Genomic DNA, 114,769 nt, shown 5'->3' on the forward strand with positions numbered 1-114,769 from the left:
GGTGGCGCGGACTGGCGGCCGGCGCGCGGCGCGGCCGGCGCGAGCGCCTTCGCGGCCGCGTCGCGCACGAAGTAACCGGACTGCGGCCGCGTCTCGACGATGCCGCGGCTCTCCAGCAGCGCATACGCATGCAGCACCGTCTTGATGCTGACGCCGTGCTGCTGGCTCGCCTGACGCACCGAGGCAATCCGCTCGCCGGCCGCGAATACGCCGCGGCGCACGGCTTCGGTGATCTCGTCGGCGAGCTTTTCGTAGAGTTTCACGGGGCGGGTCGGCGTGGGGCGGTCTGCATGGAATGGGAATGGGCGGGAATCGCCGAAGCACCCGGCCAGGGGCAACGCCACGCAACTGTACTCCTCTTCTTTCCGTTTTTCTGTATCCAGCGCGCTTTTGGGAACACAGTACGCTTGCGGGCACCGTCTGGAAAAGCCTCTCGAGTCTCACCCCATCGTTACACCATGAAGAAGAACGAAGCTCGCGCCGAACCGCGCATCGAACCCTATAAGCACCCCGCCGCGGGCTGGGGCGCGTTGAAATACGTCGCCATCAACCTGTTGAAGGAAAAGGTCGCGGGCGGCAACTATCGCACGCTGCTCAAGCAGAACCAGCCCGACGGCTTCGACTGCCCCGGCTGCGCGTGGCCGGACCGCGAGCATGCGTCGACGTTCGAATTCTGCGAAAACGGCGTCAAGGCGGTGGCCGCGGAGGCGACCAGCAAGCGCGTGACACCCGCATTCTTCGAGCAGCACAGCGTCGCCGAACTGATGACGCAATCCGACTTCGAACTCGAGCAGCACGGCCGCCTGACCGATCCGCTCGTCTATGACGCAAAGCGCGACCGCTACGTGCCGATCGGCTGGGACGACGCGTTCGAACTGATCGCGCGTCACCTGAAGCGACTCGACGATCCGAACCGCGCCGCGTTCTATACGTCGGGCCGCGCGAGCAACGAAGCCGCGTTCCTGTATCAGTTGTTCGTGCGCATGTACGGCACCAACAATTTCCCCGACTGTTCGAATATGTGCCATGAGGCGACGAGTCGCGGCCTGCCGCACACGGTCGGCATCGGCAAAGGCACGGTCACGCTCGACGACTTCGAACACGCGGACACGCTGCTGATCTTCGGCCAGAATCCGGCCACCAACCACCCGCGCATGCTCGGCGAACTGCGTGAATGCGCGAAGCGCGGCGCGACGATCGTGTCGATCAATCCGCTGAAGGAACGCGGACTCGAACGCTTCGCGAGCCCGCAGCATCCGGTCGAAATGCTGACGATGGGCAGCACGCGCATCAGCTCGGTATTCATTCGCCCGAAAGTCGGCGGCGATTTCGCGCTGATCAAGGGCGTCGCCAAGCGCGTGCTCGAACTCGACGACGAAGCGCTCGCGTCGGGCCTCGATCGCGTGCTCGACGTCGATTTCATCGCCGAACACACGGTCGGCTTCGCCGCCTTCGCCGACGATCTGCGCGCCGAGCGCTGGGATACGATCGTCGCCGAAGCGGGCGTGCCGCTCGACGACGTGCTGAAACTCGCCGACATCTATGTGAAGGGCCGCGCGGTGATCTCGACGTGGGGCATGGGCCTCACGCAGCACAAGAACTCGGTCGCGACCGTGCAACTGCTGTCGAACCTGATGATGATGCGCGGCAATATCGGCCGGCGCGGCGCCGGGCTGTGTCCGGTGCGCGGCCACTCCAACGTGCAGGGCGACCGCACGGTCGGCATCGAGGAAAAACCGACCGACGCGTTTCTCGACAGGCTCGGCGCGGCCTACGATTTCGCGCCGCCGCGCGAGCACGGGCTCGACGTCGTCAATACGATTCAGGCGATGCTCGACGGCAAGGTGAAGGTGTTCATCGGCCTCGGCGGCAATTTCTCGATCGCGACGCCGGACACACCGCGCACGTGGAACGCGATGCGCGCGTGCGATCTGACCGTGCACGTGACGACGAAGCTGAACCGCAGCCACCTCGTGCACGGCCGCGACGCGCTGATCCTGCCGACGCTCGGACGCACCGAGATCGATCTGCAGAACGGCGTGCCGCAAGGCGTGAGCGTCGAGGACTCGATGAGCATGGTGCACATCTCGTACGGGATGAACAAGCCGGCGTCGGACAATCTGCTGTCGGAAATCGCGATCGTCGCGCGTATCGCACATGCAACGTTAGGCAGCGACAAGGTCGACTGGCTCGCGCATGCGGCGGACTATGCGCTGATTCGCGACGGCATCGCGAAGGTGATCGACGGTTTCGCGGACTACAACGAGCGCCTGAAGCAACCGGGCGGTTTCCATCTCGGCGTCGCGTCGCGCGAGCGCGTGTGGAAAACGCCGAGCGGCAAGGCGCAGTTCATCGCGCACGCGATCGCGCTCGACACGCCGATTCATCAGGCGCGCAAGCGATACGGCGAACGGCTGATGACGCTGATGACCACGCGTTCGCACGATCAATACAACACAACGATTTACGGACTCGACGATCGCTATCGCGGCGTGTACGGCCAGCGGCGCGTGCTGTTCGCCAATCCGGACGACCTCGCGATGCTCGGTTTCGCGGCCGGTCAGCGCGTCGATATCACGAGCGTGTGGGCCGATGGCATCGAGCGCCGCGTGGACGGGTTTCTGCTGGTCGAGTACGACATTCCGCGCGGCTGCCTGGGTGCGTACTATCCGGAGACGAATCCGCTCGTGCCGCTCTCGTCGGTCGCGGACGGCGCGGGCACGCCGACTTCGAAGTCGATTCCGGTGTTGTTGACGGCGTCGGCGGTGGAGGCCGTGGCGGCGTGAGGTTTGCCGCCTGAGGTTGAGACGCGCGCTACGCGTTTCAAGCGGTTTTCTTCGTCAGATCGCGCTGCGTCAAATAGAGGCGCAGATCGAATTCGATCTGGTGGTAGCCCGGCTGCATGAACTCGCACAGCCGATAAAACGCCTTGTTGTGATCGCTCTCTTTCAGATGAGCGAGTTCGTGCACGACGATCATCTTCAGAAACTCCGGCGCCGCGGACTTGAACAGCGACGCGACGCGGATTTCCTTTTTCGCCTTCAGCTTGCCGCCCTGCACGCGCGAAATGCTCGTGTGCAGGCCGAGCGCGTGACGCACGACGTCGAGCTTGCTGTCGTAAATGACCTTGTCGATCTGCTCCGCGCCGCGCAGATGTTCGCGCTTCAGCTCCGTGCAGTACTCGTATAGCGCGCGATCGGTTTGCACGTCGTGCGTGTTCGGGTATTTCCGCGCGAGGTAGGAACCGAGCTGGTCGCCGGCGATCAGGGTTCTCACCTTCTCCTGCAGCGGTGCGGGATAGCCGGTGAGGTATTTCAGCGAAGACATGAAAGATGGGGGGGTGGCTGGTTTTGAGGCCAGATATTACGCATAGTCCTGCGTATCGACAACCATGGTCATTGGACGGACAAAGATGAAAATCATCGAACAATACGAATCGTTTCACGACTGGTATCTGCTCGGCATAGCAGCAGACATGGACAGACAGGTAGTCGACCTTCGCCTGATGTTCGACAACAGGAAAGACCGGGTACGGCTGTCGTTTACCGGGGCTACCCGATGTTGGGTCAACGATTTTCTGATACAGAACATTATTTACTCAATCAAGGTACTGACCGATTTCAATTCGGACGAGTACCGGAAGGCACTCGCGTTGCTGGATAAATCCTATTCCTGGGGGGAAGGGAAGCCGTTGAAAAACATTGCATTTGTGCAGGCCACACTGGGCGCTGAATTGTTTATTGAGTTTGATTCCCTTGAGGTAGAACCGGAAATGCGAGTTTGCATGTCAGATTCAGGTCCATGAATGACTCCCTTTCAATGGATGGAGCAAATACGATGAAATCGAGTCTTGAACGCCGGACGCCGCCGGGAGGTTCACGTACGTGTAATCGATGCACCGCCATCGACCAGTGAGGCAGTGCCGGTCACGAACGACGAATCGTCCGACGCGAGATACAGCACCGAACGCGCCAGTTCTTCCGGCTTGGCGACGCGCTTGAGCGCATGCAGCCCGGTCACGAACGCCTGCGATTCATCGCTGTCGTTCATGCCGCGATACATCTCCGTGTCCACAGCGCCCGGCAACACCGCGTTGACGCGTATACCTTGCGCGCCGTACTCGGCGGCGAGTGCCTGCGTCAAGCCGATCAGCCCGGCCTTGCTTGCCGCGTAGGCCGCGGTACCGGGAAACGCGAACGAGTAACCGACGAACGTCGACGTGAAGATGATCGAACCACCGCCCTGCTTCAGCATTTCGGGAATCTGGTGCTTCGCGCCGAGGAAGGCACTGGTCAGATTGGTCGCCAGCGCGGCATTCCAGCCGGCCTCGGAAATACCCGTGGTCGGGCCCATTTCGCCCAGCGTACCGGCGTTGTTGTAAGCGATATCCAGACGACCGAAGCGGCTCACCGCGAGTGCGACCAACGCCTTCGCGAAGTCTTCCGATTGCACGTCACCCGCCAGATACGCGGCTTCGCCGCCTTCGCCGACGATCTCCGCGGCGAGCGCCTCAAGTTCCACCGCTCGGCGCGCCGCAATGACTACCCTGGCGCCTTCAGCGGCGAACAGTCTGGCAGTCGCTCGGCCGATGCCCGAGCTGGCGCCGGTGACGAGCGCTACCTTGCTGGTCAAACGTCCCATGATGGTTCTCCATTCAAAAGTAAATGCCGGCGGACGATCCGATCCCACGGCGGGATGCCTGGGACCAATGGGAATGCCGCAAGTATGGGCTTGCGCAATTCGCCGGAGTAGCCTTCAATTCCCACACCAGCATTTCGGAAAACCCGAACAATCATGAAGCTCGAGGGTATTGCCACCTTTGTGTCCGTGGTGGAGAGCGGCTCGCTCAGTGAGGCGGCACGTCGGCTGCGAGTGTCGCGCTCTGTGGTCAGCGAGCGGCTGGTGGAGCTGGAGAAGACGCTGGGCACGAGTCTGCTGCAGCGGACGACCCGCAAGCTGACCGTGACCGAAGACGGCAAGGCTTTCCTCGCGAGGGCGATCCGCATCACGCGGGAGGTGGAGGAGGCAACTGCCGATCTGGCCGAACGCAGAGGTTCGCTGAGCGGCCCATTGCGAATTTCCGCGCCCGTGACCTTTGGCCGTATGCATCTGGGGCCGGCGCTCTATTCGTTCCTGGCTCTGCATCCTGAGATACGGCTCACCCTGGACCTGAACGACCGTCGGGTGGACGCGAATGCGGACGGCTTCGATGCGGTCATCCGCCACGGTTCCATAGCCGATTCCTACCTCGTGGCCTGGCGACTGGCGACCAGCAGGCGCGTGCTGGTGGCGGCGCCGTCCTACGTCGCCCAATCTGGCCAGCCGACTTCTCCGGCTGAACTGGAAGGGCACCGGGGAATTTTCTACATGAACCGGGGACGAGCGGATTGGCGCTTTGTCCAGCAAGGTCAGACCACAGTAGTGCACGGTCGATCCGGCCTGGTGCTGAACAACGGCGATATGATGCGTGATTCCGCCATTGCCGGTTTGGGTATCGCATTGCTGCCCATGTTCATCGTAGGCGATGCGCTCAGGTCCGGCGTCCTTATAACCATCGATATCGGCATCGAGGCGGAAACGGAGTTCATCTACATCGCGCACCCGGATGGCCAGCGTCCTTCGGCGAAGCTTCGCGCGCTGGCGGTCTGGCTGCGGGAAGCGTTCGGAAGTCCGCCATATTGGGATGCGACCTGACGCTCCGGGTTGGCCACGGTAATGCAAAACTCTATAGCGCGAGGGTGTGCGGCCGACAAGGATGCGACGAGCCCTGCCACTGCATCATTCAATCGCGAGTTGCCGAACGCAGTGTTGCGCGCCGATCAGGCAGGTCAAACCACGTTTCCCGAGTTTCTGCTGGGCGCGCGAATTGCCAGCGTGCTTCGATACGACGTCGGCCTGATTCGCCGATGCGCCGGTTATTTCGGCTGCGACGGCGAATCCTGTGTCGAGAGCTATCCCGAAGTGACGGTGCAAAACCCGCGGATCTGAATGAACTATCCGGCCGGCCTCCGGAGACGCACACGGCCATCGGGGACCACATGTGCATCGTCCTGGCGAGGCCAACACTGACCCGGCGGCCACGTCACTACATCGTCGCGCGAAGTGTGAACAGCACCTTGGCGGGATCGCCGTAGTAGGTGCCGGGGCCGCCCGTCGTCAGCGACGAGATGTACTTCCGATTGAACAGATTCGTCACCAGCAGTGACGCACTCAGGTGTTTGTTGATCTGGTAGCCGATATTTGCGTCCACCGTCGCGTAACCACCTGCCGTCAACGTGCCGCCCGACGTCGTGTTATTCGACAGGAAGCCGTTCTTGTCCGTGTAGGAGGTGCTGCTCTGCACGTAAAGCGCGCCACCTATCGTCCAGCGGTAGAACTGGTCCGGCAGGTTGTAGCTGGTCCAGAACTTGAACAGGTGCTTCGGCGTCACCACGGAGAAGCCCTGGTGCGCGGTGAAGCTGTCGTCGTAATTGCGCCAGTTTGCATAGGTGTAGCCGGCCGCGACCTTCCAGTTCGACGTCAACTGACCAATCGCCCGCAGGTCCACGCCCTGGGACTGCGCCTGCCCTTGCGCGATGTCGAAGCCCGGGTTGAGCGGATCACCCATCGCGCGATTCTTCTCGCGGATATGGAACAACGCGACGTTCGTGCTGAGCAGGCCGCCCAGGTACTCGCCCTTCTCGCCGATTTCGACCTGATAGCCCTCGAGCGGCTTGATCACCTGGCCCGAGACCGTTTCATCGGTCGCCTGCGGCTGGAAGATCGACGCATAGCTCGCATAGAACGTGTGACGGTCGTTGAGATCGTAAAGCAGGCCCACCGTCGGGCTGAACTTTGCCGACAGGTGATCGTGCGTTGCCGTGTTGCCGAAGAAATTGTTGTTCGGATCCGAGCTCGGCACTGATTCGCCGTCCCACCACGTCACGCGTGCGCCCACCACCAGCGTAAGCGGGTCGGCAAGGCTGAAGCGCGCGTTGCCGTAGATGCCGTACTGCGTGGATGTCGCCGTCACGTCGTTTTGCGGGCCACTCGCGAACGCATTCGAATAAGCCGAATTGTCATAGAGCGGAGCGGTGATGTCCCCTTCGAAGTCCAGTCCGGTGTCGGGATTGATGAGGTACTGGTTGGTGACGTCGTTCGTATGCAGATAGCTCGCGCCGACCGTCAAATGGTGTGTACGCCCGAACAGGGTGAACGGTCCGCTCGCATAGAGGTCGATCGCGTTCTGCGTGTTGGTGTCGGCCGTGTTAACGCTATAGCGGTTACTCAGGTTGGTCACGGAATCGTTCGTGATGATCGCGCCCGTCAGCACGTCGGTGGTCGTACGCATGAAGTTGTACGAGAGCTTCGCCCTCCATCCCGCTCCCAGTTTCTGTTCAACTCCCGCAAATGCATTGGTGCGCTGGTTCGAGAACCAGTTCCAGTCCGGCCCGAGATAGGCGGACCGGGAAATGTTCAGGTTCGTATAATCGATGTTGTTCGGCAGCCCATACATGAGCTTGCCATAGATGTCGGTATAGCTCACACCGGCACGCACCAGGGTGGTCGGCGTCACGTCCGCTTCGAGCGTTCCGTAGAACTGCTGGTCACGCTTCCACGTGGAGTCCTGCATCTCGTGCTGGTATTGCTCGTCGACCACGAAACGGCCGCGCAGGGTTCCCGCCGCGTTAAGCGGACCGCCGACGTCCGCCTGTACGTCGCCGTTCGTATAAGTGCCCGCCGAGACCTGGGCCGAAGCCTCGAACTGGCTCGGCGCACGCTTGCGGACCAGATTCAGGATGCCGCCCTCACCGCCAAAACCGTTCAGGATACCGGACGGCCCATACAGTACCTCGACCCGGTCGTAAGCGGCCAACCCCTCGGTTGGACCCGAAATCCCACTGGTAGTGACCCCGGTCGGCACGCCATCGAACTGGATTGTGCTGATGGGAAAACCGCGGCTGTAGTAACTGGTGAATCCCGGCTGATTGACTTCGGTGGTCACACCAGGTGCGAAGCGCATCGCATCGTCGACCGTGCGCATGGAAAGCGCCCGGATCTGCTGCTGCGTGACCACGCTCACCGTCTGTGGAATTTCCCGTGCGCTCAACGCGTCCTTCGACCCGACCGTCGTCGGTGGATTGACGGCGTTTGCTGCTTGCGCCGCATACGCGCTGCCCGTCACGCTGATCGCGGGCAGCGTGCCGTCGTCCACGCTGTCGGACGTGGCTTCGAGCGACCAGCTTCCGTCGGCCTGCGGCACCGCCGCGAGGCTCGTTCCGGCGAGCAGCGCCTGCAATGCACCGCCCACCGAATACGCGCCGTGCAGACCGGGGCTCGTTTTGCCTTTGGCAAGATCCGTCGCCCCGACGACGTAGATGCCCGCCTGGGCGGAGAACGTGGTCAGGACCTGGCTGAGCGGGCCGGTGGCAATGTCATAACGCTGCCTGGCGGGAGCCGCCGCCGCGGTTTGCGCATGCGCGGCGGGCGCCCACGACGCGACGGCGAACGCCCCGCTGGCCATGAGCATGTGCACGGTGAGGGCGAGCGGCCGTCGCGCACGCGAGCGGCGCGCGCTGGCGGCGATGAATCGGGAATCCGGAGTAGCGGACCAGTTTGGCATGAAGGGCTCCTGTGGCGTGAAAGGCGAGATCGGCGGTGATCGCCAATACCGGTGCCCGTGGAGCTGCCTGTGATCCCGCAAAGGAGCGCGCGAATGCGGCGCGTGCCGGCGCCATGCGCACCGGCGATCATCGAGTGGCTGGAGCAACCTGGATCTCTCTCAATCTGTAAAACCATCGAGAGAACAAAATCCGGAACCACTTTCTGAAAATTTTTCTCGAGCGCGAGACGTGCGCGACGCTACTGATTGCCGACGATGGTGACCCACCACGGCAGGGTTTCATGCGCCCGCACGGGTAGCACTGTCGCGAGCATGGCGATCGCACGATCGGTGTCGCGCAGCGGAAAGCTGCCATACACCCGCAAGCCGGCCACCTCGCCGGCGACACCAAGGTGGCCGGAGCGGTAACGCTGGAGCTGCTCGACGAATTCGCCCAGCGTGATGTCGCGCGCGATCAGCACGCCGCGAGTCCAGGCTTCACGCGCCGGATCGGCTTCCTGCGCCCACCCGATGCGGTCCCGGGTGAAGCGGATCTGATGCCCGGCGGGGACCATCGTGCGCTGGTCACTGTCGCGCAGCGTGACTTCAACCGCGCCTTCGTAGACGCTCAGCAAGGTCGCGTCGTCGCCCTGGAGCACGTTGAAACGCGTTCCCAGCGCGTGCAGGCGGCCCTCCGACGTAGACACGACGAAGGGGCGCGTCGCATCGTGAGCGGTCTCGATGAAGACCTCGCCGCGTACCAGCTTCACCTCGCGTATTGCCCCATCGAATGCGAGATTGAAGGCCGTAGCCGTGTTGATCCAGACATGCGTGCCATCGGGCAGGAACACGTCGCGCTGTTCACCGGTGCCGGTCCGGTAGTCGGCGGCCCATGCCAGTAGCGTGCCGGGCGACTGGCGCCAGATCAGGCCCGTGAGACCGCCCACGCCCAGCAACCCGGCGATGCCGAGCAGCGCGCGGCGGCGGCGATGTACGCGCGCGTTCGCTTCGACGAGCGATTCGCTCGCCCGCATCGGGTCCGGCATGTCCTGCAAGGCGGCAAAAGACTTGCTGATCTGCTCGATGTAGCGCCACGCCGTGCGGTGCTCGCTCGACGCATCGAGCCAGGATTGCCAGTCCGCCTTTTCCCCGGGAGTGGCGTCGCCGCTGCGCAGCACCGCATACCATTCGGCGGCAGCTTGCAGGGTGGCGTGGGAAGGTCGTGGTGTCATTCTTGAATGGGAAAGCCAGGCATCGTTGAATGGGAAAGCCAGGCATCGGTCGCGGATGCGTTTTCGCGTCGCCGGCACGCGGTCCGCTACCCCTCGAGGTCTTCGCGCAATGCCTCGGCGGTGTCGCGCGCGTGCAATTGCAGGCAGCTGAACATCGCCTTCGCGACGTATTTGCGCACCATCCGCCCGGACACGCCAAGGCGCGCGCCCACTTCGTCGTCGGTCATCTGGAAAGCCACGGCCAGCAGGAACGCCTGCGCCGCCTTTTCGGGCAGCGCGTAAAGCATCGCGCTGACTTCCGCCAGCGCTTCCAGCACGATGGCCTGACGTTCGGCCGAGGGATAGGCCGGTTCCGGCCAGGCAGCAAGCGTCTCCAGCCAGGCGCGCTCGATTTCCTGGCGGTGCCAGAGATTGATGCACAGGTTCTGCGCCGAGGTGCGCAGATACGCGCGCGCCTCGGCGAAACTGTGCACTTCAGGCGCCGTGGCACGCACCATCAGACGAACAAAGGTGTCGTGCGCGAGATCGGCGGCGTCGGCCGCATTCCCCAGCCGGCGGCGAAGCCAGTCGAACAGCCAGCGATGATGATCGTGGTAGAGCGTGTGCAGCGTAGGCTGCACCGGATAGTCGGCGGCGGACATCGGATGGCCTTTCCAGCAGGGTCGCGCGGCGACGCAAATGAGAATAAGTATCGTTTATAACCTATTCCGCATCGATTGATCAACGAAATCAAGCGCCGTTCACAGGTTGCGCGTTTCTCTTGACAGTAAAGCCGTCATCGGATAGCCACTTGCGACTGTCCGAAGTAAATCCGGCAGCAGGTGTTGCCGGCGACTTGCGCCAAGGACTGAAACGGGTCGCGAAAGCTCATTCGACGACGGTGAGAGTTGCGATTGCCAGCAACGAACCCAACCCTCACATCAGATGATGCCCCGCTCACGATACGGCTCTTCACGCTGCACGCGCGCATAGCCGAAGCTGGTCAAATCGAGCGTCTCGTATCGCCCCTTGACGATCAGCTCCGCGACGGCAAGACCCGCCGCCGGCGCATGCATCAGCCCGTGTCCGGAGAAGCCCGCCGCGACGATGAAGTTCTCGCAACGACCGCTCCACCGGCCGATGATCGCGTTACCGTCGAAGTCGTTCTGCTCGTAGAGTCCCGCCCATGAGCGCGTGAGCCTCGGCCGCCCCAGTCCGGGAAAGCGCCATTCGACCGCGGGCCGCACCGCGCTGTCGAACCAGCTCTCGTCCAGTGTCTGCGAAAAGCCACGCGACACATGCGTTTTCACGAGCCCGCCGGAATAGGCGTTGCCGGCCGAACGAATCGCGAGACCCGCGAGGTCCTTGACGTAGGGCATCTGTGGATGAGCGGTGTCGGCGGTGAAGACATGTTCGAAGCGGCGCATCGGATTGACCGGCAACGGCATGTCGACCAGCGCACTCACGCTGCCCGCCCAAGGCCCGGCGCAATTGACGAAGTATTCGGCCCTCACCGCGTTACCCGAGCTCAGGCGCGCCGCGACGACGCGACCGCCCTGCCTATCGAATCCGCACACCGCGTCGGTGACGAAGCGCACGCCGGCCTGTTGCGCGAGATGCGTAATCACGCGCAGATACTTCCGCGGATCGAACCAGCCGTCTTCGGGCGACCAGGCGGCGGCGCCCAGATCATCTGTACGCAGCATCGGAAAGCGCCGCGCCGTTTCCCGTGGCGACAACAGTTCGACGTTCGCGCCCATCCGCCGCTGCGTCTTGTGGTTCGATTCGAGCAGTGCGATGCCCTCGGGCGGCACGATGAACAGATACCCGCGCTCGCACCAGTCGACGCGTTCAAGCTCGCTTTGCGCCGTCGCATCCAGTTGCTTGAAGAACCCGATGCTGTACGCCGACATCGCGATGTTCTCCGGGCAGCAGAACAAACGCCGCGCGCCGCCCGAGCCCGAGCGCGCGGTCGACGAAAAGTCGTCTGACGGAGCACGGTCGATCACCGTGACATCGAGCCCCGGATCGAGCCGCTTGCAGAATAGCGCGACGCTCGCGCCGATCGCGCCCGCGCCGACAATCACTACATCAGTCATCGCATGTTCCCCTGGTCGCGGACGGGCTTTGCGTCGTCAAATGATGCCCAGCTCGCGATAAGGCGCGTTCGCCTCCACGCGTTCGTAGCCGAGACGCGTGAGATCGATGGTCTGGAAGGCGCCATCGACGATCAGCTCCGCGATGCCGCGCCCCGCCGCCGGCGAATGCATCATGCCGTGCCCCGAAAAACCCGCGACGGTGTAGAGATTTTTCAACCGCGCATTCCACGCGCCGATCACCGGATTGCCGTCCAGCTCGTTCTGCTCGTAAAGCCCCGACCATGTCCGATGACACTTCGCCGCCTCCAGTGGCGGAAAGCGGTGCGCGACAGCCGGCCATACGACGTTCTCGAAATAGTCGTGATCGACCTCGAAATCGAAGCCGCTGCGCACGCTGCCGTCCACGAGACCGCCGGAAAAACCGTTGCCCTCGGAGCGGAACGCGAGCCGGCTCAGATCCTTCACGTACGGCAGAGGCTCGATCGGGTTGCCGCAGGTGAAGTAGTGCTCGAAGCGCTTCATCGGCACGATCGGCAGGTGCATGTCGAACAGTTTCGCGATTTCGCCGGCCCATGCGCCGCCGCAATTAACGAAGGCCTCCGCTTTCAGCGTCGCACCGCTTTTCAGCGTGACCGATCGCGCGCTCGTCGCCGACACCTGCGCGCCGACCACCCTGTCCTTCAGATACTCGGCGCCGAGCTCGATCGCCTTGCGACGGAAACCCCAGAGCAGTCCGTTCGGATCGCACCAGCCGTCCTCGGGCGTATGCGCGCCGGCGCCCAGATCGTCGACATGAATCGACGGGAAACGCGCTTTCAGTTCCGCGGGCGTCAGCAGATCGACGTGGGCGCCCTGCGCGCGCTGCGCTTCGACGTTTTTTTCCAGCAGAGCCGTTTTTTCCGGCGGCACGAGAAACAGATAGCCGCCCTGCACCCAATCAACATGCGCGTCGTGCATGGCCGTCGACATCGTTGCGCTGAAGTTCTTGATGAACGCGAGGCTGTACAGCGACATCTGGATATTCTCCGGATTCGAGAACTGCACCCGGCAGCCGCCCGAGGATCGCAACGCCGACGCGAACTCGTAAGTCGGATCCGGCTCGACCACGCATAGCCGCGCGTGCGGCGCCTTGGCCAGAATGTTGTAAGCGACGCTCGATCCGAGAATGCCTCCGCCGATCACTACCACATCGAAACCGCGCTCCACCGTGTCAGTCATTGCATGCGTCCAGGTTGGGTTGTCAGGCAGCGGGCGCGCCCGCGAAAATCCTGCTCGACAGTATACGATTTTATATGAGTGAATACTATAATTCGATGGGCGCATCGCCGGCCAACCGTTTTGCGTGGCGCCCCAAAGGATGATCGAACGATGGACTACGACTACATAGTTGTCGGCGCCGGCGCGGCCGGATGCGTGATGGCGGCGCGCCTGTCCGAAGACGCGGCGAGCCGCGTGCTGCTGATCGAAGCCGGCGGCTCGGACCGCGCGCTGATCGTCGACATGCCGGCCGCGCTGCCGTTCGCCTACGCGAGCCGGCGGCTTGGCTGGCAATACGAGGCCGGTCCCGAACCGCAACTGAACGGCCGCTCCATCGACGAAAAGCGCGGCAAGGCGCTCGGCGGCAGCACGACCATCAACGCGATGATCTACAACCGCGGCAACCCGCTCGACTACGAAGGCTGGGCCAACGACCTCGGCTTGCACGACTGGTCGTATGCGCATTGCCTGCCGTATTTCCAGCGCATGGAGACATTCGGCGGCGGCGCGGATCCGTGGCGCGGCGGCGACGGCCCGATGTTCATCAACCGCTGCGGCGCCGATCACAAGCTGCACGACTGCTTTTTCCGCTCAGGCGAACAGCTCGGTTTTCCGCTGACGAAAGATCACAACGGTTATCGCCAGGAAGGGCTGCATGTCGCGCAGGCCTATATTCATCGCGGACGCCGCTGGTCGGCGGCGCGCGGCTATCTCGACGAAGCGTCGCGGCGGCCGAATCTGCACGTGCGGCCGGATGCCCTCGTCGAGCGCGTGCTGCTGGACGGCGATCGCGCGGTCGGTGTCGAGTATTCGGCGCGCGGCGCGCGCGTGACGGTGCATGCGACACGCGAAGTGATCCTGTGCGCGGGTGCGTTCAATTCGCCCAAACTGCTGATGCTGTCGGGCATCGGCGACGCCGACGAGCTGCGCCCGCACGGCATCGACGTGCGGCAGCACCTGCCGCAGATCAGCCGCAATCTGGCGAACCATCCAGGCGTCAATCTGCAATATGCGACGTCGCGCGAGCACTCGCTCGTCTCGCAACTGGGTCCGCTCGGTCAGGCGAAGATGGGCCTCGAATGGATGCTGTTCAGAAAGGGGCTCGGCACCACCAATTTCTTCGAAAGCGGCGCGTTCCTGCGCAGCAGTGATCGCTACGACTATCCGAACCTGCAGTTCGAATTCCTGCCGCTCACACGCCTGCTGAAGAACGGCCGGCTGGTCGCGATTGCGGGTTTCCAGTTCTGGCTCGATCTGTCGAGACCGAAGAGCCGCGGGCGCGTGCGCCTGCGCTCGGCCGATCCCGTCGCCGCGCCCGACATCGTGTTCCATCATTTTGCCGACCCCAACGACATGCGCGACATGATCGACTCGATCCGCCTCGCGCGGCGCATCATCGCACAGCCGGCATGGGACGCGGTGCGCGGCGACGAGCTCGCGCCCGGCGCGCACGCGCAAACCGATGCCGAGCTGGAAGCCTTCGTGCGCGCCAACACCGGTACGTCGTACCACCCGAGCGGCACATGCCGGATGGGCGTGGATGCCGATGCCGTCGTCGATGCGCATGGCCGGGTGCGCGGCCTCGCGGGCCTGCGCGTCGCCGATGCGTCGGTGATGCCGCGCATCGTGACCGGCAACCTGAGCGCCTGCGTGCTGATGATGGCGGAGAAGATCGCCGATCACGTGCGCGGACGCCCCGCGCTCGCGCCGTCGAACGCACCGTGGTTCAACTCCGCGATCGCCACCGCGTCGGTCTGAAGTCCGTTGTCTTCCCTCCTTGATGGAATCCCCATGTACGCAGAAAACCTTCAATTGCTGATCGATGGTCAGTGGACGACCGGCTGCGCAGGCGCGAGCCTGCCGGTCTTCAACCCGGCGACCGGCGAGCAGATCGCCGCCGTGCCATGCGCCGGCGAGGCGGACCTCGAGCGCGCGCTCGACGCTGCGCAGTGCGGCTTCGAGCAATGGAAAGCGCGTCCGGCCATCGAGCGATACGACGTGCTCAACCGCGCCGCCGCTCTGATCGAGACACGCAAACAATCCATCGCGCACACGATGACGCAGGAAAACGGCAAGCCGCTGCCCGAAGCACTCGGTGAAGTGCAGTTCTGCGCGGACGCCGTGCGCTGGTACGCCGAAGAAGCGCGCCGCGCCTATGGCCGCGTAATCCCCGCGCGCGTGCCCGGCTTGCGCCAGTACACGGTCAAGGAACCGGTCGGGCCAGCGCTCGGGTTCGCCGCGTGGAATTTTCCCGCCGGCAACGTCGCGCTGAAGATCGGCGCGGCGCTCGCCGCCGGCTGCTCGATCATCGTCAAGCCGAGCGACGAGACACCGGGCACGGCGGTCGGCATCGTCCGCTGCTTCCAGGACGCGGGCGTGCCCGCGGGCGTCGTCAATCTCGTGTTCGGCGAACCCGCGCCGATCTCCGACTATCTGATCCGCTCGCCGATTCCGAAGAAAGTTTCGCTGACCGGCTCGACGGCAGTCGGCAAGCGGCTGGCGCGCCTCGCCGCCAATACGCTCAAACGTTGCACGATGGAACTCGGCGGCCACGCGCCGGTGCTCGTATTCGAAGACGCCGATCTCGACTACACGATCAACACGCTGATCGCCGCGAAGTTCAGGAACGCCGGCCAGGTGTGTACGTCGCCGACGCGCTTCTTCGTGCAGCGGCGTATCTACGAGACGTTCGTCGAGCGCTTCGCGGCCCGCGCGCGGCAGCTCGTCGTCGGCAACGGGCTCGACGACGGCGTGCAGGTCGGACCGATGATCACCGAGCGCAGGCTCGCCGCCGTCGACGAGCTGGTTCGCGATGCCCTGTCCCAGGGCGCGCGCATCGTCACCGGCGGTGAGCGTCTCTCGCGCGCGGGCTACTTCTATGCGCCGACCGTACTGCGCGACGTGCCGGACCGCGCGCGCGTCATGCAGGAGGAACCATTCGGTCCGCTCGCGCCGATCACGCCATTCGATACGTTCGCCGAGGTGATTGCGCGCGCGAACGCGCTGCCACTGGGTCTCGCCGCTTACGTGTTCTGCCGCGACGGTTCGCTCGCGGCACGCGCGAGCGCGGCGCTCGACGCCGGGCAGATCGGCGTGAACGGCACGTCCGTGCATGAAGTGGAGATTCCGTTCGGCGGCGTCAACGAATCGGGCTACGGCCACGAGAGCGGCATCGAAGGTCTCGACGCCTATCTGCGCACCAAGCTGATCGCCGACAGGCAACTGCCGCTGGTCGGGGAAGATGCCGGAAGATAGCGCGACCGATGTATGCAATACTAGCGTTTCGTATAACTTCTTGAGTGCTTTCATCGCCTCGTGCCAGGCCGGTGAACGGATCCTGCGCGGAAAGCGCCGAGGAAGCAGCAAGGAAGAATGGAAATGGCCCACACCAAGCCCGTCAAGAAGACGATGAGCGCCACGCAGGGCGCTTACGTCGAACTCAAACGCAGGATTCTCGAAGGCGAACTTGCGGAAGGCTCGCCGATCCGCCAGGACGATGTGGCGGCACAACTCGGCGTCAGCAAGATTCCCGTTCGCGAGGCGCTGATGCGGCTGCAATCCGAAGGGCTCGTGCGCTTCACGCCCAACGTGGGCGCCGTCGTCGCGACGCTCACCGTGATGGATTACATCGAGATGCTCGATATGCGGATCGGCCTCGAGTGCCGCGCGCTCGAGCTGGCGGTGCCGAACATGGCGTCCACCGATATCGCGCGTGCCCGCGAACTGCTCGCCGCCTATCACTCGGCGATGAACAATCGGGAGTGGAGCGATCTGAACGCCGAATTCCACGAGACGCTGTATGCAGCGGCCGAGCGTCCGCGCCTCATCGCGACGATCCGCTCGGTTCAGGAGCATATGGGCCGCCTGCTGCGTCTTCGCGTGACGATGGCAGCGCAGCACGATCGCTCGCACGACGAGCATCTGAAGATCCTCGATGCCTGTGAACGCGGTGACGCAAAAGAAGCGGTTCGCCTGCTGCGCAAGCATATCGAGCAGACCCAGCGCGAGGTACAGGGGTACTTCCGCAATAGTCAGCGCAACGCCAGGGCATCCTGATCGGCGAGCGCGTCGCGGCACGGATCAACGCCGTGCCGCGATGCATTGGCAGCCGTCACTTCGGCTGCGCGTAAAACTTCCCGGCGTGCGCCCAATCCGTCGGCGGGATTTCAACGAACATCACGTCCACCGATTCCACCGGGCAATTCAGCACTTGCGCCGTCAACCGCGTGACTTCTTCGACGTAGCGCGCTTTCTGCTCGTGCGTGCGTCCCGGCGACAGTTCGACTCGAACGATAGGCATCCCGACTCCTTTCACTTATTTTTCACTCGTTTATAGCAGGCGTCGCGCGATATCAGCGGCCGCCCAGCACCGTCACCGGCTGCCACTGCCCGTTGGTGGCCTTGTACACGGTGATCGTCGCTTCCTTCAGATCGCCGTACTGATCGAACGACAGGTGATCGCTCGTCACGCCCTTCAGATTCGTCTTCGCCATCACCGGCAGATATTTCGTCGGGTCCGACGAGCCGGCCTGCTTCATTGCCTGCATCAGGATCATCGCGCCGTCGTACGAGTAAGGCGCGTAGGTGGTCGGGTCATAGCCGAACTTTGCCTTGTAGCGTTGCGTGAAGCCCGCGCCGCCGGGCATCTGCTCCAGCGGCAAACCGGCGAGCGTGACGATCGCGCCGTCGGCACTGGCGCCGGCGATCTTCAGGAAGTCGCCCGTCTTCGACATTTCGCCGGAACCGAACGTTGCCGGAATCGCCAGCGTGCGCATCTGCTTGAGCATCGGCGCGGATTGCGCGTCGGTGCCCGCGTAGTAAACGAAGTCCGGATTGTGCGACTTGATGCTGGTCAGGATGGCCTTGAAATCCACCGCCTTGTCGGTCGTGAACTCACGATCGACGATATTGCCGCCCGCCGCTTTTGCCGCCTTCTCGAACTCGTCGGCGAGACCCTGGCCATAGGCGGTGCGGTCATCCACGATCGCGATGCGCTTTGCCTTCAGCGTCTGCACGACGTACTTGCCCATCACGCTCCCTTGCTGCGTGTCGGAGGTCATCGCGCGGAATACCGTCTTGTATCCCTGGCGCGTGTAGGCGGGCGCGGTCGCGGTCGAAATCTGCGGCAGCCCGGCTCGCGTATAGATGGCGGACGCGGGAATCGTCACGCCCGAATTGAAGTGGCCGACGATGCCCTTCACGCCATCGTCGACGAGCTTCTGCGCGACGACCGTTCCGGTCTTCGGATCGGCCTGATCGTCCATCACCTCGACCTGGAACCTCGCCGGCTTGCCGTCGATGACCGGATGCGTCGCGTTCATGTCGTCGACGGCGAGCGAGACGCCCGATTCGAAGTCCTTGCCGTACTGTGCCTGCGCACCGGTCATCGGTGCCGCGGACCCGAGCTTGATCACCTGATCGTCCGCGTGAGCCGGCGGACACACGGAGAACGCCAGCACGCACGCTGCTGCGATACCACACCTGATCGGTTTCATGGACATTCCTGACTATTGTTGTTTGAGAATTGATGCGCGGCCGTTGCCGATGCGCTCATGGCTGAAGGCGGCCGTCGGGCCTTCATGCATCCATGTCGCTATCGCAGGGGATCCCGCGCGGTCTCGCGCGACGTCAGGATCGTGAAGAACGAGATTACGGCGGCGACCAGCAGATAGCCCGTCGGCGCGAGCGGCGAGCCGGTCTTCTGGATCAGCAGCGTCGAAATGAACGGCGCGAAGCCACCGAAGATCGCCGTCGAGAAACCGTAGCCGATACCCATCAGCGTGGTTCGCGAACGCGTCGGGAACAGTTCGGAGACGGCCGCCGGCCCGGCGCCGCCGAACAGCGACACCAGCGTGACCAGCACGATCTGCACGGCGATCACGGCTGCGATGTTCTCGCCGTCGATAACGAGCTTGAGCAGCGGATACGGCAGCACGATCAGCCCGACACACGCGCACAGCAACACCGGCTTGCGGCCGAACCGGTCGGACAGATGACCGGCCAGCAGCGAGGCGGGCGCGAGATAGAGCAGCGTGACCGACGAAATCCACAGCGTGGTCACGCGATCGATATGCCCGAAGTTCTGCAGGAACGTCGGCATGAAAAGAATGCAGATGTAGTACGAGGTCGTCCAGGAGATCACCGTGCCGAACGCGCGCAACGCCTGCTTCACCGCGCCGGCGTGAAACACGCGCTGTTCCTTCGCCTGCTCGAACGTCGGCGCCTCGTGGCTGATGCGGCGTCGCATGAAAAAGCCGATCGGCGCGAGGATGCCGCCGCACAGGAACGGCACGCGCCAGCCCCACGAGGCCGCTGCATCGGCCGAGAGGTTCACCGTGACGGCCGTCGCCGTCAGCGCGCCGATCAGAATGCCGACCGCGACCGTCGCGGACTGGAAGCTGCCGTAAAAGCCGCGCCGGTTCTGCGGCGCCCACTCGACCATGAACGCCATCGAACCCGTGATTTCGCCGCCCGATGAGAAACCCTGGACGACGCGCGCGAGCGTGACGAGTATCGGCGCCGCGATGCCGATCGACGCGAACGGCGGCACGAGACCGATGGCGACCGTGCTGAACGCCATCAGGATGATCGTCATCACGAGCGCCGGCTTGCGCCCGTGTTTGTCCGCGTAGCGTCCGATCACGATGCTGCCGAGCGGCCGCGCCACATAACCGATGCCGAATACCACGAGCGACGTCAGCAGCGAAGCGATCGGCGACTCGCCCGGAAAAAACGTCTTGCCGATGACGCCCGCGAAGTACGCGTAGATCGCGAAGTCATACCATTCGAGAATGTTGCCGAATGCGCCGGACGCAAGCGCGAGCCGGCGGGAAGCGTCGAGACTGCCGGCCGCCGCGCCTCCGCCCGATTCCGCGGTTCGGATGGCGGCCATGTTGCGGCTGCTATCGTTCATGACATACCCTGCCGTGATAGGTGAAGTTGAATCGTTCGCGAAAAAACCGGCGCCTTCCGGACGAATCGGGAATGGCGGTCAGAGCGTATTCCTGAAGAAACACCCCGCCTTCATGATTGCGCGCAACCGCGTTCCCTCAGCGTCGAACAGGCTCAGGTCTTCGAGCGGATTGCCGTCCACCACGAGCAGGTCCGCATGCGCGCCGGGTATCAGTTCACCGAGCCTGCCCGCCTGCCTGACGATTTCGGCGTTGACGATCGTCGCCGAGCGGATCACATCGGCATTCGACTGCGCCTTGGCATGCAAACGCAGCCCGTCGCACTGGAAGTGCTGCGTGTGCATCGACAGGTCGGTGCCGAAGCCGATTTTCACGCCCGCCTCGACGCAGCGCCTGAGCGCTTCGAGGCCCGCTTCGTACACTTTCTCGTTCTTCGCGAGACTGCTTGCGCTTTTGCCCGATTCCTTGCCGAGCGTCCGGTTCACGTGATACACGATCAATGTCGGCACGAGGTACAGATGTTTCGCCGCCATGTCCCGCGCGGTCGCGGCGCAGATGAAGTTGCCGTGCTCAATCGTGCGCACGCCGAGCTCGATCGCGCGACGTACCGCGTCGTCCGAATACGCATGCGCGGCGACGTACGAACCCCAGCGATTCGCCTCGTCCACCGCCGCGGCAATCTCGTCGTCGCGAAACTGCAAGCTTTCCAGTGGATCGTTCGGCGACGCGACGCCGCCGCTCAGCATCAGCTTGATGTGATCCGCGCCGAGCCGCAGTTCCTCGCGCACCGCCTTCACGACGTCCGGCACGCCATCCGCAATGCGGCTGAATATGTCGAGTCCCGCACAGCACCCGCATGACCCGTCCTGCCAGGTTTTCGAGCGGAAGTCGCCGTGTCCGCCGGTCTGACTCACCGCGCGTCCGCCGACGAAAAGCCGCGGCGCATCGACGAAGCCCGCGTTCACCGCATCGCGCATCCCGTAGTCGCCGCCCGCGACGTCGCGCACCGTCGTGAAACCGCGCGCCAGCATGCCGCGCATGACGGCCGTCGCCTTGGCCGCCATATAGGTTTGCGGCACGTCGCGCAGCGCCGCGATGTTCCGTTCGTTCATGTAGATGTGAACGTGCGCGTCGATCAGCCCCGGCATCACGGTCAGACCGGCCGCGTCGACGACCAGGGCCGGGTCCGGCTGACCGACGCGCTCGCCGACGGATGCGATGACGCCATCCTCGATCAGCAATTCCAGCCCATCCAGCAGCGTCGACCGTCTCGGGTCGAGCAGCCGGAAGTTGCGCATCACGATCGCGTTGCCCATCGATCCACGTCCTCAGTGTTGGCCGAAGCCGGCCGGATATCCGCTTCCTACAGCTCGAATCATACAGCGATCGTATCGCACGTCAAAAACATCGTATACCATTACATCACGCCGAAATAATAAAAACGCGAGCCGGAAAAGCGTTACGGGCATCCGGTCGGGAAAACACCTGGTCCGTTGCGGACCGGCTTCAACCGGCCGTCTCCGAAGCCGGCGATTCATTCACCAGCGAGAAAATCGATGTCGATACTTTTCAGAAATGCACGCGTCGTCGACGCCACCCATCACGATCCCGATGCGCGCCTGGATGTGCGCGTCGAAGACGGACGCATCAGCGAGATCGGCGCCGATCTGCCGGTGCGAGGCGCCGAAGTCGTGGATGTCGCGGGCCGCGTGCTGATGCCGGGCCTGATCGATTGCCACGTTCACGTGATGGCCAGCATGGTGAACCTCGGCCTCAACGCGAAGCTCCCGAACGCGTTCGCGCTGTTCCGCGCGATGCCGATCCTGCGCGGCATGATCGAGCGAGGCTTCACGTCCGTGCGCGACGCCGGCGGCGCGGACTATGCGCTCGCGCAATGCGTCGCCGAAGGCCTGATCGTGGGGCCGCGGCTTTTTACGTCCGGCAAGGCGCTGTCGCAGACGGGGGGACACGGCGATTTCCGGGCCCGGATGGAATATGGATCGCCCGATAGCTGTCCGTGCGCGCAGTATGGAGCGATCGGGCGCATCGTCGACGGCGTCGACGAGTTGCGCCGCGCGATCCGCCAGGAAATCCGCCAGGGCGCGACGCAGATCAAGATCATGGCCTCCGGCGGGGTGTCGTCACCGACGGACCCGATCGGCAATCTGCAATTCTCGGAAGAGGAAATCAAGGCCGCCGTTGCCGAAGCGCGCTCGCATCAAACCTATGTGATGGCGCACGCCTACACGGCGCAGGCGATCAGCCGCGCCGTTTCGTTGGGCGTGCGCACGATCGAGCATGGCAACCTGGTCGACGACGACGCAGCCGCGTTGATGGCGAAGATGGGCGCGTTCGCCGTGCCGACCTTGATTACCTACGTGGCGATGAGAGACGAAGGCGCGGAACAGGGCTATCCGCTCGAGTCGCAGAAGAAGAATGTGACGGTGCTGGAACAGGGACTCGATTCGCTGCGGATTTACCAGAAGCATAACGTGAAGATGGCGTACGGCTCCGATCTGCTCGGTTCGATGCACCAGCGACAGAGCGAGGAGTTGCAACTGCGCGCCCAGGTTTACTCACCTTACGAAGTCATTCTCCAGGCGACCAGCATCGCCGCCGAGGTGTTGAACATGCAAGGCCAGCTAGGTGTGATCGCACCAGGCGCGATCGCGGATATCCTCATTGTGGAGGGGGACCCGACCATCGACCTTGCCGTGCTCGGGGAGCACGGCAGACATATTCCCGTCGTGATGAAAGACGGCAAGTTCGTCAAACGCAATGGGGAAATAACGGCCCCGGCTTGATTACGGATCGGCCTTCGCGGCTCGCTTTCTTCACGAGGCCCAAAAAATTCGTATTTTTTCAAAACTTTTCGTATACGATATTTTTGAAAAGCTACCATAGCTCGTCGGGTCTCCCGCCTTGCGAGGGCAGCAGGCGCATCGGCACGCCGGTTGCGGACCAACGCATAACGGTTCCGCTCGCCGTGGTGGTGGAGACTCTTTCCAAACCTTCCTACTTCGTGGTGGTTGCATGAAACTGAGAGATGTTCCCCTCCTGCTATGCGCGTGGGCGATCGCAACGTCGGCGGTTGCGCAAGACACCGGCACGCTCGCGAAGATCAGAAAAGACGGCGTCGTGACGCTGGGAGTACGGGAATCGTCGGTTCCCTTTTCCTACTATGACGATCAGCAGAAAGTCGTCGGCTACTCGGCGGACCTGTGCGGCATTGTCGTGAATGCGATCAAGGACAGATTGCATATGCCAAACCTGACGGTAAAGGAGATGCCGACCACTTCGCAGAACCGGCTGCCGCTGATCATCAACGGCACGGTGGATCTGGAGTGCGGATCCACGACGAACAACACCGACCGCGAAAAGCAGGTTGCATTCTCCGATACGACATTCGTCATCGGCACGCGTCTTCTGGTCGCCAGGAACTCAGGGATAAAGGACTTTCCCGATCTGGCCAGCAAGACCGTCGTGACGACAGCCGGCACGACCTCGGAGAAGATTCTTCGGGAGATGAACTACAAGAACAACATGCATATGAACGTGATCAGCGCGAAAGATCACGCCGAGTCTTTCCTGACGCTGCAAAGCGGCCGTGCGGCGGCGTTCATGATGGACGACGCGCTTCTCTACGGCCAGCTTGCGAAATCTTCGGACGCCTCGGCCTACGAAGTTGTCGGAAAACCGCAGTCTTATGAAGCGTACGGACTCGTCATGCGCAAGGACGATCCCGAGTTCAAGGCGCTCGTCGATCAGACGCTCGTAGCAACGATGAAATCAGGCGAGGCGGCAAAGTTGTACGACCGATGGTTCATGAAGCCCATTCCACCCAAGGGCATCAATCTGAATTTCCCGATGACGGCCGAAGTCAAGGATCACTTCGCCAATCCCAATGACAAGCCGTATCAATGAGCCAGACCGGCGGACGTGATCGGACGGCGGCCGCAGAGGAACCCTGGCGGTGGTAAGCGGCATGGTGGCATGCTGGTATCTGCCGATCGAGGCAGCGGAGATCCGGCCAGATACCAGCAAAAAAGCCGCGGAGCCGTATGGAACGGCGGCTTTACGGATTTCAGCGAAACGTGTCGGAATACGTCCTTGGTGCCGGGGACCGGACTTGAACCGGCAAGCCCGAAGGCGGCGGATTTTAAGTCCGCTATGTTTACCAATTTCATCACCCCGGCAGGAGCGCAATCACGCGTGGTCGCGAATTCTACCACCGCCTCGCAAGCGCACCCAACCCGGCATATCCGCCGATAGACAGACGGCCCATCGCGCTACTCCCCGCTCGCATCCGGCCCCCGCCCCACGGTCATCCGCCGGTCACAAACGTTCCCGATAATCCGCTCACCGAAAACGTTTACAGCGGAACGTAAAACCGATGACGCCGACGATCAAGGATGTCGCCGCCCACGCGGGTTTTTCCATCGCCACGGTATCGCGCGCGATCAACGCGCCGCATACCGTGAACCCCGTCACGCTCGACAAGGTGCGTCAGTCGATCGACGCGCTCAACTTCCGCCCCAGTCCGCTCGGCCGCCAATTGCGCGGCGAACGCTCGCGCCTGATCGGCGTGATCCTGCCGACGCTCGCCAATCCGGTGTTCGCCGAATGCCTGCAAGGCATCGACGACCTCGCGTCGGCGCAAGGCTACCGGCTGATGCTGATGACCACGCAGTACGACATCGAGCGCGAACGTCACGCGATCGAAACGCTGCGCGAACATCGCGTCGAAGGGCTGATCCTGACCGTCGCCGATGCCGACACGCATCCGCTGCTCGACGAACTCGACCGCACCGGGCTGCTCTACGTGCTGATGCACAACGACACGGTGCGGCGTCCGTCGGTGTCGGTCGACAACCGCCTCGCCGCCTACGACGGCGTGCGCCGGCTCATCGCGCACGGCCATCGCCGCATCCTGATGCTGGCCGGCTCGTTCGCCGCGTCGGACCGCGCGCGCCAGCGGCATCTCGGCTATACGCAGGCGATGCAGCAGGCCGGGCTCACGCCCGCGCCCGCGCTCGAAGTCGATTTCAACGCGGCAGAACTCGCGCCGTCCGTGCTCGCGCATCTGACCCACGGCACGACCCGCCCCACCGCCCTTTTCTGCAGCAACGATCTGCTCGCGATGGTCGTGATGCGGGGTCTGCGCCGCGCGCGGCTGACAATTCCACAGCAGATGTCGATTCTCGGCTTCGACGGGCTCGCGATGGGCGAGCTGCTGTCGCCGCCGCTCGCGAGCATCTGCGCGCCGAATCGCGAGATCGGCTGCGCGGCGTGGCGGCGCTTGCTCGCGCGCATCGGCGGCGATTACGACGCATGCGGCCAGACCTCGCTTGCGCTGACCCTGCCGCACAGCGTGCGCGAAGGCGCGACGATCGCGGCGCTCGCGGATCGCCTCGATATATCGCCGCCCAGCGTCGCGGCGTCGACCGAGGAAAAACCCTGCGCATGAAGCGATGCCGCGGCAGGCACGTCTGGATGAATGTAAGCGCCATGCGAACGGCGACGCGCTCCCGGTGAAAACAGGAGCCGCACGAAGCACGTAACGCCCACCCGCCCTTTTCCACCTGGAGACCCGCAGTGATCCGCTCAACCACACGCTTCGCTTCCTCGCTAAAACCGCTCTGGCGCAAACTTTCGCTCGCCGCCGCAACGGCGCTGCCCGCGAGCCTGCTCGTCGCGGGCGCGACCTTCGCGGCGCTCGCGACGCAAGCCGCTCACGCCGACGAGACCGCGATCTGCTACAACTGCCCGCCTGAATGGGCCGACTGGGCAAGCCAGATCAAGGCGATCCAGCAGAAGACCGGCATTCGCGTGCCGTTCGACAACAAGAACTCCGGCCAGGCGATCGCGCAACTGATGGCCGAGCAGAAGAGCCCGGTCGCGGACGTCGTCTATCTCGGCGTGTCGTCGGCGTTCCAGGCGAAGGACAAGGGCGTGATCCAGCCGTACCGGCCCGCGCACTGGGACAACATTCCCGCCGACCTGAAGGATCCGCAAGGCTACTGGTTCGCGATCCATTCGGGCACGCTCGGCTTCTTCGTCAACAAGGACGCGCTCGAAGGCAAGCCGGTGCCACGCTCGTGGGCCGATCTGCTCAAGCCTGAATACAAAGGGATGATCGGCTACCTCGATCCGTCGAGCGCGTTCGTCGGCTACGCGGGCGCGGTCGCGGTGAACCAGGCGCTCGGCGGCACGCTCGACAACTTCGAGCCGGGCCTCGACTGGTTCAGGAAGCTGAAGACCAATGCGCCGATCGTGCCGAAACAGACCGCGTACGCGCGCGTGCTGTCCGGCGAAATTCCGATCCTGCTCGACTACGATTTCGACGCGTATCGCGCGAAGTACAAGGATCATGCGAACGTCGAATTCGTGATTCCGAAGGAAGGCACGATTTCGGTGCCGTACGTGATGAGCCTCGTGAAGGGCGCGCCGCACGAAGCGAACGGCAAGAAGGTGCTCGACTTCGTGCTGTCCGACGAAGGCCAGAAGCTGTGGGCGCAGGCGTATCTGCGGCCGGTGCGCGCGAGTGCGATGAGCCCCGACATCGCGGCGAAATTCCTGCCCGCGAGCGACTACGCCCGCGCGAAAGCGGTCGACTTCGCGAAGATGGCCGACAAGCAGTCGAGCTTCGGCGAGCGCTATCTGCAGGTGATGCATTGAACGACGTCACGTTCCCGCTGCGCTGGCGCATCGCGTTGCTCGCGCCGGCGCTCGCGGTGTTCATCGCGTTCTGGCTGCTGCCGATGGGCGCGCTCGCGCAACTGTCCGGCGACGGCCACGCGTTCGCGACCTATCGCGCGCTGCTGACGAATCCGCGCTACATGTCGAGCCTCGGCGCGACCGTCGTGCTGTCGGCGGCGGTCACGGCGGCCACGCTCGTGCTGTCGGTGATCGCCGGTCTGCTGCTCGCGCGCCGCGAGTTTGCGCTCAAGCGCACGCTGCTTGCGCTGCTGACGTTTCCGCTCGCGTTTCCGGGCGTCGTGGTCGGCTTCATGGTCATCATGCTTGCCGGGCGTCAGGGGCTCGTCGGCGCGCTGTCGCTGAAACTCACCGGCGATCGCTGGGTGTTCGCGTATTCGATGAGCGGCCTTTTTCTCGGCTATCTGTACTTCTCGATTCCGCGCGTGATCGTCACCGTGATGGCCTCGGCGACCAAACTCGATGCGTCGCTCGAGGAAGCCGCGCGCTCGCTTGGCGCGTCGCCGTGGCGGATCATGCGCGACATCGTGCTGCCCGCGCTGTCGCCGGGTCTGATCGCGGCGGGCGCGGTGTGCTTCGCCACCGCAATGGGCGCGTTCGGCACCGCATTTACGCTCGCGACCGACATCGACGTGCTGCCGATGACCATCTACACCGAGTTCACGCTGAACGCGAACATGGTGACGGCCGCGGGTCTGTCGATCGTGCTCGGCGTCGTCACGTGGGCCGTGCTCGCGCGCAGCGCCAGCGGCTCGGGCGTGGCGGCAAGCGCATGAGCGGCACGGCGCCCGAAGCAGGCATGCGCGAACGGAACGACCCCACCCCCATGAGCTCGATCACCGCCCCTTCGTCTCCCTCTCCGTCGCAGCCGGCCGCGGGACCGCGCGCGCGGCGCGCGTGGCCGTCCACGCGAACGTGGCTCGCGGCCGGTCAATGGCTCGTCACGCTGCTGCTGTGCGCGTTCCTGATCGTGCCGGTCGTGATGTCGATCATGGCCGGCCTCACGGTCAACTACTTCAAGGGGATTTCGAGCGGCCTCACGCTGCGCTGGCTCATTGAGGTGTGGGCGCAGTATCACGACTCGGTATGGCTGTCGCTCGAAGTCGCGGCGGCGACGCTCGCGGTCACGCTGCTGACCGGCGTGCCCGCGGGCTACGTGCTCGCGCGCAGCAAGACGCGTTTCGCGCGCGTCGTCGAGGAATTTCTGGTGCTGCCGATCGCGCTGCCCGGCCTCGCGTCGGCGCTCGCGCTGCTCGTGATCTACGGCGGCTTCACCGCGTTTCGCATGAGCGCGGCGTTCATCGTCGTCGGCCATGTAGTGTTCACGCTGCCGTTCATGGTGCGCGCGGTCGCCGCGGTCTGCGCGAGCAGCGATCTGCGCACGCTCGAGGAAGGCGCGGCGAGCCTCGGCGCGCGCTTCTTCACGCGCTTCGTGACGATCGTGCTGCCGAACGCGCGGCCCGGCATCGTCGCGGGCGCGCTCGCGGTGCTGACGCTGTCGATCGGCGAATTCAACCTCACGTGGATGCTGCACACGCCCGATACGAAGACGCTGCCGGTCGGCCTCGCCGACACCTACGCGTCGATGCGCATCGAGATCGGCAGCGCGTACACGATCCTGTTCTTCATCATGACGATGCCGCTGCTCGTCGCGATGCAATGGCTCGGCGTCGATGCGACCGGCCAGCGCAGCGCGTCGAAACAGCGCGGCGCCTCTTCCGCGAAATCCGACGACACGCCATGAAACTGATCTCGGTTCCCATCACGCTCACGCAGTGCGCCAAAACGTTTCGCGGCACGCGCGTACTCGAACCGCTCGATCTCGCGATCGGCGCGGGCGAAACCCTCGTGCTGCTCGGACCGTCCGGCTGCGGCAAGACGACCACGCTGCGCATGATCGCGGGGCTCGAAACACCCGACGCGGGCGGGCGCATCGCGTTCGGCGACGACGACGTCACCGCGCTGCCGATCGAAAAACGCGCGGTCGGCATGGTGTTCCAGAGCTACGCGCTGTTTCCGAATCTGACGGTGCGCGGCAACATCGGCTACGGGCTGAAGATCCGGCGCGTGCCGGCCGCGCTCGCGCGGCAACGCGTCGACGAACTGCTCGGCATGATGCGGCTCACCGCGCATGCCGACAAACCGGTCGATCAGCTCTCCGGCGGCCAGCGCCAACGCGTGGCGCTCGCCCGCGCGCTCGCGGTGCAGCCGCGCGTGCTGCTGCTCGACGAGCCGCTGACCGCGCTCGACGCGCGTCTGCGCGATACGTTGCGCGGCGAGATGAACGCGCTGCTGCGCGAACTCGGCATCACGACCGTCTACGTGACGCACGATCAGGCCGAAGCAATGGAACTCGGCGATCGCATCGTCGTAATGAGCGCCGGGCGTATCGAGCAGACCGGTTCGCCGCGCGACATCTACTATCGCCCGGCGAATCGCACGGTCGCGCAGTTCGTCGGCACGATCAACCGGCTCGCGGGCGAGCGGCGCGACGGCATGCTGACGACGGCCGGCGGGGCCGTGCCGCTGCCCGCGCATGTCGTCACGCAAGCTGTCACACAGGTCTCCGCAAACACCGCGCCCGCAACCGGCGTGCACGAAATCTTCTTCCGCCCGGAGGACGCGCGGCTCGCCGACCCCGCGAGCGCGCAGTTGCGCGGCCATGTCGAAAGCACCGCGTTTCTCGGCGAACGCACGCGTCTGACGATTGGCGGCGCCGCGCCGGAGCCGCTCTTCGTCGACGTCGCGGGCCGCATCGAGCTCGCGCGCGGCACGCCGGTCGGCATCTCGATCGAGCAGGACGCGCTCATTGCACTATCTTAGAAAGAACAGCGCCGAACCCAGGCGTTTCGACACGCAAGACCCAAAGGACTCCCCCATGCTGCTGGCTCAAATTAGCGACCTGCATATCAAGCGGCCCGGCGTGCTCGCGTATCGCCGCGTCGATACCGCCGCCTATCTCGCGCGCTGCGTCGCCGCGCTCAATGCGCTCGTGCCGCGCCCGGACGCGGTGATCATGACCGGCGATCTCGTCGATCAGGGCGACCCGCAACAGTACGCGCACCTGAAGACGCTGCTCGCGCCGCTTCAGATCCCCTACTTCCTGATGGTCGGCAATCACGACGACCGCGACGCGTTGCGCGCGGCCTTTCCCGAGCGCGCGGAATTGCACGGCGGCGGCGAGTTCGTGCAATACGCGCTCGACGTCGGTCCGCTGCGCCTGATCGCGCTCGATTCGCTGATCCCCGGCGCAAGCGGCGGCATGCTGTGCGACGCGCGGCTCGCGTGGCTTGCGCGCCAGCTCGACGCGGCGCGCGGCAAGCCGGTGGTGGTTGCGCTGCATCATCCGCCGTTTGTCAGCGGTATCGGGCATATGGATGAAATACGGCTCGATCAGGCGGCGTCGGACCAGCTCGCGGCGTTGATCGGCGCGCATCCGAACGTCGAGCGCGTGATCTGCGGCCACGTGCACCGCTCGATGTTCGTGCGCTTCGGCGGCACGATCGCGAGCGCGATTCCGTCGCCCGCACACCAGGTCGCGCTCGATCTGCGCGACGATGCGCCATCGGAATTCGTGATGGAGCCGCCCGCGTATGCGCTGCACCGCTACGATCCGGCGACGGGTCTTGTCACGCATCTGGCGTACGTCGATGCGGCCGACGGGCCGTATCCGTTTTACGACGACGACGGGCTGATCGATTGACACGAACGACGCTGGCGGCCGGCCTTCGCGACCGCCAGCAGGAACCGCCCTGCTCCGGTATGATCGGCACGCTTGAGGACCGCGCATGGGCCGGTCCCTCGATCCGCCTCCGTCATGTCCACTTCCGACGCTTCCACTTCCGCTTCCTCCGCCCGCTCGTTGCGCAGCCTGTTGCTGCTGCTGGCGACGATCGCCGGGATCTCGGTCGCGAACATCTATTACAACCAGCCGCTGCTCGATAACTTCCGCCAATCGTTTCCGGGCAGCGCGTCGTGGGTCGGCGCGGTGCCGGCCGTCACGCAGCTCGGCTACGCTGCCGGCATGCTGCTGCTCGCGCCGCTCGGCGACCGCTTCGACCGGCGTCTGCTGATCCTGCTGCAGATCGCCGGGATCTGCGTCGCGCTCGTCGTCGCGGCTTCGGCGCCGACGCTCGCGGTGCTGATCGTCGCGAGCCTCGCGATCGGCGTGCTCGCGACGATCGCGCAGCAGGCGGTGCCGTTCGCGGCCGAACTCGCGCCGCCGTCCGGGCGCGGCCATGCGGTCGGCACCGTGATGAGCGGCCTGCTGCTCGGCATTCTGCTGGCGCGGACCGCGGCGGGCATCGTCGCCCAGTACTTCGGCTGGCGCGCGGTGTTCGGCGCGTCGGTGGTCGCGCTGCTCGCGCTGGCGGTCGTCATCATCCTGCGCTTGCCGAAAAGCCAGCCGACCTCGGCGCTGCCGTACGGCAAGCTGCTGGTGTCGATGTGGCATCTGGTCGTCGAGCATCGCGCGCTGCGCGAGGCGTCGCTGACCGGCGCGGCGCTCTTTGCGGCGTTCAGCATCTTCTGGTCGGTGCTCGCGCTGCTGCTCGCCGGCGCGCCGTTTCATCTCGGGCCGCAGGCAGCGGGACTGTTCGGGATCGTCGGCGCGGCGGGCGCGATGGCCGCGCCGCTCGCCGGCAAGTTCGCCGACCGGCGCGGACCGCGCGCGATCATTACCGTCTCGATCGTGTTCGTCGCGATCGCGTTCGTGATTTTCGGCGTGTCGGCGAAGAGCATCGCCGGGCTCGTGGCCGGCGTGATCATTCTCGACATCGGCGTGCAGGCCGCGCAGATTTCGAACCAGTCGCGCATCTATGCGCTCAAGCCCGATGCGCGCAGCCGCGTGAATACCGTGTACATGGTCACGTATTTCATCGGTGGCGCGCTCGGCTCGGGTGTCGGCGCGATCGTCTGGCCGGCGTTCGGCTGGATCGGCGTCAGTATCGCGGGCATCGTGTTCGCGGGGCTCGCCGCGTCGATTCATTTGCAGCGGCCGGCGCGCGCCGCGCATTGAGCCTTGCACATCGGGCGCGGTTTCAGGCGCCGTCGCCGCGCGCCTGCGCATACTCGTGCAGCGCATCGAGCACGCGGTCGAATTCGAACGATTTGTCGTAAAAGTGCCGCACGCCATACTGTTCGCAGCGCGCGCGATACGCGGGCAGCGCGTGGTTGGTCAGCACCGCCGCGAACATCGCGTCGATCAGCCCTTCGCGCTGCAGATACGCGAGCACGGGCACGCCCGAGCCCTGCTTGAGCTGCAGGTCGACGATCACCGCATCGAACGCTTCGTCGCCGAGCAGCGCGATCGCCTGATCGGCCGAATCGGCGTAAGCGGCCACCCGCAGCAGACCGGACGAATCGATCGCCTCCATCAGGCTGCGGCGGATCAGCGGCGAATCCTCGATCAGCAGCACGCGCAACGGCGCGCGGCTGGCTGACTCGGCAACAGGGTTCGGTTCGCTGTTCATCGGAATGTCTCGCTCGTCCATCATTCGATCAGGCCGTTCTTGATCGCGTAATAAGTGAGGTCCGCGTTGTTCGCGAGGCGCATTTTTTCGAGCACGCGCGTGCGATACGTGCTCACGGTCTTCACCGACAGATGCAGTTCCTCCGCGATCTCGGTGGGCAAGCGCCCGGCCGCGAGCTTGCAGAAGATCTGGAACTCGCGCTCCGACAGCGCTTCGTGCGGGCGTCCCGCCGCGGGCTTGTCAAGATTGTCGGCGAGCGTATCGGCGACCGCCTCCGACAGATAGCGATGCCCGCGCGCGACCGAGCGGATCGCGCGCACGATCTCCTCCGGCTCGCAGTCCTTGTTCAGATAACCGTTCGCGCCCGCGCGCAGCAGATTGATCGCGTACTGGCTTTCCGGGTAGCCGGACAGAATCAGCACGCCCTGCTCGGGGCGCACCTGCTTGATCACGCGCAACGTGTCGATGCCGTTCTTGTCCGGCATCGCGATGTCGAGCAGCACGACGTCGAACGCCTGCTCGCGCACGAGCCCAATGGCCTCCTCGCCGGTGGCCGCCTCGGCGGCGACGCACATGTCCGGCTCGTCGGCGACGAACTGTCTGAAACCGCCTCGGACGATCGCGTGATCGTCAGCTATCAGCACTCGAATCATCGGTTGGGTGTCCGTGCAAAAGGCGTAACGCCGAAGCAGACATTGTAATGATCCGGGCGCGGGGCCGGCGGGCAAGGCGACGGCGGGCTCGCGCGGCACTCCACTCATGCCGCGCGCGCGAGCCGCCCTCTCGCCGGTGCACCCGCGCTCTTTCCTTCAACGCTTCATCGCCGCCGCCCGCGCGTTATTCACGCCCGGCCAGCAGATCGGCCATATCGTCCGCATGCTCCTCCTCGACCGCGAGAATTTCCTCGAACAACCGGCGCGTGGTCACGTCCTTTTCGCCGAGATAGTGGATGATCTCGCGATACGTGTCGATCGCGATGCGCTCGGCGACCAGGTTCTCGCGAATCATGTCGGTCAAATTGGCGCCTTCCTTGTATTCCGAATGCGCGCGGGTGCCGAGTCCGTCCGGCGCGAAATCGGGTTCGCCGCCGAGCTGCACGATGCGCTCGGCGATGCGGTCCGCGTGTTCCTGTTCCTCGGTCGCATGCTCGTCGAACTCCGTCGCGACCGCTTCGGAATTGATGCCCTTGGCCATGAAGTAATGGCGTTTGTAGCGCAACGTGCAGACGATTTCGGTCGCGAGCGCGTCGTTGAGCAGCTTGAGCACCGTCTCGCGATTCGCGCCGTAGCTCGGCGTGACCGGACCGTCCGACATATGCTTGCGCGCGTCCGCGCGAATCTTCTTGATGTCCATCACGAACGTGTCGCCCGAGCGGGACGCCGTGCGTTGGGCGTCGGATTGCTTCGTCATCGAACTTCTCCTTTAACCTGTATTGGGGGAATGGCGCATCACGCATGAATCGCGCCTGCTGCGCCGGCAGAGTAATGACGGCGCGTATCGCGAACGCCGGAGATCGAGTGGCGCGGTACGTCAACCACGCAAGATCGCCCGCGTTCGCGCGCCTTGTTTATCGGGTACATCGCGCTGCGTACACCGTGTGACCCACGTTCGCACTCGCGTGGCTAGGTTCGGAACACGCCGAGCAGCAACGTGACCACGAACACGACCAGAAAGATATAGAACAGAATCTTCGCGATTTCGGCCGCTCCCGCCGCAATGCCGGTAAAACCGAACACGGCGGCGATGATCGCAATCACGAAGAAGACGATGGCATAGTGAAGCATGGCGATTCTCCCTTTTGTTGGTATCGGTTATCAGCAAGCCGCTCGCCTGCCACGCAGGCGCGGCTTGCCCACACTCGAACGAGCCGCGCTAATCGATCATCTTCTTCGTCACGACGAAGCCAAGAACGAGGAACACCACGCATAGCACGACGAATACGAAGAACAGGAACTTCGCGATCGCCGCCGCGCCGGCTGCGATGCCGGTAAAGCCGAGAAGACCGGCGATCACCGCCACGATGGCGAAGAACAGTGCCCACTTCAACATGATGGCTTCCTCCCGAAACATTGAATGAACGATCAGGTCCATCCTAGCGATGGGCACCGGCGCGCGCATTCCGACGCTCGCCGTTTTTCGTGTGAGAATCCGCTTACATTGGATTACGGCAGCGTTACGCGGGCGTCGTCGCGCGCGATGCGGCGAACATGACGCCGATGCCCGACCCGAGGAGCCGAACGTGTCGAACCTGCAGAACCCGCCGGAAATACCCGGCCCGCGCGCCGCGGCGCGGCTCGCCGAGTGGATGCGCAACCGTAGCTGGGCGATCGCGATGACGGTGGCGATCGTCATCACGGTGGGCGGCCTCGTGATTCTCGAGACCGCGCGCGAGCGCATTACCGCCGAATACGAAACCGCGCTCGAAGCGCGCGACGTCACCGTGCAACTGAGCACGCTCGCGAGCGAACTCTCGCGCCTCGGCGCGCGGCAAAACCAGTTTCTTCTGACAAAGGACGACGCATCCGCCCACGCGTTCTGCGCGAGCGCCGCGCGCATTCGTGAAAATACGCGGCAACTGGAGCGCTTCTATCACGGCGGCAGCGCGGACAGCGCCGAACTCGCGAGCTTCACGCAGATTCTCGCGCTGATCGACGCGCGCATCGGCGCGGGCGCCGCCGCATTGCAGCACGCGGCGCCACATCCGCTCGATCTCGGCGCGTGCGGCGGCACCGGCAGTGTCGATGCCGCCGACGCGTCGTTGATCGACAGCACGCTCACGCTGTTGCGCGACAACGAAGAACGCCGCGCGCAGCATGCGCTCGCCGCGAGCCGCGCCGATCAGCGGCTCTCCACGCTGTGCGCGGCGGGGCTGTCGGCGTTGAACATCGTGTTGTTCATCCTGCTGTTTCGCAATCTCGGCATTCAGATCGACCGGCAGGCGCGCGCGCAGCGTCAACTGATCACGCAGCAGGAAGAGCTCGACCAGCTCGTCAACGAGCGCACGCGTCAGCTCGAAGCGCTCGGCTGGCATCTGCAGGCGGTCAGCGAAAACGAAAAAACCCAGCTCGCCCGCGAGCTGCACGACGAACTCGGCGCGATCCTGACCGCCTGCCGGATGGACGTCGCGTGGGCGCGCCGCAAACTGAAGGACAGCGAGCCCGAACTCGCCGACAAGCTCAAGCGCGTGCTCGCGAATCTCGATCAGGGCATCGCGCTGAAGCGCCGCATCATCGAGGACATGCGGCCGACCGTGCTCGCCAATTTCGGGCTCGTGACCGCGCTGCGCACGCTCGCCGACGAAGCCGCGCAGCGCAACAACTGGACGCTCGAACTGCATCTGCCCGCCGACGATATCCAGCTCGACGAGCAAACCGAAATCGCGCTCTTTCGCGTCGCGCAGGAGTCGCTGACGAACGCGGCGAAGTACGCGCGGGCGTCGAAAGTCTCGATTGCGTTGCGGGTCGGCGATGGCGAGGTCGCGCTGCATATCGCCGATAACGGCGTCGGCATCATGCCCGCCGATCTGACGCGCACGCACACGCACGGTCTGCTCGGCATGCGCCAGCGCGTGGCCGCGCATGGCGGGCGCTTCGAGATCCGGCGCGGCGCGCACAACGGCACCGACATCGACGTCGTGATGCCGGGCGCGAGCACCGCGACGCCGTCGGTCGACCTGCCGCCGCCCGCACCGTCTGTGCAGACTGCCGCGGCTGCCCCTCCGTCCCCCTCGACCCCATCGCAAAGCCCCGTGTAGCAAGACCTCGCGACAGCGCGCGCGCAACGTTGTAGGAGTGCGCCGACGCAAACACCGGAGCACGCCTACAACAAAATCGCCACGCGGCCGACAGCGCCGCCCCCGCCCTTTTTTTACCATGCAATCAGGCCGGTTCGAGAACGGATCGAGACCTGATCGACTGGCATGGCCCCGGTCGGACGACATCAACCGATGCATTCTCGACAAGGAGAACTCTCATGACTCGACTGATCGCTTTGCTTCTGCTTGCAGGAACGGCAATGCTGGCCACCGGCTGCAACACGATGGCGGGAGCCGGCGAAGACATCTCGAAGGGCGGCAATGCCCTCACGAATTCAGCGGAAAAGGCTAAATAAGCTGCACGCACATGGCATGTCGACCAGCCCGTCGCGAGACCTCCGCGACGGGTTTTTTTTGCTCCGCGATGTTTTGAACCTTCAGCGTTTGAACCTTCAGCGCGCCTCATCCGCGCATAAAAAACAGCGCGGCGATCCACCCGCGTGGATCGCCGCGCTGCCCGAGCTCGCTAGCGGGTCACGTCATTGCCCCGTCAACGTATTCGTCAGCTCGATGCTCGGCGTGCTCGTGTTGCCGTTCTGCGCGATCAGCAGATGGATCTGCCCCGGCTCGAGCTGGGTGATCGCACCGCCGACCGGCACCGACGTGATCAGCCAGTCGGCATTGTTCGACAGTGAGAACGCCTGCGACTGGAAGATCGGTGTCTTGCTGCCGGCCACGGTCGCGATCAGCACGTACTGGCCGCCCGATACGTAGATCGAATCCTGGCCGCTCGGCGGCACCGCGTTCTTGAACGACACACCGGCGATCGTCGGCGACACCGTCGCGATGCTGGTCGAGCTCGCCTGCACGAGGTACAGGTCGAGATTGGTCGCGTTCGCCGATGCATTGAAGCCCCGCACGCGCGCGCTATTGGACAGCAGCCCCTTGTCGAACGGATCGTCGATCAGGCCGATATCGGGCGCGGCCAGACCCGGCAACGCGAGCACGGTGTACTCGTGGCCCTTCGCGACATCGGGGAACGTGCCGCTCGCGAGCGCGGTCTTGGTGCCGGTCGCCGCATACGCGACGGTCGTCGAACCGGTGTTGATGTTGGTGAGGTTGGTGACGCCCTTATAGGAGATGTTGGTTTGCCCGGAAGGCGCGCTGCCGTTGACGAGGAAGTCCACCGCGGGCCCGCTCGGAATCGCATGGATGAAATGGATCTCGGGATTGGTCAGCCCGAGCTCCTTGCCGGCGTCGTCGGAGCCGCCGCCGCATGCGCTGAGAATCGATGCGGCGGCAACGACCGCCGCCATGGTTCGGATCATTTTCATTGTGTTCACCTGTCTTGATGTCGGGCTGTCAACCCGTCGCCCATTGATATGTGGCTTCCGCGGCAAACCCGCGGACACCCCCTCCCATCCATGCGGCACCGTGCGCCGGCGCTTCGCGCGACGCGGTCCGTGCCGATGTGGACGCTCGCAATGAGCAATGCGTGTGCCGCAAGGGTCGCAACGGCATCGGACTTCCGATAAAGGTCCTGAGCGACAACGGCTTGCGCGGATTTAGAATTTTTCCTCGGCGGTCCGGGCCGCCGCGCGGTGTATCGTTCCGGCGGCTCCCATACTTACACGGCCCCCTGCATGTCTTACCAACACTTACTCGCCGGGCTCGACCTGGGCTTCACGCGGCTGCGCAACCGCGTCGTGATGGGTTCGATGCATACCGGCATGGAAGACCGCTTCTGGCATTACCCGCAACTGGCCGCATACTTCCGCGAGCGCGCGAAAGGCGGCGTCGGGCTGATCATCACCGGCGGCATTTCGCCGAACCGTCAGGGCTGGCTGCTGCCGTTCGGCGGCACGCTGAACTCGGTGTTCGACCTGCGCAATCACCGGCTGCTGACCGAAGCCGTGCACGCCGAGGGCGGCAAGATCGCGTTGCAGATCCTGCATGCGGGCCGTTACGGATATCAGCCGTTCGTCGTGTCGGCCTCCGCAATCAGGTCGCCGATCTCGAAGTTCAAGCCGCGCGCGCTCAGTCTCGCCGGCATCGGCAAGACCGTGCGCGATTACGCGCGCTGCGCGCGGCTCGCGCAACGCGCGGGTTATGACGGCATCGAGATCATGGGCAGCGAAGGCTATCTGCTGAACCAGTTCCTGTGCCCGCGCACGAATCGGCGCACCGACCGCTACGGCGGCAGTATCGGCAACCGCATGCGGCTCGCGCGCGAGATCGTCGAGCAGGTGCGCGCGGTGTGCGGCGAACGCTTTATCGTCGTGTACCGGCTGTCGCTGATCGATCTCGTCGAAGGCGGCAATACGTGGGATGAGACCGTGCAGGTCGCGCAGGCACTCGAAGCGACCGGCGTGACGATGTTCAACACCGGCATCGGCTGGCACGAGGCGCGCGTGCCGACCATCGTGACCTCGGTGCCGCGCGCGGCGTTCGCGGCGCTCACCGCGCGCCTGAAGGCCGCGGTCGACGTGCCGGTGATCGCGTCGAACCGTATCAACACACCGGAGATCGGCGACGCATTGATCGCCGACGGCGCGGCCGATCTCGTTTCGATGGCCCGGCCGCTGCTCGCCGATCCCGAGTTCGTGCTGAAGAGCGCCGAGGGCCGCGCGCACGAGATCAACACCTGCATCGCGTGCAACCAGGCCTGCCTCGATCACACGTTCCGCAATCAGCGCGCGAGTTGTCTCGTGAATCCGCGCGCGGGACGCGAGACCGAGCTGATCTATCGGCCGCTCGCGGACCCGCGGGCCGCGCGTTCGATCGCGGTGGTCGGCGCGGGCCCGGCGGGTTTGTCGGCGGCGACGGTGGCGGCGTCGCGCGGGCATCGCGTGACGCTGTTCGAGGCGAGCGACACGCTCGGCGGCCAGTTCAATCTGGCGATGCGGGTGCCGGGCAAGGAAGAGTTCAGCGAGACGATCCGCTATTTCCAGAGTCAGTTGCGGCGCCATCGCGTCGACGTGCGGCTCGGCACGCGGGTCGATGCGGCGCTGCTCGCCGCGGGCGCCTACGACGACGTGATCGTCGCGACCGGCATCGTGCCGCGGCGCCCGGCGATTGCCGGCATCGACGGGCCTAACGTGCTGTCGTACGTGGACGTGCTGCGCGGCTCGCCGGTCGGCGCGCGGGTCGCGGTGATCGGCGCGGGCGGCATCGGCTTCGACGTCAGCGAGTTTCTGCTGCATCGCGCGGGCGAACCGCTGCCGGTGCCACGCGACACGTGGCTCGACGAATGGGGCGTCGATCTCGCGGTGCGCGAGCGCGGCGGCCTGAAGCCGCCCGCGCCCGCGCAACCCGCGCGGCAGATCTGGCTGTTGCAGCGCAAGGCCGGCAAACCCGGCGCCGGACTCGGCAAGACCTCGGGTTGGGTGCATCGCGCGACGCTCGCGAGGAACGGCGTGAAGATGCTGGGCGGCGTCGAGTATCGCGAGATCAGCGCACGCGGTTTGAGAATCGCGCGTGACGGTGCCGACGAATGGCTCGACGTGGATACGATCGTCGTGTGCGCGGGGCAGGAGTCGTTGCGCGATCTGTTGCCTTCGGTTGAGGGTAAAAGCGAAGGCGGTCCGCGTTTTCATGTGATCGGCGGCGCGAAGCACGCAGCCGAACTCGATGCGAAGCGCGCGATTCGCGAGGGCGCGGAGCTGGCGGCGGCGCTTTGAAGGCCGCCCTTTTGAAGACCGCCCCCTACGCGCCGCGCTTTTTGCGGTAATCGAACCAGAAAGACAGCCCCACGCTCACCAGAATCACAATCGTCGCGACCACCGTGTAACGCGTGACCGGCTCGCCGAGCAGCAGCGCGCCGAGCACGACCGCGACCACCGGATTCACATACATGCAGCTACTCGCGATGATCGGGCTCGTGTGACGGATCAGATAGCCGTACGCGACATACGCGGCCATCGTGCCGATCAGCATCAGATAGACGAACGCGAGCATCGGCAACACATGCAGCTCGAACATCCGCTCGCCCGACACCCACGCGACCAGCGTCGAGACCGCGCCGCCGAGGCCGATCTGCAGCGCGGTCGACAGAAACAGATCCGACGGCAGCTTCAGTTGTCCGGCCAGATGCGCGCCGCCGGCCCAGAACAGCGCGCCGCACAGAATCGCGAGACTGCCGCCCGCCGAGCCGGGCGTGTTGTCGCCGTGACTCAGAATCGCGATGCCGACGAGTCCGAGGCCAATCGCAAACCATTCGCCGCGGCCGATCTTGCGTCCCGCGACAGCCGCGATCACGCTCGCGAAGAGCGGCACGGTCGCAACCATCACCGCCGCGGTGCCGGTGCCGACCGTGCGCATCCCGTAGGCGAGCATGCCGCTCGACAGGCCGACGAGCATCGTGCCGACGAGCCCCGCGTTGCGGATTTCGGCGAAGCTCGGCGGGATCGGCTTGCGGCGCACCGCGAACACGAAGAGACCGACGCCGGCGAACAGGTTGCGCAGACCGGAGAGCAGGAGCGGCGGAAACGAGCCGAGCGCGACGTGCACGGCGAGATACGTCGAGCCCCACACCAGATAGACGACGGCAAGCGCGAGCGCGATCTGGCCGTTGCGCGACCGCGGCAGACGGAGCGGCCAATCGCGCAAGGAAAAACCTGAGCGTTGCGGCGACATGCGTTCAACCCGCCCATGCCATGCAAGGCGCCGCGCCTGCGCGGAAAACCCGGCGGCGGAATGGCGAGCGCCGCGGCGGCGAGGCGGTCTGACTGGCGGGACTGACGGACATGTCGGGGGAACGGAAAGACGATGGACGGCCGCGGAAAACCAACGCGGCTAAAGCAGCCAGATCAGCTGAAGGGGCGGACAGTACGGTGGTGGAGAACAAGGCGGTGCGAAGCAAAGGGACCCACAAGCGCGGCGCTTGTGGGCCGCGCCAACGACAGCCGGCGCCGCCGGCGGTCACGCGCCAACACGGCGCGCACCGCATTATGCAGTAAGCGCCGCGCGCCCCGTTCGGGAGAATCGTAACTTTTGGCGTACTTGCAACAGAAAAGCCGGGGACGCCGCCCCGGCTTTTCACTCACGTCGAATTGCGCGACGAACTGCGCCGCTCCGCTGGGGGCCTCAGTTAGCCATCGCGCCCGACGCCTCGTGCTTCATGCCCATCGCGCCGCCCTTCTTCATCGAATCGTGCTTCATCGCGTCCTTCGACATGCCGTCCTTCGACATGCTGCCTTTGGACATCGAATCTTTCGACATGACGTTCTTCGACATCGCGTCGTTGGACATCGCGCCGCTCGCCTGCGCGAACGCGGCGCCGGCGCTCGTCAGCAGCGCGAGAGTCAGGGTGGCGATTGCAATCTTTTTCATGGGAAAACTCCGTTGTGGATGGATGAATCGAAACCGGCAAGAACCGGCGTATTTCCGAGGCCGCTGCCGCGCGCGTCAGGAGCCTCCGAACCAGTTGTAGCCCTGGTCGACCCAATAGCCGCCGGGGTAGGTGTTGGTGACGAATATCTCGACGATGTGCTTCGGATTCTTGTAGCCGAGCTTGGTCGGCATGCGCAGCTTCATCGGGTAGCCGTATTTCGCGGGCAGAAGCTCGCCGTCGTACGAGAACGTCAGCAGCGTTTGCGGATGCAGCGCGGTCGGCATGTCGATGCTTTCGTAGTAGTCGTCCGCGCATTGGAAGCCGACGTACCTCGCCGTCGTGTCCGCGCCGACGCGCCGCAGAAAAGCGCCGAACGGCGTGCCGCCCCAGCGGCCGATCGCGCTCCACCCTTCCACGCAGATATGCCGCGTGATCTGTTCGGCATGCGGCAGCGCATACAGCTCGGGCAGCGTCCATACGCGCGGGCCGGTCACGAGGCCGCTCACCTTCAGACGGTAGCCGGAGCCATCGACGCGCGGCACGTCCTCGATCCCGTAGTACGCGTTGAACGGGAACGGCCGCGTGATCTGTGCCTCGGTGTAGGTCGGCGCGAGCTGCGTCGGATCGAACAGCGCGGCCTGCGCGCGGTCGTTCAGCCGCGATACGGCGGTAAGGAAGCGGTTCACGGAATCGTCGTCGGTCAGCGAGCAGCCGGTCAGCATCGATAGGCCGCCGAGCGTCAGCAGTTGCCTGCCGAACAGGCGCCGCGACGGCATCGCGAGTTCACGCTTCGCGTCGCTCAGGATCGATTCGCGGTCGAGCTTCTGAATCGCGCTTCGCGCGGATCTGCCGGCGGGTTTATCCGTTTGTTCGGCCAGGTATTGATCGGGCGGCTTGTGCATGATTCGATGTCCGTTTTCAATGTCCGCTTTCGACGTCCGCTTTCGACGTCGGTTACGTTGGCGTTCTGCGTCGGTCTCGCGGCTTGCGCGCGGCCATTTACGCGCATGCCGCTCATCGCCCGCGCAGCATCGCGAGCAGCGAGCGCGGCACCAACGCCACCAGCGCCAAATGCACGGCGAGAAACGCGGCGAGCAGCGACATCGCGGTGAAGTGGACGACGCGCGCGTTGTCGTAGCCGCCCATCAGCTCGCGCAGCAGCGGAAACTGCACCGACTTCCAGATCGCGAGCCCCGACAGCACGAGCACGATCAGATCGGCGATCGCGAACAGGTAGGCGAACTTCTGCACCGCGTTGTAGACGCGCAGGTCGTCGTGCGCGAGCTTGCCGCGCAGCGCGGCGATGAAGTCGCGCAGCACCGCGCGTGGCGTGAGCGGCAGGAACTTGCGCGCGAAGCGCCCGCTCGCGAGGTTGAGCGCGACATATACGAGGCCGTTGAACACCAGCAGCCACATCGCCGCGAAGTGCCATTGCAGCGCGCCGCCGAGCCAGCCGCCGAGCGTGAGCGCGGCCGGAAAGCTGAATGCCGGGAAGATCGGCGAAGCGTCGTAGATGCGCCAGCCCGACAGCATCATCACGATGGCCGCGAACGCGTTGAGCCAATGCGTGATGCGCACCCACGGCGGATGAATGACGCCACGCCGCTGCGGCGCGGCCGGCGCGCGGTTGCGCCGTGCATGAGGGGTTGCCATGTGACTCTCGCTGAAACGGGGAAAAAAACGGGGATAAAGAATGCGGCGCGCCGGATCCCGGTCAATGGCACGCGGGAAGGTCGGCGGCTTGCAGCACGTCGCCGGTCGCGTCGTTTTCGACGAAGGCGACCACGCCGAAGCGGTCGGCGGGCGCGTTCGCATTGGTGTCGGCATTGGTGCCGGCTTGCGCGTCCTCGACACGGACGTCCTGACGGATCCGCGCATGACCCGCAACCAGCGGCATCGGGCCGATCCACTGCCGCACGACGCGCTCGTGATGCAGCGTCGCGCCGCGGTTTTCGCCCGCGCCCACCTGCGAAACAAGCGAGTTCTCGTAGACCGCGAGATAGGCGCTCAACGGCCCGGCGGCAGACGCGGCTTTACTGTCGAACCGCGCGTCGACGCTGAACCCGCCCGGCAGACCCGGAGTGGGCGGCGTCAGCGCGAGCGCGATGCTCGCCTGCGCGGGCTCGGCGACGAGTTCGTCGATGCGGCGCGCGAAGCTGTCGCGTTGCGACCAGTCGCGCAGTTCGCGGCCGGCGACGAACACTTCCGGCGTGTAGATCGTGTGAGCGCCCGCGAGATGAGTCAGTCTCTGCTGACGTTCGGTGAAGCGATGCTGTGAAAAGCGGTCGGTCCAGCCGAGGCTGTTCCAGTAGTCGACATGCAGCGCGAGCGGCACGATGCCGTGCGCGGCACCATCGCTTTTCCATTGACCCAGCCAGCGGTCGGCGGGTGGGCAGCTATCGCAGCCTTCGCTGCTGTAAAGCTCGACGAGCGCCATCCGATGCGCGGGGCTCCGGGCGGTGCAGATGGGGTCGGCCGCGCCGGCGGCAACGTTGATGAAGAGAAGCAGCGCCGGCGCGACGGCTAATGCGGGAAACAGGCTGAAACGCTGCAGGGTCGAGCGATTGCGCGCGGTTGACATGACGTGCTCCGATCAGGATCTGCACGTTTGTCGAACCGCGCGGCGAGTTATGACAGGCGGGTTCTGATTTTTTTCGTACGTCGATTTTGCACGTCGAGCGAGCCGCCCGAATTTCACCCGCTGTTCACCCGACGTTCATTCACCGTCACCGCGCGCCACCCGTCACTCATTGGTAGCTGACGACCACCGCCACGCGCGTGTCCGCGCTTGACGCATTGCGTACAATCGTTTCCTTCCTGTTGCGCCGCGCGAGACGCTCCGGCGGCGACGCACGGCGTCGCAAACGGAAGCGCGGCCGGCCGCGTGCTAACATTTCCCTTACGTTTCGCGTCTACCCCGTTCCTTCAATTTTTTCCACGCTTTTTCAATCCACCTGGCCGCTTTCCCATGATTCCGATGCGCCGTCCGACTTTCCACGCTCTCGCCCGCTTGCGCCGCTGCCGCGCGAGCGGGTGCGCGCGTGGTGCGAACGGCACGCCGCGCACCCCTGGCGAAACGGCCCCGACGCTCCCGCTTCCCGCTGCCCGGCGCCCGCTCTGACGTTGCCCCCTGATGACCTGGGCCGCGCCAGCGGGCTCCGGGCTCATCTGATGCATGTGTCACCGGCACATCTCTCATTTGCACACTGTTGCGCGCTTGCGCGCGCCGCATCCGATGCACACCGATACGGAGCACTCACCATGAAAAAGACCCGCACCTGCTACCTGACCGAACTCGACGTGACCCGGCTCGAAAAGCACGCCGCCGGGGATGCGAAGCTGCAGGACATGCTCGACGACGTCCTCGAGCGCGCGGTGATCGTCGGCTCGCGCGAAATCCCCGCCGACGTCGTCACGATGAATTCGCAGGCGACGCTCGTCGACGAAGCGAGCGGCGAGCAGATGACGTGGACCGTCGTCTATCCGCCCGACGCCGATTTCGCGCACGGCCGGCTGAACGTGTTCTCGCCGGCCGGCCTCGCGCTGCTTGGCGCGAAGCGTGGCGAACGCATCTGTTTCACGCCGCCGAGCGGCACGCAGAAGGAACTCAAGCTCGCCCGGATCCTGTATCAGCCGGAAGCCGCCGACGATTTTTCGCTGTAAGCCGCGTGTCTGGCCGGCGTAATGCAGCGATGTTCCATACGGTGCCGGAACAGGAACAGGACATGTCGAACGGCAACCCGATGGATCGCCCGATCCGGTCCGGGAGGTTGCCAAACGACGGGCGGCCGGTGTATCGTGTGCGCTGCTAACGCGGGGGTCCTGCGTTGCACGGAGCCGGAGGTCCGTGCCGCGTGGGTGAGAAATACCCTTTGAACCTGATCTGGATAATGCCAGCGCAGGGAAGCGTACGGATTTCGCACTCCAGCTCCACTGCCTCATCCCTTCCGCGATTTCCGACTACTTCCATCTCGTCTCCTGCTTAGCGGCCCCCCACAAGGGACCAGCGAAGTGCCTTGCATTGGACCGGCGTCAGTGCTTCGCACCTACTGGTCGAGCGCAACACGTTGCATGGAGATACCGCATGAACGCCAATCCGAAGTTCCTTTCCGCCGAAGCCCACGTGGACGAAGCGGCCGTCGCGCCGTTGCCGAATTCGCGCAAGATCTACGTGAGCGGCTCGCGTCCCGACATCCGCGTGCCGATGCGCGAAATCTCGCAGGCCGATACGCCCGACAGCTTCGGCGGTGAAAAGAATCCGCCGATCTACGTGTACGACACGTCGGGGCCCTACTCCGATCCGGACGCGAAGATCGACATCCGCGCGGGTCTGCCGGCGCTGCGTCAGGCGTGGATCGAGGAGCGCGGCGACACCGAGCCGCTGACCGGTCTGTCGAGCAGCTTCAGCCGCGAGCGCGCCGCCGACCCGGCCACCGCGCAACTGCGCTTCCCCGGTCTGCACCGCACGCCGCGCCGCGCGATCGCCGGCAGGAACGTCACGCAGATGCACTACGCGAAGCAGGGCATCGTCACGCCGGAAATGGAATACATCGCGATTCGCGAGAACCAGCGCCGCGCCGAGTATCTGGAGAGCCTGAAGGCAAGCGGCCCGAACGGCGCGAAGCTCGCCGCGATGATGGGCCGTCAGCATCCCGGCCAGGCGTTCGGCGCGAGCGCGTTCGGCCCGAACGGTCTGACGATGATCACGCCGGAGTTCGTGCGTGAAGAAGTCGCGCGCGGCCGCGCGATCATCCCGAACAACATCAATCACCCGGAAAGCGAGCCGATGATCATCGGCCGCAACTTCCTCGTAAAGGTCAACGCGAACATCGGCAACTCGGCCGTCACCTCCTCGATCGGCGAGGAAGTCGACAAGATGACATGGGCGATCCGCTGGGGCGGCGACACGGTGATGGATCTGTCGACCGGCAAGCACATCCACGAAACGCGCGAATGGATCATCCGCAACAGCCCGGTGCCGATCGGCACGGTACCGATCTATCAGGCGCTCGAAAAGGTCAACGGCAAGGCCGAAGACCTGACGTGGGAAATCTTCCGCGACACCCTCATCGAACAGGCCGAACAGGGGGTCGACTACTTCACGATCCACGCGGGCGTGCGTCTGCAATACGTGCCGCTCACCGCGAACCGGATGACCGGCATCGTGTCGCGCGGCGGCTCGATCATGGCGAAGTGGTGTCTCGCGCATCACAAGGAAAGCTTCCTGTACGAGCATTTCGAAGATATCTGCGAAATCATGAAAGCGTACGACGTGGCCTTCTCGCTCGGCGACGGTCTGCGTCCCGGCTCCATCTACGACGCGAACGACGAAGCGCAGCTCGGCGAGCTGAAGACGCTCGGCGAGCTCACGCAGATCGCGTGGAAGCACGACGTGCAGGTGATGATCGAAGGTCCGGGCCATGTGCCGATGCAGCTCATCAAGGAGAACATGGACCTGCAGCTCGACTGGTGCGACGAGGCGCCGTTCTACACGCTCGGGCCGCTGACGACCGACATCGCGCCGGGCTACGACCACATCACGTCGGGTATCGGCGCGGCGATGATCGGCTGGTTCGGCACCGCGATGCTCTGCTACGTGACGCCGAAGGAGCACCTCGGTCTGCCGAACAAGGACGACGTGAAGACCGGCATCATCACGTACAAGCTCGCCGCGCATGCGGCCGACCTCGCGAAGGGTCATCCGGGCGCGCAGGTGCGCGACAACGCATTGAGCAAGGCGCGCTTCGAGTTCCGCTGGGAAGACCAGTTCAACCTCGGTCTCGATCCGGACAAGGCACGCGAATTCCACGACGAAACGCTGCCGAAGGATTCGGCCAAGGTCGCGCACTTCTGCTCGATGTGCGGCCCGCACTTCTGCTCGATGAAGATTACCCAGGACGTGCGCGAGTTCGCCGCGCAACAGGGCGTGACCGACGACGAAGCGCTGAAGAAAGGCATGGAAGTGAAGTCGATCGAGTTCATGAAGCAGGGCGCGGAGATTTATCAGCGGCAGTAGGCAGTAAGCAGCCTCGCGCGTCATCGCATCGAAGCCCGCCGCAATGGCGGGCTTTTTTTTATTCCGCCGCGCAGGCACGCGACGTGCTGGAAAAGGATAAAGCAGGGACAAAGCAGACAAAACATGTGATTACGAAGCCGGCGCTTCGCTAACAAGCCCATACAACCGGATACGGGCCGCGCGGCTAGCATCGAATACAGGGAAGGACGTCTGTCCCGCTCCCATGACTACTTCCAACTACAAACGGAGTCAGCATCATGAAAACGATCCGTCAAATCGGTACGCTCGCGGCCGTCGCTACGCTCATCGCGAGTCTTGCGGCGTGCGGCGGCATGTCCACGCGCACCCGTGATACCGCGATCGGCGCGGGCGTCGGCGGCGCCGCGGGCGCGGCGATCGGCGGCTCCGGACTGTCGACGCTGGGCGGCGCGGCGGTGGGCGGCGTGATCGGTAATCAGGTCGGCAAATAGCGTCGGCAGATAAGGACTGCGGGACTGCGCGACGCTTGCAATGCATTGAAATACGCGGTTACGGTTTTGCGATAGTGTTCGCGCCGCAACGGCGTAAGCTCATGACAGTGACGCCGCCGCTGCCGGCGTCGGTTCATCGAGGAGCGCGCCATGAAGCCCCGCGTCGTCAATTCCCTTCGCGCGAGGGGCCCGTGGCTGCCGCGCGGCTTTTCGTGTTCCATCTTGCGCATTTCCAGCCGCGCTCCGGCGCGTCCTCCCGCCCGCGCGTATGCTCGCATCCTCGCGATGCTCGGCGGCGGTGCCGCCTCGCTCGCGTTATCCGGCTGCTATTACCCCGCCGGCTACTATCCGTCCGGGTACTACACGTCGTATTACGCGACCCCTCCCGCCACCACGGCCCAGCAAAACGCGCCGGTCGATCCGTCCGACCCATCGGGCGCGCAGCAACAGCAGCAACAACTGACGCAGGCGCAACCGCAAACCGCGCCGCCGGACACGCCGCCCGCGTATGTCGCGCCCTATCCCGCGTACTATCCTCCGCCCGTCTATCCGTACCCGGCGTATTACGGCTATCCGGCCTACTACGGGCCCTCGATCGCGGTCGGAATCGGCTTCGGCGGCTATTGGGGCGGCGGCGGGTGGGGACACCACCACTGGCATTGAACCGCGCATTGAATCGCGCGGGCCCGACCACCCGTCACCCACCCACTCCCGCCCGTAGTTTCCCGGCTTGACGCGCCCGCACGGCGCTCTATCCTTGGGGAAGCCACATCCAGCACCCGCTTAAATCAGGCGGCGTCCGCTCCGTCGAGGTCACCGGCGCGCATCCGTCCTGCCGCAGCGACGCGCCCGTCATGCGCAGTCTCTCCGCGTCGATCCGAACAACAACGAAGGAGACGTGATGTTTCACCAACTACTCACTCCGGTCGGCAATTCTCTATTCCCCTCGTTTCTGGTCGCCGCGCTGCCGATCATCGTCGTGCTCGCGCTGCTCGGCTGGGCCCGCAGGCCGGCCTGGCAGGCCTCGCTCGCGGGACTCGTCGTCGGTCTGATCGTCGCGATTCTCGTCTGGCAGTTTCCGGTCGGGCTCGCGTTCAACTCGGTGGCGGCCGGCGCGGTGTTCGCGTGCTGGCCGGTGATGTGGATCGTGTTCACCGCGATCCTGCTGTACAACATCGCGCAACGCTCGGGACGCTTCGCGGCCTTTCGCCTGTGGATGATCGACAACCTGCCGAACGACCGGCGCATCGTGCTGGTGGTGGTCGGCTTTTCGTTCGGCGCGCTGCTCGAGGGGATTTCGGGCTTCGGCACGCCGGTCGCGATCACGAGCTCGCTTCTGATCATGCTCGGCTTTCCGACGCTCGAAGCGCTGACCTTCACGCTGATCTTCAACACCGCGCCGGTCGCGTTCGGCGCGCTCGGTGTGCCGATCACCGTGCTCGGCGCGGTCACGCACCTGCCCTCGGACATGCTCGCGAAGATGGTCGGCCGGCAATTGCCGCTCTTCGCGGTCCTGCTGCCGTTCTACGTGATCAGCGTGTATGCGGGCTTTCGCAACATGCTGCGGATCTGGCCGGTGCTGCTGGTGTCGGGCGTGAGCTTCGCGCTCACGCAGTTCATCGTGTCGAACTTCGTGAACTACAGCCTGACCGACGTGCTGTCTTCGCTGGTTTCGCTGATTCTCACCGTCGCGTTCCTGCGCATCTGGAGGCCCGCCGTCGATCCGAAATTCGCGGTCAACGTCGATCGCATCGGCGAGGTGCGCGGCAAGATCGGCGGCGCGCAGGGCTGGTATCCGTGGATCATCGTGTCGATCGTGGTGATCGTCTGGACGATCGCGAAGATCTTCACGATCGGCGACGTCAAGATCTCGTGGCCGGGGCTCGACAAGGCCGTCTTCATCACGCTGTACAACACGCCGTACGGCGCGATCTGGGACTTCCAGCCGCTCGCGACCGGCACCGCGATTCTGGTGGCGGCGATCATCACCGCGTTCATCGTGCGCCTTTCCGTCGCCGAATTCGGCAAGGCGATCGCCGACACGTGGGTGCAGACGCGCATCGCGATTCTGACCGTGGCGACGATCGTCGGCCTCGCGTATCTGATGAACTACTCGGGGCTCACCTATACGCTCGGTCTCGGCGTCGCGTCGGTCGGACCGTTCTTCCCGCTCGTGTCGGCGTTCCTCGGCTGGGTCGCGGTGTTCCTGTCCGGCAGCGACACGTCGGGCAACGCGCTGTTCGGCAACCTGCAGGTGGTGGCGGCTAATCAGCTCAATCTGAACCCGGTGCTGATGGCGGCGACGAACTCGTCGGGCGGCGTGATGGGCAAGATGATCTCGCCGCAGAATATTTCGACCGGCGTCGCGACCACCGAATTGAAGGGCAAGGAAGGCGTGGTGTTCGCGAAGACCTTCAAGCATTCGATCCTGCTGACGGTGCTGCTCGGCGTGCTCGTGTGGGCGCAGCAGAATTTCCTGCAGTGGATGATTCCGCATTGACGGGACGCGGGGGCAACGCCCTCCGTCATCCGCGGCGGCCCCGCAAAATAACTCACGCGTGTCACGCGCCCGCCCGCTCACGGCGGGCGCCGTCTAGAATCCCGCCTCGTCCGGTCGCAATTTTTCTCACCTATGCGTGAGAATTGCTCGTTTTGCGCGTGCCCCGGCAGCGCCTACGATCGACATCACCGGACGCCGCCGTCTCCCGGATTTTGCCGTTTCATTCCACGCTGAAACGTTTTGCGCGATCGCGCTGCTACGATGCGCAGGCGTCCCGACTCAACCGCGCGCGGCGCTCTTCCCATGAAAGCCAAAAACCTGCTGCAGTTGCTGATTCTCGCCGCCCTGTGGGGCGCATCGTTCCTGTTCATCCGCGTCGGCGTGACCGACTTCGGCGTCGCGCCGCTGATGGCGCTGCGCGTCGGCATCGGCGCGGTCTTTCTCGCGATCGTGCTGATCGCGCGACGGCCGCTGCGGCAATCGGCGAGCGTGCTGCGTACGCGCGCGCTGCCGCTGCTGATGGTCGGCATCCTGAATTCGGCGGCACCGTTCTGCCTGTTCGCGTATGCCGAGCTGACGCTGCCGGCGGGCGTCACGTCGGTGATCAATGCGAGCGCGCCGCTGTGGGGCGCGCTGGTCGGCTTCCTGTGGCTGCGCGACCGGCTGAGCGCGCTGCGCACGCTCGGACTTGCCGTCGGTTTTCTCGGCGTGCTGATGCTCGTGTGGAATCAGATCGCGGCGCCGGACGGCTCGTCCGCGGCGCCGCTGACCATCGCGCTCGCGGCCGCCGCCGCGCTCGGCGCGACGCTGCTGTACGGCGTCGCCGCCAACTACACGAAGCGCTACCTCACTGGCGTCGATGCGCTGAGCGTCGCGACCGGCACGATGATCGGCGCGACGATCGTGCTGCTGCCGCTGGCGGTGATCTACTGGCCCGCCGCGCCGATCTCGCCGCGCGCATGGGGCGCGGTGCTTGCGCTCGGCGTCTTCTGCACCGGCGTCGCGTACATGCTGTTCTTCCACCTGATCGCGGTGGCGGGGCCGGCGCGCGCGATTGCCGTCACGTTCGTCATTCCGATTTTCGGCATTCTGTGGGGCGCGCTGTTTCTCGGCGAAACGGTGTCGCCCGGCATGCTCGAAGGTTGCGTGGTGATTCTGGTCGGGACGGCGCTCGCGACGGGGGTCATCAAGCGTTTGCCGTGGATGGGTACGCGGCGGCGCGCGGATACCTGAGCGGGAGTGCCGCTTTCCCGCTGTCGGCGAGAAAGCGCAACACACCCGCGCCGTGTAACTCGACGCACAAAGAGCGCGGATAAAAAAACGCCCGGGATTTCCCGGGCGTTTTCTCGGTCGGCGGCGTTGACTGCCAGCGCCTTGCGTCAGTGCAACTGGTCGACCATGAGACTCATGATCTGCCTCGCCTGCGGGCTGTCATCGATCTGCCCCTTGTCGTCGACGACAGCCACGCGCGTCTGGTCGGGCGTTACCGCGCGCACGTTCACGCGATACTCTTTCGCGACCTTTTCCTTCTTGCCGTGGAAGATCTGGCTCCAGAAGCCCTGTTCGGCCGACGTCATGTCCTTCGGATCGACATAGCGCACGAAGTACAGGCCGCGGCTCGCATCGCGATCGTTGACGGTGAAGTTGCTGCGGTCGAGCGCGAGGCCCACGCGCAGCCATGCGCGGTCATACGGCTCGCCGAGCGTGAGTTCCGTCGACGAAAACTGCGCGGGCGTACCCGACGTATCCGAATCCGGCATCGGCGGCTGGGCCGAGAGCGCGACGTTCTGCGCCGCGGTCGCGGCCGCCGCCGACTGCGCGCCCGCCGTCGCCGCGTTCGGCGCGACCTGCGCGCCGGCAGGCGACAATTCCGCGTTCTGCGTGCCGGCCGCCGTGCCGCGCGAATCGGCCAGCGCGAGCGCAGCCATCAGGCGCTTCAGATACTCCTGCTCGAGCGCCGGGTCGTTCGGCTTCGGCTGCCACTGGCTCGAGTCGTTGTTCGTGCCGGTGATCGCTTCGCGCATGCCCTTCTGGCTCACGAACACGTAGGTGCCGCCGTTCGGCGCCGCCTCGAGACGCGTGCGGAACTTGTTGCGCTCCGAGGTCACGTAGCTGTTGCCCATCGCCTTCGACAACGTATTGCGGATAAAGCCGTCGTTGATCTGCGCGTGGGTCTCGTTCCAGTCGGTTTCCATCACGCCCTTGTCGCGCTGGTCGACGACGAGCAGGAAGCCCTGCTCCTGCCAGAAGCGGCGGATCTGCGGCCAGGCCTGATCGGGCGTCTTGTTGTCGATCACGAGCCAGCTTTCGGTGCCGTCGCGCTGGATGTGCATGCCCTGCACGGGCGGCACGACCACCACCGAGTTACCCGACGGCGCCTGCGCCTGCACCTGCTTCAGGGTGGACAACGAGGTTTCGCCGCCCTGTGGCGGCAGCGAACGCTGATCGGCCGTCTCGTCGATCATGTTCGGCGGTACGGCAAGCGATACCTGCTTCGATCTGGAGTCGCTCTTGTAGTCGATTTTGTTCGGCGACGAGGTGCCACAGCCGGCGACCAGCCCGCCCGCCATCAGCACTACTGCAAACCGCTTGGTAAGACGAAGATCAGTCATGTTCGGGGAATCCTTCCGCTACGCCACGGCGAGTTTCCGTGGATCAACCCAACATTTTACCGGTCCCGGCGCAGCGTGTGCAAAAACTGGGGTTTGCCCGCCGCGGGCGGCAAACCACCGTAGCCGTTTCGGCGTCAGAACCACGGTAAAAAAGTTCCCCCACCCTCTCCCGTTCAGCTTCTTATAAGGTAAATTTCACACTCGATAACATTTCCCGGTTGACCTCGGGACGGTCCCTATCGCGACGCCAGAGGCCTGTCCTGAAAGGACTTTCAGCATGCATGCAGCTTTATTTTGAGATTGCGCGCGGCCGCGCCTGACTCGGGTCGCGAGCCATGGAAAAACCGGGTGTTACCTTTCATTCACTTATCTCAATAAAACCCGCAACGCCATGCAAGGCAGACCACCCATGTCCAGGTCCTGTTTCTGTCGGTCCGTGATCGCGTCGGCGATCGCTGTCGTTGCAGGCTACGTCAGTGCCGGCGCGCATGCCGAACTAGGCGGCGTGATGCCGAACCAGGCGGGTTCGGGCGCGAGCGCGCCGCTCAACGGCGCGCTGCGCGTGCGCACGTGGACCGACGCCGGCAATACGACCATCAACGAATACGCGACGAGCACCGGCCAGATCATCGCCTACACGTGGCAAGGCCCGACCATGCCGGACCTGCACGCGCTGCTCGGCAAATACGCCGATTCGTACAAGGCCGGCGCGGCCGCCGCGAACAACGGCAACCTGCATTCGTCGCGGGTCGCGCGCTCCGACGTGATCGTCGAATCCGGCGGCCCGATGCGCGGCTACGTCGGGCGCGCGTGGCTGCCGGCGGCATTGCCGCCCGGCGTCACGTCGGACGATCTCCAGTAACGCGCACGCGCCCTTCAGTCGCCCCCAGTCGCTCAGTCGCCCTTCAGCCCCACCCGACGGCCGCCCGCCATGACATCCGCCTTCCGCTTCCATGCCCTGCTCCTTGTCGTCTGCGCGGTCCTTGCCGGCTGCGGCGGCGGAGGCGGCGGATCTTCCACGTCCGGAACCGGCTCGACGCCGTCGGCCGGCACGCCATCGTCCACCACGACCGGTTCCACGACCCCGTCCAACACGGCTCCGGGCGCAAGCGTGCCGCAATCGAACATCGCGAACGTGCAGCCGGTCACGGTCGGCGTGTCGCCCGGCATGACGCGCAACATGCTGACGACGAGCGTCACGATCTGCATGGCCGGCACGAGCAACTGCACGACGATCGACGACATCCAGGTCGACACCGGCTCGAACGGCCTGCGCATTCTCGCGTCCGCGCTGCCGTCGAGCCTTTCGCTGCCGTCGGTGGCCTCCGGCGCCGGTGTGTCGGGCGAATGCGCGGTGTTCGGCAGCGGTTACGCGTGGGGCTCGGTGCGCACCGCGGACGTGCACATGGCCGGCCAGCTTGCGTCATCGATTCCTGTCCAGTTGATCGCCGATCCGGCGCTGCCCGCCGCGCCCACCGACTGCGCGAACGCCGGCCCGGCGATGCTGACCGTCGCGAGTCTGCACTCGAACGGGATTCTCGGCGTCGGACTGTTCCCGGTCGACTGCGGCAACGGCTGCGCCAATTCCGCGCTGCCACGCTGGTACTACAGTTGCACCACGAGCGGCTGCACGGCGAGCACGCAACCCGTCGCGCAGCAGTTGACCAACCCGGTGAGCAGCTTCGCGCTCGACAACAACGGCGTGGTGATCGACCTGCCGGCCGTCGCCGACACCGGCGCGGCCAGCGTGTCGGGCTCGCTGATCTTCGGCATCGGCACCCAGGCGAACAACACGCTGAGCGGCGCGAGCGTCCTCAAGGCGAGTTCGGCGACGGGCTACGTGACGACGACTTCCGGCGCTCAAACCTATGCGGTGAGCTATCTCGACAGCGGCTCGAACGGGCTCTTCTTCCACTCGTCGCAGTTCCCGCTGTGCGGCTTCTGGTATTGCCCGGGCTCGACGCAGACGGCGAGCGCGTCGATCACCGGCATCGATGGCGGATCGACCACGGTGTCGTTCGACGTCGGCAATTCGAGCACGCTGTTCGGCTCGTCGAACAACGCATTCGACAACCTCGCCGGCAACGCGAGCCAGGGCTTCGGCTGGGGCTTGCCGTTCTTCTACGGGAAACGCGTGTATACCGCGATTGCGGCGCGCAATACGTCGGCTGGTCCGGGGCCGTATTACGCGTTCTGAGCGCGCGATGTCTGGATCAACCCGCGTCGCTGGCAGCCTGCGCGACCGGCGTGACCAGCTTCGCCGGCGCGAGCCAGCGGAATACATCCAGTTCTTCGCCGTGGAACGTGCACTCGGCGGCCGCCGGGGTGCTGACCTTCTTCGGCGCGGCGGGTTTCGACGCCACCTTGACCTCCGAAGCAGCGTGCGGCGCCGATGTCGCCCGCGGCGCGGACGCCACCAACGGTGCCGACGCAGCCGCCTCGGACGCCGTCACCAGATGCTCGATCGATCCCTCCACCACTACCCGCGAACCGCGAATCGCGGCGCCCCGATGCGTGACCCGCAGCGTATCCGACGTCGTTTCGGCCAGCTTGCTTCGCATCAACTGCTCGCATGCGCCCGAGTTGCGAGTAGTGATCGTGCAGGCCGTCAGCAGAGCGGCAGCGGTCGCGAAGCAGGCAAGAGAGAGAATCCGAATCTTCATTGATGGTCCGTTGTTCTAGCCGTCGGCCATTGTAGCTTACGGTCCTGTCGACCGGCACCGCCGCCGCGCCGTCAGCCGCGCGTCGTGCGCCGGCAGTCGGCGCCAGCGATACCGCGCGCCGCCCCCATCGCTCCCCTTGACGCCGTCCCAATAATATGGTCCCATTGCGCACTATGTACCGCGTCCAGACCACCCTATCCCTACTACTAGCCCGCTCTACCGGGCTAGGTCTGCTGCTGCGCGCTTCCGCTTCTCTCTGATACACCGAAGCATCGCTTGAATCCCCAGTAACTGACCCAGCCCCGGTTTCCGACCGGCGGCCCAGTATCGCTTTTTCGTCGTCCGGTCGACACCCGTTCCATGATCCCACACCCCCGGATGATGAAAATGTTGAAAAACCCTGCTACCAAGTACCGCTCGTTCAAGCCCATCAATTTGACGGACCGCCAGTGGCCGTCGCGCACCATCACGCGCGCGCCGATCTGGATGAGCACCGACCTGCGCGACGGCAACCAGGCCCTGTTCGAGCCGATGAACGCCGAGCGCAAGATGCGCATGTTCAAGACGCTCGTGCAGATCGGCTTCAAGGAAATCGAAGTCGCGTTTCCGGCGGCGTCGCAGACCGACTTCAACTTCGTGCGCGAACTGATCGAAGGCGGCCATATTCCCGACGACGTCACGATCGAAGTGCTCACGCAGGCACGCGACGATCTGATCGAGCGCACCTTCGAATCGTTGCGCGGCGCGCCGCGCGCGATCGTCCATCTGTACAACGCGACCGCGCCGGAATTCCGCAAGATCGTGTTCGGCCTCGAGAAGAGCGGCGTGATCGAACTCGCGCAAAAGGCCGCGCGCACGATGAAGCGCCTTGCCGACGCGCAGCCGGAAACGCACTTCACGCTGCAATACAGCCCCGAAGTATTCAGCGGCACCGAACTCGAATTCGCGAAGGAGGTCTGCGACGCCGTGTTCGACATCTGGCAGCCGACGCCGGAACACAAGGCGATCGTCAATCTGCCGGCCACCGTCGAAATGGCCACGCCGAACGTCTACGCGGACCAGATCGAATGGATGCACCGCAATCTCGCGCGCCGCGATTCGCTGATCGTCTCCGTCCATCCGCATAACGATCGCGGCACCGCGGTCGCCGCCGCCGAACTCGCGGTGATGGCGGGCGCCGACCGCATCGAAGGGTGTCTGTTCGGCAACGGCGAGCGCACCGGCAACGTCGACCTCGTCACGCTCGCGTTGAACCTCTACACGCAAGGCGTCGACCCCGAACTCGATTTCTCGAACATCAACGAAGTCGCGCGCACGGCCGAGGAATGCACGCAGTTGCCGGTGCATCCGCGTCATCCGTATGTCGGCGATCTGGTGTTTACCGCGTTCTCGGGCTCGCATCAGGACGCGATCAAGAAGGGCCTCGCCGCGCAGAAGGCGGACGCGATCTGGGAAGTGCCGTACATGCCGATCGATCCGAGCGACCTCGGCCGCACCTACGATTCGGTGATCCGCGTGAACAGCCAGTCGGGCAAGGGCGGTATCGCGTATCTGCTCGAGCAGAGCTACGGCGTCGTGTTGCCGCGCCGCCTGCAGGTCGACTTCAGCTCGGCCGTGCAGCGCTACACCGACGACAGCGGCCAGGAAGTCACGCCCGCGCAGATCTGGGAACTGTTCCAGCAGGAATACGTGCGCACCGCCGAGCCGGTCCACTATATCGGCCACAGCTTGTCCGAGCACGACGGCCGCGAGCACATCAGGCTCAACGTCGAAATCAACGGCACGCCGCGCGTGCTGAGCGGCGCCGGTAACGGCCCGCTCGACGCGCTGATGCACGCGTTCGACGTGCCGGTGCGGATCCAGCACTACGAAGAACGCGCGCTCACGCAAGGCGCCGATGCCCGCGCGATCGCGATCGCCGAAATGGCCGGCGCGGACGTGGCCGGCAGCGCGTTCGGCGTCGGCGTCGACGCGAACCTGATCACGGCGTCGATCCGCGCGGTGATCAGCGGCGTCAACCGCGCCTATGCGCGCGCGAATGCGGATGCGAAGGAGCGTTTCTTCGAAGCCGCGTTGAGTGGCGAAACGGTGTGAGGCTTTGACGATGTGAGATGAATGTCCGGCGCACAGTGCCGTGGTGCGCTGACAGCAAGAAGGGGGCGTTTTCAACGCCCCCTTCTTTTATTGCCGGTTCATCCGCAGCCGTGGTGGCGGCATCCACGCGCGTTCAACGAAACACGTCCCGGCCGAAATACTTCTGCGAAATCCGCTGATACGTGCCGTCTTTCCTCATGCCCGCGAGCGCGTCGTCGAGCGCCATGCGCAGCTTCGGGTTGCCCTTGCGGATCAGCACCGCGGACCGGCTGCTGTCGTCGGACGACGTATCGACCGCGACGATCCTGATCTTCGCGTCGGGCTCGCGCTTCCTGTAGTCGAGAAACGACAGCGAGTCGTTGACGGTCGCATCGACGCGGCCCGCCACGATCAGATCGACCGATTCGTCGAAGCCTGGTGCGGGGATCAATTCCGCGCCGTGCGCGGCCGCGATCCGGCCGAGGTAGCTGGTCGGCGTATTGGCCGATTTGCGGCCCTTCAGGTCGTCGAAGGATTGGATCTGCGTGTTGTCCGACGCGACGATCAGCACCGCGTGCGACGTGATGTACGGATCCGAGTAATCGTATTTGAGCTTGCGCTCGTCGGTCACGCCCACTTCGTTGATGACCGCGTCGTAGCGGTTCACGTCCAGACCGGCGATCAGGCCTTCCCATTTGCCTTCGATGAATTGCGGCTCGACGCCCAGACGCTGCGCGATCGCGGTGCCGAGTTCGACGTCGAAGCCGGTCAACCGGCCTGCGTCGTCGTGATAGGTGAACGGCGCGTAGGTGCCTTCGGTGCCGATCCGGAACACGCCGGATGCCCTGATCCGCGTGAGATCGTCGGCGCTCGCCGGATGCGCGAGCGCCGCGTGCAACAATGCGATCATCGCCAGCGAACGAATCGGCTTCATCGTCATGAGCATTGGCGGAGCCTTCACTGCGCCTCGAGCTGCTTCATCCCGCTCAGTACGTCTCCAGATGCAGCCGCCCTTCCCGCTTCAACTTCGCCCACAGCACCTCCCAATCGAGCTGATGCTGCTCGACGATATCCCTGAGCGCCTGCAGCACGCCGTCTTCCATGCCTTTCAGGCCGCACACGTAGATATACGTGTTGTCGTCCTTCAGCAGATTCGCGACGTCCGACCCGCGCTCGCGCATCGCGTCCTGCACGTAGCGCTTCGCGTGGCCCGGCGTACGGGAAAACGCCAGCGTGGAGTCGATGAAATCCTTCGGCAGATTCGTCAGCGGCCCGAAATACGGCAGTTCTTCCTTGGTGCGCGCGCCGAAAAACAGCATCAGCCTGCCGGTCGCGCCTTTGAGACGCTTGCGCCGGCGGTACTCGGTCATCGCGCGCATCGGCGCCGAGCCGGTGCCGGTGCAGATCATCAGCAGATGCGAGTTCGGATGATTCGGCATCAGGAACGTGCTGCCGAATGGGCCGATCACGTTGACCACGTCGCCCTTCTTCAGATCGCACAGATAGTTCGAGCAGACGCCGTCGATCGCGTCGCCATGCTGCCGCGATACGCGCCTGACCGTCAGCGACACGTTGTTGTAGCCGGGCCGCTCGCCGTCGCGCGGACTCGCCACCGAGTACTGCCGCGCGTGATGCGCGCGTCCGTCGGCGCTTGCGCCGGGCGGCAGAATGCCGATCGACTGCCCCTCGAGCACCGGAAACGGCATCGCGCCGAAATCGAGCACGATATGGTGGATGTCGCTGGACGTCGCGGCGTCGGTCAGCCGGTAGTTGCCGACCACGGTCGCGGTGGTCGGCGTCTTGTGCGTGTAGAGATTCACATACGGTTTCGCGGCCGACCACGGCGGCACGACCGCGCCGCGCACCGTGTCGACTTCGATGCCGTCCGCGCCCTCGGCCGCGTCATCCGACGCGGCCGGCGCTTCGTCCGCCGGCGGCACCGCCATCGTGTTCTGTTCGGGCAGCACGTCCCACGTGAACTGCTCGTCGATCGAGTACGCGTCGGCCTTCAGCACCGTGCGCCAGTTGTCGATCGCGCCGGTCGGGCACGGCGGCACGCACGCCATGCAGCCGTTGCAGACATCCGCCTTGACCACGTAGTTGTCGTCGTCGTGCGTGATCGCGTCGATCGGACAGGTCTCTTCGCAGGTATTGCAGCGAATGCAGATTTCCGGATCGATCAGATGCTGCCGGAGAACTTCGATCGATACTGGGCCGTTCATGACTCCCTCCACTTCTTCACCTGCCTTTCCGCACGTCGGTCGTGCTTCAGTTGAAGCGCACGTATTCGAAATCGACCGGCTGACGGTTCACACCCATCGCGGGCGGCGCGATCCAGTTCGCGAACTTGCCGGGCTCGGCGACGCGCCCCATCAGCGACGCGACGAACGCGCGATCTTCCGGCGTGGCGAGCCACTTCGCTTCGTTCGCGGCCCATTCGGCCTCGCTGACGACGCGGCCGTCGGGTGACACACGCACCCCGGCGAACGTGCCGATCTGCCGGTTGAACGCCTTGTGCGGCACCGTCATGCGAAAGTCGATGCCGGCTTTCTCGAGCACCTTGTTCCAGCGCCCGACGCCCGCCACGGAATCCTTGATGTAATCGTCGCGCAGCACTTCGTTCATCGCGTTGAGCATCGGCACCTCGCGTTCGACGAGCTTGCCGTCCTGCACGTCGAGCAGCTTGTAGCCATGCTCGTTCAGACGATGATCGTCGTCGCGCTTGCCTTCCTCGTAGCGGCCCTTCAAACCGGAGCTGTAGAACGTCGCCGCATTCGACGAATGATCGGCGCCGAACAGGTCGATCGTGACCGAGTAGTGGAAGTTCAGATAGCGCTGAATCGTCGGCAGATCGATCACGCCGGCCGCGCGGATCTTCGCGACGTCGTCGGTGCCGAGTTCGTTCATCACCTGCGCGGTGCGCTGGATCACGCGCGACACGCCCGATTCGCCGACGAACATATGATGAGCTTCCTCGGTCAGCATGAACTTCGTGGTGCGCGCGAGCGGATCGAAACCCGACTCGGCGAGCGCCGACAACTGGAACTTGCCGTCGCGGTCGGTGAAGTACGTGAACATGTAGAACGCGAGCCAGTCCGGCGTTTTCTCGTTGAACGCGCCGAGAATGCGCGGATTGTCGTCGTCGCCCGAACGGCGGCCGAGCAGCGCTTCGGCTTCCTCGCGGCCGTCGCGGCCGAAGTAGCGATGCAGCAGATACACCATCGCCCACAGGTGACGGCCCTCCTCGACGTTGACCTGGAACAGGTTGCGCAGATCGTACAGCGACGGCGCGGTCAGCCCGAGATGACGCTGCTGCTCGACCGACGCCGGTTCGGTATCGCCCTGCGTGACGATGATGCGGCGCAGATTCGCGCGATGCTCGCCGGGCACGTCCTGCCACGCGGCTTCGCCCTTGTGCTCGCCGAAATGAATCTTGCGGTCCTGGTCGCCCGGCGTGAGGAAAATGCCCCAGCGGTACTCGGGCATCTTCACGTAATCGAAGTGCGCCCAGCCTCCCGCGTCGACGCTCACCGCGGTGCGCAGATACACGTCGTAGCCGTGCGAGCCCTCCGGGCCCATATCGCCCCACCACGACAGAAAATTCGGCTGCCACTGTTCGAGCGCGCGCTGCAGCGCCCGGTCGTCGGCGAGGTTGACGTTGTTCGGAATCTTTTCGCTGTAGTTGATCGTAGACATGGTCGGTTCCCTGTTCGAAAGCCGCGGTGGCGAGAGAGGCACGTATCGGCAGGCGGCGCTGGGTTATCGGTCGGATGCGGGTGAGATGCCGGGTGCGCGTGAGACGTGGCTCAAGCGTCGCTCAGGCGTTGCTCAGACCCGCGACACGTCGAATTGCGCCTTGCTGCCCTTGCCGTACACCTTGAGCGCGCCCTTCTCGCCCACTGCGTTCGGCCGGTTGAAGATCCAGTTCTGCCACGCGGTGAGACGGCCGAAGATGCGCGTCTCCATCGTTTCCGGGCCGTTGAAGCGCAGATTCGCTTCGAGGCCGGTCAATGCATCCGGCGACATCGCCGCGCGCTCTTCGAGCGCGATGCGGATTTCGTCGGCCCAATCGATATCGTCAGGCGACGCGGTCACGAGCCCCAGGCGCTCGGCGTCGACCGCCTTGACCGGCTGGCCGATCAGCGCGCGCACCGCGTCGAGCGGCTCGGCCTCCTCGTAGAAGCGCCGCGCGAGCCGCGACTGATGCGTGACGAGCGGATACAGGCCGAAGTTGACTTCCGACAGCGTGAGCGCCGGTTCCTCCTCTTCGTTGCCCGGCAGCGCGGCCATGTAGGTGCGATCGGCGGCGAACGCGAATTCGGCGAACGTGCCGGCAAAGCACGAGCCCGGCTCGATCAGCGTGAACAGCGAACGCGACGACACGTCGATGCGCGCGAGCGTGCGGCGCAGCATCCCGATCGTTTCGCGCACGAACCAGTGGTCCTTGTGCCGCAGCAGCGTCGCGTCGACCGCGAGCAGGTTGCGCGCGTCGCCTTCGGTCTTGAACACCCACGTGCCGATGTCGAGTTCGTTGGTGCGCATCGACAGGATCGCGTCGTCGAGTTCGCGCGCGAATTGCAGCGGCCACCAGTTCGCGCCGGCGGCGACGATCGCGTCGATATCGGCCGGTTGCGCGGTGCGCGGCGCGCGCGCGGTGAAGGTCGCGACGCGTTTCGCGCGATCGATCGTCACGTCGACCGTTTGATAGCCGATGCCGTCTTCGCGATCGGTGCGTTCGATGCGGGTCAGCGCGATGCCCTTCGCATCGGCGGGACGATCACTCCGTTCGGCGAGTTCGAGCGCGCGCGCCTGGATGGCCTGCTCGAACTGGTTCGGCTTCACGACTTCGTCGACCAGACGCCATGCCTTCGCGCGTTCGCCGCGCACGCCTTCGACCACCGTGCAGAAAATGTCGGCCCGGTCGTGACGGACGCGGCGCTTGTCGGTCACCCGCGTGAGGCCGCCCGTGCCCGGCAGCACGCCGAGCAGCGGCACTTCCGGCAGCGACACCGACGACGAGCGGTCGTCGACCAGATAGATTTCGTCGCAGGCGAGCGCGAGTTCATAACCGCCGCCCGCGCAGGAGCCGTTCACCGCGGCGAGAAACTTCAGGCCCGAATGACGCGACGAATCCTCGAGCCCGTTGCGCGTTTCGTTCGTGAACTTGCAGAAGTTGACCTTCCACGCGTGCGTGGACAAACCCAGCATGAAGATATTCGCGCCCGAGCAAAACACGCGGTCTTTCAGGCTCGTCACCACCACCGTCCGGACTTCCGGATGCTCGAAGCGGATGCGCTGGATCGCGTCGTGCAGCTCGATGTCGACGCCGAGATCATACGAATTGAGCTTCAGCTTGTAGCCGTCGCGAATGCCGCCGTCCTCGGCGATGTCGAGGCCGAGCGTCGCGACCGGACCGTTGAAACTCAGCTTCCAGTGCCGGTACTGCGACGGATCGGTGCGGTAATCGACCGGCGCAACCTCGGCAACGGCGGTATGTACTGTGGACATGGGGCGTCTCCTGACTGGACGATGCGGGATCTGTTTTTTGAACAATAGTGCATCGTCATACCCATGTAAAGCATTTTAGTGCATATTTAGGTGGAAACCCTGTATCTCGCGCTGCCGCTCAGCTCACCTGAGCGTCGTCCGGCGACTCCGCCGCGAGCCGCGCGGCGAGGCGGTCGCGCAGTTGCAGGTACGCGTCGGCGAGCGTTTTCTCGCTCGTGTCGAAGCTCATGTCGGCGCGCCCATACAGCTCGGCGCGCCCGGCGAGGATGCGCTTCAGGTCGTCCATCGCCTCCTTGTTGCCCGACATGGGCCGCAGATCGCCTTGCGCGATGACGCGGCGCATATGCTCCTCGGGCGTCGCCTGCAGCCACACGGTAAAGCAGTGCGACAGCAGCGCGTTGAACGTGCCCGACTCCGACACCAGCCCGCCCGGCGACGCGATCACCGCGCGTTCGTGCTCGTGAATCACCGCCTCGAGCGCGCGATGCTCGTAGCGCCGATACGCGCTCGCGCCATACAGCGAATGGATCTCCGCTGGTGGACAGCCCGCGAGCTGTTCGATCACGCGCGTGAGCTCGATGAACGGCACTTTGCGCTCCTGAGCGAGCATCCGCCCAAACGTCGATTTGCCCGCGCCGCGCAGGCCGATCAGCGCAATGCGGTCCTTGCGGTGCGGGTCGCGCGGCGCCTGCGCGAACATCTCGGCGAGCGCCACGCGCGCACGCTGCAACGCGGCCTGGTCGCGCCCCCGCAGCAGTTCGCGGATCAACAGCCACTCGGCCGACGAGGTGGTTTCGTCGCCGATCACTTCGGCGAGCGAGCAGTTCAAGGTAACCGCGATCTGCCGCAGCACCAGCACCGACGCATTGCCGACGCCCGATTCCAGATTCGCCAGATGCCGCTCCGACAGACCGGTCTCGGCCGCGAGCGTCTTGCGCGTCATGCCGCGGCGCGCGCGCAGCAGCCGCACGCGCTCGCCCATCGCGGTGAGAAACGGGTCGCGCTCTTCACGCTCAGCGCCACGCCCGGTGCGTTCGGCGCGGGCCGCTTCATCGTCGGCGGCGGCGTCGGCTTCGTCCAACGGTACGGGAGAGTACTTTTGATTCATGTTTTGCGACCTCTCGACTTCGATACATGTACTATAGTGCTTGACACGCACAAGGTGAACGGTTTAATTTTCGCCAAAAGCTGATCCTAATCACAAACACAGTCACGCGCCGCCGAACTTTTACCGGCGGCGTCTCGAAGACAGCGCGGCAACACGCATGCACCAAAGTTCCGGTGCCGGCCATCCGGCCCGCGTGAGCACGCGCTTCTGGAGGCTCGCATGTCCCCACAGGATTTCCAGCGTCTGATCGCAGGCGTCACCGGGCAACTCGCCGGGCGCCCGCTCGACGATTCGCTCGCGGCATGGCTGAACCACACCTGGCCCGCCGACAGCCCTACCTTCAGGGAGCTGGCGAACGCCTGCCGCGGCGGCGTCGCCGCAGGGTGGCTGTGCAACCGCGAGGCCGGCGGCATCCGCTACGGCCGCATCTTCAAGGCGTTGCCCGACACGCACGGCTTTTCCGTCGACGTCGTCGACATGCGGGACATCGCCGGTCCGCACCACGTTCATCCGCACGGCGAGATCGACCTGATCATGCCGCTCACAGAAGGCGCGACGTTCGACGGCCATCCGGCCGGCTGGTGCGTGTACGGCCCCGGCTCCGCGCATCGTCCGACGGTCGCGAACGGCCAGGCGCTCGTGCTGTATCTGCTGCCGCAAGGCGCGATCGAATTCACCCGCGCCTGAGCACGATCACGAGGACGAGGACGAGCATGAGCGAGCTTCTGAAAAACTACGTGGCCGGCCGGTGGATCGCCGGTCAGGGCGCGGGCACGACGCTGACCGATCCCATAACCGGTGACGCGCTCGTGCGCATATCGAGCGCGGGCCTCGACCTCGCGCGGGCCTTTGGCTTCGCGCGTGATCAGGGCGGCGGCGCCTTGCGCGCTCTCACCTACGCGCAGCGCGCCGCGCATCTCGCCGACATCGTCAAGCTGTTGCAGTCGAAGCGCGACGACTACTACGCGATCGCCACCGCGAACTCGGGCACGACACGCAACGATTCGGCGGTCGATATCGACGGCGGCATCTTCACGCTTTCGTACTACGCGAAACTGGGCGCATCGCTCGGCGACGCGCACGCGCTGCGCGACGGCACTGCGACCGCGCTGGGCAAGGATCAGTCGTTCAGCGTGCAGCACGTGCTGACGCCGACGCGCGGCGTCGCGCTCCTTATCAACGCGTTCAACTTTCCGTCGTGGGGACTGTGGGAGAAAGCCGGACCCGCGCTGCTGTCCGGCGTGCCGGTCATCGTCAAGCCCGCGAGCGCCACCGCATGGCTCACGCAGCGCATGGTCGCCGACGTCGTCGACGCAGGCATCCTGCCGGAAGGCGCGCTCTCGGTGATCTGCGGCGGCTCGGCGGGCCTGCTCGAGCAGGTCCGGGCATTCGACGTCGTGTCGTTCACCGGTTCCGCCGACACCGCCGCGACGTTGCGCGCGCATCCGGCCTTCGTGCGGCGTAGCGCGCGTCTGAACGTCGAGGCCGACAGCCTGAACAGCGCGATCCTGGGCGCGGACGCAACGCCCGATACGCCCGCGTTCGATCTGTTCATCAAGGAAGTCGTGCGCGAAATGACGGTGAAGTCCGGGCAGAAATGCACGGCGATCCGTCGCGCGTTCGTGCCGCGGGACTCGCTCGAAGCGGTGCTCGACGCGCTGAAAACGAAGCTCGCGAAAATCACCGTCGGCAATCCGCGCAACGAAAGCGTGCGCATGGGCTCGCTCGTCAGCCGCGCGCACTACGACAACGTGCTCGCCGGCATCGCCACGCTGCGCGAAGAAGCGGTGCTCGCCCATGACGGGTCCGCCGCGCCGCTGATCGACGCGGACCCGGCGGTGGCCGCCTGCGTCGCGCCGCATCTGTTCGTCGTCGACGATCCGGACCACGCGACGTTGCTGCACGACGTCGAAGTGTTCGGCCCGGTCGCGAGCGTCGCGCCCTATCGTGCCGCATCGAATGGCGAAGATCTGCCGGAAGCGCACGCGGTGGCCCTCGCGCGACGCGGTCAGGGCTCGCTCGTCGCGTCGATCTATTCGAACGACGACGCGCATCTCGGCCGCCTCGCGCTCGAACTCGCCGATACGCACGGACGCGTGCATACGATCTCGCCATCGGTGCAGCAAAGCCAGACCGGCCACGGCAACGTGATGCCGATGTCGCTGCACGGCGGCCCCGGCCGCGCGGGCGGCGGCGAAGAGCTCGGCTGCCTGCGCGCGCTCGGTTTCTATCATCGGCGCGCGGCGGTGCAGGCATCGGGCGTCGCGCTCGACACGCTCGCGCAAACCACGCATTTGCCGCCGGCCTAGCGGAAGCAAGCATCGAGCGGATCACGAGCACAGAACAGCCGGACCGCCCCCCACGGATGGAGGAGACATATGGAAGCCCTGCTGGAAACGACCGCGCGTCAGCCGGTCGCGCCGCCGCCCCCGTTATTCAACTTCGCGACGCATCTGTTCCAGTTGAATGAGGCCCGCGCGCACAAGATCGCCTACGTCGACGACAACGGCGCGACGACCTATGGCGAACTCGAAGCACGCGCGCGACGCTGCGCAAGCGCGCTGCGCGCGCTCGGCGTGCATCCCGAGGAACGCGTGCTGCTCGTGATGCTCGACACGGTGTCGCTGCCTGTCGCGTTTCTCGGCGCGCTGTATGCGGGCATCGTGCCGGTGGTCGCGAACACGCTGCTGAGCGCCGCCGACTACACGTACATGCTCACGCATAGTCATGCGCGCGCGGTGATCGTGTCGGAGCCGTTGCTGGCTCAGGTCACGCAAGCACTGAACGGTATCGACGACGACTGTCAGTTGATCGTCTCGCAGCCGCGGGCAACCACCGGCGCGACGCTTGCCGCGCCACGCTTCGAAACGCTGGTCGACGCCGCGCTGCCCGCGGCGAAGGACTGCGCGAGCAGCGGCGACGACATCGCGTTCTGGCTGTATTCGTCGGGCTCGACCGGCAAGCCGAAAGGCACGGTCCATACGCACGCGAATCTGTACTGGACCGCCGAGTTGTATGCGAAGCCGGTGCTCGGCATCGTCGAGAGCGACGTGGTGTTTTCGGCGGCCAAGCTGTTCTTCGCGTATGGGCTCGGCAATGCGCTGACCTTTCCGCTATCGGTCGGCGCGACCGCGATCCTGATGGCCGAACGCCCCACCGCGGATGCGATCTTCGCGCGCCTCGTGCAACATCGCCCGACCGTGTTCTACGGGGTGCCGACGCTCTACGCGAGCATGCTGGTCTCGCCGAATCTGCCCGCGCGCGCCGACGTCGCGATCCGCGTGTGCGCATCGGCGGGCGAAGCATTGCCGCGCGAAATCGGCGAGCGCTTCACCGCGCACTTCGGCGCCGAAATTCTCGACGGCATCGGCTCGACGGAAATGCTGCATATCTTCCTGTCGAATCGCGCGGGCGAAGTCGAATACGGCACGACCGGCCGCCCGGTGCCGGGCTACGAAGTCGAACTGCGCGACGAAGCCGGCCATCCGGTGCCCGACGGCGAAGTCGGCGATCTGTACATCAAGGGGCCGAGTGCCGCGCTGATGTACTGGAGCAATCGCGAGAAATCGCGCGCGACGTTTCTCGGCGAATGGATTCGCAGCGGCGACAAGTACCGGCGTCTCGCGAACGGCTGCTACGTGTACGCGGGCCGCAGCGACGACATGCTGAAAGTGAGCGGCCAGTACGTGTCGCCGGTCGAGGTGGAAATGGTGCTCGTCGAGCATCCCGCGGTGCTGGAGGCGGCGGTGGTTGGCGTCGATCATGGCGGGCTCGTGAAGACCCGCGCGTTCGTCGTGCTGAAACGCGAGTTCGCGCCATCCGGGATGCTCGCCGATGAACTGAAGGCGTTCGTCAAGGAACGGCTCGCGCCGCACAAGTATCCGCGCGATATCGTGTTCGCCGACGATCTGCCGAAGACCGCTACCGGTAAGATTCAACGTTTCAAGCTGCGCGAACAGTCATAAGGTGCTCCATGTCGAACTCCGCCCCCGCTCTTCACCCCGCCGCCGCGAGCCGCTTTGCCGGACTGCCGGCGACCGCCTCGCACGGACCGTTGCGCATCGAGTATCGCTGGGTTAATGAACAGGCAGGCGCACAGGCGGACGACGCAGCGGACGACACGCCGATCGCGGTCTTCCTGCACGAAGGGCTCGGCTCGATCGCGATGTGGCGGGACTGGCCGCAAGCCTTGTGCGAACGGCTCGGCATGCGCGGGCTCGTCTATTCGCGGCCCGGCTATGGGCTGTCGACGCCGCGTGAGCCTCACGTGAAATGGCCGGTCGATTTCATGACCGCGCAGGCACGCGACATTCTCCCGGCGCTGCTCGACGCGCTCGGCATCGACAGGCAACAGCGCCGGCGCATGTGGGTGATCGGCCATAGCGACGGCGGCTCGATCGCGCTGCTTTACGCGGCGCTGTATCCCGATGCGCTCGCGGGCGCGATCGTGATCGCGCCGCATGTGTTCGTCGAAGACATCTCGGTGCAAAGCATCGCGCAAACGAAACGGCTTTACGACACCACCGACCTGCGCGACAAGCTCGCGCGCTATCACGCCGACGTCGATTCCGCGTTCTACGGCTGGAACGATATCTGGCTGGACCCGGCGTTCAGGCAATGGTCGATCGTCGACGCGCTCGCGCCGATCCGCCAGCCGCTACTCGCGATACAAGGCCACGACGACAACTACGGCACGATGGCGCAGATCGACACGATCGCCGCGCGCGTGCCGCACGCGCAGCTCGTCAAGCTCGACGCATGCGGGCACTCGCCGCATCGCGACGCACCGGGCAAACTGAACGACGCGATCGCGGCGTTCGTCTCCGCGCATCGATAAAAAACAACGCTAAAAACGACGGGCGAATCCCTTACACATTCTTCATAAAAATTACACGGATCGGCGATTATGCTGCGGCATCGCTGACCTCGGCACATCGATGCCCAGGCATCCCTTCCCCGTGCCGGAGACCGTGCCATGCCCTTCGTGTCGAAGCCGTTTCATGCGTCTCGCGTGTCGCGATGCAAACGTTTGACGGGCGCGCTGGCAGTCGTCGTGCTGTGCGCGCTGACGGTTGCATGCAGCGACGACGATCACGCCGCCGGCCCGGATACGATCAGTTCCACCGGGCATTCAGCCGATAGCGGCGGCAACCCGTCGAGCACCGCGCCGGCCGACCCGTCGGCCAATCCCGTCCCCGCGGCGCTCACGATTCAAACTCCCGCCACCCCCGCATCCGATGCCGGCACCGCGCTGTCCGCCGCGTCGCCGCCGCTTGCCCGTCCCGTCATCCACACCGTGGATTGAGTTTCGCGCCGCGCGCACGATGCCCGGCACGCTTGCGCGCGTCCCTCGCATCGTCGCGGCGCCGCTTTGCAGTCCGTCTTCGCAGTCCCCCCTTCCACCCCGAAGATCTGAGCCAGAACCATGACCTCAAAAAATCGCCGTGATTTTCTACGCTCGGCCGCGCAAGCCGCCGGTTCCTTTACCGCGTTGAGCATGCTGCCGCCGGGCATTCGCAACGCGCTCGCGATTCCGGCCAACAACCGGACCGGCACGATTCGCGACGTCGAGCACATCGTCGTGCTGATGCAGGAAAACCGCTCGTTCGACCATTACTTCGGCACGCTCAAAGGCGTGCGCGGTTTCGGCGACACGCGCGCGATCAACCTCGCGAACGGCAAGCCGGTCTGGTATCAGCCGCTCACCACCGATGCCGTCGGCGCGGGCTACGTGCTGCCGTTCCGCCCCACCGCGCCGAATCTCGGCCTGCAATTCCTGCAGGATCTCGCGCACGACTGGGGCAGCACGCACGCAGCGTGGAACGGCGGCCGCAACGATCAATGGGTGCCCGCGAAGGGCGCGACGACGATGGCGTACCTGACGCGCGACGACATCCCGTTTCACTACCAGCTCGCCGACGCATTCACGATCTGCGACGCGTACCACTGCTCACTGATGGGCCCGACCGATCCGAACCGCTACTACATGTGGAGCGGCTGGGTCGGCAACGACGGCAGCGGCGGCGGCCCGGTGATCGACAATTCGGAGCTCGGCTACGGCTGGTCGACCTACCCGGAGGTGCTGCAAAACGCCGGCATCTCGTGGAAGATCTATCAGGACATCGGCACCGGGCTCGACGCAAATGGCTCGTGGGGCTGGACGCAGAATGCGTACATCGGCAATTACGGCGACAACTCGCTGCTCTACTTCAACCAGTACCGCAACGCGCAACCGGGCAATCCGCTCTATGACAACGCGCGTACCGGCACCAACGCGGCGAAAGGCGACGGCTATTTCGACATCCTGAAGCGCGACGTGCAGAACGGCACGCTGCCGCAAGTGTCGTGGATCGTCGCGCCCGAAGCGTATTCCGAGCATCCGAACTGGCCGTCGAACTACGGCGCGTGGTACATCGATCAGGTGCTGCAGATCCTCACGTCGAACCCCGACGTGTGGAGCAGGACCGTGCTGCTGGTCAACTACGACGAAAACGATGGCTTCTTCGATCACATCGCGCAGCCGTTCGCGGCCGCGTCGAGCGCGAACGGGCTCTCGACGGTCGACATCAGCAACGAAATCTACGCGGGTAACGCGAACAACGTCGCCGGGCCGTACGGGCTCGGGCCGCGCGTGCCGATGCTCGTCGTGTCGCCGTGGTCGAAGGGCGGCTACGTGTGTTCGGAAGTGTTCGACCATACGTCGGTGATCCGCTTCATCGAAGCGCGCTTCGGCCGGCACCACAATCTCGGCGAATCGAACATCACGCCGTGGCGCCGCGCGGTATGCGGCGATCTGACCTCGGCGTTCAACTTCGCCAATCCGAACGACGCGTTGCCGTCGCTGCCGCCCACGAATGCGTATGTGCCGCCCGATCAGAACCGTCATCCGGATTACGTGCCGCAGCCGCCCGCGGTGCAGGCAGTGCCGAAGCAGGAACCCGGCGTGCGCCCGGCGCGTGCGTTGCCGTACGAACTGTTCGTGCGCGTCGACGAAGGCAGGAACGGCAAGCTGACGATGCGCTTCATCAACACGGGCAACGCGGGCGCCGTGTTCCTCGTCTATACGGCGAACGGCGCCGACGCACCGCGCAGCTATACGGTCGAGGCCGGCAAGCGCCTGCAGGACCAGCTACTGCCCAATGCCGACGGCAGCTACGACTTCTCCGTGCACGGTCCGAACGGCTTTCTGCGGCGCTTCGCGGGCACGGTGGCCGCGCGCAGGACGTGGCATGGCCCGGATGCCGCGCGGGCGGACGTCGCCGAGGGTTACGACGTCGCGAACGGCAATCTGCAACTGCGGCTCGGGAACGCTGGCGGCACGCGTTGCCAGTTCACGATCGTCAATGCGTACGATCCGGCAAACGTGATCAGGCATTCGGTGCGCGGCGGCGACAGCGACGATCTGTACCTCGATCTGCGCAACGCGCACGGCTGGTACGACCTCGCGATCAGCGTCGATACGGATTCGTCGTTCGCGCGGCGCCTCGCGGGCCACGTCGAAACCGGCAGGAGCAGCGTCAGCGATCCGGCGTTGGGTGGCTAGGGCCCTCCGGATCGACGAAGCTCTTCCGTAAAAGCAACGGCCGCTGCAAGTTCGATTGCAGCGGCCGTTGTTTTATCGAGCCGGCGCTTACGCTTCGAAATCGAGCCCGCCGAGCAACATCACCGGCTCGCCCTGCGTATGCGTGAGGAAATCGAGTTCGCGCGCCTGGGTCCATGCATTGAGCTTGCGCGGCAGCGCGGCGAGATACCGGGCGAAGCGCGCCGGCCCCTCGTCGCTCATCAGCCTTTCGATTTCATCGCTGTCCCAGGTCAGGTACAGATTCAACGGATGCGGGTAGTGACCGAGTTCCTCGAGCGGCGCCGCGTGAATCCGCACGCGCGTGGGCTGCCGGTGGCCGCCATTCGGCAGCACCTCGGTATGCACGGTCTTCGCGAAACACGCGGCGAGCGCCTCGGCGATGCGAGGCGCGAACTCCTTGTCGAAACGAACGGCACTCTCCGGGCGCATCCATGTCTCCGATGTCATGCGTGATAGTGGCTCGGCCATCGTAGCATGGGCATGCTCGCATACGCGTTGGCGAAAACGCGGCGGATTTACGGCCGAGCGGGCGTGTCCGGATCGGACGCCAGCGACTCGCGCAGCGCCTTGCGGATCACCTTGCCGGTCGCCGTCAGCGGCAGGCTTTCGACGAAGCGGATCTCGCGCGGATATTCGTGCGCGGCAAGACGCGTCTTCACGTGCTGCTGGATCTCGCGCACGAGCGCGGCGTCGCCGGTGAAACCCGACTTCAGCACGACGAACGCCATCACGATTTCAGTGCGCTCGCGATCCGGCGCGCCGATCACCGCGGCCATCGACACCGCCGGATGACGCAGCAGCGAATCCTCGATCGACGCAGGCCCGATCCGGTAACCGGCGCTCGTGATCACGTCGTCGCCACGGCCGACGAAGCGGATAAAGCCGTCCGCGTCGCACGCGCCGAGATCGCCGGTCAGCAGAAACCTGCCGCGGAATTTCTCGCGCGTCGCGGCTTCGTTGTGCCAGTAGCCGAGGAACATCACCGGATCGGGCGCGGCCACCGCGATATCACCGATGGCGCCCGGCGGCAGTTCGTTGCCGTCCGCATCGACGATCGCGACGTGATGCCCCGGCACCGCGCGGCCGATCGCGCCGAAGCGCGGTTCGAACAGCGCCGCGCACGACGACACGACGACGTTGCACTCGGTTTGCCCATAGAACTCGTTGATCGTGACGCCGAGCGTCGCGCGGCCCCAGCCGATCAGTTCCTCGCCGAGCGATTCGCCGCCGCTCGCGACCGAACGCAACGCGAGGCGTAGATGGGCGGGACGCTCGACACCGCGCATCATCTTCAGCGCGGTCGGCGGCAGGAACGCATGCGAGACCGCGTGACGCGCGATCAGATCGAACGCCGCGTGGCCGTCGAATTTCGCGAAGCGGCGCGCGAGCACCGCGACGCCGTGATGCCACGACGGCAGCAGCACGTCGAACAGCCCGCCGATCCATGCCCAGTCCGCGGGGGTCCACATCAGCGTCGCATGCGCGGGAAAGCCTTGCTGCGACATCTCGACACCGGGCAGATGGCCGGGCAACACGCGATGTCCGTGCAGCGCCCCCTTGGGCTTGCCGGTCGTGCCCGACGTGTAGATGATGATCGCGGGATCGTCCGCGCCGGTGTCCGCCGGCGTGAAGGCAGCGGGGGCGCTGTTCAGCGCATGCCAGAACGAACGCACGGGCACGGGCGCCGCGTCGTCATCGTGTTCGATATCGACGCTGAAGACATCGCGCAATGCCGGCAACGCAGAGCGGATTTCACCCACCTTGCGCACGCCGGCCTGATCGGTGACCAACGCGACCGCGCCGCTGTCGCCGAGACGGTGCTCGATCGCATCGACGCCGAACAACGCGAAAAGCGGCACCGCGATCATCCCGGCCTTGTACACGGCAAGGTGCGCGACCGCCGTTTCGACCGATTGCGACAGAAAGATGCCGACGCGCTCGCCTCGCCGCGCGCCCGACGCCAGCAATGCGTTCGCGAACCGGTCGGACAGCGCTTTCAGTTCGTCGAACGTGTAGCGGGTCGCGCGGCCGTCGGCGTCTTCGTAGATCAGCGCGAGGCGGCCCGAGCCGTCGGCCCATTTATCGCAGACGTCGACGCCGATGTTGTAGCGCGCGGGAATGCGCCATGCGAAGTTTGCCGTGAGCGAATCGTAAGTCTGGCCGTCCAGGTTCATCGTCGTCTCCGTCTCTCGTTCCTATACCTTTATCGCCATGTGGGGCGTGACATGGCACGCAGTTGCCAATATTTACACCCGCGCGGCCACGCGCCCCGTTTTTCCCGAGTTTAGCCCACCCCCGAACCGCCTCCGCCCGCGTGCAACGCCCGCTGAATCCGGTACATATGACCTGCGCTGTCCGAATTCGCCTCAACGTTTCGCGACAACTCCTGTGCGAATCCGGCCCAATACATCTGACCTTCGCCCGCCGCGTCTAGCATCCATAAAGACTCGCGGCGCGCGTGGCGTCGCATGATTCTTACCCGGATGGCTTATGAGCAAGGCAAGATTCGCATCGTTCTGGCACGGCCCGGAACTCTCCCCCTATGAAATCGCCTGTCTGAATTCGTTTTCCGCGTACGGCAGCGAGGTCGCGCTCTACAGTTACGAGCCGATCGCCAACCTGCCGGGCAACGTGATCGCGAAAGACGCGAGCGCGATTCTGCCGCGCGATTCGCTGAACGACTTTCCGATTCACGGCGTGCCGTCGATGGCGCATTTCACCGACTATTTCCGCTTCGTGATGTTCACGAAGACCGACGAAATCTGGGTCGACACCGACCTGCTGCTGCTGCGCGATCTCGATCTCAACGCCAAGGGAGACCTGATCGGCAAGGAAAGCCCGAGCAGCATCTGCACCGCGCTGCTGCGGCTCGACCCCGACAAGCCGCGCCTCAACGAACTGATCAAACGGGTCGAGGCGATGAAAGGGACCGCGCTCAGTTGGGGCGCGACGGGCCCGCGTCTGCTGACCGCCGTCTACGGCGTGAAGGCCGGTCTGCCCGAAAGCCTGTTCTACCCGGTGCATTTCGACGATTACTACAAGGTGTTCCTGCCGCGCTACTTCGACGAATGCGCGGCACTGTGCTCGGACGCGTACACGCTGCATCTGTGGAACAACCGCGTGGTCAAGATGGGCCTCTTCAAGCGGATCGGCCCGCCGGTGGGTTCGTTCCTGCATCACGTGTTCGCGCAAACCGGCGCGAACGGCCTGTTCCGCGAGTTCTACCCGGCGAACGTGATGCAGACGATGATCGACAACGTGGTGGAGAAAGTCGGCAGCGACGAAGGCGTGCGCAAGCTGCTGCGCGTCGGCGTGCCGATGGTCAGGACCGCGATCACGCGCAGGCTCGGGGTATAAGAAGACGCGCGCGGCGCCTCATCCGGGCCGCCGCCCGTTATTACTATCTTCCCGCCTCGTTCGCCTGCTCCAGAATGAACTCGATAAAAGTCGCGGCCGCGCGCGTGTGATGCCGGTTCGGCATATAAAGCAGGTACATATGCGTGCCGAAGATGCTGAGCCGCCATTCATCGAGCGCGCTCAGCACGGCGCCGCGCCTCACATCGTCCTGCACCACGTAGTCGGGCACGAGTCCGACGCCGAGCCCGGCCAGCACCGCCTGGCGTAAGAACAGAAAGTTCTCGGAGATGATCGTCGGCTCGAGCAGCACCTCGTGCCGCTCGTCGCGCAGATAAGCGGCCAGACGCAACTGCCTGCCGATCACGGCCGCGGTGATCAGCGGCGCCGCGCGCAGATCGTCGAGCGTCGTGGGCACGCCATGCGTTTGCGCGAATTCGCGCGACGCGCACGCGACATAGCGGACCGGGCCCATGTCGCGCGCGACGAGATTTTGCGGCGGCTCCGACATCACGCGCACCGCGATATCGACCTCGTCGCGCATCAGATCCTCGACACGGTTCTCGAACATCACATCGAGCACGATGCCGGGATAAAGCCGCTTGAACGCGATCAGCCAGTCGGACATCACGAGCTGGCCGTAGCCGCTCGGCACGCTCAGGCGCACGCGTCCTTGCAGGCTCTGCCCGAGCGTCGTGACCGACTCGCGCGCGGCGAGCAGCGCGTTGCGGATCGTGCGGCCGTGTTCGTAAAGCCGCAGACCGATCTCGGTCGGCTCGACGCGGCGCGTCGTGCGCCGGACCAGTTGCAGTCCGACCGAGCGCTCGAGCTGGTTCAGGTGATAGCTGACGTTCGCGCGGCTCATTTTCAGCCGGCGCGCGGCTTCGCTCAGATTGCCGGCATCGAGGATATCGACCAGCAGGGTCAGGGAATTGACGTCCATTGCAGCGCAATTGTCAAAATAATTTTGACAGTCTGTCAATCATCCATGCCATTGTCAACGAACCTTGACCACTCCAGAATGAGACGATCCGGCGCGCCGACCAGGCCACGCCCGCGCCCTCGCCCAATCAGGAGACACCCACGATGACCCCCACCCCTTCCACCGACGTCGTTATGCGCGAATTGCGCGGCAAGGTGCTGCTCGTCACGATCGACCACGCGCCGGTGAACGCGCTATCCGCCGACGTGCGGCGCGGCCTGCTCGCGGCCATCGAAGCGGCCGACGCGGACCGGGCCGTCGAAGCCGTGCTGATCGTCGGCGCGGGGCGCAACTTCATCGCCGGCGCGGATATTCGCGAATTCGGCAAGCCGCCGCTGCCGCCGTCACTGCCGGACGTGTGCAACCGCATCGAGGCGTGCGCGAAGCCGGTCGTCGCCGCGCTTCACGGCGCGGCGCTCGGCGGCGGCCTCGAAGTGGCGCTCGCCGCGCATTACCGGATCGCCGTCGACGGCGCGAAGCTTGGTCTGCCCGAAGTGCAGCTCGGCCTGCTGCCGGGCGCGGGCGGCACGCAGCGCACGCCGCGCCTGATCGGCGCGCAGGCGGCGCTCGACCTGATCCTGAGCGGCCGGCATGCGAGCGCGAAGGAAGCGCTCGCGCTCGGCCTGATCGACCGTCTGGGCGCAAGCGGCGACATCCTCGCCGAAGGGCTCGCCTACGTGCACGAACTGCTCGCCGCGCAGGCGCCGGTGCGCCGCACGCGCGAGGCCGGCGCACTCGGCGATCGCGCTGCGAGTCTCGCCGCGGTCGCCGCGGCGCGCGCGGAGACCGAAAAGAAATCGCGCGGCCTGTTCTCGCCGCTGAAGATCGTCGAAGCGGTCGAGGCTGCGATCGAACAGCCGTTCGACGAAGGCCTGCGCACCGAGCGCAAGCTGTTCCTGGAATGCCTCGACAGCCCGCAGCGCGCCGGCCTGGTTCACGCGTTCTTTGCCGAGCGCGAAGTGCTGAAGGCGCCCGAAACGCGCGACGCGCAACCACGCGCGCTCGCTTCGATCGGCGTGGTCGGCGGCGGCACGATGGGCGCGGGCATCGCGGTCGCGGTGCTCGACGCCGGCCTGCCCGTGACGATGATCGAACGCGACGACACGTCGCTCGCGCGCGGCCGCGCGCACATCGAGAAGGTCTACGACGGCCTGATCGCGAAAGGCCGTCTCACCGCGGAAAAGAAAGCCGCGATCATCGCGCGCTGGAGCGGCAGCACCTCGTACGATACGCTCGCCCACGCCGATCTCGTGATCGAAGCCGTGTTCGAAGACCTCGATGTGAAAAAAGCCGTGTTCGCCGAACTCGATCGCGTGTGCAAACCGGGCGCGGTGCTCGCGACCAACACGTCGTATCTCGACATCGACGCGATCGCGGCCAGCATATCCCGCCCCGCCGACGTGATCGGCCTGCACTTCTTCTCGCCCGCCAACATCATGAAGCTGCTCGAAGTGGTGGTGCCGAAGCAGGTCAGCGCGGACGTGGTCGCGACCGCGTTCGAGCTTGCGAAGAAGCTGCGCAAGACGCCGGTGCGCGCGGGCGTGTGCGACGGCTTTATCGGCAACCGCGTGCTCGCCGTCTATCGCGCCGCCGCCGACGCAATCATGGAAGACGGCGCGTCGCCGTATCAGATCGACGCGGCGGTGCGCGCGTTCGGCTTCCCGATGGGACCGTTCCAGGTGATCGATCTCGCGGGCGGCGACATCGGCTGGGCCACGCGCAAGCGCCGCGCGGCGACGCGCAATCCGGACGCCCGCTACGTGCAGATCGCCGACCGCCTGTGCGAGCGCGGCTGGTTCGGCCAGAAGACCGGCCGCGGCTTCTATCTGTATCCCGCCGGATCGCGCGGCGGCTCGCCCGACCCGGAAGTCGAAGCGATCATCGACGCCGAGCGCCGGCGCGCGGGCATCACGCCACGCACGTTCAGCGACGAAGAAATCATGCGCCGCTATATGGCCGCGATGATCAACGAAGGCGCGAACGTCGTGCACGAACGCATCGCGCTGCGTCCGCTCGACGTCGACGTGACGCTCCTGTATGGCTACGGCTTTCCGCGCTATCGCGGTGGCCCGATGAAATACGCCGATAGCGTCGGCCTGCCGAAGATTCTCGCCGACATTCGCGAATTCGCGCGGGAAGACCCGCTATTCTGGAAGCCGTCACCGCTGCTGGTCGAGCTCGTCGAGCGCGGTGAGGATTTCGCGAGCCTGAACAGGACGGTCTGAGAAACCTGCGATTGCCGGATCGGCGGCGCGCGAACCGCGCCGCCGATCCGGACACTTCGCCGAACACGACGGAAGAACCCGCGATGGATCTGAATTTCACCCCAGAAGAAGAAGCGTTTCGCGCCAGCGTGCTGGCCTTTCTGCGCGACCGGCTTCCGCGGCGTCTTGCCGACAAGGTGCACGGCGGGCGCCGCCTCACGCGCGACGACATGGCCGAGTGGCATGCGATTCTGAACGCGCAGGGCTGGCTCGCGAATCACTGGCCGAAGGAATACGGGGGCCCCGGCTGGAACGCGGTGCAGAAATTCATCTTCGAAAACGAATGCGCGCTCGCCGGCGCGCCGCGCGTCGTGCCGTTCGGCGTCAATATGCTCGGCCCCGTGCTGATCCGATACGGCAGCGACGCGCAGAAACGCCACTGGCTGCCGCGCATTCTCGACGGCTCCGACTGGTGGTGCCAGGGCTATTCGGAGCCGGGCGCGGGCTCCGATCTCGCGTCGGTGAAGACCACCGCGGTGCGCGGCAACGACGCGCAAGGCGAGCACTACGTCGTCAACGGCCAGAAGACGTGGACCACACTCGGCCACTACGCGAACATGATCTTCTGCCTCGTGCGCACCGCGACCGACGTGCGCAAGCAGGAAGGCATCAGCTTTCTGCTGATCGACATGAACACGCCGGGCGTCGAAGTGCGGCCGATCATCACGCTCGACGGCGAGCACGAGGTCAACGAAGTGTTTTTCACCGACGTGCGCGTGCCGGCCGACAATCTGGTCGGCGAAGAGAACAAGGGCTGGACCTACGCGAAATATCTACTCACGTATGAGCGCACCAATATCGCGGGTGTCGGCTTCTCGGTGGCCGCGTTCAACCGCTTGCGCAAGATCGCCGCGACACAGCGCCGCAATGGTCGCCCGCTCGCCGAAGACCCGGCGTTCGCGGCGCGCATGGCGCGCGTCGAGATCGATCTCGAGAACATGAAGACCACGAACCTGCGCGTGATCGCGGCCGTGGCGGGCGGCGGCGTGCCGGGCGCGGAAAGTTCGATGCTGAAGATTCGCGGCACCGAGATCCGCCAGGAAATCTCGTCGCTCACACGTCGCGCGATAGGCGCGTACGCGCAGCCGTTCGTCGAGGAAGCGCTGCACGAAGGTTTCGACGGCGTGCCGGTCGGGCCCGACGAAGCCGCGAGCGCGGCGGCGCAGTACTTCAACAATCGCAAGCTGTCGATTTTCGGCGGCTCGAACGAAATCCAGAAGAACATCATTTCCAAAATGATCCTCGGGCTTTAAGAGACACACGTCATGAATTTCCAGCACACCGAAGACCGCCGCATGCTGGCGGATACGCTGAACCGCTTCATCGGCGAGCAGTACGGCTTCGCGACGCGCGACCGGATCGCGCGCTCGGAACACGGTTTCAGCACGCAATTGTGGGCGCGCTTCGCGGAGCTCGGCGTGATCGGCGCGTTGTTCGATGAAGCGAGCGGCGGGTTCGGCGGCGGCGGATTCGATATTTCCGTCGTGTTCGAGAGTCTGGGGCGCGGCCTCGTCGTCGAACCGTTTCTCGATACGCTGATCGTCGGCCGCGCGCTCGCGCGCAGCGGCAACGACGCGCAGAAAGCGGCGCTTGGTGCGTTGATCGACGGCTCGCGGATCGCTGCGCTCGCGCACGGCGAGCCGGACAGCCACTACGAACTCGCACGCGTGACGACGCGCGCGCAGCGCAGCGTTAATGACGAAAGCAACGCGTGGACGCTGAACGGTGCGAAGGCAGTGGTCCAGCATGGCGAGCAGGCCTCGATGTTTCTGGTCTCGGCGCGCACGAGCGGCGACGACGATGCCGAAGCGGGTATCACGCTGTTCGTCGTGCCGCGCGACGCGGCGGGCGTCAATGTACGCGGCTATCGCAAGATCGATGGCGGGCGCGCCGCCGAAGTGACGTTCGACAACGTCACGCTCGGCGACGACGCGGTGCTCGGCTCAGCAGACGCCGGCTTCGCGACGCTCGAATATGCGCTGAGCTGCGGCGTGCTCGCGCTGTGCGCGGAAGCGGTCGGCGCGATGGACGTCGCGAAGGACTACACGCTCGATTATCTGCGCACACGCAAGCAGTTCGGCGTGCCGATCGGCAGCTTCCAGGCGTTGCAGCACCGGATGGCCGACCTATTGCTCGAAATCGAGCAGGCACGTTCGGCGGTGATCAACGCGGCGGCCGCGCTCGATGGCGAACGCACCGCGCGCGAGCGCGCGGTGTCGGCGGCGAAATACAGCATCGGCCGAATCGGCACGCTGGTCGCGGAGGAATGCATCCAGTTGCACGGCGGGATCGGCATGACATGGGAGTTGCCGCTCGCGCATTACGCGAAACGCCTCGTGATGATCGATCATCAGTTGGGCGATGAGGATCATCATCTCGAGCGGTTCATCGCGTTGGGTGCCCGGTGAGGCGCTCGCCGACGCGAAGAAGCCGAACCCTTCCTCACACACAAGCAACCATGAAATATCTGGTTCTGGCACTGACGTTTATCAGCACTTCCGTGCTGGCGAGCGCTTCCGATCCGATCGACGAAATCGCGAACCGCAGCGGACTGCCCGCAAGCGAGGTCTCCGCGATCCTGTCGAATTGCGAAGCCAATCAAACCAGCATGAACTTCTGTGCATGGCGCGATCAGCTCGTCGCGGAACAGAAACTGGAACATGTCGTGGAGGCAACGGCCGGTTCGTCGACGGCCTGCAAAACGGCGCTGCAAAAAAAGATTGCCGCATGGAAAAAACGCCGCGACGCCAACTGCTCGAAATCGGCCTCACGGGAATGGGGCAATGGCTCGATGCTGCCCACCGCGGTCGCGATGTGTAAAACCGCCGCAACGGACCGCATGCGCAAAGCGATCGGAACCGAAAAGTGCCGATGAGTGCCGTCGCATTTGTCACGCGCCGTCGCCGTGCTACCCGGCGCCGCGCTTGTGGAGATATTGCTGAAGCACCAGCGCGTTGTTATGTTCCTGATCGCGTGCTCCGTACAGCAGTGTCACCGGTCCTGCGGCGCACAAAGCCAGAACTTGCGACACCGCCTCACCGTTCCCGTCGAGTTCCCGCGCATACGCCTGCTGGAACTGCTCCCAACGATCCGGATCGTGATTGAACCACTGACGCAGCCTGGTGCTCGGCGCGATGTCTTTCATCCACAGCGTCAAGCCGGCCTGCGCCTTGGTGATACCGCGAGGCCAGACGCGGTCGACAAGGATGCGCGCGCCGTCCCGCGCCGACACCGGCTCATAAACCCGTTTGATCTGTACGTTGTTGTGCGAGCGCATAACGATCGTCCGCAATCCGGCAGGCGCGTGCCGCCCGTGAAGTTGTCGTGAATCTCAGCGTAGTCGGTCCCCTGCTGGTTGGCAAGCGTGGCGCTTGCCGCAGTACTTGTGCGGCCATCATCGGCGATGCCGAGGTGGCGACGCGTGCCCGCACGTCGAACGCGCAGAACGCGCGCAAACGGATGGGCCCGGACGGCCTCAGAACTTGTGATGAATCGCCACGCGAGCGACGGCCTGATGATTGTTCGACGAATCACCGAGACTACCGATATCCGCAACGGCCGCCGCACCGGTAGAACTCGTGCCGCTCGCCGTCTGGAACGTGCCGAGCAGATAGACGTCGGTCCGCTTCGACAGCGCATAGTCGAGCAGCAACGAGAACTGGTTGTATTTCTGATCGCCGACATCTCCCCTGACGGCATTGCCCTTCGTATAGTTGTATGCGCCGCCCACGAGGAATGCCGGTGTGACGTGGTAAACGGCATTCAATTCGTAGCTGTTGAACGTCGCATTCGCGCCATTGAATGCGCCGATGTTCATGTACCTGGTATTCGAATACACGGCACCGATTTTCGCGTTACCAATCTGATATGAGCCACCTGCGGTGGCAATCTGCAAGGAGTTGGCGGGCTTGCTGCCAAGATAGCCTGAGTTAAGCGAATTGAAGGTCGTCGCATTGACGTTGCCATTCAGAATCGAGCCCATTGCGGCGGGATTTCTGAAAAATACGTAAGCGACGCCTACTCCCACAGGTCCCTGGCCGTAGTTCGCGCCAAGACTGTACCCGCTCGATTGCGAAATATTGCCGGCCACTCCACCCAGGCTGACGGTACCGCCGAAGGTCAATCCGCTGTAGTTGGGACTGGCATATTTGATCGTGTTGTTCGCGCGAAACGTGTGGTTCACGTTGTCGAGATCGCCCGGATGTTCAGTGGTCGATCCGCCGTACGCGGCCGCAAAACCGTAATTGCCGACGTAATCGTTGACGCTGTCGTATTGGCGGCCCAGGGTGACCGTGCCGAAAGTATTGCTACTCAGCCCCACGAACGCCTGTCTGCCGAAAGCCGTGTTGCCCTGCCCAAACGCGCCGTTGCTGAGGTTGATGCCGGACTCGAGGACGAAAATCGTCTTCAGACCGCCACCGATATCCTCGACACCCTTGATTCCCCAACGACTGCCTTGTGTGCCTCCGTTGGAATCCACCTGAAATTGCCGTCCTCCAACGTTCTTGCCATTTACCACGTTTTTTGCGTTGGTATTGATCATCACGCCCGCGTCCACGAGCCCGTATAGCGTCACGCTACTCTGCGCATATGCGGTTCCCGCGAATGTTCCTAATATCGACAATGCAAGAAGCGACTGTTTCATTCAATTATCTCCACCACGTCATAGGTCTTGAATTCTTTTATTCGCACTTCTGGATCGTTAAATGATCTTTCGTCGTTGCTGAATAGCGGTCCTCCTCATTGATTTCCGCACGGTACGGGCGTGACATGCCGCTGGATCGGCCGACTCGCAGAACGTCGGTCTGCTGGGCAGCCTTCCAGTACGAACAGCCGATAACGATGGTCGGGGATCAGCCGAGGAAGGCACCACCGTTTGCGTGAATCGCCTGGCCGGTCACATACCGTGCTTTGGGCCCACAGAGAAACTGCACAAGACTCGCCACTTCGTCGGCGTGACCGCGACGGCCGAGCAACGTCGTGCGTCCGGCATGATGGGCCGGTGCGCCGGTCCCGGCCGAACGCCCGCGCACGGTGTCGATCAAGCCGGGTACGACGCAGTTGACCGTGATGCCGTCAGCGCCCAGATCGTGCGCGAGCGCGCGTGTCAAACCGACCAGCCCCGCTTTTGCCGCTATCACATGGGCGCGCCCGGCCGAACCCGCATGCGCCGACATGCCGCCGATATTGACGATGGCTCCAGCCTTCGATTGACGCAGATACGGCAACGCGGCGTGTGCGCATAAATAGGCGCCATCCAGAATGACCGACATGACTTCGCGCCATTGCGTGAAGTCCAGTTCGGCGAAAGGCACTTCGCGACGCACCGCGGCATTGTTGACGAGAATGTCGATGCGCCCGAAATGACGAATTGCCGCCGTCATCAGATCCTGTGCACCGCGGGGTTCGCTGACGTCCGCGAGATGCATCGCCGCGCGACCGCCCGCGGCCTCGATTGCGCGCACGACTTCGGCCGCCTCGTCGGCGGAGCTTCTCGCATTGACGATCACCGCATTACCTGCCGCCGCCAGTTCGAGCGCGATAGCCCGCCCGATATTGCGTGCCGCGCCGGTGACGACGGCCACGCCGCCGTCGGGTTCTGTGTTCATGAATGAGCTCCCAATGATTCCGTTGAAAATGAAGAATTTGCACTGACTTGCAGCGGCCGGTCCGGGCGGATCCAGAACGACAGCGCAACGCCGACCAGCAGCAGCGCAATCGACATCAAAAAAGGTAGCCGGAAGCTGCCCGTCAGGTCGGTGATCAGACCGAACGCCACCGGCGACACGACAGCGGCGAGTCCGGCCGCGGTGCTGATGAATCCGCTTGCGACGCCGGCATAGGCGGGCGCGATATCCATCGGCACGGCCCAGATCGGCCCTTCGGTCGACTCGAGGCAGAACAGCGCGGCGGCGAGGCACAGCGCAATCAGCGTGCGGTCGTGAACGAACAGCACGCACGACAGGAAAAGCAGCGATCCGCTAAAACCCATCACGATCACGTTGCGGCGCGCGCGGTTCAGGTTGCCGGTACGGCGATAGATCGCGTCGGTCAACAGGCCGCCCGCCGTGTCGCCGACGATGCCGGCCAGAAACACACCAGCGGTGAACAACGCGGAGCTCTTGAGATTGATCCCGTAGACGCCCACGAAAAAACTCGGCAGCCAGCTCAGATAGAGCCATAACGTCCACGCGTGACAGAAGAACACCAGCGTGACGGGCATGATGCGGCGGATCAATGCCCGCCACGGGACGGCCGTGCGATGCTGCGGGCCGGCATAAGGCGGCAGGTCGTCGATTTCCGCGGCCGTAATCGAAGGGTGCGCGCGCGGGTCGTCCCTGAAATACATCGACCACACCACGACCCAGATCAGACTGATGCAGCCCAATACGATAAATGCACCCCGCCAGCCGAGAAGCGGGATCATCAACACGACGAGCGGCGGTGTGAGGGTCGCCGCCGCTCGCGCGGCGGAGTGAGTGAAACCTTGTGCGAAACCGCGCTTCGCGCGGGGCACCCAGTTCGCCATCGCACGTGTAGCGTTGGGAATCGAGCCGGCCTCGCCGAAGCCAACCAGCATCCGCGAGAACACGAGCGTCGCAAGGCCGCCGACGATACCGGTCGCCAGCGTGCCCAGCCCCCACATGATCCCGGAGAACGCGAGCATGCGACGCGGTCCGATCCTGTCGCCCAGATAGCCGTTGATGATCTGAAACAGCGCATAGCAATAGCCGAACGCCGAGAGTGCGATGCCGAGCTGCGTGTTCGACAAATGCATTTCGGACTTCAGCAATGGCGCCGCGATGGAAAGATTCACCCGATCGACGTATTCAATGAAATACATCGCGCAGATGAGCAGGAATACCCTGCCGGTCGTGCCGGTAAACATTCTCGCTTTCATCGTGACAAGACTTGCCGATCAGGTTGCTGCATTGCCCTCTCCTTCCGATTGCCGTGAAGATTTGCGCCAGGAACAAAATCGTGTGAAGCGGTTTGCGTTATGGCGGAAGCGCCCGGTTTGCCGTTTCCGGTGCCCACGGCACACAGAACAGGCCGAGCAGATAGATGAACGACACCACCGTGATCGCGCGTGGATACGAACCGAAGCTCGTTGCCAGTGCGCCGACGATCGATGGCCCCGCGGCACCGAGCACGCGGCCGAAGCTGAAGGCGAAGCCGGAGCCGAGCGCGCGCAGCATCGTCGGGAACATTTCCGGCAACCAGATCGTGAACAGGGAAAACACGCCGCTCGTGAAAAAGCCGAGCAACGGCAGCGTGAGCATGAATAGCTGAAGGTTCTTCAGCACCATCACGATGCCGAAATACGACGTTACGTTGCAGACCAGCGCACCGCTGAAGAACACGATCGCAACCGACTTGCGTCGCGGAATCCAGCGCACGATCCACGGCATGCTGACGCAGCCGAGCAGCGTGCCGAGGCTCAAGACCAATCCGCTCATCGAACCGAGATGCTGCGCCCCGGCGGCCGATATGCCACTCGACGTTTGCCACGTGATCACCAGCGTCGGAATCCAGAAGGTGGACGACCACAAGCCGAAGATCAGGCACGTCATCATCAGTGCGGCCGACCACGTCGTGCGAGCCAGCCCGCGGCCGAACAGATCGCGTATGCGTGCCCGCGCCCGATTCGCGCGCCGCTGCTCGATCCAGCGGCGCGACTCCGGAACGCCGAGGCGCAGCCAGATCGTCAACAGCGCGGGTGCGCTGCCGAGCAGGAACAGCGCGCGCCAGCCGCCTGTCGGCAGGATCAGAAGCGCGGCGGCCGAGGCCAGCAGAAAGCCGATGGGCGTGCCCGTGTGCAGCCACCCGGACAGCCGCTCACGCAGATGCTCGGGCACCGACTCCTGCAGCAGCGGCGCGCCGGCCGCCCATTCGCCGCCGATGCCGAAACCCGTCAGAAAACGGAAGATCGCAAACGAAACGATGCCGGGAGCGAGCCCGCACGCACCCGTGAAAATCGAATAGATCAGGATCGTCGCGCACATCGTCGGCACGCGGCCGAAGCGGTCCGCACACCAGCCCCAGAACATCGAGCACGCCCATCCGAGCATGAACAGGCTGAACATCAGGCCGCCCAGTTGGGCGATATGCGCGTGATTCGCCGCGAGGCCGCTTCCCGGCAGCAGCTCGGTCAGCGCGGGCACGACAACATAGATGTAGATCGCGTTGTCGAAGCCGTCCAGCATCCAGCCCGCCCACGTCGCGATAAAGGTGCGATAGGGACGCGTCGATGCCACCGGGAGACTGAGGTCACTCGACATGTCTTCTCCAGAATCCGTCACGCGCCGCGTCGAGGTGCCGTGCGGCTTGTCTTTTGTCGACAATTTTTGCGATGACACGCGCGTGTTGCGCGCGTCACCGCTCCTGCATTCCGCGCTTACGAAGCCGCGGTGTCGGGCCGCGCGAGATCCGCAAGCTCGGCGACGTCGGCTACCGTCTGCACCTTCCAGACTGCGTCGAGCAGTCGCGCAGTGGCGGCGCCGCCGAGAATCGGTTCGGCGAGATCCGTGAATTTCGCGCTGAGATCCGCATCGGTCATGGGCCGCTTCACGCTGCCGATCGCATGTTCGACCTGCTTTTCGAGCCGCTCGCCGTTGTTCAGCGTGATCGTGATGTGCACTGCGTCGGGCGGCATCGCCGGGTCGATCTCAGCGGCCACCTTATCGCGCAACCGCACGGTTCTGGGCTCATGTACCGCCGTATCGCTGTATTGCTGCTCACCCGCGCGACCGTCGATGATCGCGACCGCCGCCGAATGGTAGACACTGAACTTGCCGTCGAGCCCCGTCTGCGGCGTGCGCTTACCCGTCAGTTCCAGTACCAGCGGATGCACCTTCAGCAGCACCGAGGCGATCGACTCGGGGTCGAGCCGATGTTCGTTGCGCAACTGGATGCAGCCGTCGATCGCCGGATGAATCACGATGCCGCATGCAAACGGCTTATAGGTGTTGAGCAGACTCTCGTGACGTTCGCCGAGGCCCTCGGTGATTTCGGCATAGTTGCGGTGCGTGCTGGTCACATTGGCCCAGCCGCGCTTCGCTTCGATGCCCTGCTCCGAACTGGTGTAGCCACGGGCGGCGAGCAGCGCCGCCACCAGGCCATTCTGCGCCGCGCGGCCCGGATGAAAACTCTTGGTCATCGTGCCGAACATCTCGCGCAAACCGACTGGCTGCGTGGCCGCGAGTCCGAGTGCCCAGACCATCTGCTGCTCATCGAGGCCAAGCAGCTTGCCGGCCGCCGCGGCGGCACCGAACACGCCCGCCGTGCCGGTAATGTGCCAGCCGACGTCGTAATGGTCCGGGTAGACAGCGTTGCCGATCCGGCATTCGGTCTCGACGCCCAATGCCAGCGCATGAATGAATTCCGTGCCGCTGACGCAGCGGTATTCGGCTAGCGCAAGAATCGCGGACGCTACCGGCCCTGCCGGATGAATCACCGTCTTCAGATGAGTGTCGTCGAAATCGAAAACGTGCGAGCTGATGCCGTTGAACAGTGCGGCGTTGAGCACATCGACCTTGCCGGCGCGGCCCAGTACCGAGGCCTGAGCGGGGCCGCCGAACGGGCTGAGCGCCTCAATGGCAATCTCGACTGCTTCATGCCGGGACGCGCCGATGGCACATCCCATCCAGTTGACGAAAGTGCGCACGGCATGGTCACGCACGGCCTGCGGAAGATCGTCGGGACGGGCATTGACGAGGTAGCGCGCCAGGGTGCGCGTGACGGCTTGGTCTTTTTGAGTCATGAGTATGCGTAGAGCAGTGAGCAGGAAAAGTTTGGCTAGTCATCGAGTCGAATTGTACATATTGTCGACAATACGCAAATACCGGCCTTCCCTGGTTGCGGATCGGCGCACCAAAGAGTATGTTGTCGACAATCTTCAAGACGCAATCTGCGTAGTACACTGCACTTTTCCCCAATACAGGCTCACTGCCATGCCCCGCCCCACCAGCTCGCTCGAGTTACTTCGCTCCGTCACCCTGTCCGGCCTCGTGCAGGAAGAAATCCTGCGGCGCATCAAAACCGGCGAACTCGAAGCCGGGATGAAGCTGAATGAAATGGACCTGGCCGAACATCTGCAGATCAGCCGCAGTCCAGTACGCGAAGCGTTCCGCGCACTGGAGGAAGCCGGCCTCGTGTGGCTCGAAAAGAATCGGGGTGTCTATATTCGCGAGATTTCCGACGCGGAAGCCGCCGAACTCTATGAAGTGCGCGCCGGCCTGGACGAAATGGCGGGCCGTCGCCTTGCGTCGAAAATTACCGATGCGCAATTGCAGGAATTGCATGCGATGCTGGATCAACTCGAAGCAAGCTCGATCCACGACGAGCTGAACAATTACTTCACGCTCAATATCGCCTTCCACGACCGGCTCGTCGAACTGACGGGCAACGCGACGATGCTGGGCCTGTACCGCCAGGTTGTCAATCGCATGCACCTGCTGCGCAGGCGCGGATTCTCGATTGCCGGCAGTTCGCAGGCATCGCACAACGAACATCGCATGATTCTCGAAGCGCTGGCGCGGCGCGACCCCGAAGCCGTCGCACAGGCCATGCGCCAGCACGTGGAGGCGGGTTTCCAGCGCACGACGAGCGCCCACGGTTCGGACGCCGCCACCCATCCGCTCGAAACGGTCCGCGACGTCCCCGAGTCGCCACGAAGTTTCCCTTACGGCACGCGCTAGCAGGCCGCACGCTGTTCAGGCGGCGCATGCCATTTATTGTCGAATTGGAGTCGTCCCCTGTATGAACACAGCCAAACCGGAAGGAAACGCAACGATCGCCGAACACCTGGGCGCATGGATCGCCGACACCGATACCGCGGCATTGCCGGCGCAAACGGTGGAGATCGCCCGCCTGCTGTTGCTCGACGTGACAGGCCTTTGCGTCGCCGTGCGCGATGAAGACTACGTCCACGCGACGCTACAGGCCACCGACAAAGGCGGCGCCTGCACGGCGCTGGGACATGCGGGCAGCTTCAGTGCGTTCGACGCCGCGTTGATCAACGGCACGGCGGCCCACGGGGAAGACTACGACGATACCTTCGAAGGCGGCCCAGTGCACTCAGGCGCCGTCATCGTGCCCGCGGTGCTGGCGGCCTGCGAACGCGAAGGCCTCGGCGGCGATGCGTTGCTGCGCGGCATCGCGGTGGGCGCCGAGCTGATGTGTCGACTCAGTCTCGTTGCGCCGCGCGCGATTCATACGGCGGGCTTTCATCCGACTGCGGTAATCGGGGCAATCGCAGCCGCCGGCGGCGTCGCGGCGGCGTTGCGGCTGAACGCGCGGCAGACCACCGCGACGCTCGGCATTGCCGGCAGCATGTCCGCCGGAATCATCGAGTACCTCGCCGAAGGCACCTCGACCAAGCGGATGCACGCCGGATGGGCCGCGCAATCCGGAATCCGTGCGGCGCTGATGGCACGTGGCGGATTCAGCGGTCCGCGCACGGTGTTCGAAGGCAAACACGGTTTCTTCAAGGCATTCGCGCCGTCGCGCGCGCCCGAATTCTCCCCCGTGCTCGAAGGACTCGGCACGTCCTGGGTCATGGAGTCGATCGCGTTCAAACCCTACGCTTGCGGCACGATGACCCAGCCGTATATCGATTGCGCCATTGCGCTCGCTGAACGCGGTGTAGAGGCGAAGCAGATCCGCGAGATCGTCTGCGAGGTCGGCGAAGGCACGGTGCACCGTCTGTGGGAAGAACTGGCGGTCAAGCATCGGCCGCCCACCGCGTACGCGGCAAAGTTCAGCACACCGTTTTGCATGGCAGTCGGCTTCTTCGACCGCAAGGCAGGTTTCAGCCAGTTCACTGAAGCGCGAATCAGGGACCCTGAAGTACTGGAGCTTGCCGGCAAGATCCGATATGAAATCGATCCGGACAATGAATACCCGGCCAACTTCACTGGCCATCTGCGAGCAACATTAGTCGACGGCACGGTTCAGGAAGTACGTCAGCCCCATATGCGCGGCGGTGCGCGTGAGCCGCTTTCCGCCGCCGAACTCGCCGCCAAGTTCACCGACAACGCGCTGCACGGCGGTTGGAGCAGCGCACTAACCACTGAAGCGCGTCACTGGTGTGAAACGGTTTTCAGCGAGCGGGGATTGGGCGCCGTCGCTCGATTGCGGCAATAGAGTTCGTAGAGAAGTCTACTGAAATACGCGATGTGCCGCCCGGACATCCCATCCGCACGGCGTACCAGCTGGCCCGCTAACGTCGATCAGTCCTGCAATCCGCGCACGTTTCGGTATGAGCACCGGCTCGAATCAACGAAACGCACGCGGAATTCGACCGGCTGATCCTTGAACGTGTACGCCGTGCGTTCGATTCGCAGCACAGGCGCACCGACTTCGATGCTGAGCGCACTCGCGACGTCATCGTCCGCGACGGCACCGCCCAGATCTTCGACCACCCGCACAACCGAAATGCCGAAATGCTCCTGGTAAAAACCGTAGATAGAGCCTCGCCGCGCGGCGAACGTCTTCGCATCCAGGTCAGGAAACACATCGAGCGGAATCCACAGGCGATCGAGCATCAGCGGAACATCGTCCTGCAGCCGGAGATTTTCCACCGCGGCGAGCCTCGCACCGCGTTCGAGCCGCAGCGTCGCCGCGACATCCTGGCTCGCGCGCTCCTTGCCAAATCTCAGCAGACGTGCCGAGACCTTGAGTGAAGCGCCGCTCGCGTCCACAAAACTGAAGTATTGGTCGAACGCATGTTCGTCGGTAAACCTGGCGACGATGGTACCCCGCCCCGCGCGGCGGATTAGTAGCCGTTCCGCTACCAGTTCCTCGACCGCGCGGCGAATGGTGCCGATGCCGACGCCGAACTCTCCGGCTAGCTGCGGTTCGGTGGGAATCTTGTCGCCGGCAGCCCACTGGCCGGTGCGAAGGCGCTCGAGGATGCCTGCGCGAACGATTTCATAGAGCGGTTGCTCGCCCGGGTTACGAAGTCCTGGCATTCGGGTGTGTGCGAAGAAAAAACCTGGAAGAAGAAAGCGATCGGTACTGCTCGCCCATCTGGCGGGAAAAACCTCGTGCATGTTGCGGCGCCCCCGCGAGTTCGGAGTTCAGTCGACGAACTCCCGAAGGATACAGGATCGGCATGCAATTTCAGTGTCGGCTTCAGCATGCATGACGGCAGCGAATTGGCTGCGGCATGATCCAGATGCTCCGTCGCCCTATCACTTAAATCGAATCATTCGAATGATTCGATTGACTTGGGAAATATCAGGTCATAGACTGATTTCCATTGCGCGACGGTGTCGCGCTACATCAGAGGAGATACCCCATGCCAAATTTCATCAAGCACATTGCATTCAAGGTCGAAGATGTCGAGAAAGAACGCGCTTTCTATGAAAACGTGTTCGGCTACAAGCACGTGAACACCGTGCGACGCAAAGGCGCGAACGGCGACCACATTTCGCATCACCTGAGCGACGGTTATATGGATCTGACGCTGATCCACTACGAATCGGCCAACTCGGACGAAGCCGACTTCGCAGGCCCTGCACCGTGCATTCATCACATCGGCATGGAGGTGGAAGACCTCGATGCATTCATCGAACGGATCAAGGCCAATGGCGGCACGATCCTGACGGCGCCCGGCCATTTGCCGGTCAAGTTCCGCTCGCCTGATGGCCCGGTTGCCGAAGTCGTGCCGATGCAACGCTGGGAAAAGGACACGCTCGCCGCGGGGGTGCACGGCGAAGTACTCGAGTAAGCATCACTTACCGCTTCGGCCGATGCATTAAACAAACTACAGTCGGCTGTTCATGAGACGGCGCCGCGGGCAACGACACTCGCCGTTGCGCGGTTGCATGGAGGACAGACAATGAAATGCATCCGCCGACGGAGGCGCTTTTCCGCGACGACTGGCGTACTGATTGTCCTATGCATCATGTCGTTTCTGATGTATGTGGATCGCACCAATATTTCTACAGCGGCGCTGTCCATTCGTCACGACCTGAACCTGAACAATTCGCAGCTCGGGATCGTGTTTTCCGCGTTCGCGCTGACCTATGCCATTGCAATGGTTCCCGGGGGCTATATTGCCGACCGCCTGGGCGCGCGCAAAATGCTGGCCATTTGCGGCGTGCTATGGGGCCTCGGCACGTTGTTCACCGGTCTGGCCGGTGGCCTGTTCACGTTGTTGCTCGCGCGCTTCGCGGTCGGACTCGGAGAAAGTCCAATCGTGCCTGCTTCGGCGCGCGCGCTAACTGCCTGGATGGAACCCGGAAGACGTGGCTTCTCGCAAGGCATTACCCATGCATGCGCGCGTCTCGGCAACGCATCGACGCCGGTCCTCGTTGCCGGACTGATCACAGCTTTTTCGTGGCACGTTGCGTTTATCGTTCTCGGTGCGGCCAGTCTCGCGTGGGTCGCGTTGTGGCTTTGGTATTACCGCGACGATCCCGCCGACCATCCGGGCATCACCGCGGAAGACATCGCGCGCCTGCCGGCGAAACTGGGCAAGACCCGCTTGCCCATGCGCTGGGCTCCGCTGTTGCGTACGTTATGGCCCGCCACTGTCGTTAGCTTTTGCCACGGCTGGATTCTGTGGTTCTTCCTGAACTGGATGCCGTCGTTCTTCTCACAGGCATATCACCTGAACATCAGGCACTCGGCCGTGTTCAGTTCGGGGATTTTCTTAAGCGGCGTGGTCGGAACAACACTCGGCGGCACACTGAGCGACCTGATGCTGAAGAAAACCGGCAATCTCCGGCGTTCCCGACAAACGTTGATTACCGTTGGCTTTCTTGCGCCCATTGTCTTCTTCGTCCCGATGTTCCTGCATCCTTCGCCAACCCTTGCCGCGTTGTCGCTAGCCGCGGCGCTGTTCTTGTCGGAGCTGGTCACGGCGCCACCGTGGGCCGTCGCGATGGACCTCGCACCCAACCACTCGGCGACGTCGAGCAGCATCATGAACACCGGGCTTGGCATCGCGGCTTCTGTTTCCCCACCGCTAGTGGGCTGGCTGGTCGACTCGACACATTCGTGGCAGCCGGTCTTCGCGCTATCGATGTTCTTTCTCGGGCTCGGGCCGATCGCGGCGCACTGGATTCGCCCCGACCGTCCATATCTCGGCGAGCCAGCATCTGAAGCAACCGAGCCGGGTGGCTTCACTGCGTCGGCGGATGCGTATTGATGCAATGCCAAGGGCTGCTGTCGAACGACGGAACTAGCGGGCCGAGTCCCACCCGCGAGCGCGCACTGGGCCCCTTCGGCACAAAGTTGCGCCAGATACGCGCCGATGCGGAAGTGCCGCGGACACGTGGTCGATGAATCTGGCTAAAGCCCAACGTTGGCTGCAACGTACGCTGGACGTTGCGTCACCGTCTTCAGCCATCTTTCCAACGCAGGCACTGCGGGAACGGCATCGAGTCGTTCGGGAAATTTCTCGGCCAGCATAAACCACCGCTGCGCGGCCAACGCGACACCGATGTCCGCTACTGTAAAACGATCGAGCGCCAGGAACGGCTGCGTATCCAGCACCCTGTCAGCAATACCGAGCAAACGCGCCGACTGCTGATGCGACGCACGAATCGCGTCGTAGTTGCGCTGGTTTTCCGGCGTACGCGTCAGGCCGAGGAACGCGATCCGCAACGTCGCCCACAAGGTACCTAGTTGCCAATCCATCCACTTCTCGATGTCCGCACGCGCGACAGGATCCGCCGACAGCAAGGTTTCATCGCCTCGCGACGTTGCGAGGTACCGCACGATCGTATTCGACTCCCACACTACGACATCGCCGTCCACGAGCGTCGGTACCAGCCCATTGGGATTCAGTGCGAGATATTCGAGCGTATCGACCACACCGAACTGCAATCCGGCGTCGATGCGCTCAAAATCCCGCCCCTCCTCCAGACCGAGTTCGCCGAGACACCACAGAACCTTTTGAACATTGATCGAAGTGCGTCTGCCGTAAAGTTTCATCAGTCATCCCAGTCAGAAGATCAGGCTTGGCGCCGCATTCAGCAATCCCGCGGCAAATAGTACGAAAAGTGGGTTTAGCCTGGGCCGCGCCAGAAAAATGATGAGCGCCACGGTCGCGAGTCCCCAGATCATCCAGGTCGAAGACGAGGCCCGCAAGACCGAGAACGCGCTCGCGAGAATCAGGCCAGTGGCGACCGGTGCCAGACCGCGCTCCGCCGTTCGATGCCACGGGTGCCGATGATGCCGGCTCCAGGCAATGGTCGCGCCGTACGCGAGTAGCGAGGATGGCACGAAGAGCGCCAGCGAAGCAACCACCGCACCGAAAAAGCCCGCCACCTTCCAGCCTATCAACGTGGTCAGTAGCGCACCGGGTCCCGGAGCCGCACGCGACATGGCGAACAGATCGACGAATTCTGACTGCGTGACCCAGCCGTGGATCGCCACCGCCTGCTGGTTGATGTCGGCGACAATGCTTTGTCCACCACCGAGCGAAAGCAACGAAAGCGGCGCGAACACCGCGATCAGTCGCAAATAGATGTTCTCACGCACCACGATCATTCCTCGAAGCGACGTACAGGCCAGCGGCGCCCGCAACGAGCGCAACGGGCACGAGCGGCCACCGCATCACACCGACCGCGAAGAAGACTGCGACGATCAGGCCGGCTGGCCAGCGTTGCACGGCAAGCAGCGAGCGTGCCGTGCGAAAGCCGACGGACGCCGTCAAGCCGATGGCCGCAGCTCCGACCCCTTCGAGGAAGCGATGTAGCCACACGAGATGTGCGAACTCGTGAAAGACCGTGGCCAGCAGCACGATCACCATCATCGGTAGCACGAGCAACGAACAGACCGCGACCGCGCTGCCCACCGCGCCTTTCATTCGATAGCCCACGTAGATCGACAGATTAATCACATTGGATCCGGGCAGAATCTGACCAAGCGTCAGCGCGCCGAGGAATTCATCCTCCGTCAGCCACCTGCGCGTGGTCACGACTTCGCGATATATCCACGCGGACAATCCACCGCCAAAGCTCGTCAAACCCACGCGAGCAAAGAGCAAGAAGATCTGCAGCAACGACACATCGCCTGATTTTTGCTCCTGCGCCACCGACTGCATGTTCAGGTCCTCGTCGTCGCCGTGCGTGTCTGACACTCAATGCTCAATGGCGCTCGTTCACGAGCCGGTGTTCGGCCACCTGCTTTTGTACCTGGTGCAGCAGCTTCGCTGATTGCTTGCGGCGACTCCAAACCGAAGCGATCACGCTGATTGCCGCACAGGCAAGCAGTCCTGCCGCAATAGGACTGCGCACGAACGCGCTCGGATCGCCATTCGAAATGGTCAGCGCCTGGCGAAATGACTGCTCCAACGTATGGCCAAGAATAAGGCCGAAGAGCAGCGGTGCTTTCGGTATGTCGAACTTGCGGAATCCGTAGCCGACAATGCCAAAGAAGAGCGCGAGAAACAGGTCGAACACGTCGTTATTGAACGAGTACACCCCTGCTGACGCGATCACGAGAATCACGCACAGCAGTACGCCGGGCGGCACGTAGAGAATGCGTGACAGTATCCCGACGAGCGGCAGATTCAGCACGAGCAGCATGATGTTGCCGATGTACATGCTCGCAATCAGCCCCCACACGAGGTCGGGTTGCGAATGAAACAGCATCGGCCCGGGCTGCATGCCATACATGACGAACGCGCCCATGATCACCGCCGTAGCTCCGGAGCCGGGCACGCCGAGAGCCAGCAGATGCACGAATGCGCCACAGGTGTCCGCATTGGTCGCGGCTTCCGGCGCAGCAACGCCTTCAATCGCGCCGTGCCCGAACTCTTCCGGATGCTTCGAGATTTTCTTTTCGAAGACGTAGGAGAGCATCGCGGCAAGCGTGCCGCCGAGTCCTGGCGCCGCTCCGCAGATGAAACCAATGAACGAGCCACGGAAAATCGCAGGACGTGCCCGGCGCCATTCCGCACGCGTGAACCACAGTTTGCCCTCCACTCGCACTGTGTGCATCGTGCCGCCCAAGGTTCCTTCGACCATGCGGCTCACCTCCGCGACGGCGAAGAGACCCACCACTACGACCAGGAAGTTCACGCGATCCTGCAATTGGGTAAGCCCGAGCGTGAAACGCGGTACACCGCTTTGCAGGTCGATGCCGACCGTCGCGAGGCCAAGTCCCATGAACACGGCCATCATGCCCTTGGCGAGCGAGTTGCCGGTCAGCGCGCCGACCGTAGACAGTGCAAAGCAGATTAGCGCGAAATACTCAGTGGGACCAAAATGCAGCGCGACTGCGGCGAGCGGCGCCGCAACGAAGGACAGCAGCGTGACGCCGATCATGCCAGCAATGAATGAACTGACCGCCGCGATCGCGAGCGCCGCCGCCGCTCTGCCTTTTCGCGCGAGTGGATAGCCGTCGAGCACGGTCATCACAGCGGCGGCGTCGCCGGGCGTATTCAGCAAAATCGCGGTCACCGCGCCGCCATACATGCATCCGTAGTAGATGCCGGTAAGCATCATCAGCGCAGAAGTGGGATCCATGCCGAATGTGACTGGTATAAGGAGCGCAATGCCCGCTGACGGTCCGATGCCCGGCAGATGACTGATCATCGTGCCGATGAACACACCGACGAGTGTATAAAACAGATGCGCAGGTGTCGCTGCGATCGCGAGTCCGTGCAGAATGCCTTGAAGACTATTCATGATACGAGCGCCTCAAAAAGGGAGGAAGCCCGTCGGCAACGGAACGCCGAGAAGCTGAGAAAACAGCACATCGAAAACCACTGTGACACCTACAGCGATAGCGAGATTCAGCTTGAATCGTTTGCGGTTGAAATAAACGAGCAAGCCGAACAGGAACACCACCGTCGCCACCAGATAGCCAGCGTGTTCGAACGCGAGATAGTAGAGCGACGTCCATGCCACCATTGCAATCAGGATCAGCGGATGGGCCCTCTTTTCGGGTGTCGGATGTACCTGTGCACCGGCTTCGGTGACATTGCTTGCGGAATCGGGCGCGAACCTCGTGGACGTCGACTCGTCGTGCTGAACCTGATTCCTGCTGCGCGTTTCCAGCAGCAGAAGCAGCGCGGATGCGATCAGGCCCACGCCGACGAGCGCTGGAAACGCTTTTGGTCCAAGCGGGTCGCTCAGGCGGACCTCCGGCAGGCGAACGTCCATGTAGAGATAAACGGCGGCCAGCGCGAACACGCAAAACGCGAGCCACACATCGCCCTTGATGCTTTTCATGTCTCCTCCAGTTCGACTCCGGCGCGACTGCCCGGCAGGGCGGCCGTCGCCGGTTCGGATGATTCCGCGAGCACGACCGAACAGACGTCGTTCGCACGAGACTCGCAGACCCGGATTACCGCTCGCGCCCTTCTTCCAGTATTTACTTTTCGTTGTAACGGCCAGGCTTTACGACTTCAGCGATCGTGCCGTCCGGCGCACGGAACTTGAGTGCACCCTCGCCTTTCGCTGACAGGATTTCGCCGCCGTACTGCTTGATCTTCTCCGCAGCGAGTTCCTGATCATCGACGGTGACGCCCCAGTGATGTAAACGCGGGCCCGCGCCGGCCAGTTGTGCTTCATGCGAGTCCTCGCTGTCGTACTTCATCAGCGTGAAGTCGATATGGCCATCTGTCATGTGCCGCGAAATGTGCTGGCGATTACGCCCCGTCTTCACTTCCTTGAAACCAAAAACTTCGGTATAGAAACGGGTAGCCGCCTCGAGGTCATCGACCTTGACTGCAAGGTGAACGATGCGTGACATATGGTTCTCCATGTCGTAGGTACTGCAGGTTGAAAAATTGCATTACTTTGCGAGGCCGAGGTCGGTAAGCAGTGGAGTAAGACGATCTCGCTCGCTCTTAAGGAATGCACGTGTGCGCGTGCTGTTCTGGTAGTCGGCGGTCCACAGATTGCGTTTGACTGCTGCCGCCCATTCCGGTGAGGAAGTTGCCTTCTTGAGCACGTTGTCCCACCAGGCAACCTCGGCCGAACTCATGTTCTTTGGTCCAACGAGTACTCGCCAGGTGCTAAAGTCGACGTCGACACCTTGTTCCTTCCACGTCGGCACATTCGCGAGCGCACCGCCCTGGCGTGTGCCACCAGGTATGGCAATCAGGCGCACACGTCCGGCCTGACTCGGACCAAGTACAACGCCTGCGGGCGTGGCCGCAACCGTGACATGACCGCCCATCAACGCAGTGAGCGCCTCACCGCCGGAATCGAAAAACACCACCTTCATCTTCTTCGGATCCTGCCCCACGCCCTTGACGACGAGCGCGGCAGCGTCGTGGCTCTGTCCTCCCGGCGAACTCGACACGCCCAGCGTTACCGCGGACGGATCCTTATTGAGCAGCGCTACCAGATCGCGGCCCGTCTTTATCGCTGAATCGCCTGGCACAGAAAACACGACCTGTTCCGTGACGAAAACCGCCAACGGAGTCACGTCGTCGATACCCACGGTACTGAGACCTGTGATGCGGTTCGTGATGAGAGGTAACGCCTGTACGCTGACGTAATGACCATCGCCTGAATGCGAATTGATATAAGCAATGCTGACCGTGCCGCCTCCACCAGGCCGGTTCATCACCGTGACTGGCTTGTTCGACAGCTTCTCCTGCTGAATGACGCTTTGCAGCGTGCGCGCAACGAGGTCGAGGCCACCCCCGGGCGCGCTTGGCACGACAATCTCAATGGGCCTGTGGGGCTGCCAACCATCGTCCGCGATGGCAAATGTGGCGCGCGTAATCAACACCGCGGCGCACAGCAGTAACGCTACTCCTCTTTTTCCACGTCTCCTTCTCATTACATCGTCTCCTGTTCTTCATACTCTTTCGCAATATCAGAAATTGAATCCGTCGAATGTACTGGACGCGAAGAGCGATTCGATCGGCACGTCCTGCTGGATCAGTCCGTCGTTACGTGCATAGCGCTGCAACGTGTCCAGATCAACGCGGTTCTCGCATATGCCATATCGCCAGTAGTCGCTTCCCATCAGCGCTTTTACGCGTTCGTATTCAGACGTGATCCATGGATGCATCACACGTAACGTGTCCGTAATCGCAAGTTCCGCAAGCGCCATGTCTCGCGAGATCCTGAATGCCGCGTACACATTGACTGGAAGCCACGGGTGCCGTTCGACGAGCGAGCGCCGGATGCCGAGTACATGCATTGGTGGAAACAGACCCGTCTTGGCGAACCAGGCCTCCTCCTTCACACGAAAATCCGGAAAGAGACGCTGCACGCATTCATGGTGGCCGAAGCAGGAGGGGGGCCTCGGTGCGATCACCGCATCAAGTTCGCCTGCTTCGAGCAGTTTCGCCAACGTCTGATTCGCGGCAATTGGCTCGACCCGGATATCGGGCGGCAGGCTATACGGCACACGCGCTTCGCGTCCCGCCTGTTCAAGCCCACCGACTACCCAGCGCACGTCGCGACTGTCAACGCCGTATTCGTCAGCGAGCATGCCACGCACCCAGATTCCGGCGGTCTGCTGGAAATCCGGCACGCCGATGCGTCGCCCTTTGAGTGCTTGCGGCGAATCAATGCCACGGTCGCTGCGCACATAGATGGCGGAATGTCTGAACGATCGCGATAAAAAAACAGGCACGCCGATATAGCGACTTTCGCCGCGTGCCGTTGTCAGCAAATGTGTGCCAAGTGACAGTTCTGACATATCGAATTCACCATGACGGAATGCTCGCTGAAAAAGCTCTTCCGCGGGCCCATGCACGAAGTTGATCGTACAACCTTCAATCTCGACCTTGCGATCAATGAGCGCACGGGTTCGGTCGTTAATCTGACAAGCCAACGATAGTTCGAGCATAGAGAATTGATGACCGTAGACTGATAGGAACACTCGGGGGACGACCTTAGCAGACACCTTTGTTGATTCTATGGACTTATCTGGAGTGCAAATCAATTTGATTAAACTTACAGCACTACTTGAGTGCCAGTCGATTCGCCAACTGACGTTGGCGAATCACTCCGTTACTTCACTGCAAGCTTTGGATCTTCAGACGATCTCGTCGCTGGTCCTACTCGCTTCGGCATCTGGAGTCGATCCGGACTTCGTCATCCCGTCAAGAGCTTGCAGCATGCGGTCTTTGCCCTTCGAAACATGACTGAAACTTGTTTCATAGCTCAGGCCCGCATTCTGTGCCTTGAGTGCATTCACTATTTCCCGGTGCTCCTCGTTCGACTGCAACAATGCACCGCGCTGTACCAGTCCGTGTACGCGGAACAGATGAAATTCCTTCACGAAACCGCGATACAGCTTGATGAGTCGTGAATTGCCGGTAGAGCGCACGATGTAATCGTGAAACTCCAGATTCAGCGGATCGAATCGCGAGAAGTCGCCTTTTTCGGCCGCATCCTGCATTTCGTCGACAAACTTGTCGAGCTGTGCCGCCATCTCCTTCGTCAGGATCGGCGCAAGGAGTGACGCAGAGAGCGCAGTAAGCCCGGCGCGCAAATCGTAGACCTCGATGGCGTCGTCCCGAGTCACGCGCTGAATGAATACGCCTCGCTGCGGAATCAGATAGACGAGGCCAAGTTCGGCAAGCGCGCGGCACGCTTCCCGCACGGGGCCACGGCTGACCGCAAGCTTGTCGGCGACCGCCTTCTCGTTCAAACGCTGTCCCGGCTTAAGTTCGCCGCTCAAAATCATTCGCTCGATCTCGTGCTGCACGACGCCGGTCAGCGTGTGTGCCCGAAAATCGGCCAATGAGACGGTAGTTGGGTTGTGATCGGTATCCATGAAAGCCAGTCTATGAGTCATCATGAAAAATGTCAACACTTTACTTTTCACCGACAACTCCCAACACACAGCCCATGCTGTAAGGCTCTGAAGCGAGCCCGCACCCTGACATTTTCGCGCTCGTCAAACGGAAATCATGCTGACGTCGCCTAGAAGCGATGCCGCATGCCGATCCGGAACGCGAGCTGATTCTGCGCGTCGCTGCCCGAGTTGCCGAAGTAAGTCGTTGTTTTTCCGATTTGCGCTTGCACCGGAACACCGTCGTTTGAACCTGACGCCTTCTGATAGATGGCGAGCACATACACGCTCGTGCGTTTGCTCAGCGAATACTCGACGCTGCTATTGAATTGGTTCCATGTACCACTGGCAGAACCCGTGACCTGGGTGCGCGTATAGCCGAGCGCCGCGGCGAGCGCCACGTTGACGTGATACACGAAGCCACCTTCATAAATGTTCAACGTCGCCGCACTGTGATCGAGGTTCTCGAGACGTGTATTGGTCCACAACGCGTAACCGAGCACTGGGCCGTACGTGTATTTCGCGCCGATACCAAGAGTACGCAAATCCCGCTCGCCGAGCGGATCGAGGTTCGCCAGCGTTAGCTTGAGCGGCGGCACTTCCTGGAGCGGATACGTGATGTCCGTGTATGCGAAGGCCATGCTGAACGGCCCGTTGCGGTAATCGACACCAAAGCTGTACGAACGTGACGAACCTCCGTTGCCGTTTATGCCGTTCGAACCGCCAAACTCGCCCGCCGCGTTCGAGAACCCGTACATGGCACCGACCTTGAAGCCATACATACGCACGCTGTCAAACTTGACCGAATTGTTGATCCGCACCGACGTAAGCAGGTCGAGCGTGTTGATGTGATACATGTACGCATCGCCCGCCGTAAGACCACCGGTCGAATAGCGGTTCAGATAGTCATGTGAGAACGGATATTGCCGACCCATAGTGAAAGAACCGACGTCGGTCTTCGACACCCCCACAAACGCCTGTCGTCCAAATAGCGCGCCGCCCTGACTGGCCGTTCCGTCACCAAGGCCGAAGCCGCTTTCTAATGTGAAGATCGCCTTATAGCCGCCGCCGAGATCCTCCGCGCCTTTCAACCCCCATCGGTTGCCGCCGTTGATACCGTCATCGAACTTCACGAGGCTGGAACTCCCACCGCTTGAGTTCTCGGCATGATTCACGTAACTGATGCCAGCGTCGATGAGGCCATATAAGGTCACGCTGCTTTGAGCGTGTGCCGCGCTCGCGAGCCCTCCCATTGCGGCAGCGCAAACCAATTTTCGCGTAGTACAGGTATCCACTTAAGTCTCCTGATTTTTATGTCTGAGGAATAGAGGGCGATCCATGTGCTTCGTCCGGATCTCGCACCACAACGCTTCTGTTCAATTGCTGCGCGCCGACTCGCGTTCGATTGCCGTCCCTGTTAAGTGGACTCATCCTGCGTAAAGGCTCGAAGCGAAGTGTCGAACATTTTATGATTAATGTAAACATTTTTCAGTATTAAAATTTCCATACATCCAGACGACAGACGACGCCCTGGCGCAATCGACTTTGGTACTTTCACCTCTGTCGTGGCTGTCCCAATCGGCGGCAACCCGACGCTGGATCTGAATCTGCTGGTGGTGTTCGACGCGATGATCCGGCATCGCAACGTGACTGTTGCCGGGCGCGAACTGGGGCTGAGCCAGCCGGCGATGAGCTATGCATTGCTCAAGATGCGTACGGCCTTCGGCGATCCACTGTTCGTGCGCGTCAAGTCGGGCATGCAACCGACACCGCGCGCGTTGTCGATGGTGGAAACCGTGCGCGATGTCCTGCAACGCATCCAGTCCGATCTACTCATCCCGGCGATATTCGACCCTGCGAGTTCGAACCACGAATTCCGCATCGCCATGAGCGAGGTCGGTGAGAGTTTCTTTACGCCGCCCTTGATGCGCGCGCTTCGTAGTCACGGACAACAACTGCAACTGCGCGTGTTCTCACTGACACCGTCGGCGCTCGAGCAACAGTTGGAGTCCGGCGATGTGGATCTGGCCGTCGGAAATTATCCTGACCTGTTGCTATCGCGGCAAAGGACAATCCGCATGTGAAAGGCAGGTTGACGATGACCCGATTCCTTGCCGCTTCGCATGTCGATGTAGCAACGCCGGGGCGAAGTCAGGAAATCATCCTGCGATACATGGCGGAAAAGAAGATCGTGCGAAAGGTGCCGCTTCAGGTATCGCGCTTTCTGAGCCTGCTCGAGATCGTCTCGCAATCGGATCTCATCGTCATCGTGCCGCGGGAAACAGGCGAGCTATTCCTGAATACTCGCGGCATCACGGTGCACGCGCTGCCATTCGATTCACCCACATTCCGGCTTCGCCAGCACTGGCACAAGCGCTCTCACGACGATGCCGCAATTCGCTGGTTGCGTGCGCTGGTGCATGGGTTGTTCAGGGACCTCGACGCTCCCCGGAACCCGATCCGTTCGTGAAATTCGCGGACATTGCCAATTCAATGCAATGACGCAATGGGCCGGAAAAGCACGGCGATCCGGCCACTCGCCGTATCCGCTCCCGGCAAAGTCGTCTGCCGATAACCAATGTCATACGCACGTTTCCGCGTCGCGAAACCGACGTCAATTTGCGGAATTGGACGCCGTGCTTCCATGCATGCGAGCGTCGTTTCGTACGCCACTATTGTCGGCCCCGTTTAAACGCAGCTACTGGGGTTATTCCGGGCGCAATTTTCCGACAATGCGCAATTACCAGATATCTTTGCACCATGGCGCTCAGTAACATAAGTCGCGTGATCGCTAATGATACGAAAACCGGCATGGCCAGCAAGAACTCGCGAGGCTGGAGTCGATCCGTCGCATTGATCGCCGCTACAGCGGCGCTGGTGCTCGGCTACGGTGTCGCAAAGCATCTGTCCTCGGCCTCCCCGAAGCCTCTAGATCAACAGGTTTTCTCCGTCTATGCCAGTGTGGACAAGCAGCCTTGGGAACGGCCGGTGATCGTCATTCGCGAAGGCAGGCCAGTACATATCAACTTTCATTCTCAACAGACCGGCGTTTTGATGGTTCATGAAATACCGGGTGCCATCGCCGCATGTGCGTCCGGAAAAGATCAGTCTCTGGATATTCTCCCCGTGGGTATCACTGGTCGCTTCTCGCTTCATTTTCATACCCAGGCCGGTGAACAGATTGAAGTCGCCACTATCGAGATTTATCCGAAATCCTGATTAGACAGGTTCATGACAATACACAACGAAGAGGAGACAAAGATGCAATTACAGATGCGAGTGGCGATCGCGTTATCGCTAGGCTTGTTTGTCCTCACTGGCTGTGGCGGCGGATCCGACGACACAGCGGCTACCACGTCCACCGGTTCCGTTGCGAACTATGTCGTCCCGCGAGTTCCAGGCTGCGCGTCGGGTGACACGCCCGAAACCGCGCTACAGGGTCAAGTGCCGGCCGCACTTCGCCAGGCGGGGTTCGGCGGCTTCAATTGCAATCTGAAACTCGTCAGCCAGCTTCAGGGCGAAGGCGCATCGTGGTCCGCCGCGACCTACTCCGACAGGAAGGGGCAAACCTGCTTCTATCATGCGACGATGGGCGCAACCCCGGTGTTCAACAATCCCGCCGCTCCAGCGCGCGTCAATCCGGGGGTGCCGGTGATCGACATCACCAACCCGGCGCGCCCCGTCCGCGTGAGCTCATTGACGTCCACGGCGATGATCGATCCGTGGGAGTCGCTGCGCGTGAACGACGCACGCGGGATCCTGGCAACGGATAACGGACTTGCAGGCGCCGGCGGCCCGGAAATGGATCTGTACGACGTTTCCGCGGACTGCACCCGGCCGCAACTTCTTGCCAGTATCGCCGTCGGCACGGGAACGGATGGCGGCATCACGCCGGGCACACAACCGCTGGGTCACGAAGGTGGCTTCTCCCCTGACAGTTTTACGTATTACATCGGCTCACCCACGGCGAAATCCTATTACGCGGTCGATCTGATGATACCGACGCGACCGAAAGTCATCTCCGCGATCAGCATGTCCGATCTGGGATTCGGATCGAATCCCCACGGTTTGTCCGTAAGCCGGGACGGCACGCGTGCGTACTTTGTCGCGATCGGTAACGGCGGCGCGGCCGCCGGCTCCGGTGCCCCGCCGCTGAACAACATGAACTCGAATGGCGACAACGGGTTCTTTGTGGTCGATACCAGCGAGGTGCAAAACCGGCTCCCCAATGCGCAAATGCACAGAATCTCAACTGTGCCGGTTCGAGACGGCAGCATCGCCCAACATACGATCTCATTTTCGGTCGGAGGCAAGCCGTATCTGGTCGAAGTCGACGAAGGGGGATCCGGTGGTCTGCCGAATGGGACAACCGCAAGCTCGCGCGAAAGATTGCCTATCTGCCACAGCAGTTGCCGCCCGCGGACGGAATGACCGTGCGTGAGCTCGTATCACTGGGCCGTTATCCCTGGCATGGCGCACTGGGACGCTTCAGTGTGCGGGATGCCACGAAGGTCGATGAAGCCCTGGTGCTCACCGACACGGCGCGATTCGCAGACCGCGCGGTGGACAGTCTGTCCGGCGGTGAGCGTCAGCGCGTATGGATTGCGATGCTGGTGGCACAGGATAGCGATTGCCTGTTGCTCGATGAACCCATCTCTGCGCTCGACATCGGGCACCAGATTGAAGTGCTGAAACTCGTTCATGAACTGAGCTTCCAGCGCGAGTTAACTGTCGTTGTCGTGCTGCACGACATCAACATGGCGGCACGTTTCTGCGACCGCCTGATTGCCCTGAAGGGCGGCACAATAATCGCGCAAGGCTCACCCGCCGAACTCATGAAGGATGACATCCTCGGCGAGATTTATGGTATTCCGATGGGGACGGTTGAACACCCGGGTGGGCGAGGACGAATCAGCTTTGCGTGTTAGGACGGGGCCTCGATCGGGGTAACGAACTTCGTGGAAGCGCGCGTACCCGATGCTGGCAGAGGAAGGCCGAAGCGTCGATTACAAAACCGAAAAGGGTTACGGACTTCCATCCGTAACCCTTTGATTTTTCTGGTCGGGGCGAGAGGATTTGAACCTCCTATGACCTTCGACAATTTCGGGCAATGCTGCGCTGGAAAGATGAGCGGCAACCATGGCGACGTTTGCTAATCGATGGCAATCTCATCAATCTGGTCGACATGGGCAAGCTGATTTCTGATCGCATCTCGTTGCCTCCATATGCCTTGTCCATGAGCAGGTGCAGTGGCCGATTAGACCGCTCAAGGCTTTGCAACAGGGGGCCTTCTGGCGCATCACCTTACGCGAAGAAACCGTGCATATTGACGACGGTTCTTTTACATTAAGCCGGTCAGCTATGATGTGCGAAACGTCAACCTCGCGTCTGATCTAACCAGTGTCGGCGCTATCTCCAGTGTCACTGTACTCAACGGGCCAGTTGATTCCACGACAAACAAAAGCCTCGCATTGAAACCCGGTCTCAATATCACGCTGCCTGCGCGGGGTAGGCATGCCCCTTTAATCGTGAAAAGGGGCGGCTCCTCGGGCCAACCGGAGCGCCCCCGCTTCACCTCGCGTTATATTCAGCCACTGCCTCCTGGCCTGCCTTGACTATCTGCGCCATGACTGCGATCTCGTCAAAGATCCGCACTTCACGAATGATCTTGCCGTTGCGAATCTCGAAGTGCGATGAACCGAGAATATTCACCGGCGCGTTATTGGTCGGCCCATACACGGGGGATCCGCAATAGGTGCCACGCAGCAGCCAGACCGTGCCGACACGCAGGCCAAGGTCAGCTGACTCATGTACGGCGAAGTCACGAATTTCCACCTTGGCGTCAGGCACGGCGGCAAGCAGGCTCATCAGTTCCATCTGATAAGGCACGATGCCCATCACCCTTCGCAACCGCACCGTCTGACAGACGATCGTGTCGCTAAAGTAACGCGGCACCATGTCGAAGAAACGCCCGTTCCAGACACGCTCGAACATTTCGGCAATCATCTCGCATTCGGCCACATAGCGGTTCGGCCGCGCGCCCGAGATGCCTGCCCTGACGGGATCTTTCACGCGACCGGCAAAGGGTGCCGATCCGGCGCCCGCATCGATGGCCTTGCCGAGAACCGGCGAATGGGCAGCCAGTTGCGCGGCGACCTTGAACGGATCGAGACCCAGGTGCTCGAGTACGGCGTACTCGTCGCGAATGACCCATTCCTCGACCACCTTGTTGTCCTGCACGACGCAATGCGCCATCCCGCGATTCACCCAGTCCTTGCCGGTCGGCGGTCCATAAGTCCAGTGACCGAGATGGGTCGCGTTATTGAAGACCCGGTGCGCACTAACAAAACCGTTCGGACCACGCTGCTCCCATATGACATCGTCGTGGCCGCCCCCGCGATTCGGAAACGCCACCATCTTTTGCAGCGAATTCTGCATGACGTGCTCGAAGCCGTAGGTCTCGCCGTAGCAGGTGTGAACCTTGACGTCGGGCGCGTAGTGATCCTTCAGGTGACCGAGACCTCGCGTGATCCAGATCTTGTCCGTCCAGCTCGTGATGTATTCGCGCGGATCACGGTACGGGGCATAAGCAGCGGGATTGATGTCAGTCAGTTGTTCGTTCATTTAAAGACTCCTTTATAAAAGCAGCCGGCTATCGTGCGGATTGCCGCTAGTCCGGCGCATCGCACGATCACTCGCCGAAAGGTCATTCACCTGGCTTGATGAGCTGAAAACACTAATGCAATGTCATGGCAACGTCGGATAGTTCAGTAGCTCTCGAAAGCGTGACGCAGTGCGGAGGTGTCCATGCCGTGCGCGAGTCCAAGCATCGTCAGAACGCGCGCCTTTTGCGGATTCAGCGTGCCTGCCGCGACGGTGTCATAGCGCGCATCGTCGGCACACTCGCAGACCGCACCCGCCGCCACGCGACTCGCGCGGACAAACACGATGCCACGCTCACGGGCCATCAGCGCGCCGGCTTTCGCCGCCTCAGACAGGCTGCCATTGCCAGTGGCGGCGAAAATGATTCCGCGCGACCCGGCTTCAATGGCCGCCTTGAAGAAAAAGGTTCCACCATTCTGATAGCCATAGACGATATCGACCTGGGGCAAGGTCTGGATTGCCTGGAGATCGAAACACGTATCGCGCGTGTGCTTTCGCAACGGAGATGCGGCAAAGAGAACCTTGCCTCCACCGAGCGCGCCGAGTTCGGGTGAATCGAGGGCCCGGAAGGCATCGGTGGCGCTGGTATGCGTTTTCGTTACGTCACGTGCCGATGCCACGCGCTCGTCCAGTACGACGAGAACGCCAACTCCGCGTGCGCCATCGTGGATCGCGACACGAACCGCGTTATACAGGTTGAGCGGCCCGTCCGCGCTAAGAGCGGATGAAGGACGCATTGCACCGGTGACGACCACGGGCTTATCGCTCTTCACGACGAGATGCAGAAAATAAGCAGTTTCTTCGAGCGTATCGGTGCCGTGCGTGATGACGATGCCATCTACCGCGGGGTCGGCGAGATGCTCGTTCACGCGCTTCGCAAGGTGCAGCAAAACGGCATTGTCGACCTCATGGCTCGCGACGTTCGCTACCTGCTCAGTGCCGATGCGAGCGAGCTCGCCAAGTTGCGGCACCTGCGCCAGAACCGTGTCGAGCGTCCCCGTCAGCTCGTAGTCGTGCGTCTTCGTGGCGCTCGAGGCCGATGCGGCGATCGTGCCACCGACGCCGAGTATGACAATCCGGCGCGCCATGTTCGGGGTATTAGCCGAGCTTCTCATCAGCCTGTTCCTTACTGGGTTCAATTCCGCATGGATATCCGGCGCATCCGTTGCCGGACACGTCATTCCGGCATCTTCGGCGCTGTGCCTCACGGCCACCGCGGGTATTGTTGCCGATTACTCCGCGGCTCGCGAAACGGCGCCCGGAAACCGCAGCCAGACGAGCGATGCCGTTCACGCCCCCGCCCTGCTCTCGACATGCGCGAAGATCTGCTTCCAGATCGACACTTCGTCAGTCACCATGTATTCCGCCATGACCTTGTTGCCGGTCATGTTCACGTGACTCATGCCCATCACGTACACCGGCGCGCCGGTCGGTTCGCCAAAATGGCCGAACCCGCTATGCGTTCCAGTCAGCGACCATCGCACCGCCACACGCACCGGCTGTTCCGGATCGCGATTGACGCGCGCACTTTCGATCTTGAGGGCTGCGTCCGGAAACGAAGCGAGATAGCCGAGTGCAAACGTGTCGATATCGGAGTGACCATACAGCACGTCTCCGCCGGGGGCGTGAAAGGCCGCGCCCTCGAAATACAGCTCGCGGATCGCAGCCGTTTCCTTGTCGTGCCACAGACGGCGAAAAACGCTGCAATAGCGACCGACGGCCGGATCGTCCTGAATCGAAGCGTTATAACGGCTCGGCTTGTCGTGCGCTGGCACAAAATAGGCAATGGGCACGCCGTTGCGGATGTCGCGATCCGTCATGTCGCGAGCGAGCGAGCGCGGCTCCATGCCGAGACAACGGGCGAACGCCGCCTGATCGCGTACCAGCCATTCTTCGATCACCACCTGATCACGCACCCAGCAATCGGCGATGATGCGGCTACGCACCATGCGGCCTTGTGCCCGGCCGAGAATGCCGTCGCCGGTATGCCGCATCACCGAGGTAAGTCGATGCGAGGACAGAAAGGTACCGTCATCGTGCGGTGTCCAGATGACGTCCTCGCCGACCAGTTTCCGGTCGGGGAACTGATGCAGGGTCTGCAGCGTTTGCGCCGTGACGCCTTCGTTGCTGCCGGTAAAGCCGGTGGCCGCACGCAACAGGATGTCCGGGGCATAATACTTTTGCAGTTTCCCGCCGATCCCGCGGTCTTCCCAGATCTCACGCGTGATGCCGTAGATAAAATCCGGCACGCTACTGTACGCGCCAAGTTCGATGTTCATGTCAACGCCCCCTGCCTGATGTCGTGCAAGCCAATGCCGATGCGCGGCGTGCACCGACTGTCATGTTAAATATCCGGCATGCAGCCGGTCAGAAGCGATGTCTGAGGCCGGCCGCTATACCGAGCTGCCGGTTGCTGGATGAAGCCGCGGTAAATGCGAGTTGCGCCACGGCAGCCTGCCCGACCGAATTCGTCCCGCTTGCCGATTGCCCGTAGCCGAACAGATAGACATCGGTACGCTTGGACAGCAGATAGTCCGTGCCCAGATTGACCTGCCGATAGTTCGCACCGGGAGCGCCCCCCACGGAATTCACTCGCGTGTAGATAAACGCGGTGCCGGCCGTCAGCGCCGGCGTGAACTGATAGCGATAGTTCAACTCGAAACTGTTCAGCACCGCCGTGCCCTGGTAGCCCTCCGGGTTCGGTCCGGAGCCACTGCCCAGATTCCTGAAGACGGTGTTGCTATACGTGCCGCCGATCGTCGATCCGCCAAACTTCACCGACGCACCCAGTGCGGCGATCTGCAGCGTACGCGCCGACGCGAAGCCGGAAAAACTCAGACCCGATACATTTGCCCCCACCGTAGTCGGCGTGCCGTCGAAAACCGACGTATTCGGACTATTTATATGCGAGAGCGTTCCGGCCGCCGCGAAGGGCCCGGCGGCATAGGTCACGCCGATGCCCCATGTGCTGTTCGATGACGGCGAACCCGGCACGCCGCCGAGTGAATAGGTTGCGCCAATTTTGAGGCCACTCATATCCACGCTCACGAACTTCAGCGCATTGTTGAGCCGGAAGCTGCCGTTGAAGTTGTTGTGATCGCCCGGTTGCGTACCCGGACCGCCGGACCACGCATAACCCGACTCGAACGGACCAACGAAGTCCGTCGCCAGATCGTACTGGCGGCCGAGCGTAAGAGCGCCAACCGGCGACGCAATGCCGACCCATGACTGACGCCCGAACAGTCGTCCGCTTTGGCCGGCCTTGCCCGAGTTCACGTTGAATCCGTTTTCGAGCGCAAATACCGTCGCAAAGCCACCGCCCAGATCCTCCCTGCCCTTGAGCCCGAAACGGCTGGCACTGAGGGTGCCGCTTTGCATCTGGTACGCAGGGCTCCCCCCCTGATTGCTGGTGTAAAACAGCCCGTTATCGATGATCCCGTACAGGGTGACGCTGCTCTGCGCGTGCGCGGTCGCCGCCGCGGCGCAGCACGTCAACGATATAAATAAGTGTGCTCTTTTCATGTTGTCGTCCCTATGATTGTTTCTATCTCACCCGGTGCCATCCCATCAGACCGACGCCACCGTTGGTCTCCCGGATTACTCACTTCGCCTCGCCCAAAACCCTATCGCGCCATCGAGACAGGAGGCCGCCTGTTCTCATCTGGATCATCAAAAATCATCTGACCGATAAGACATCCTTATTTTCGTTTCAACAATTTTTTCTGGAGATCAATTCCGTGCGGGACCGGTACGATCGGGGCAACCCCGTCGACCGAACCTTTTCGGCCCCCGGCTACCTCTGCGGAGTCACGGCCTCATCTCGTCGAGATATCCGAGTGCCTTCGAAAAAAAATCCGCTGCGCCGAAGTTGCCGGATTTCAGTGCGAGCGCGAGCGGTCTTTCGCCGGTGCTTACCGTGGCGGGCACACCGGGATCGATCTGTGCGCCGATGCGCAGCGCCTGCACACCGAGCGCCTGCACGACGGCACCCGAAGTTTCCCCACCCGCAACCACGAATTTGCGCACGCCGAGCGCGTGCAGTTCACGCGCAACGTCGGCGAGTGCTTCTTCTACGAGTTGCCCCGCACGCGCCACGCCCAATTCGCGCTGGGCTGCCTTTACCGCTTCCGGTGTCGTCGTCGCGTAAATCAGCACGGGCTGCGGCCGCGCGCCGCTGAAATGTCCATGAGCAAACGACACCGCCTGCTCGACCACGGCCTCGCCTCGCGCGATCGCAAGCGGATCGATGCGGAAGCTGGGCCTGCTCGCGCGCCACGCAGCGACCTGCGCGCTGGTCGCCCTCGATGCGCTGCCGGCCAGCACGACGGCCGGTCCGTCGATCGGCTCGATTCGCACGGGCTCTGCCTGTGCGAGCCGACCCGTGCTCCGGAAGCTGGCCGGCAGACCGAGCGCCACGCCCGAACCGCCGGTGATCAACGCCAGCTCCGAGCAGGCCTCGCCCAGTGTGTACAGATCCGCGTTGCTCACTGCATCGGCGATAGCGATGCGCACATGTTCGGCTCGAAGCGTATCGAACGCTGCGCGCACCGCGGCGGGCCCCTTTGCAACCATGTCGTGGCGCACCAGCCCGATCTTCGAATGCGTCTGCTTTTGCAATACACGCATGAGGTTGGGATCGGTCATCGGCGTGAGCGGATGATTCTGCATACCGGATTCGTTGAGCAGCACGTCGCCGACGAACAGATGTCCACAATAGAGCGTGCGGCCATTCTCGGGGAATGCCGGACAGGCGATCGTGAAATCGCTTCCGGGAAGATCCTTCAGCGCGTCGAGCAGCGCTTCAGTGACGGGGCCGATGTTGCCCGCGCCCGTCGAATCGAACGTCGAGCAATATTTGAAGAAAAACTGGCGGCATCCCTGCGCGCGCAACCACGCGAGCGCGGCAAGCGCTTGCGCGACCGCCTCGGCGGCGTCAATCGTGCGCGACTTCAGTGCGACGATCAGCGCGTCGGCGTCGATGGCGTCGGGTATCCGCGGCACGCCGATGGTCTGGACCGTGCGCATGCCGCCGCGCACGAGCATGTTTGCGAGGTCGGTTGCGCCGGTGAAGTCGTCGGCGATGCAGCCGAGCAACGGCGCCGCCCGTGGCATGGAAGCTTTCACTGTGCGTCTCCCGACTTGCTGTCCAGCTTCGTTTCGGCGTCGAGCCAGCGCATCAACGCGGATCTGCACACAGCCGGCGCTTCGAGCAGAACGAAATGTCCGCAGCCAGGCACGACCTGCAGCGTCGCGTCGGCAATCGCGTCCGCCATCTCCCCTTGCAGTTCGAGCGGGCTCAAGCGGTCATCCTCGCCACACAGAATCAGGACGGGCACGTCGATGGAAGGCAGCAACGGCCGCGAATCCGGGCGCTCGCAGGCATAGTCGACCTGATGGGCGAAGCGCGCGGCGCCCGCATGCGCCATGGCGCCAATCTCGCGAAGCAGCACGTCGCTTCGCGCGCACGCGGGCGACAGATAGTTGGGCAGCAGCGCGTCGCGCAACACGCGGTCCAGTTCGCCTGCCGCCGCGCGTGCGGCAAGCTGCCGGCGCGGTGCGCGATTCGCTTCGCTATCCGCGCGCGCATTCGTCGCGATCAGTGCGAGCCGTTCGATACGCCGCGGCGCCTGCCGGTAAAACTCAAAGGCGGCGATGCCGCCGAGTGAAAAACCCGCGAGACTGAAGCGCGGTGGCAGCGTCTCGAGCAGCGACGCCACCTCTTCAGCCAGCGTTGGCTTCTCGCCGAGCACGGGCGCGATCACTTCGCGACCGGCAGACAGCGCCTCGATCTGCGCGCGCCAGACCCGTTCGTCGCACAAGGTGCCGGGCAGAAGCACCAGTGGAGTGGCGTTAGTCATGGTTCAATAACCGTTGCCCGCGACGGGGGTCTTACCGCCGCGCGTGGCCAGCAATCGCGCACTGCTGGCCGTCGCGAGCGCGTTCGCGTCATTGCCGGGCGTAACGAGATGGAAGCCCTGCTCCAGTCGGCGACGGGCGGCCCCGCCGTCGCTGCAGAACATACCGGCAAGCAGTCCCCGCTCCCGCGCCGCGCGGAGAATGCGTTCGATCGCACGCTGCACCACTTCGCCCGGCTCTGCGGCCGGCTCGGCGCCCAGGCTGAGCGCGAGATCGTTCGGCCCGATGTAGATGCCGTCGAGGCCCGGCGTGTCCAGAATCGCTTCGAGATTGTCGAGCGCGGTCTGCGACTCGATCATCGCCAACGCGAGGATCGTGTCGTTCGCGTGCGCGAAGTAATCGGCTCCGCCATAAAGCGCACCGCGCGCCGGACCGAACGAGCGCGTGCCGACGGCCGGGTAACGGCACGCGGCGACGAATTCGCGGGCCATCGCCGGCGTATCGATCGACGGGCAGATCACGCCATAGGCACCGGCGTCGAGCAGGCGCATGATTTCCGCGCCGTTCAGCGATGAGCAACGCACGAGCGGCGTGGCCGCGGTGATGCTGATCGCCTGCAGCATGCCGAGGGCAGCGTCGAGGCCGACCATGCCATGCTGCAGGTCGACGGTCGCCGAGTCGAAGCCCTGCGTCGCGACGATTTCGGCGGCATAGCTGCTCGGAATGGATAGCCATGCATTGATGACCGGCTCTCCGGCGAGAAACTTCTGTTTTGCAAGATTAGGACGCATGCTCTCTTTATCTCATCGTTCGTACTGCGTTCGTACGGGTTCATCCGGCGGATCGGCCCCCTCTGCGGCCGTTCCCAGTCGTCACGCGTCGACGCGTTCGCGTGCCCGACAGCTCAGGTAGTGCGCAGGCGCGCGCCACTCGTGCCGTCGAACCAGAAAATTCTGGACGGTTCAGGCCGTACGCCGATCCGCTCGCCGTCCACGTAACGGATTGCCTTGTCGCCCTTGACGACGAAATGCTGGCCGCCGAGCTTCAGCGTGAT

106 protein-coding genes, 1 tRNA gene and 1 riboswitch (1 of these 108 cut by a window edge) are annotated in these 114,769 nt (G+C 63.8%); of the genes, 48 read left to right on the forward strand and 59 right to left on the reverse strand.

From position 1 onward, the window contains the following. Positions 1-263, reverse strand: a 263-nt coding sequence (locus QM685_RS04400) for a GntR family transcriptional regulator (protein ID WP_415113127.1), incomplete at its 3' end; no start/stop codon positions are given. Positions 264-458: 195 nt separating this feature from the next. On the opposite strand from QM685_RS04400, the gene QM685_RS04405 reads away from it, so the two are divergent. Further along, positions 459-2,786 (forward strand): FdhF/YdeP family oxidoreductase, encoded by a 2,328-nt coding sequence (locus QM685_RS04405; protein ID WP_415113129.1) that lies wholly within the window; start codon positions 459-461, stop codon positions 2,784-2,786. A 37-nt stretch (positions 2,787-2,823) separates the two neighbouring features. Here QM685_RS04405 and QM685_RS04410 read toward each other — a convergent pair whose 3' ends face one another. Further along, the gene (locus tag QM685_RS04410) at positions 2,824-3,327 is read right to left on the reverse strand and encodes a M48 family metallopeptidase (RefSeq protein WP_415113131.1); all 504 of its coding nucleotides are present in this window, start codon (positions 3,325-3,327) and stop codon (positions 2,824-2,826) included. 85 nt (positions 3,328-3,412) lie between these two features. On the opposite strand from QM685_RS04410, the gene QM685_RS04415 reads away from it, so the two are divergent. Next, positions 3,413-3,805, forward strand: a complete 393-nt coding sequence (locus QM685_RS04415) for a hypothetical protein (RefSeq protein ID WP_415113133.1) — start codon at positions 3,413-3,415, stop codon at positions 3,803-3,805. A 71-nt stretch (positions 3,806-3,876) separates the two neighbouring features. On the opposite strand, the gene QM685_RS04420 is transcribed toward QM685_RS04415, so the two are convergent. Then, positions 3,877-4,641, reverse strand: coding sequence for an SDR family oxidoreductase (locus QM685_RS04420; RefSeq protein WP_415113135.1), 765 nt, complete (start codon positions 4,639-4,641; stop codon positions 3,877-3,879). Between the two features lie 153 nt (positions 4,642-4,794). Between QM685_RS04420 and QM685_RS04425 the strand changes: the two genes are divergently transcribed. Together QM685_RS04425 and QM685_RS04430 are read left to right on the forward strand one after the other, a co-directional pair. Then, positions 4,795-5,694 (forward strand): LysR family transcriptional regulator, encoded by a 900-nt coding sequence (locus QM685_RS04425; RefSeq protein ID WP_415113137.1) that lies wholly within the window; start codon positions 4,795-4,797, stop codon positions 5,692-5,694. Between the two features lie 114 nt (positions 5,695-5,808). Further along, on the forward strand, positions 5,809-5,988 hold the full coding sequence (locus QM685_RS04430) for a hypothetical protein (RefSeq protein ID WP_415113139.1): 180 nt from the start codon (positions 5,809-5,811) through the stop codon (positions 5,986-5,988). Positions 5,989-6,085: 97 nt separating this feature from the next. Here QM685_RS04430 and QM685_RS04435 read toward each other — a convergent pair whose 3' ends face one another. From QM685_RS04435 to QM685_RS04455, 5 genes are all read right to left on the reverse strand, one after another. Next, entirely contained in the window at positions 6,086-8,602 is a 2,517-nt protein-coding gene (locus QM685_RS04435) for a TonB-dependent siderophore receptor (RefSeq protein ID WP_415113141.1), read from the reverse strand. Positions 8,603-8,841: 239 nt separating this feature from the next. Continuing rightward, a complete protein-coding gene (locus QM685_RS04440) occupies positions 8,842-9,813 on the reverse strand; it encodes a FecR domain-containing protein (protein ID WP_415113143.1) in 972 nt (323 codons plus the stop codon). 86 nt (positions 9,814-9,899) lie between these two features. After that, positions 9,900-10,454 carry a sigma-70 family RNA polymerase sigma factor gene (locus tag QM685_RS04445; protein WP_415113145.1) on the reverse strand — a complete coding sequence of 185 codons (555 nt, stop codon included), beginning with the start codon at positions 10,452-10,454 and terminating at the stop codon, positions 9,900-9,902. Positions 10,455-10,733: 279 nt separating this feature from the next. Continuing rightward, a complete protein-coding gene (locus tag QM685_RS04450) occupies positions 10,734-11,891 on the reverse strand; it encodes an NAD(P)/FAD-dependent oxidoreductase (RefSeq protein ID WP_415113147.1) in 1,158 nt (385 codons plus the stop codon). A 36-nt stretch (positions 11,892-11,927) separates the two neighbouring features. After that, on the reverse strand, positions 11,928-13,109 hold the full coding sequence (locus QM685_RS04455; RefSeq protein ID WP_415113149.1) for an NAD(P)/FAD-dependent oxidoreductase: 1,182 nt from the start codon (positions 13,107-13,109) through the stop codon (positions 11,928-11,930). 150 nt (positions 13,110-13,259) lie between these two features. On the opposite strand from QM685_RS04455, the gene QM685_RS04460 reads away from it, so the two are divergent. The 3 genes from QM685_RS04460 (at position 13,260) to QM685_RS04470 (ending at position 17,204) form a co-directional block, all read left to right on the forward strand. Continuing rightward, positions 13,260-14,906, forward strand: coding sequence for a choline dehydrogenase (locus tag QM685_RS04460; RefSeq protein ID WP_415113151.1), 1,647 nt, complete (start codon positions 13,260-13,262; stop codon positions 14,904-14,906). 33 nt (positions 14,907-14,939) lie between these two features. After that, a complete protein-coding gene (locus QM685_RS04465; protein WP_415113153.1) occupies positions 14,940-16,403 on the forward strand; it encodes an NAD-dependent succinate-semialdehyde dehydrogenase in 1,464 nt (487 codons plus the stop codon). 123 nt (positions 16,404-16,526) lie between these two features. After that, the gene (locus tag QM685_RS04470; RefSeq protein WP_415113155.1) at positions 16,527-17,204 is read left to right on the forward strand and encodes a GntR family transcriptional regulator; all 678 of its coding nucleotides are present in this window, start codon (positions 16,527-16,529) and stop codon (positions 17,202-17,204) included. A gap of 55 nt (positions 17,205-17,259) precedes the next feature. Here QM685_RS04470 and QM685_RS04475 read toward each other — a convergent pair whose 3' ends face one another. From QM685_RS04475 to QM685_RS04490, 4 genes are all read right to left on the reverse strand, one after another. Next, complete coding sequence (locus tag QM685_RS04475) at positions 17,260-17,448, reverse strand: 4-oxalocrotonate tautomerase (RefSeq protein WP_415113156.1); 189 nt, start codon at positions 17,446-17,448, stop codon at positions 17,260-17,262. 52 nt (positions 17,449-17,500) lie between these two features. Further along, positions 17,501-18,643, reverse strand: coding sequence for a branched-chain amino acid ABC transporter substrate-binding protein (locus QM685_RS04480; RefSeq protein WP_415113158.1), 1,143 nt, complete (start codon positions 18,641-18,643; stop codon positions 17,501-17,503). 98 nt (positions 18,644-18,741) lie between these two features. Beyond that, on the reverse strand, positions 18,742-20,061 hold the full coding sequence (locus QM685_RS04485; RefSeq protein ID WP_415113160.1) for an MFS transporter: 1,320 nt from the start codon (positions 20,059-20,061) through the stop codon (positions 18,742-18,744). Positions 20,062-20,139: 78 nt separating this feature from the next. Further along, complete coding sequence (locus QM685_RS04490) at positions 20,140-21,375, reverse strand: amidohydrolase family protein (RefSeq protein ID WP_415113162.1); 1,236 nt, start codon at positions 21,373-21,375, stop codon at positions 20,140-20,142. A gap of 240 nt (positions 21,376-21,615) precedes the next feature. Between QM685_RS04490 and QM685_RS04495 the strand changes: the two genes are divergently transcribed. Beyond that, a complete protein-coding gene (locus QM685_RS04495) occupies positions 21,616-22,863 on the forward strand; it encodes an amidohydrolase family protein (protein ID WP_415113164.1) in 1,248 nt (415 codons plus the stop codon). Positions 22,864-23,092: 229 nt separating this feature from the next. Continuing rightward, entirely contained in the window at positions 23,093-23,983 is an 891-nt protein-coding gene (locus tag QM685_RS04500) for a glutamate/aspartate ABC transporter substrate-binding protein (RefSeq protein ID WP_415113968.1), read from the forward strand. A 187-nt stretch (positions 23,984-24,170) separates the two neighbouring features. On the opposite strand, the gene QM685_RS04505 is transcribed toward QM685_RS04500, so the two are convergent. Beyond that, positions 24,171-24,255, reverse strand: a tRNA-Leu gene (locus QM685_RS04505). A gap of 197 nt (positions 24,256-24,452) precedes the next feature. Here QM685_RS04505 and QM685_RS04510 point away from each other — a divergent pair. The 7 genes from QM685_RS04510 to QM685_RS04540 all read left to right on the forward strand — a co-directional run bounded on the left by QM685_RS04510 (position 24,453) and on the right by QM685_RS04540 (position 31,793). Then, positions 24,453-25,526: a LacI family DNA-binding transcriptional regulator gene (locus QM685_RS04510; RefSeq protein WP_415113166.1), complete on the forward strand. Its 1,074-nt coding sequence runs from the start codon at positions 24,453-24,455 to the stop codon at positions 25,524-25,526. Between the two features lie 128 nt (positions 25,527-25,654). Continuing rightward, positions 25,655-26,737, forward strand: coding sequence for an ABC transporter substrate-binding protein (locus QM685_RS04515; RefSeq protein WP_415113168.1), 1,083 nt, complete (start codon positions 25,655-25,657; stop codon positions 26,735-26,737). Then, positions 26,734-27,552 (forward strand): ABC transporter permease, encoded by an 819-nt coding sequence (locus tag QM685_RS04520; protein WP_415113170.1) that lies wholly within the window; start codon positions 26,734-26,736, stop codon positions 27,550-27,552. The genes QM685_RS04515 and QM685_RS04520 overlap by 4 nt, the downstream gene beginning before the upstream one ends. Positions 27,553-27,602: 50 nt before the next feature. Then, entirely contained in the window at positions 27,603-28,520 is a 918-nt protein-coding gene (locus tag QM685_RS04525) for an ABC transporter permease (protein WP_415113970.1), read from the forward strand. Then, positions 28,517-29,599 carry an ABC transporter ATP-binding protein gene (locus QM685_RS04530; protein ID WP_415113172.1) on the forward strand — a complete coding sequence of 361 codons (1,083 nt, stop codon included), beginning with the start codon at positions 28,517-28,519 and terminating at the stop codon, positions 29,597-29,599. The genes QM685_RS04525 and QM685_RS04530 overlap by 4 nt, the downstream gene beginning before the upstream one ends. 55 nt (positions 29,600-29,654) lie before the next feature. Next, positions 29,655-30,479, forward strand: coding sequence for a phosphodiesterase (locus QM685_RS04535; protein WP_415113174.1), 825 nt, complete (start codon positions 29,655-29,657; stop codon positions 30,477-30,479). A gap of 114 nt (positions 30,480-30,593) precedes the next feature. Then, on the forward strand, positions 30,594-31,793 hold the full coding sequence (locus tag QM685_RS04540; RefSeq protein WP_415113176.1) for an MFS transporter: 1,200 nt from the start codon (positions 30,594-30,596) through the stop codon (positions 31,791-31,793). Positions 31,794-31,815: 22 nt separating this feature from the next. Here QM685_RS04540 and QM685_RS04545 read toward each other — a convergent pair whose 3' ends face one another. The 5 genes from QM685_RS04545 to QM685_RS04565 form a co-directional block, all read right to left on the reverse strand. After that, a complete protein-coding gene (locus tag QM685_RS04545; RefSeq protein ID WP_415113178.1) occupies positions 31,816-32,247 on the reverse strand; it encodes a response regulator in 432 nt (143 codons plus the stop codon). Positions 32,248-32,267: 20 nt separating this feature from the next. Beyond that, the gene (locus QM685_RS04550) at positions 32,268-32,900 is read right to left on the reverse strand and encodes a response regulator (RefSeq protein ID WP_415113180.1); all 633 of its coding nucleotides are present in this window, start codon (positions 32,898-32,900) and stop codon (positions 32,268-32,270) included. Between the two features lie 184 nt (positions 32,901-33,084). Then, entirely contained in the window at positions 33,085-33,657 is a 573-nt protein-coding gene (locus QM685_RS04555; RefSeq protein WP_415113182.1) for a ferritin-like domain-containing protein, read from the reverse strand. Positions 33,658-33,869: 212 nt separating this feature from the next. Next, positions 33,870-34,031 (reverse strand): DUF1328 domain-containing protein, encoded by a 162-nt coding sequence (locus tag QM685_RS04560; RefSeq protein ID WP_006052455.1) that lies wholly within the window; start codon positions 34,029-34,031, stop codon positions 33,870-33,872. An 88-nt stretch (positions 34,032-34,119) separates the two neighbouring features. Next, entirely contained in the window at positions 34,120-34,296 is a 177-nt protein-coding gene (locus tag QM685_RS04565) for a DUF1328 family protein (protein ID WP_090805380.1), read from the reverse strand. Positions 34,297-34,552: 256 nt separating this feature from the next. Here QM685_RS04565 and QM685_RS04570 point away from each other — a divergent pair, with 256 nt between their 5' ends. Then, positions 34,553-36,001, forward strand: coding sequence for a sensor histidine kinase (locus QM685_RS04570; RefSeq protein WP_415113972.1), 1,449 nt, complete (start codon positions 34,553-34,555; stop codon positions 35,999-36,001). A gap of 218 nt (positions 36,002-36,219) precedes the next feature. Beyond that, positions 36,220-36,357: an entericidin A/B family lipoprotein gene (locus tag QM685_RS04575; protein WP_415113186.1), complete on the forward strand. Its 138-nt coding sequence runs from the start codon at positions 36,220-36,222 to the stop codon at positions 36,355-36,357. Positions 36,358-36,540: 183 nt separating this feature from the next. On the opposite strand, the gene QM685_RS04580 is transcribed toward QM685_RS04575, so the two are convergent. Next, on the reverse strand, positions 36,541-37,335 hold the full coding sequence (locus tag QM685_RS04580) for a DUF4397 domain-containing protein (RefSeq protein WP_415113188.1): 795 nt from the start codon (positions 37,333-37,335) through the stop codon (positions 36,541-36,543). 309 nt (positions 37,336-37,644) lie between these two features. On the opposite strand from QM685_RS04580, the gene QM685_RS04585 reads away from it, so the two are divergent. After that, positions 37,645-39,681 carry an FAD-dependent oxidoreductase gene (locus QM685_RS04585; RefSeq protein ID WP_415113191.1) on the forward strand — a complete coding sequence of 679 codons (2,037 nt, stop codon included), beginning with the start codon at positions 37,645-37,647 and terminating at the stop codon, positions 39,679-39,681. A 25-nt stretch (positions 39,682-39,706) separates the two neighbouring features. Here QM685_RS04585 and QM685_RS04590 read toward each other — a convergent pair whose 3' ends face one another. The 5 genes from QM685_RS04590 to QM685_RS04610 form a co-directional block, all read right to left on the reverse strand. After that, positions 39,707-40,636, reverse strand: coding sequence for an EamA family transporter (locus tag QM685_RS04590; protein ID WP_415113193.1), 930 nt, complete (start codon positions 40,634-40,636; stop codon positions 39,707-39,709). 450 nt (positions 40,637-41,086) lie between these two features. Continuing rightward, the gene (locus tag QM685_RS04595; protein WP_415113195.1) at positions 41,087-41,332 is read right to left on the reverse strand and encodes a pentapeptide MXKDX repeat protein; all 246 of its coding nucleotides are present in this window, start codon (positions 41,330-41,332) and stop codon (positions 41,087-41,089) included. Positions 41,333-41,407: 75 nt separating this feature from the next. After that, positions 41,408-42,235: a molybdopterin-dependent oxidoreductase gene (locus QM685_RS04600; RefSeq protein WP_415113197.1), complete on the reverse strand. Its 828-nt coding sequence runs from the start codon at positions 42,233-42,235 to the stop codon at positions 41,408-41,410. Between the two features lie 112 nt (positions 42,236-42,347). Then, the gene (locus QM685_RS04605; RefSeq protein WP_415113199.1) at positions 42,348-42,986 is read right to left on the reverse strand and encodes a cytochrome b/b6 domain-containing protein; all 639 of its coding nucleotides are present in this window, start codon (positions 42,984-42,986) and stop codon (positions 42,348-42,350) included. 61 nt (positions 42,987-43,047) lie between these two features. Further along, complete coding sequence (locus QM685_RS04610; RefSeq protein WP_415113201.1) at positions 43,048-43,914, reverse strand: DUF1223 domain-containing protein; 867 nt, start codon at positions 43,912-43,914, stop codon at positions 43,048-43,050. 680 nt (positions 43,915-44,594) lie between these two features. Here QM685_RS04610 and QM685_RS04615 point away from each other — a divergent pair. The 6 genes from QM685_RS04615 to QM685_RS04640 all read left to right on the forward strand — a co-directional run bounded on the left by QM685_RS04615 (position 44,595) and on the right by QM685_RS04640 (position 51,552). Continuing rightward, a complete protein-coding gene (locus tag QM685_RS04615) occupies positions 44,595-44,996 on the forward strand; it encodes a GreA/GreB family elongation factor (RefSeq protein WP_415113203.1) in 402 nt (133 codons plus the stop codon). A 142-nt stretch (positions 44,997-45,138) separates the two neighbouring features. Next, positions 45,139-45,256: riboswitch (TPP riboswitch) on the forward strand. A 161-nt stretch (positions 45,257-45,417) separates the two neighbouring features. After that, on the forward strand, positions 45,418-47,349 hold the full coding sequence (thiC, locus tag QM685_RS04620) for a phosphomethylpyrimidine synthase ThiC (RefSeq protein WP_415113205.1): 1,932 nt from the start codon (positions 45,418-45,420) through the stop codon (positions 47,347-47,349). A 257-nt stretch (positions 47,350-47,606) separates the two neighbouring features. Then, positions 47,607-47,819, forward strand: a complete 213-nt coding sequence (locus tag QM685_RS04625; protein WP_415113207.1) for a glycine zipper 2TM domain-containing protein — start codon at positions 47,607-47,609, stop codon at positions 47,817-47,819. A gap of 150 nt (positions 47,820-47,969) precedes the next feature. Continuing rightward, positions 47,970-48,482, forward strand: a complete 513-nt coding sequence (locus tag QM685_RS04630) for a hypothetical protein (RefSeq protein ID WP_415113209.1) — start codon at positions 47,970-47,972, stop codon at positions 48,480-48,482. Between the two features lie 238 nt (positions 48,483-48,720). Further along, positions 48,721-50,319 carry an L-lactate permease gene (locus tag QM685_RS04635; RefSeq protein WP_415113211.1) on the forward strand — a complete coding sequence of 533 codons (1,599 nt, stop codon included), beginning with the start codon at positions 48,721-48,723 and terminating at the stop codon, positions 50,317-50,319. A gap of 303 nt (positions 50,320-50,622) precedes the next feature. Beyond that, complete coding sequence (locus QM685_RS04640) at positions 50,623-51,552, forward strand: DMT family transporter (protein WP_415113213.1); 930 nt, start codon at positions 50,623-50,625, stop codon at positions 51,550-51,552. Between the two features lie 146 nt (positions 51,553-51,698). Here QM685_RS04640 and bamC read toward each other — a convergent pair whose 3' ends face one another. Then, complete coding sequence (gene bamC, locus QM685_RS04645) at positions 51,699-52,931, reverse strand: outer membrane protein assembly factor BamC (protein ID WP_415113215.1); 1,233 nt, start codon at positions 52,929-52,931, stop codon at positions 51,699-51,701. Between the two features lie 409 nt (positions 52,932-53,340). Here bamC and QM685_RS04650 point away from each other — a divergent pair, with 409 nt between their 5' ends. Together QM685_RS04650 and QM685_RS04655 are read left to right on the forward strand one after the other, a co-directional pair. Continuing rightward, positions 53,341-53,793, forward strand: coding sequence for a DUF2844 domain-containing protein (locus tag QM685_RS04650; RefSeq protein ID WP_415113217.1), 453 nt, complete (start codon positions 53,341-53,343; stop codon positions 53,791-53,793). Between the two features lie 69 nt (positions 53,794-53,862). Beyond that, entirely contained in the window at positions 53,863-55,128 is a 1,266-nt protein-coding gene (locus QM685_RS04655) for a DUF3443 domain-containing protein (protein WP_415113219.1), read from the forward strand. Positions 55,129-55,144: 16 nt separating this feature from the next. On the opposite strand, the gene QM685_RS04660 is transcribed toward QM685_RS04655, so the two are convergent. Then, the gene (locus tag QM685_RS04660; protein ID WP_415113221.1) at positions 55,145-55,594 is read right to left on the reverse strand and encodes a hypothetical protein; all 450 of its coding nucleotides are present in this window, start codon (positions 55,592-55,594) and stop codon (positions 55,145-55,147) included. 387 nt (positions 55,595-55,981) lie between these two features. Here QM685_RS04660 and leuA point away from each other — a divergent pair, with 387 nt between their 5' ends. Next, on the forward strand, positions 55,982-57,688 hold the full coding sequence (leuA, locus tag QM685_RS04665; protein WP_415113223.1) for a 2-isopropylmalate synthase: 1,707 nt from the start codon (positions 55,982-55,984) through the stop codon (positions 57,686-57,688). A gap of 133 nt (positions 57,689-57,821) precedes the next feature. Here the strand turns inward: leuA and QM685_RS04670 are convergent, their stop codons facing one another. The 5 genes from QM685_RS04670 to QM685_RS04690 all read right to left on the reverse strand — a co-directional run bounded on the left by QM685_RS04670 (position 57,822) and on the right by QM685_RS04690 (position 64,283). Next, on the reverse strand, positions 57,822-58,601 hold the full coding sequence (locus tag QM685_RS04670; protein ID WP_415113974.1) for an amino acid ABC transporter substrate-binding protein: 780 nt from the start codon (positions 58,599-58,601) through the stop codon (positions 57,822-57,824). A 52-nt stretch (positions 58,602-58,653) separates the two neighbouring features. Next, complete coding sequence (gene boxA / locus QM685_RS04675) at positions 58,654-59,889, reverse strand: benzoyl-CoA 2,3-epoxidase subunit BoxA (protein ID WP_415113225.1); 1,236 nt, start codon at positions 59,887-59,889, stop codon at positions 58,654-58,656. Between the two features lie 46 nt (positions 59,890-59,935). Further along, positions 59,936-61,363, reverse strand: a complete 1,428-nt coding sequence (gene boxB, locus QM685_RS04680) for a benzoyl-CoA 2,3-epoxidase subunit BoxB (protein ID WP_415113227.1) — start codon at positions 61,361-61,363, stop codon at positions 59,936-59,938. 132 nt (positions 61,364-61,495) lie between these two features. Beyond that, positions 61,496-63,175: a 2,3-epoxybenzoyl-CoA dihydrolase gene (boxC, locus tag QM685_RS04685; protein ID WP_415113229.1), complete on the reverse strand. Its 1,680-nt coding sequence runs from the start codon at positions 63,173-63,175 to the stop codon at positions 61,496-61,498. Positions 63,176-63,293: 118 nt separating this feature from the next. Further along, the gene (locus QM685_RS04690) at positions 63,294-64,283 is read right to left on the reverse strand and encodes a helix-turn-helix transcriptional regulator (RefSeq protein ID WP_415113231.1); all 990 of its coding nucleotides are present in this window, start codon (positions 64,281-64,283) and stop codon (positions 63,294-63,296) included. A 219-nt stretch (positions 64,284-64,502) separates the two neighbouring features. On the opposite strand from QM685_RS04690, the gene QM685_RS04695 reads away from it, so the two are divergent. The 6 genes from QM685_RS04695 to QM685_RS04720 all read left to right on the forward strand — a co-directional run bounded on the left by QM685_RS04695 (position 64,503) and on the right by QM685_RS04720 (position 71,826). Further along, positions 64,503-64,970, forward strand: coding sequence for a DUF4863 family protein (locus QM685_RS04695; protein ID WP_415113233.1), 468 nt, complete (start codon positions 64,503-64,505; stop codon positions 64,968-64,970). A gap of 26 nt (positions 64,971-64,996) precedes the next feature. Beyond that, a complete protein-coding gene (locus QM685_RS04700) occupies positions 64,997-66,592 on the forward strand; it encodes a 3,4-dehydroadipyl-CoA semialdehyde dehydrogenase (protein WP_415113235.1) in 1,596 nt (531 codons plus the stop codon). Between the two features lie 69 nt (positions 66,593-66,661). After that, positions 66,662-68,248 carry a benzoate-CoA ligase family protein gene (locus QM685_RS04705; RefSeq protein WP_415113237.1) on the forward strand — a complete coding sequence of 529 codons (1,587 nt, stop codon included), beginning with the start codon at positions 66,662-66,664 and terminating at the stop codon, positions 68,246-68,248. An 8-nt stretch (positions 68,249-68,256) separates the two neighbouring features. Beyond that, positions 68,257-69,120: an alpha/beta fold hydrolase gene (locus QM685_RS04710; protein WP_415113239.1), complete on the forward strand. Its 864-nt coding sequence runs from the start codon at positions 68,257-68,259 to the stop codon at positions 69,118-69,120. Between the two features lie 138 nt (positions 69,121-69,258). After that, positions 69,259-69,588 carry a hypothetical protein gene (locus tag QM685_RS04715; protein WP_415113241.1) on the forward strand — a complete coding sequence of 110 codons (330 nt, stop codon included), beginning with the start codon at positions 69,259-69,261 and terminating at the stop codon, positions 69,586-69,588. A gap of 120 nt (positions 69,589-69,708) precedes the next feature. After that, a complete protein-coding gene (locus QM685_RS04720) occupies positions 69,709-71,826 on the forward strand; it encodes a phosphocholine-specific phospholipase C (protein WP_415113243.1) in 2,118 nt (705 codons plus the stop codon). 87 nt (positions 71,827-71,913) lie between these two features. Here QM685_RS04720 and QM685_RS04725 read toward each other — a convergent pair whose 3' ends face one another. Beyond that, positions 71,914-72,294 carry a DUF5594 family protein gene (locus tag QM685_RS04725; RefSeq protein WP_415113245.1) on the reverse strand — a complete coding sequence of 127 codons (381 nt, stop codon included), beginning with the start codon at positions 72,292-72,294 and terminating at the stop codon, positions 71,914-71,916. Between the two features lie 86 nt (positions 72,295-72,380). Continuing rightward, entirely contained in the window at positions 72,381-74,039 is a 1,659-nt protein-coding gene (locus QM685_RS04730; RefSeq protein WP_415113247.1) for an acyl-CoA synthetase, read from the reverse strand. 316 nt (positions 74,040-74,355) lie between these two features. Between QM685_RS04730 and QM685_RS04735 the strand changes: the two genes are divergently transcribed. After that, positions 74,356-75,222, forward strand: coding sequence for a hypothetical protein (locus QM685_RS04735; RefSeq protein WP_415113249.1), 867 nt, complete (start codon positions 74,356-74,358; stop codon positions 75,220-75,222). Positions 75,223-75,265: 43 nt separating this feature from the next. Here QM685_RS04735 and QM685_RS04740 read toward each other — a convergent pair whose 3' ends face one another. Next, positions 75,266-76,162, reverse strand: a complete 897-nt coding sequence (locus QM685_RS04740; RefSeq protein WP_415113250.1) for a LysR family transcriptional regulator — start codon at positions 76,160-76,162, stop codon at positions 75,266-75,268. Between the two features lie 143 nt (positions 76,163-76,305). On the opposite strand from QM685_RS04740, the gene QM685_RS04745 reads away from it, so the two are divergent. From QM685_RS04745 to QM685_RS04760, 4 genes are all read left to right on the forward strand, one after another. Continuing rightward, a complete protein-coding gene (locus tag QM685_RS04745) occupies positions 76,306-78,426 on the forward strand; it encodes a 3-hydroxyacyl-CoA dehydrogenase NAD-binding domain-containing protein (protein WP_415113252.1) in 2,121 nt (706 codons plus the stop codon). An 83-nt stretch (positions 78,427-78,509) separates the two neighbouring features. Continuing rightward, complete coding sequence (locus tag QM685_RS04750; protein WP_415113254.1) at positions 78,510-79,718, forward strand: acyl-CoA dehydrogenase family protein; 1,209 nt, start codon at positions 78,510-78,512, stop codon at positions 79,716-79,718. A gap of 12 nt (positions 79,719-79,730) precedes the next feature. Further along, positions 79,731-80,873: an acyl-CoA dehydrogenase family protein gene (locus QM685_RS04755; RefSeq protein ID WP_415113256.1), complete on the forward strand. Its 1,143-nt coding sequence runs from the start codon at positions 79,731-79,733 to the stop codon at positions 80,871-80,873. 92 nt (positions 80,874-80,965) lie between these two features. Then, the gene (locus QM685_RS04760) at positions 80,966-81,340 is read left to right on the forward strand and encodes a lysozyme inhibitor LprI family protein (protein WP_415113258.1); all 375 of its coding nucleotides are present in this window, start codon (positions 80,966-80,968) and stop codon (positions 81,338-81,340) included. Positions 81,341-81,373: 33 nt separating this feature from the next. Here the strand turns inward: QM685_RS04760 and QM685_RS04765 are convergent, their stop codons facing one another. The 6 genes from QM685_RS04765 to QM685_RS04790 all read right to left on the reverse strand — a co-directional run bounded on the left by QM685_RS04765 (position 81,374) and on the right by QM685_RS04790 (position 88,228). Further along, positions 81,374-81,742: a DUF488 domain-containing protein gene (locus tag QM685_RS04765; RefSeq protein ID WP_415113260.1), complete on the reverse strand. Its 369-nt coding sequence runs from the start codon at positions 81,740-81,742 to the stop codon at positions 81,374-81,376. Positions 81,743-81,940: 198 nt separating this feature from the next. Beyond that, positions 81,941-83,110: a porin gene (locus QM685_RS04770; RefSeq protein WP_415113262.1), complete on the reverse strand. Its 1,170-nt coding sequence runs from the start codon at positions 83,108-83,110 to the stop codon at positions 81,941-81,943. A 208-nt stretch (positions 83,111-83,318) separates the two neighbouring features. Then, a complete protein-coding gene (locus QM685_RS04775; protein ID WP_415113264.1) occupies positions 83,319-84,074 on the reverse strand; it encodes an SDR family NAD(P)-dependent oxidoreductase in 756 nt (251 codons plus the stop codon). Beyond that, the gene (locus QM685_RS04780; RefSeq protein WP_415113266.1) at positions 84,071-85,366 is read right to left on the reverse strand and encodes an MFS transporter; all 1,296 of its coding nucleotides are present in this window, start codon (positions 85,364-85,366) and stop codon (positions 84,071-84,073) included. The genes QM685_RS04775 and QM685_RS04780 overlap by 4 nt, the downstream gene beginning before the upstream one ends. Positions 85,367-85,463: 97 nt before the next feature. After that, on the reverse strand, positions 85,464-86,747 hold the full coding sequence (locus tag QM685_RS04785) for an MFS transporter (protein WP_415113268.1): 1,284 nt from the start codon (positions 86,745-86,747) through the stop codon (positions 85,464-85,466). Between the two features lie 116 nt (positions 86,748-86,863). Beyond that, positions 86,864-88,228: an MmgE/PrpD family protein gene (locus QM685_RS04790; RefSeq protein ID WP_415113270.1), complete on the reverse strand. Its 1,365-nt coding sequence runs from the start codon at positions 88,226-88,228 to the stop codon at positions 86,864-86,866. A gap of 16 nt (positions 88,229-88,244) precedes the next feature. On the opposite strand from QM685_RS04790, the gene QM685_RS04795 reads away from it, so the two are divergent. Then, the gene (locus QM685_RS04795; protein WP_415113272.1) at positions 88,245-89,165 is read left to right on the forward strand and encodes an FCD domain-containing protein; all 921 of its coding nucleotides are present in this window, start codon (positions 88,245-88,247) and stop codon (positions 89,163-89,165) included. A gap of 61 nt (positions 89,166-89,226) precedes the next feature. Next, entirely contained in the window at positions 89,227-90,612 is a 1,386-nt protein-coding gene (locus QM685_RS04800; RefSeq protein WP_415113274.1) for an MmgE/PrpD family protein, read from the forward strand. Positions 90,613-90,698: 86 nt separating this feature from the next. Here the strand turns inward: QM685_RS04800 and QM685_RS04805 are convergent, their stop codons facing one another. Further along, complete coding sequence (locus tag QM685_RS04805; protein WP_415113276.1) at positions 90,699-91,520, reverse strand: GntR family transcriptional regulator; 822 nt, start codon at positions 91,518-91,520, stop codon at positions 90,699-90,701. 248 nt (positions 91,521-91,768) lie between these two features. Between QM685_RS04805 and QM685_RS04810 the strand changes: the two genes are divergently transcribed. Together QM685_RS04810 and QM685_RS04815 are read left to right on the forward strand one after the other, a co-directional pair. Then, the gene (locus QM685_RS04810; protein ID WP_415113278.1) at positions 91,769-92,200 is read left to right on the forward strand and encodes a VOC family protein; all 432 of its coding nucleotides are present in this window, start codon (positions 91,769-91,771) and stop codon (positions 92,198-92,200) included. A gap of 177 nt (positions 92,201-92,377) precedes the next feature. After that, a complete protein-coding gene (locus tag QM685_RS04815) occupies positions 92,378-93,625 on the forward strand; it encodes an MFS transporter (RefSeq protein ID WP_415113280.1) in 1,248 nt (415 codons plus the stop codon). A gap of 143 nt (positions 93,626-93,768) precedes the next feature. On the opposite strand, the gene QM685_RS04820 is transcribed toward QM685_RS04815, so the two are convergent. The 10 genes from QM685_RS04820 to QM685_RS04865 form a co-directional block, all read right to left on the reverse strand. Beyond that, complete coding sequence (locus tag QM685_RS04820) at positions 93,769-94,413, reverse strand: glutathione S-transferase family protein (protein WP_415113282.1); 645 nt, start codon at positions 94,411-94,413, stop codon at positions 93,769-93,771. 12 nt (positions 94,414-94,425) lie between these two features. Continuing rightward, positions 94,426-94,971: a chromate transporter gene (locus QM685_RS04825; RefSeq protein WP_415113284.1), complete on the reverse strand. Its 546-nt coding sequence runs from the start codon at positions 94,969-94,971 to the stop codon at positions 94,426-94,428. Continuing rightward, positions 94,955-95,563: a chromate transporter gene (locus QM685_RS04830; protein ID WP_415113286.1), complete on the reverse strand. Its 609-nt coding sequence runs from the start codon at positions 95,561-95,563 to the stop codon at positions 94,955-94,957. The genes QM685_RS04825 and QM685_RS04830 overlap by 17 nt, the downstream gene beginning before the upstream one ends. Positions 95,564-95,570: 7 nt before the next feature. Next, positions 95,571-97,115: a tripartite tricarboxylate transporter permease gene (locus QM685_RS04835; protein ID WP_415113288.1), complete on the reverse strand. Its 1,545-nt coding sequence runs from the start codon at positions 97,113-97,115 to the stop codon at positions 95,571-95,573. Positions 97,116-97,127: 12 nt separating this feature from the next. After that, a complete protein-coding gene (locus tag QM685_RS04840) occupies positions 97,128-97,661 on the reverse strand; it encodes a tripartite tricarboxylate transporter TctB family protein (RefSeq protein ID WP_415113290.1) in 534 nt (177 codons plus the stop codon). A 142-nt stretch (positions 97,662-97,803) separates the two neighbouring features. Beyond that, the gene (locus QM685_RS04845) at positions 97,804-98,184 is read right to left on the reverse strand and encodes a VOC family protein (protein ID WP_415113292.1); all 381 of its coding nucleotides are present in this window, start codon (positions 98,182-98,184) and stop codon (positions 97,804-97,806) included. A gap of 42 nt (positions 98,185-98,226) precedes the next feature. Then, positions 98,227-99,225, reverse strand: coding sequence for a tripartite tricarboxylate transporter substrate binding protein (locus QM685_RS04850; RefSeq protein WP_415113294.1), 999 nt, complete (start codon positions 99,223-99,225; stop codon positions 98,227-98,229). Between the two features lie 36 nt (positions 99,226-99,261). Then, complete coding sequence (locus tag QM685_RS04855) at positions 99,262-100,245, reverse strand: ABC transporter substrate-binding protein (protein WP_415113296.1); 984 nt, start codon at positions 100,243-100,245, stop codon at positions 99,262-99,264. Between the two features lie 189 nt (positions 100,246-100,434). Next, positions 100,435-101,229, reverse strand: a complete 795-nt coding sequence (locus QM685_RS04860; RefSeq protein ID WP_415113298.1) for a GntR family transcriptional regulator — start codon at positions 101,227-101,229, stop codon at positions 100,435-100,437. A gap of 98 nt (positions 101,230-101,327) precedes the next feature. After that, positions 101,328-102,449 carry a porin gene (locus QM685_RS04865; RefSeq protein WP_415113976.1) on the reverse strand — a complete coding sequence of 374 codons (1,122 nt, stop codon included), beginning with the start codon at positions 102,447-102,449 and terminating at the stop codon, positions 101,328-101,330. A 312-nt stretch (positions 102,450-102,761) separates the two neighbouring features. On the opposite strand from QM685_RS04865, the gene QM685_RS04870 reads away from it, so the two are divergent. The 5 genes from QM685_RS04870 (at position 102,762) to QM685_RS04890 (ending at position 106,124) form a co-directional block, all read left to right on the forward strand. Beyond that, a complete protein-coding gene (locus QM685_RS04870) occupies positions 102,762-103,280 on the forward strand; it encodes a LysR family transcriptional regulator (protein WP_415113300.1) in 519 nt (172 codons plus the stop codon). Next, the gene (locus QM685_RS04875; RefSeq protein ID WP_415113302.1) at positions 103,277-103,666 is read left to right on the forward strand and encodes a LysR substrate-binding domain-containing protein; all 390 of its coding nucleotides are present in this window, start codon (positions 103,277-103,279) and stop codon (positions 103,664-103,666) included. Before QM685_RS04870 ends, QM685_RS04875 begins: the two co-directional genes overlap by 4 nt. A gap of 341 nt (positions 103,667-104,007) precedes the next feature. Then, entirely contained in the window at positions 104,008-104,415 is a 408-nt protein-coding gene (locus tag QM685_RS04880; protein WP_415113304.1) for a hypothetical protein, read from the forward strand. Between the two features lie 42 nt (positions 104,416-104,457). Next, positions 104,458-105,627: a hypothetical protein gene (locus QM685_RS04885; RefSeq protein WP_415113306.1), complete on the forward strand. Its 1,170-nt coding sequence runs from the start codon at positions 104,458-104,460 to the stop codon at positions 105,625-105,627. Continuing rightward, on the forward strand, positions 105,540-106,124 hold the full coding sequence (locus QM685_RS04890; RefSeq protein WP_415113978.1) for an ATP-binding cassette domain-containing protein: 585 nt from the start codon (positions 105,540-105,542) through the stop codon (positions 106,122-106,124). The genes QM685_RS04885 and QM685_RS04890 overlap by 88 nt, the downstream gene beginning before the upstream one ends. A 643-nt stretch (positions 106,125-106,767) precedes the next feature. On the opposite strand, the gene QM685_RS04895 is transcribed toward QM685_RS04890, so the two are convergent. From QM685_RS04895 to QM685_RS04930, 8 genes are all read right to left on the reverse strand, one after another. Next, complete coding sequence (locus QM685_RS04895) at positions 106,768-107,820, reverse strand: ester cyclase (protein ID WP_415113308.1); 1,053 nt, start codon at positions 107,818-107,820, stop codon at positions 106,768-106,770. Positions 107,821-107,963: 143 nt separating this feature from the next. After that, complete coding sequence (locus QM685_RS04900; RefSeq protein WP_415113310.1) at positions 107,964-108,974, reverse strand: type II asparaginase; 1,011 nt, start codon at positions 108,972-108,974, stop codon at positions 107,964-107,966. Positions 108,975-109,148: 174 nt separating this feature from the next. Then, positions 109,149-110,138 carry an ester cyclase gene (locus tag QM685_RS04905; protein WP_415113312.1) on the reverse strand — a complete coding sequence of 330 codons (990 nt, stop codon included), beginning with the start codon at positions 110,136-110,138 and terminating at the stop codon, positions 109,149-109,151. An 88-nt stretch (positions 110,139-110,226) separates the two neighbouring features. Next, positions 110,227-111,381 carry a porin gene (locus QM685_RS04910; RefSeq protein WP_415113314.1) on the reverse strand — a complete coding sequence of 385 codons (1,155 nt, stop codon included), beginning with the start codon at positions 111,379-111,381 and terminating at the stop codon, positions 110,227-110,229. A gap of 285 nt (positions 111,382-111,666) precedes the next feature. Next, a complete protein-coding gene (gene otnK, locus QM685_RS04915) occupies positions 111,667-112,971 on the reverse strand; it encodes a 3-oxo-tetronate kinase (RefSeq protein ID WP_415113980.1) in 1,305 nt (434 codons plus the stop codon). An 8-nt stretch (positions 112,972-112,979) separates the two neighbouring features. Further along, complete coding sequence (locus QM685_RS04920; RefSeq protein WP_415113316.1) at positions 112,980-113,717, reverse strand: alpha/beta fold hydrolase; 738 nt, start codon at positions 113,715-113,717, stop codon at positions 112,980-112,982. Positions 113,718-113,720: 3 nt separating this feature from the next. Further along, a complete protein-coding gene (locus tag QM685_RS04925; protein ID WP_415113318.1) occupies positions 113,721-114,506 on the reverse strand; it encodes an HpcH/HpaI aldolase family protein in 786 nt (261 codons plus the stop codon). Between the two features lie 113 nt (positions 114,507-114,619). Continuing rightward, positions 114,620-114,769 carry the 3' portion of an ABC transporter ATP-binding protein gene (locus QM685_RS04930; protein WP_415113319.1) on the reverse strand. Its footprint extends 912 nt past the window's final position, so the window shows 150 of its 1,062 coding nt (coding positions 913-1,062); the start codon falls outside the window, past its right edge — the gene reads right to left on this strand; its stop codon occupies positions 114,620-114,622.

This window comes from Paraburkholderia sp., assembly GCF_047605525.1.
In the GTDB taxonomy this organism is placed as follows: Bacteria; Pseudomonadota; Gammaproteobacteria; order Burkholderiales; family Burkholderiaceae; genus Paraburkholderia.

Excerpts from the sequence above, each read along its gene's own strand:
- QM685_RS04835 (WP_415113288.1), bottom strand. The coding sequence starts at position 97,115 with ATGAATAGTCTTCAAGGCATTCTGCACGGACTCGCGATCGCAGCGACA.
- QM685_RS04700 (WP_415113235.1), top strand. The coding sequence starts at position 64,997 with ATGAGCGAGCTTCTGAAAAACTACGTGGCCGGCCGGTGGATCGCCGGT.
- QM685_RS04610 (WP_415113201.1), bottom strand. The coding sequence starts at position 43,914 with ATGTCAACCGCGCGCAATCGCTCGACCCTGCAGCGTTTCAGCCTGTTT.
- QM685_RS04880 (WP_415113304.1), top strand. The coding sequence starts at position 104,008 with ATGGCCAGCAAGAACTCGCGAGGCTGGAGTCGATCCGTCGCATTGATC.
- QM685_RS04790 (WP_415113270.1), bottom strand. The coding sequence starts at position 88,228 with ATGACTCAAAAAGACCAAGCCGTCACGCGCACCCTGGCGCGCTACCTC.
- QM685_RS04460 (WP_415113151.1), top strand. The coding sequence starts at position 13,260 with ATGGACTACGACTACATAGTTGTCGGCGCCGGCGCGGCCGGATGCGTG.
- QM685_RS04480 (WP_415113158.1), bottom strand. The coding sequence starts at position 18,643 with ATGAAACCGATCAGGTGTGGTATCGCAGCAGCGTGCGTGCTGGCGTTC.
- QM685_RS04450 (WP_415113147.1), bottom strand. The coding sequence starts at position 11,891 with ATGACTGATGTAGTGATTGTCGGCGCGGGCGCGATCGGCGCGAGCGTC.
- QM685_RS04715 (WP_415113241.1), top strand. The coding sequence starts at position 69,259 with ATGCCCTTCGTGTCGAAGCCGTTTCATGCGTCTCGCGTGTCGCGATGC.
- QM685_RS04730 (WP_415113247.1), bottom strand. The coding sequence starts at position 74,039 with ATGAACCTGGACGGCCAGACTTACGATTCGCTCACGGCAAACTTCGCA.
- QM685_RS04435 (WP_415113141.1), bottom strand. The coding sequence starts at position 8,602 with ATGCCAAACTGGTCCGCTACTCCGGATTCCCGATTCATCGCCGCCAGC.
- QM685_RS04425 (WP_415113137.1), top strand. The coding sequence starts at position 4,795 with ATGAAGCTCGAGGGTATTGCCACCTTTGTGTCCGTGGTGGAGAGCGGC.
- QM685_RS04905 (WP_415113312.1), bottom strand. The coding sequence starts at position 110,138 with ATGAACATCGAACTTGGCGCGTACAGTAGCGTGCCGGATTTTATCTAC.
- QM685_RS04635 (WP_415113211.1), top strand. The coding sequence starts at position 48,721 with ATGTTTCACCAACTACTCACTCCGGTCGGCAATTCTCTATTCCCCTCG.
- QM685_RS04575 (WP_415113186.1), top strand. The coding sequence starts at position 36,220 with ATGACTCGACTGATCGCTTTGCTTCTGCTTGCAGGAACGGCAATGCTG.
- QM685_RS04735 (WP_415113249.1), top strand. The coding sequence starts at position 74,356 with ATGAGCAAGGCAAGATTCGCATCGTTCTGGCACGGCCCGGAACTCTCC.
- QM685_RS04725 (WP_415113245.1), bottom strand. The coding sequence starts at position 72,294 with ATGCGCCCGGAGAGTGCCGTTCGTTTCGACAAGGAGTTCGCGCCTCGC.
- bamC (WP_415113215.1), bottom strand. The coding sequence starts at position 52,931 with ATGACTGATCTTCGTCTTACCAAGCGGTTTGCAGTAGTGCTGATGGCG.
- QM685_RS04655 (WP_415113219.1), top strand. The coding sequence starts at position 53,863 with ATGACATCCGCCTTCCGCTTCCATGCCCTGCTCCTTGTCGTCTGCGCG.
- QM685_RS04495 (WP_415113164.1), top strand. The coding sequence starts at position 21,616 with ATGTCGATACTTTTCAGAAATGCACGCGTCGTCGACGCCACCCATCAC.
- QM685_RS04565 (WP_090805380.1), bottom strand. The coding sequence starts at position 34,296 with ATGTTGAAGTGGGCACTGTTCTTCGCCATCGTGGCGGTGATCGCCGGT.
- QM685_RS04465 (WP_415113153.1), top strand. The coding sequence starts at position 14,940 with ATGTACGCAGAAAACCTTCAATTGCTGATCGATGGTCAGTGGACGACC.
- QM685_RS04925 (WP_415113318.1), bottom strand. The coding sequence starts at position 114,506 with ATGCGTCCTAATCTTGCAAAACAGAAGTTTCTCGCCGGAGAGCCGGTC.
- QM685_RS04770 (WP_415113262.1), bottom strand. The coding sequence starts at position 83,110 with ATGAAACAGTCGCTTCTTGCATTGTCGATATTAGGAACATTCGCGGGA.
- QM685_RS04820 (WP_415113282.1), bottom strand. The coding sequence starts at position 94,413 with ATGAAACTTTACGGCAGACGCACTTCGATCAATGTTCAAAAGGTTCTG.
- QM685_RS04920 (WP_415113316.1), bottom strand. The coding sequence starts at position 113,717 with ATGACTAACGCCACTCCACTGGTGCTTCTGCCCGGCACCTTGTGCGAC.
- QM685_RS04690 (WP_415113231.1), bottom strand. The coding sequence starts at position 64,283 with ATGAATCAAAAGTACTCTCCCGTACCGTTGGACGAAGCCGACGCCGCC.
- QM685_RS04785 (WP_415113268.1), bottom strand. The coding sequence starts at position 86,747 with ATGTCGAGTGACCTCAGTCTCCCGGTGGCATCGACGCGTCCCTATCGC.
- QM685_RS04895 (WP_415113308.1), bottom strand. The coding sequence starts at position 107,820 with ATGAACGAACAACTGACTGACATCAATCCCGCTGCTTATGCCCCGTAC.
- QM685_RS04840 (WP_415113290.1), bottom strand. The coding sequence starts at position 97,661 with ATGAAAAGCATCAAGGGCGATGTGTGGCTCGCGTTTTGCGTGTTCGCG.
- QM685_RS04595 (WP_415113195.1), bottom strand. The coding sequence starts at position 41,332 with ATGAAAAAGATTGCAATCGCCACCCTGACTCTCGCGCTGCTGACGAGC.
- QM685_RS04440 (WP_415113143.1), bottom strand. The coding sequence starts at position 9,813 with ATGACACCACGACCTTCCCACGCCACCCTGCAAGCTGCCGCCGAATGG.
- QM685_RS04810 (WP_415113278.1), top strand. The coding sequence starts at position 91,769 with ATGCCAAATTTCATCAAGCACATTGCATTCAAGGTCGAAGATGTCGAG.
- QM685_RS04475 (WP_415113156.1), bottom strand. The coding sequence starts at position 17,448 with ATGCCTATCGTTCGAGTCGAACTGTCGCCGGGACGCACGCACGAGCAG.
- QM685_RS04805 (WP_415113276.1), bottom strand. The coding sequence starts at position 91,520 with ATGCACGAGGTTTTTCCCGCCAGATGGGCGAGCAGTACCGATCGCTTT.
- QM685_RS04750 (WP_415113254.1), top strand. The coding sequence starts at position 78,510 with ATGGATCTGAATTTCACCCCAGAAGAAGAAGCGTTTCGCGCCAGCGTG.
- QM685_RS04850 (WP_415113294.1), bottom strand. The coding sequence starts at position 99,225 with ATGAGAAGGAGACGTGGAAAAAGAGGAGTAGCGTTACTGCTGTGCGCC.
- QM685_RS04550 (WP_415113180.1), bottom strand. The coding sequence starts at position 32,900 with ATGATTCGAGTGCTGATAGCTGACGATCACGCGATCGTCCGAGGCGGT.
- QM685_RS04775 (WP_415113264.1), bottom strand. The coding sequence starts at position 84,074 with ATGAACACAGAACCCGACGGCGGCGTGGCCGTCGTCACCGGCGCGGCA.
- QM685_RS04625 (WP_415113207.1), top strand. The coding sequence starts at position 47,607 with ATGAAAACGATCCGTCAAATCGGTACGCTCGCGGCCGTCGCTACGCTC.
- QM685_RS04855 (WP_415113296.1), bottom strand. The coding sequence starts at position 100,245 with ATGCTCGAACTATCGTTGGCTTGTCAGATTAACGACCGAACCCGTGCG.
- QM685_RS04640 (WP_415113213.1), top strand. The coding sequence starts at position 50,623 with ATGAAAGCCAAAAACCTGCTGCAGTTGCTGATTCTCGCCGCCCTGTGG.
- QM685_RS04670 (WP_415113974.1), bottom strand. The coding sequence starts at position 58,601 with ATGAAGCCGATTCGTTCGCTGGCGATGATCGCATTGTTGCACGCGGCG.
- QM685_RS04420 (WP_415113135.1), bottom strand. The coding sequence starts at position 4,641 with ATGGGACGTTTGACCAGCAAGGTAGCGCTCGTCACCGGCGCCAGCTCG.
- QM685_RS04710 (WP_415113239.1), top strand. The coding sequence starts at position 68,257 with ATGTCGAACTCCGCCCCCGCTCTTCACCCCGCCGCCGCGAGCCGCTTT.
- QM685_RS04695 (WP_415113233.1), top strand. The coding sequence starts at position 64,503 with ATGTCCCCACAGGATTTCCAGCGTCTGATCGCAGGCGTCACCGGGCAA.
- QM685_RS04825 (WP_415113284.1), bottom strand. The coding sequence starts at position 94,971 with ATGATCGTGGTGCGTGAGAACATCTATTTGCGACTGATCGCGGTGTTC.
- QM685_RS04530 (WP_415113172.1), top strand. The coding sequence starts at position 28,517 with ATGAAACTGATCTCGGTTCCCATCACGCTCACGCAGTGCGCCAAAACG.
- QM685_RS04455 (WP_415113149.1), bottom strand. The coding sequence starts at position 13,109 with ATGACTGACACGGTGGAGCGCGGTTTCGATGTGGTAGTGATCGGCGGA.
- QM685_RS04800 (WP_415113274.1), top strand. The coding sequence starts at position 89,227 with ATGAACACAGCCAAACCGGAAGGAAACGCAACGATCGCCGAACACCTG.
- QM685_RS04540 (WP_415113176.1), top strand. The coding sequence starts at position 30,594 with ATGTCCACTTCCGACGCTTCCACTTCCGCTTCCTCCGCCCGCTCGTTG.
- QM685_RS04765 (WP_415113260.1), bottom strand. The coding sequence starts at position 81,742 with ATGCGCTCGCACAACAACGTACAGATCAAACGGGTTTATGAGCCGGTG.
- QM685_RS04705 (WP_415113237.1), top strand. The coding sequence starts at position 66,662 with ATGGAAGCCCTGCTGGAAACGACCGCGCGTCAGCCGGTCGCGCCGCCG.
- boxA (WP_415113225.1), bottom strand. The coding sequence starts at position 59,889 with ATGAACGGCCCAGTATCGATCGAAGTTCTCCGGCAGCATCTGATCGAT.
- QM685_RS04815 (WP_415113280.1), top strand. The coding sequence starts at position 92,378 with ATGTCGTTTCTGATGTATGTGGATCGCACCAATATTTCTACAGCGGCG.
- QM685_RS04755 (WP_415113256.1), top strand. The coding sequence starts at position 79,731 with ATGAATTTCCAGCACACCGAAGACCGCCGCATGCTGGCGGATACGCTG.
- QM685_RS04560 (WP_006052455.1), bottom strand. The coding sequence starts at position 34,031 with ATGCTTCACTATGCCATCGTCTTCTTCGTGATTGCGATCATCGCCGCC.
- boxC (WP_415113229.1), bottom strand. The coding sequence starts at position 63,175 with ATGTCCACAGTACATACCGCCGTTGCCGAGGTTGCGCCGGTCGATTAC.
- QM685_RS04580 (WP_415113188.1), bottom strand. The coding sequence starts at position 37,335 with ATGAAAATGATCCGAACCATGGCGGCGGTCGTTGCCGCCGCATCGATT.
- QM685_RS04555 (WP_415113182.1), bottom strand. The coding sequence starts at position 33,657 with ATGACGAAGCAATCCGACGCCCAACGCACGGCGTCCCGCTCGGGCGAC.
- thiC (WP_415113205.1), top strand. The coding sequence starts at position 45,418 with ATGAACGCCAATCCGAAGTTCCTTTCCGCCGAAGCCCACGTGGACGAA.
- leuA (WP_415113223.1), top strand. The coding sequence starts at position 55,982 with ATGTTGAAAAACCCTGCTACCAAGTACCGCTCGTTCAAGCCCATCAAT.
- QM685_RS04630 (WP_415113209.1), top strand. The coding sequence starts at position 47,970 with ATGAAGCCCCGCGTCGTCAATTCCCTTCGCGCGAGGGGCCCGTGGCTG.
- QM685_RS04590 (WP_415113193.1), bottom strand. The coding sequence starts at position 40,636 with ATGTCGCCGCAACGCTCAGGTTTTTCCTTGCGCGATTGGCCGCTCCGT.
- QM685_RS04445 (WP_415113145.1), bottom strand. The coding sequence starts at position 10,454 with ATGTCCGCCGCCGACTATCCGGTGCAGCCTACGCTGCACACGCTCTAC.
- QM685_RS04410 (WP_415113131.1), bottom strand. The coding sequence starts at position 3,327 with ATGTCTTCGCTGAAATACCTCACCGGCTATCCCGCACCGCTGCAGGAG.
- QM685_RS04900 (WP_415113310.1), bottom strand. The coding sequence starts at position 108,974 with ATGAGAAGCTCGGCTAATACCCCGAACATGGCGCGCCGGATTGTCATA.
- QM685_RS04650 (WP_415113217.1), top strand. The coding sequence starts at position 53,341 with ATGTCCAGGTCCTGTTTCTGTCGGTCCGTGATCGCGTCGGCGATCGCT.
- QM685_RS04745 (WP_415113252.1), top strand. The coding sequence starts at position 76,306 with ATGACCCCCACCCCTTCCACCGACGTCGTTATGCGCGAATTGCGCGGC.
- QM685_RS04405 (WP_415113129.1), top strand. The coding sequence starts at position 459 with ATGAAGAAGAACGAAGCTCGCGCCGAACCGCGCATCGAACCCTATAAG.
- QM685_RS04485 (WP_415113160.1), bottom strand. The coding sequence starts at position 20,061 with ATGAACGATAGCAGCCGCAACATGGCCGCCATCCGAACCGCGGAATCG.
- QM685_RS04660 (WP_415113221.1), bottom strand. The coding sequence starts at position 55,594 with ATGAAGATTCGGATTCTCTCTCTTGCCTGCTTCGCGACCGCTGCCGCT.
- QM685_RS04490 (WP_415113162.1), bottom strand. The coding sequence starts at position 21,375 with ATGGGCAACGCGATCGTGATGCGCAACTTCCGGCTGCTCGACCCGAGA.
- boxB (WP_415113227.1), bottom strand. The coding sequence starts at position 61,363 with ATGTCTACGATCAACTACAGCGAAAAGATTCCGAACAACGTCAACCTC.
- QM685_RS04845 (WP_415113292.1), bottom strand. The coding sequence starts at position 98,184 with ATGTCACGCATCGTTCACCTTGCAGTCAAGGTCGATGACCTCGAGGCG.
- QM685_RS04415 (WP_415113133.1), top strand. The coding sequence starts at position 3,413 with ATGAAAATCATCGAACAATACGAATCGTTTCACGACTGGTATCTGCTC.
- QM685_RS04865 (WP_415113976.1), bottom strand. The coding sequence starts at position 102,449 with ATGGGAGGGCTCGCGAGCGCGGCACACGCTCAAAGCAGCGTGACCTTA.
- QM685_RS04545 (WP_415113178.1), bottom strand. The coding sequence starts at position 32,247 with ATGAACAGCGAACCGAACCCTGTTGCCGAGTCAGCCAGCCGCGCGCCG.
- QM685_RS04780 (WP_415113266.1), bottom strand. The coding sequence starts at position 85,366 with ATGAAAGCGAGAATGTTTACCGGCACGACCGGCAGGGTATTCCTGCTC.
- QM685_RS04470 (WP_415113155.1), top strand. The coding sequence starts at position 16,527 with ATGGCCCACACCAAGCCCGTCAAGAAGACGATGAGCGCCACGCAGGGC.
- QM685_RS04910 (WP_415113314.1), bottom strand. The coding sequence starts at position 111,381 with ATGAAAAGAGCACACTTATTTATATCGTTGACGTGCTGCGCCGCGGCG.
- QM685_RS04570 (WP_415113972.1), top strand. The coding sequence starts at position 34,553 with ATGCGCAACCGTAGCTGGGCGATCGCGATGACGGTGGCGATCGTCATC.
- QM685_RS04510 (WP_415113166.1), top strand. The coding sequence starts at position 24,453 with ATGACGCCGACGATCAAGGATGTCGCCGCCCACGCGGGTTTTTCCATC.
- QM685_RS04500 (WP_415113968.1), top strand. The coding sequence starts at position 23,093 with ATGAAACTGAGAGATGTTCCCCTCCTGCTATGCGCGTGGGCGATCGCA.
- QM685_RS04615 (WP_415113203.1), top strand. The coding sequence starts at position 44,595 with ATGAAAAAGACCCGCACCTGCTACCTGACCGAACTCGACGTGACCCGG.
- QM685_RS04605 (WP_415113199.1), bottom strand. The coding sequence starts at position 42,986 with ATGGCAACCCCTCATGCACGGCGCAACCGCGCGCCGGCCGCGCCGCAG.
- QM685_RS04585 (WP_415113191.1), top strand. The coding sequence starts at position 37,645 with ATGTCTTACCAACACTTACTCGCCGGGCTCGACCTGGGCTTCACGCGG.
- QM685_RS04885 (WP_415113306.1), top strand. The coding sequence starts at position 104,458 with ATGCAATTACAGATGCGAGTGGCGATCGCGTTATCGCTAGGCTTGTTT.
- QM685_RS04535 (WP_415113174.1), top strand. The coding sequence starts at position 29,655 with ATGCTGCTGGCTCAAATTAGCGACCTGCATATCAAGCGGCCCGGCGTG.
- otnK (WP_415113980.1), bottom strand. The coding sequence starts at position 112,971 with ATGCCACGGGCGGCGCCGTTGCTCGGCTGCATCGCCGACGACTTCACC.
- QM685_RS04600 (WP_415113197.1), bottom strand. The coding sequence starts at position 42,235 with ATGCACAAGCCGCCCGATCAATACCTGGCCGAACAAACGGATAAACCC.
- QM685_RS04720 (WP_415113243.1), top strand. The coding sequence starts at position 69,709 with ATGACCTCAAAAAATCGCCGTGATTTTCTACGCTCGGCCGCGCAAGCC.
- QM685_RS04525 (WP_415113970.1), top strand. The coding sequence starts at position 27,603 with ATGAGCTCGATCACCGCCCCTTCGTCTCCCTCTCCGTCGCAGCCGGCC.
- QM685_RS04740 (WP_415113250.1), bottom strand. The coding sequence starts at position 76,162 with ATGGACGTCAATTCCCTGACCCTGCTGGTCGATATCCTCGATGCCGGC.